The organism is Variovorax sp. P5_A3 (assembly GCF_056400665.1).
On the sequence record NZ_JBFUKW010000002.1, the window covers coordinates 111,347 to 221,525 of the forward strand.

General features: G+C 64.4%; 114 protein-coding genes, 1 tRNA gene and 1 pseudogene (2 of these 116 cut by a window edge). 57 read left to right on the plus strand and 59 right to left on the minus strand.

The features are described from left to right. The 5 genes in view from AC1D3B_RS02640 to AC1D3B_RS02660 are tightly spaced (at most 1 nt apart) and all read left to right on the plus strand, a layout consistent with a single transcriptional unit that may run on beyond the window. A protein-coding gene (locus AC1D3B_RS02640; RefSeq protein WP_478189108.1) for a CoxG family protein crosses the window boundary here: on the plus strand, nucleotides 1-520 show its 3' portion. 308 nt of this gene lie to the left of the window's left edge; the window shows 520 of its 828 coding nt (coding positions 309-828); its start codon lies off the left edge, out of view; the stop codon is at nucleotides 518-520. Further along, a complete protein-coding gene (locus AC1D3B_RS02645; RefSeq protein ID WP_478189109.1) occupies nucleotides 520-1,383 on the plus strand; it encodes an FAD binding domain-containing protein in 864 nt (287 codons plus the stop codon). The genes AC1D3B_RS02640 and AC1D3B_RS02645 overlap by 1 nt, the downstream gene beginning before the upstream one ends. Next, on the plus strand, nucleotides 1,380-1,892 hold the full coding sequence (locus AC1D3B_RS02650) for a (2Fe-2S)-binding protein (protein ID WP_478189110.1): 513 nt from the start codon (nucleotides 1,380-1,382) through the stop codon (nucleotides 1,890-1,892). Before AC1D3B_RS02645 ends, AC1D3B_RS02650 begins: the two co-directional genes overlap by 4 nt. Next, nucleotides 1,889-3,109, plus strand: coding sequence for an FAD-dependent oxidoreductase (locus AC1D3B_RS02655; protein ID WP_478189111.1), 1,221 nt, complete (start codon nucleotides 1,889-1,891; stop codon nucleotides 3,107-3,109). Before AC1D3B_RS02650 ends, AC1D3B_RS02655 begins: the two co-directional genes overlap by 4 nt. Before the next feature lies 1 nt (nucleotide 3,110). Next, nucleotides 3,111-3,821: an isochorismatase family protein gene (locus tag AC1D3B_RS02660; RefSeq protein WP_478189112.1), complete on the plus strand. Its 711-nt coding sequence runs from the start codon at nucleotides 3,111-3,113 to the stop codon at nucleotides 3,819-3,821. 27 nt (nucleotides 3,822-3,848) lie between these two features. Here the strand turns inward: AC1D3B_RS02660 and AC1D3B_RS02665 are convergent, their stop codons facing one another. From AC1D3B_RS02665 to AC1D3B_RS02695, 7 genes are all read right to left on the minus strand, one after another. After that, on the minus strand, nucleotides 3,849-4,754 hold the full coding sequence (locus tag AC1D3B_RS02665; RefSeq protein ID WP_478189113.1) for a LysR family transcriptional regulator: 906 nt from the start codon (nucleotides 4,752-4,754) through the stop codon (nucleotides 3,849-3,851). Between the two features lie 81 nt (nucleotides 4,755-4,835). Next, entirely contained in the window at nucleotides 4,836-6,287 is a 1,452-nt protein-coding gene (locus AC1D3B_RS02670; RefSeq protein WP_478189114.1) for an efflux transporter outer membrane subunit, read from the minus strand. 4 nt (nucleotides 6,288-6,291) lie between these two features. Next, the gene (locus AC1D3B_RS02675) at nucleotides 6,292-7,275 is read right to left on the minus strand and encodes an HlyD family secretion protein (RefSeq protein WP_478189115.1); all 984 of its coding nucleotides are present in this window, start codon (nucleotides 7,273-7,275) and stop codon (nucleotides 6,292-6,294) included. Between the two features lie 20 nt (nucleotides 7,276-7,295). Beyond that, a complete protein-coding gene (locus AC1D3B_RS02680; protein ID WP_478189116.1) occupies nucleotides 7,296-7,508 on the minus strand; it encodes a DUF1656 domain-containing protein in 213 nt (70 codons plus the stop codon). Next, complete coding sequence (locus AC1D3B_RS02685) at nucleotides 7,505-9,523, minus strand: FUSC family protein (RefSeq protein WP_478189117.1); 2,019 nt, start codon at nucleotides 9,521-9,523, stop codon at nucleotides 7,505-7,507. The genes AC1D3B_RS02680 and AC1D3B_RS02685 overlap by 4 nt, the downstream gene beginning before the upstream one ends. Continuing rightward, nucleotides 9,520-9,822 (minus strand): hypothetical protein, encoded by a 303-nt coding sequence (locus AC1D3B_RS02690; protein WP_478189118.1) that lies wholly within the window; start codon nucleotides 9,820-9,822, stop codon nucleotides 9,520-9,522. Before AC1D3B_RS02690 ends, AC1D3B_RS02685 begins: the two co-directional genes overlap by 4 nt. A gap of 9 nt (nucleotides 9,823-9,831) precedes the next feature. Continuing rightward, complete coding sequence (locus AC1D3B_RS02695; RefSeq protein WP_478189119.1) at nucleotides 9,832-10,089, minus strand: hypothetical protein; 258 nt, start codon at nucleotides 10,087-10,089, stop codon at nucleotides 9,832-9,834. 107 nt (nucleotides 10,090-10,196) lie between these two features. On the opposite strand from AC1D3B_RS02695, the gene AC1D3B_RS02700 reads away from it, so the two are divergent. After that, the gene (locus AC1D3B_RS02700) at nucleotides 10,197-10,934 is read left to right on the plus strand and encodes an AraC family transcriptional regulator (protein ID WP_478189120.1); all 738 of its coding nucleotides are present in this window, start codon (nucleotides 10,197-10,199) and stop codon (nucleotides 10,932-10,934) included. 55 nt (nucleotides 10,935-10,989) lie between these two features. Here AC1D3B_RS02700 and AC1D3B_RS02705 read toward each other — a convergent pair whose 3' ends face one another. Together AC1D3B_RS02705 and AC1D3B_RS02710 are read right to left on the minus strand one after the other, a co-directional pair. After that, complete coding sequence (locus tag AC1D3B_RS02705) at nucleotides 10,990-11,769, minus strand: SDR family oxidoreductase (RefSeq protein WP_478189121.1); 780 nt, start codon at nucleotides 11,767-11,769, stop codon at nucleotides 10,990-10,992. A 221-nt stretch (nucleotides 11,770-11,990) separates the two neighbouring features. Continuing rightward, entirely contained in the window at nucleotides 11,991-13,136 is a 1,146-nt protein-coding gene (locus AC1D3B_RS02710; protein ID WP_478189122.1) for a PrpF domain-containing protein, read from the minus strand. 187 nt (nucleotides 13,137-13,323) lie between these two features. On the opposite strand from AC1D3B_RS02710, the gene AC1D3B_RS02715 reads away from it, so the two are divergent. The 6 genes from AC1D3B_RS02715 (at nucleotide 13,324) to AC1D3B_RS02740 (ending at nucleotide 18,736) form a co-directional block, all read left to right on the plus strand. After that, a complete protein-coding gene (locus AC1D3B_RS02715) occupies nucleotides 13,324-13,680 on the plus strand; it encodes a Zn-ribbon domain-containing OB-fold protein (protein WP_478189123.1) in 357 nt (118 codons plus the stop codon). A gap of 4 nt (nucleotides 13,681-13,684) precedes the next feature. Further along, nucleotides 13,685-14,821: a thiolase family protein gene (locus tag AC1D3B_RS02720; RefSeq protein WP_478189124.1), complete on the plus strand. Its 1,137-nt coding sequence runs from the start codon at nucleotides 13,685-13,687 to the stop codon at nucleotides 14,819-14,821. 11 nt (nucleotides 14,822-14,832) lie between these two features. Beyond that, on the plus strand, nucleotides 14,833-15,612 hold the full coding sequence (locus AC1D3B_RS02725) for an SDR family NAD(P)-dependent oxidoreductase (protein WP_478189125.1): 780 nt from the start codon (nucleotides 14,833-14,835) through the stop codon (nucleotides 15,610-15,612). A gap of 48 nt (nucleotides 15,613-15,660) precedes the next feature. Continuing rightward, a complete protein-coding gene (locus tag AC1D3B_RS02730) occupies nucleotides 15,661-16,851 on the plus strand; it encodes a CaiB/BaiF CoA transferase family protein (protein ID WP_478189126.1) in 1,191 nt (396 codons plus the stop codon). Nucleotides 16,852-16,860: 9 nt separating this feature from the next. Further along, nucleotides 16,861-17,637, plus strand: a complete 777-nt coding sequence (locus tag AC1D3B_RS02735; protein ID WP_478084389.1) for an enoyl-CoA hydratase/isomerase family protein — start codon at nucleotides 16,861-16,863, stop codon at nucleotides 17,635-17,637. A gap of 118 nt (nucleotides 17,638-17,755) precedes the next feature. After that, complete coding sequence (locus tag AC1D3B_RS02740) at nucleotides 17,756-18,736, plus strand: Bug family tripartite tricarboxylate transporter substrate binding protein (RefSeq protein ID WP_478189127.1); 981 nt, start codon at nucleotides 17,756-17,758, stop codon at nucleotides 18,734-18,736. A gap of 108 nt (nucleotides 18,737-18,844) precedes the next feature. Here AC1D3B_RS02740 and AC1D3B_RS02745 read toward each other — a convergent pair whose 3' ends face one another. After that, nucleotides 18,845-19,741, minus strand: a complete 897-nt coding sequence (locus AC1D3B_RS02745) for an oxidoreductase (protein ID WP_478189128.1) — start codon at nucleotides 19,739-19,741, stop codon at nucleotides 18,845-18,847. An 88-nt stretch (nucleotides 19,742-19,829) separates the two neighbouring features. Here AC1D3B_RS02745 and AC1D3B_RS02750 point away from each other — a divergent pair, with 88 nt between their 5' ends. After that, the gene (locus AC1D3B_RS02750; protein WP_478189622.1) at nucleotides 19,830-20,708 is read left to right on the plus strand and encodes a MurR/RpiR family transcriptional regulator; all 879 of its coding nucleotides are present in this window, start codon (nucleotides 19,830-19,832) and stop codon (nucleotides 20,706-20,708) included. Beyond that, nucleotides 20,708-21,568 carry an EamA family transporter gene (locus AC1D3B_RS02755; protein ID WP_478189129.1) on the plus strand — a complete coding sequence of 287 codons (861 nt, stop codon included), beginning with the start codon at nucleotides 20,708-20,710 and terminating at the stop codon, nucleotides 21,566-21,568. The genes AC1D3B_RS02750 and AC1D3B_RS02755 overlap by 1 nt, the downstream gene beginning before the upstream one ends. A gap of 64 nt (nucleotides 21,569-21,632) precedes the next feature. Here the strand turns inward: AC1D3B_RS02755 and AC1D3B_RS02760 are convergent, their stop codons facing one another. The 14 genes from AC1D3B_RS02760 to AC1D3B_RS02825 form a co-directional block, all read right to left on the minus strand. After that, nucleotides 21,633-22,469, minus strand: a complete 837-nt coding sequence (locus AC1D3B_RS02760) for a LysR substrate-binding domain-containing protein (protein WP_478189130.1) — start codon at nucleotides 22,467-22,469, stop codon at nucleotides 21,633-21,635. A 61-nt stretch (nucleotides 22,470-22,530) separates the two neighbouring features. After that, the gene (locus tag AC1D3B_RS02765) at nucleotides 22,531-23,772 is read right to left on the minus strand and encodes an MFS transporter (RefSeq protein WP_478189131.1); all 1,242 of its coding nucleotides are present in this window, start codon (nucleotides 23,770-23,772) and stop codon (nucleotides 22,531-22,533) included. Nucleotides 23,773-23,865: 93 nt separating this feature from the next. Further along, nucleotides 23,866-24,588, minus strand: a complete 723-nt coding sequence (locus AC1D3B_RS02770; protein ID WP_478189132.1) for an ABC transporter ATP-binding protein — start codon at nucleotides 24,586-24,588, stop codon at nucleotides 23,866-23,868. After that, a complete protein-coding gene (locus AC1D3B_RS02775) occupies nucleotides 24,569-25,333 on the minus strand; it encodes an ABC transporter ATP-binding protein (protein ID WP_478189133.1) in 765 nt (254 codons plus the stop codon). Before AC1D3B_RS02775 ends, AC1D3B_RS02770 begins: the two co-directional genes overlap by 20 nt. Next, nucleotides 25,330-26,343 (minus strand): branched-chain amino acid ABC transporter permease, encoded by a 1,014-nt coding sequence (locus tag AC1D3B_RS02780; RefSeq protein WP_478189134.1) that lies wholly within the window; start codon nucleotides 26,341-26,343, stop codon nucleotides 25,330-25,332. Before AC1D3B_RS02780 ends, AC1D3B_RS02775 begins: the two co-directional genes overlap by 4 nt. Continuing rightward, nucleotides 26,340-27,209 carry a branched-chain amino acid ABC transporter permease gene (locus AC1D3B_RS02785; protein ID WP_478189135.1) on the minus strand — a complete coding sequence of 290 codons (870 nt, stop codon included), beginning with the start codon at nucleotides 27,207-27,209 and terminating at the stop codon, nucleotides 26,340-26,342. The genes AC1D3B_RS02780 and AC1D3B_RS02785 overlap by 4 nt, the downstream gene beginning before the upstream one ends. A gap of 15 nt (nucleotides 27,210-27,224) precedes the next feature. Further along, entirely contained in the window at nucleotides 27,225-28,403 is a 1,179-nt protein-coding gene (locus tag AC1D3B_RS02790) for an ABC transporter substrate-binding protein (RefSeq protein WP_478189136.1), read from the minus strand. An 80-nt stretch (nucleotides 28,404-28,483) separates the two neighbouring features. Continuing rightward, entirely contained in the window at nucleotides 28,484-29,125 is a 642-nt protein-coding gene (locus AC1D3B_RS02795) for an isochorismatase family protein (protein WP_478189137.1), read from the minus strand. After that, on the minus strand, nucleotides 29,122-30,165 hold the full coding sequence (locus tag AC1D3B_RS02800) for a 2,5-dihydroxypyridine 5,6-dioxygenase NicX family protein (protein ID WP_478189138.1): 1,044 nt from the start codon (nucleotides 30,163-30,165) through the stop codon (nucleotides 29,122-29,124). The genes AC1D3B_RS02795 and AC1D3B_RS02800 overlap by 4 nt, the downstream gene beginning before the upstream one ends. A 23-nt stretch (nucleotides 30,166-30,188) precedes the next feature. Beyond that, nucleotides 30,189-31,184, minus strand: coding sequence for an amidohydrolase family protein (locus AC1D3B_RS02805; protein WP_478189139.1), 996 nt, complete (start codon nucleotides 31,182-31,184; stop codon nucleotides 30,189-30,191). A 17-nt stretch (nucleotides 31,185-31,201) separates the two neighbouring features. Next, nucleotides 31,202-31,717, minus strand: coding sequence for an aromatic-ring-hydroxylating dioxygenase subunit beta (locus tag AC1D3B_RS02810; protein WP_478189140.1), 516 nt, complete (start codon nucleotides 31,715-31,717; stop codon nucleotides 31,202-31,204). Next, entirely contained in the window at nucleotides 31,714-33,024 is a 1,311-nt protein-coding gene (locus AC1D3B_RS02815) for an aromatic ring-hydroxylating oxygenase subunit alpha (RefSeq protein WP_478189141.1), read from the minus strand. Before AC1D3B_RS02815 ends, AC1D3B_RS02810 begins: the two co-directional genes overlap by 4 nt. A 29-nt stretch (nucleotides 33,025-33,053) precedes the next feature. Next, entirely contained in the window at nucleotides 33,054-34,307 is a 1,254-nt protein-coding gene (locus AC1D3B_RS02820; RefSeq protein WP_478189142.1) for an NAD(P)/FAD-dependent oxidoreductase, read from the minus strand. Beyond that, a complete protein-coding gene (locus AC1D3B_RS02825; RefSeq protein WP_478189143.1) occupies nucleotides 34,304-34,621 on the minus strand; it encodes a non-heme iron oxygenase ferredoxin subunit in 318 nt (105 codons plus the stop codon). The genes AC1D3B_RS02820 and AC1D3B_RS02825 overlap by 4 nt, the downstream gene beginning before the upstream one ends. 670 nt (nucleotides 34,622-35,291) lie before the next feature. On the opposite strand from AC1D3B_RS02825, the gene AC1D3B_RS02830 reads away from it, so the two are divergent. The 8 genes from AC1D3B_RS02830 to AC1D3B_RS02865 all read left to right on the plus strand — a co-directional run bounded on the left by AC1D3B_RS02830 (nucleotide 35,292) and on the right by AC1D3B_RS02865 (nucleotide 43,401). After that, nucleotides 35,292-37,673: a xanthine dehydrogenase family protein molybdopterin-binding subunit gene (locus AC1D3B_RS02830; RefSeq protein ID WP_478189144.1), complete on the plus strand. Its 2,382-nt coding sequence runs from the start codon at nucleotides 35,292-35,294 to the stop codon at nucleotides 37,671-37,673. Next, a complete protein-coding gene (locus AC1D3B_RS02835) occupies nucleotides 37,670-38,521 on the plus strand; it encodes an FAD binding domain-containing protein (protein ID WP_478189145.1) in 852 nt (283 codons plus the stop codon). The genes AC1D3B_RS02830 and AC1D3B_RS02835 overlap by 4 nt, the downstream gene beginning before the upstream one ends. A gap of 6 nt (nucleotides 38,522-38,527) precedes the next feature. Beyond that, nucleotides 38,528-39,745: a xanthine dehydrogenase family Fe-S subunit gene (locus AC1D3B_RS02840; protein WP_478189146.1), complete on the plus strand. Its 1,218-nt coding sequence runs from the start codon at nucleotides 38,528-38,530 to the stop codon at nucleotides 39,743-39,745. A 120-nt stretch (nucleotides 39,746-39,865) separates the two neighbouring features. Beyond that, entirely contained in the window at nucleotides 39,866-40,672 is an 807-nt protein-coding gene (locus AC1D3B_RS02845) for an alpha/beta fold hydrolase (protein WP_478189147.1), read from the plus strand. A gap of 83 nt (nucleotides 40,673-40,755) precedes the next feature. Continuing rightward, nucleotides 40,756-41,286 carry a MarR family winged helix-turn-helix transcriptional regulator gene (locus AC1D3B_RS02850; RefSeq protein ID WP_047787453.1) on the plus strand — a complete coding sequence of 177 codons (531 nt, stop codon included), beginning with the start codon at nucleotides 40,756-40,758 and terminating at the stop codon, nucleotides 41,284-41,286. Between the two features lie 255 nt (nucleotides 41,287-41,541). After that, nucleotides 41,542-41,949 carry an FHA domain-containing protein gene (locus AC1D3B_RS02855; RefSeq protein ID WP_478189148.1) on the plus strand — a complete coding sequence of 136 codons (408 nt, stop codon included), beginning with the start codon at nucleotides 41,542-41,544 and terminating at the stop codon, nucleotides 41,947-41,949. Nucleotides 41,950-42,010: 61 nt separating this feature from the next. Then, nucleotides 42,011-42,613: a hypothetical protein gene (locus AC1D3B_RS02860; RefSeq protein ID WP_478189149.1), complete on the plus strand. Its 603-nt coding sequence runs from the start codon at nucleotides 42,011-42,013 to the stop codon at nucleotides 42,611-42,613. Nucleotides 42,614-42,831: 218 nt separating this feature from the next. After that, on the plus strand, nucleotides 42,832-43,401 hold the full coding sequence (locus AC1D3B_RS02865) for a hypothetical protein (protein WP_478189150.1): 570 nt from the start codon (nucleotides 42,832-42,834) through the stop codon (nucleotides 43,399-43,401). Here AC1D3B_RS02865 and AC1D3B_RS02870 read toward each other — a convergent pair. The 4 genes from AC1D3B_RS02870 to AC1D3B_RS02885 are packed head-to-tail and all read right to left on the minus strand — an operon-like array spanning nucleotide 43,364 to nucleotide 45,575. Further along, on the minus strand, nucleotides 43,364-44,080 hold the full coding sequence (locus AC1D3B_RS02870) for a YceI family protein (protein ID WP_478189151.1): 717 nt from the start codon (nucleotides 44,078-44,080) through the stop codon (nucleotides 43,364-43,366). The two genes, AC1D3B_RS02865 and AC1D3B_RS02870, sit on opposite strands and share 38 nt — an antisense overlap. Continuing rightward, a complete protein-coding gene (locus AC1D3B_RS02875) occupies nucleotides 44,081-44,647 on the minus strand; it encodes a YceI family protein (protein ID WP_478189152.1) in 567 nt (188 codons plus the stop codon). A gap of 1 nt (nucleotide 44,648) precedes the next feature. Continuing rightward, nucleotides 44,649-45,224, minus strand: a complete 576-nt coding sequence (locus tag AC1D3B_RS02880; protein ID WP_478189623.1) for a cytochrome b — start codon at nucleotides 45,222-45,224, stop codon at nucleotides 44,649-44,651. Between the two features lie 60 nt (nucleotides 45,225-45,284). Further along, nucleotides 45,285-45,575, minus strand: a complete 291-nt coding sequence (locus tag AC1D3B_RS02885; RefSeq protein WP_478189153.1) for a hypothetical protein — start codon at nucleotides 45,573-45,575, stop codon at nucleotides 45,285-45,287. A gap of 108 nt (nucleotides 45,576-45,683) precedes the next feature. On the opposite strand from AC1D3B_RS02885, the gene AC1D3B_RS02890 reads away from it, so the two are divergent. Further along, nucleotides 45,684-46,106, plus strand: a complete 423-nt coding sequence (locus AC1D3B_RS02890) for a DUF1810 domain-containing protein (protein ID WP_478189154.1) — start codon at nucleotides 45,684-45,686, stop codon at nucleotides 46,104-46,106. Here the strand turns inward: AC1D3B_RS02890 and AC1D3B_RS02895 are convergent. From AC1D3B_RS02895 to AC1D3B_RS02915, 5 genes are all read right to left on the minus strand, one after another. After that, nucleotides 46,103-46,645, minus strand: a complete 543-nt coding sequence (locus tag AC1D3B_RS02895; RefSeq protein WP_478189155.1) for a murein hydrolase activator EnvC family protein — start codon at nucleotides 46,643-46,645, stop codon at nucleotides 46,103-46,105. The two genes, AC1D3B_RS02890 and AC1D3B_RS02895, sit on opposite strands and share 4 nt — an antisense overlap. 65 nt (nucleotides 46,646-46,710) lie before the next feature. Continuing rightward, nucleotides 46,711-48,492, minus strand: coding sequence for an ABC transporter ATP-binding protein (locus tag AC1D3B_RS02900; protein ID WP_478189156.1), 1,782 nt, complete (start codon nucleotides 48,490-48,492; stop codon nucleotides 46,711-46,713). A 15-nt stretch (nucleotides 48,493-48,507) separates the two neighbouring features. After that, nucleotides 48,508-48,996, minus strand: a complete 489-nt coding sequence (locus AC1D3B_RS02905) for a CreA family protein (RefSeq protein WP_478189157.1) — start codon at nucleotides 48,994-48,996, stop codon at nucleotides 48,508-48,510. Beyond that, nucleotides 48,993-49,544: an NUDIX hydrolase gene (locus AC1D3B_RS02910; RefSeq protein WP_478189158.1), complete on the minus strand. Its 552-nt coding sequence runs from the start codon at nucleotides 49,542-49,544 to the stop codon at nucleotides 48,993-48,995. The genes AC1D3B_RS02905 and AC1D3B_RS02910 overlap by 4 nt, the downstream gene beginning before the upstream one ends. Before the next feature lie 35 nt (nucleotides 49,545-49,579). Then, the gene (locus AC1D3B_RS02915; protein ID WP_478189159.1) at nucleotides 49,580-50,281 is read right to left on the minus strand and encodes a fumarylacetoacetate hydrolase family protein; all 702 of its coding nucleotides are present in this window, start codon (nucleotides 50,279-50,281) and stop codon (nucleotides 49,580-49,582) included. A gap of 104 nt (nucleotides 50,282-50,385) precedes the next feature. Between AC1D3B_RS02915 and maiA the strand changes: the two genes are divergently transcribed. Then, the gene (gene maiA / locus AC1D3B_RS02920) at nucleotides 50,386-51,024 is read left to right on the plus strand and encodes a maleylacetoacetate isomerase (RefSeq protein ID WP_478189624.1); all 639 of its coding nucleotides are present in this window, start codon (nucleotides 50,386-50,388) and stop codon (nucleotides 51,022-51,024) included. Further along, on the plus strand, nucleotides 51,021-51,776 hold the full coding sequence (gene pgeF, locus AC1D3B_RS02925; protein WP_478189160.1) for a peptidoglycan editing factor PgeF: 756 nt from the start codon (nucleotides 51,021-51,023) through the stop codon (nucleotides 51,774-51,776). The genes maiA and pgeF overlap by 4 nt, the downstream gene beginning before the upstream one ends. Here pgeF and AC1D3B_RS02930 read toward each other — a convergent pair. Beyond that, nucleotides 51,708-52,004, minus strand: coding sequence for a hypothetical protein (locus tag AC1D3B_RS02930; RefSeq protein ID WP_478189161.1), 297 nt, complete (start codon nucleotides 52,002-52,004; stop codon nucleotides 51,708-51,710). The genes pgeF and AC1D3B_RS02930 overlap by 69 nt on opposite strands. Nucleotides 52,005-52,107: 103 nt before the next feature. Here AC1D3B_RS02930 and phaC point away from each other — a divergent pair, with 103 nt between their 5' ends. The 3 genes from phaC (at nucleotide 52,108) to AC1D3B_RS02945 (ending at nucleotide 55,825) form a co-directional block, all read left to right on the plus strand. Beyond that, nucleotides 52,108-53,838 (plus strand): class I poly(R)-hydroxyalkanoic acid synthase, encoded by a 1,731-nt coding sequence (gene phaC / locus AC1D3B_RS02935; protein ID WP_478189162.1) that lies wholly within the window; start codon nucleotides 52,108-52,110, stop codon nucleotides 53,836-53,838. Nucleotides 53,839-53,882: 44 nt separating this feature from the next. Beyond that, entirely contained in the window at nucleotides 53,883-55,061 is a 1,179-nt protein-coding gene (locus tag AC1D3B_RS02940; protein WP_478189163.1) for an acetyl-CoA C-acetyltransferase, read from the plus strand. 80 nt (nucleotides 55,062-55,141) lie between these two features. Next, nucleotides 55,142-55,825 carry an RraA family protein gene (locus AC1D3B_RS02945; RefSeq protein ID WP_478189164.1) on the plus strand — a complete coding sequence of 228 codons (684 nt, stop codon included), beginning with the start codon at nucleotides 55,142-55,144 and terminating at the stop codon, nucleotides 55,823-55,825. Between the two features lie 114 nt (nucleotides 55,826-55,939). Here AC1D3B_RS02945 and AC1D3B_RS02950 read toward each other — a convergent pair whose 3' ends face one another. Together AC1D3B_RS02950 and AC1D3B_RS02955 are read right to left on the minus strand one after the other, a co-directional pair. Then, nucleotides 55,940-56,815, minus strand: a complete 876-nt coding sequence (locus AC1D3B_RS02950) for an endonuclease/exonuclease/phosphatase family protein (RefSeq protein ID WP_478189165.1) — start codon at nucleotides 56,813-56,815, stop codon at nucleotides 55,940-55,942. Nucleotides 56,816-56,872: 57 nt separating this feature from the next. After that, a pseudogene (locus tag AC1D3B_RS02955) lies at nucleotides 56,873-57,040 on the minus strand (ATP-binding cassette domain-containing protein); the annotation flags it as partial. A gap of 133 nt (nucleotides 57,041-57,173) precedes the next feature. Here AC1D3B_RS02955 and phbB point away from each other — a divergent pair. The 3 genes from phbB to AC1D3B_RS02970 all read left to right on the plus strand — a co-directional run bounded on the left by phbB (nucleotide 57,174) and on the right by AC1D3B_RS02970 (nucleotide 61,077). Beyond that, a complete protein-coding gene (phbB, locus tag AC1D3B_RS02960; RefSeq protein WP_478189166.1) occupies nucleotides 57,174-57,911 on the plus strand; it encodes an acetoacetyl-CoA reductase in 738 nt (245 codons plus the stop codon). Nucleotides 57,912-57,983: 72 nt separating this feature from the next. Next, nucleotides 57,984-59,348: a dicarboxylate/amino acid:cation symporter gene (locus AC1D3B_RS02965; protein ID WP_478189167.1), complete on the plus strand. Its 1,365-nt coding sequence runs from the start codon at nucleotides 57,984-57,986 to the stop codon at nucleotides 59,346-59,348. A 37-nt stretch (nucleotides 59,349-59,385) separates the two neighbouring features. After that, the gene (locus AC1D3B_RS02970; RefSeq protein ID WP_478189168.1) at nucleotides 59,386-61,077 is read left to right on the plus strand and encodes a cation:proton antiporter domain-containing protein; all 1,692 of its coding nucleotides are present in this window, start codon (nucleotides 59,386-59,388) and stop codon (nucleotides 61,075-61,077) included. 2 nt (nucleotides 61,078-61,079) lie between these two features. Here AC1D3B_RS02970 and AC1D3B_RS02975 read toward each other — a convergent pair whose 3' ends face one another. Continuing rightward, a complete protein-coding gene (locus AC1D3B_RS02975; protein ID WP_478189169.1) occupies nucleotides 61,080-61,484 on the minus strand; it encodes a hypothetical protein in 405 nt (134 codons plus the stop codon). A 244-nt stretch (nucleotides 61,485-61,728) separates the two neighbouring features. Between AC1D3B_RS02975 and AC1D3B_RS02980 the strand changes: the two genes are divergently transcribed. Both AC1D3B_RS02980 and AC1D3B_RS02985 read left to right on the plus strand, forming a co-directional pair. Continuing rightward, nucleotides 61,729-61,947, plus strand: a complete 219-nt coding sequence (locus AC1D3B_RS02980; RefSeq protein WP_478189170.1) for a hypothetical protein — start codon at nucleotides 61,729-61,731, stop codon at nucleotides 61,945-61,947. Between the two features lie 28 nt (nucleotides 61,948-61,975). After that, a complete protein-coding gene (locus tag AC1D3B_RS02985; protein WP_478189171.1) occupies nucleotides 61,976-62,542 on the plus strand; it encodes a hypothetical protein in 567 nt (188 codons plus the stop codon). Here the strand turns inward: AC1D3B_RS02985 and xylB are convergent. From xylB to AC1D3B_RS03035, 10 genes are all read right to left on the minus strand, one after another. Continuing rightward, nucleotides 62,539-64,005, minus strand: a complete 1,467-nt coding sequence (xylB, locus tag AC1D3B_RS02990; protein WP_478189172.1) for a xylulokinase — start codon at nucleotides 64,003-64,005, stop codon at nucleotides 62,539-62,541. The genes AC1D3B_RS02985 and xylB overlap by 4 nt on opposite strands. Before the next feature lie 9 nt (nucleotides 64,006-64,014). After that, nucleotides 64,015-64,953, minus strand: coding sequence for an AraC family transcriptional regulator (locus AC1D3B_RS02995; protein WP_478189173.1), 939 nt, complete (start codon nucleotides 64,951-64,953; stop codon nucleotides 64,015-64,017). 31 nt (nucleotides 64,954-64,984) lie between these two features. After that, complete coding sequence (locus AC1D3B_RS03000; RefSeq protein ID WP_478189174.1) at nucleotides 64,985-65,773, minus strand: L-iditol 2-dehydrogenase; 789 nt, start codon at nucleotides 65,771-65,773, stop codon at nucleotides 64,985-64,987. Then, nucleotides 65,770-67,188 (minus strand): D-arabinitol 4-dehydrogenase, encoded by a 1,419-nt coding sequence (gene dalD, locus AC1D3B_RS03005; protein WP_478189175.1) that lies wholly within the window; start codon nucleotides 67,186-67,188, stop codon nucleotides 65,770-65,772. The genes AC1D3B_RS03000 and dalD overlap by 4 nt, the downstream gene beginning before the upstream one ends. A gap of 118 nt (nucleotides 67,189-67,306) precedes the next feature. Then, complete coding sequence (locus AC1D3B_RS03010; protein ID WP_478189176.1) at nucleotides 67,307-68,338, minus strand: ABC transporter ATP-binding protein; 1,032 nt, start codon at nucleotides 68,336-68,338, stop codon at nucleotides 67,307-67,309. Between the two features lie 34 nt (nucleotides 68,339-68,372). Continuing rightward, the gene (locus AC1D3B_RS03015) at nucleotides 68,373-69,197 is read right to left on the minus strand and encodes a carbohydrate ABC transporter permease (protein WP_478189177.1); all 825 of its coding nucleotides are present in this window, start codon (nucleotides 69,195-69,197) and stop codon (nucleotides 68,373-68,375) included. A 10-nt stretch (nucleotides 69,198-69,207) separates the two neighbouring features. Continuing rightward, nucleotides 69,208-70,065, minus strand: coding sequence for a carbohydrate ABC transporter permease (locus tag AC1D3B_RS03020; protein WP_478189178.1), 858 nt, complete (start codon nucleotides 70,063-70,065; stop codon nucleotides 69,208-69,210). A gap of 121 nt (nucleotides 70,066-70,186) precedes the next feature. Then, a complete protein-coding gene (locus AC1D3B_RS03025) occupies nucleotides 70,187-71,494 on the minus strand; it encodes an ABC transporter substrate-binding protein (RefSeq protein ID WP_478189179.1) in 1,308 nt (435 codons plus the stop codon). 183 nt (nucleotides 71,495-71,677) lie between these two features. Further along, entirely contained in the window at nucleotides 71,678-72,841 is a 1,164-nt protein-coding gene (locus AC1D3B_RS03030; protein ID WP_478189625.1) for an MFS transporter, read from the minus strand. 87 nt (nucleotides 72,842-72,928) lie between these two features. After that, a complete protein-coding gene (locus AC1D3B_RS03035; protein WP_478189180.1) occupies nucleotides 72,929-74,134 on the minus strand; it encodes an MFS transporter in 1,206 nt (401 codons plus the stop codon). Between the two features lie 327 nt (nucleotides 74,135-74,461). Here AC1D3B_RS03035 and dusA point away from each other — a divergent pair, with 327 nt between their 5' ends. After that, entirely contained in the window at nucleotides 74,462-75,448 is a 987-nt protein-coding gene (gene dusA, locus AC1D3B_RS03040; RefSeq protein WP_478189181.1) for a tRNA dihydrouridine(20/20a) synthase DusA, read from the plus strand. Nucleotides 75,449-75,463: 15 nt separating this feature from the next. Here dusA and AC1D3B_RS03045 read toward each other — a convergent pair whose 3' ends face one another. Both AC1D3B_RS03045 and AC1D3B_RS03050 read right to left on the minus strand, forming a co-directional pair. After that, a complete protein-coding gene (locus AC1D3B_RS03045) occupies nucleotides 75,464-76,342 on the minus strand; it encodes a TauD/TfdA dioxygenase family protein (protein ID WP_478189182.1) in 879 nt (292 codons plus the stop codon). A 27-nt stretch (nucleotides 76,343-76,369) separates the two neighbouring features. Then, nucleotides 76,370-77,359: a tripartite tricarboxylate transporter substrate binding protein gene (locus tag AC1D3B_RS03050; RefSeq protein ID WP_478189183.1), complete on the minus strand. Its 990-nt coding sequence runs from the start codon at nucleotides 77,357-77,359 to the stop codon at nucleotides 76,370-76,372. 101 nt (nucleotides 77,360-77,460) lie between these two features. Between AC1D3B_RS03050 and AC1D3B_RS03055 the strand changes: the two genes are divergently transcribed. Further along, nucleotides 77,461-78,255, plus strand: a complete 795-nt coding sequence (locus tag AC1D3B_RS03055; RefSeq protein ID WP_478189184.1) for an IclR family transcriptional regulator — start codon at nucleotides 77,461-77,463, stop codon at nucleotides 78,253-78,255. Between the two features lie 9 nt (nucleotides 78,256-78,264). On the opposite strand, the gene AC1D3B_RS03060 is transcribed toward AC1D3B_RS03055, so the two are convergent. Further along, the gene (locus AC1D3B_RS03060; RefSeq protein ID WP_478189185.1) at nucleotides 78,265-78,912 is read right to left on the minus strand and encodes a GntR family transcriptional regulator; all 648 of its coding nucleotides are present in this window, start codon (nucleotides 78,910-78,912) and stop codon (nucleotides 78,265-78,267) included. 133 nt (nucleotides 78,913-79,045) lie between these two features. Here AC1D3B_RS03060 and scpA point away from each other — a divergent pair, with 133 nt between their 5' ends. From scpA to AC1D3B_RS03085, 5 genes are all read left to right on the plus strand, one after another. Further along, complete coding sequence (gene scpA, locus AC1D3B_RS03065; protein ID WP_478189186.1) at nucleotides 79,046-81,205, plus strand: methylmalonyl-CoA mutase; 2,160 nt, start codon at nucleotides 79,046-79,048, stop codon at nucleotides 81,203-81,205. A 2-nt stretch (nucleotides 81,206-81,207) separates the two neighbouring features. Further along, complete coding sequence (meaB, locus tag AC1D3B_RS03070; protein WP_478189187.1) at nucleotides 81,208-82,266, plus strand: methylmalonyl Co-A mutase-associated GTPase MeaB; 1,059 nt, start codon at nucleotides 81,208-81,210, stop codon at nucleotides 82,264-82,266. A 49-nt stretch (nucleotides 82,267-82,315) separates the two neighbouring features. Next, nucleotides 82,316-83,848, plus strand: coding sequence for an acyl-CoA carboxylase subunit beta (locus AC1D3B_RS03075; protein WP_478189188.1), 1,533 nt, complete (start codon nucleotides 82,316-82,318; stop codon nucleotides 83,846-83,848). Nucleotides 83,849-83,967: 119 nt separating this feature from the next. Beyond that, entirely contained in the window at nucleotides 83,968-86,016 is a 2,049-nt protein-coding gene (locus tag AC1D3B_RS03080) for an acetyl-CoA carboxylase biotin carboxylase subunit (RefSeq protein ID WP_478189189.1), read from the plus strand. 14 nt (nucleotides 86,017-86,030) lie between these two features. After that, nucleotides 86,031-86,507, plus strand: a complete 477-nt coding sequence (locus AC1D3B_RS03085) for a VOC family protein (protein ID WP_478189190.1) — start codon at nucleotides 86,031-86,033, stop codon at nucleotides 86,505-86,507. Between the two features lie 12 nt (nucleotides 86,508-86,519). Here AC1D3B_RS03085 and AC1D3B_RS03090 read toward each other — a convergent pair whose 3' ends face one another. The 3 genes from AC1D3B_RS03090 to AC1D3B_RS03100 form a co-directional block, all read right to left on the minus strand. After that, nucleotides 86,520-87,152, minus strand: coding sequence for an RnfABCDGE type electron transport complex subunit B (locus tag AC1D3B_RS03090; RefSeq protein WP_478189191.1), 633 nt, complete (start codon nucleotides 87,150-87,152; stop codon nucleotides 86,520-86,522). Between the two features lie 4 nt (nucleotides 87,153-87,156). After that, nucleotides 87,157-88,560 (minus strand): polyhydroxyalkanoate depolymerase, encoded by a 1,404-nt coding sequence (locus AC1D3B_RS03095; RefSeq protein ID WP_478189192.1) that lies wholly within the window; start codon nucleotides 88,558-88,560, stop codon nucleotides 87,157-87,159. Nucleotides 88,561-88,719: 159 nt separating this feature from the next. After that, nucleotides 88,720-89,916, minus strand: a complete 1,197-nt coding sequence (locus tag AC1D3B_RS03100; protein WP_478189193.1) for an amino acid aminotransferase — start codon at nucleotides 89,914-89,916, stop codon at nucleotides 88,720-88,722. Between the two features lie 107 nt (nucleotides 89,917-90,023). Here AC1D3B_RS03100 and uvrB point away from each other — a divergent pair, with 107 nt between their 5' ends. From uvrB to AC1D3B_RS03160, 12 genes are all read left to right on the plus strand, one after another. Further along, the gene (gene uvrB / locus AC1D3B_RS03105; RefSeq protein WP_478189194.1) at nucleotides 90,024-92,156 is read left to right on the plus strand and encodes an excinuclease ABC subunit UvrB; all 2,133 of its coding nucleotides are present in this window, start codon (nucleotides 90,024-90,026) and stop codon (nucleotides 92,154-92,156) included. Nucleotides 92,157-92,372: 216 nt separating this feature from the next. Next, nucleotides 92,373-92,909 (plus strand): Fe-S cluster assembly transcriptional regulator IscR, encoded by a 537-nt coding sequence (iscR, locus tag AC1D3B_RS03110; protein WP_028253560.1) that lies wholly within the window; start codon nucleotides 92,373-92,375, stop codon nucleotides 92,907-92,909. A gap of 71 nt (nucleotides 92,910-92,980) precedes the next feature. Next, nucleotides 92,981-94,201, plus strand: a complete 1,221-nt coding sequence (locus AC1D3B_RS03115) for an IscS subfamily cysteine desulfurase (RefSeq protein WP_478189195.1) — start codon at nucleotides 92,981-92,983, stop codon at nucleotides 94,199-94,201. A gap of 18 nt (nucleotides 94,202-94,219) precedes the next feature. Then, the gene (gene iscU, locus AC1D3B_RS03120; protein WP_478189196.1) at nucleotides 94,220-94,633 is read left to right on the plus strand and encodes a Fe-S cluster assembly scaffold IscU; all 414 of its coding nucleotides are present in this window, start codon (nucleotides 94,220-94,222) and stop codon (nucleotides 94,631-94,633) included. Nucleotide 94,634: 1 nt separating this feature from the next. After that, a complete protein-coding gene (gene iscA, locus AC1D3B_RS03125; protein ID WP_478189197.1) occupies nucleotides 94,635-94,958 on the plus strand; it encodes an iron-sulfur cluster assembly protein IscA in 324 nt (107 codons plus the stop codon). Nucleotides 94,959-95,018: 60 nt separating this feature from the next. After that, the gene (gene hscB / locus AC1D3B_RS03130) at nucleotides 95,019-95,537 is read left to right on the plus strand and encodes a Fe-S protein assembly co-chaperone HscB (RefSeq protein ID WP_478189198.1); all 519 of its coding nucleotides are present in this window, start codon (nucleotides 95,019-95,021) and stop codon (nucleotides 95,535-95,537) included. A gap of 4 nt (nucleotides 95,538-95,541) precedes the next feature. Next, nucleotides 95,542-97,398, plus strand: coding sequence for a Fe-S protein assembly chaperone HscA (gene hscA, locus AC1D3B_RS03135; RefSeq protein WP_478189199.1), 1,857 nt, complete (start codon nucleotides 95,542-95,544; stop codon nucleotides 97,396-97,398). A gap of 7 nt (nucleotides 97,399-97,405) precedes the next feature. Further along, complete coding sequence (fdx, locus tag AC1D3B_RS03140) at nucleotides 97,406-97,744, plus strand: ISC system 2Fe-2S type ferredoxin (protein ID WP_478189200.1); 339 nt, start codon at nucleotides 97,406-97,408, stop codon at nucleotides 97,742-97,744. Further along, nucleotides 97,744-98,463: a DNA polymerase III subunit epsilon gene (dnaQ, locus tag AC1D3B_RS03145; RefSeq protein ID WP_478189201.1), complete on the plus strand. Its 720-nt coding sequence runs from the start codon at nucleotides 97,744-97,746 to the stop codon at nucleotides 98,461-98,463. The genes fdx and dnaQ overlap by 1 nt, the downstream gene beginning before the upstream one ends. Before the next feature lie 66 nt (nucleotides 98,464-98,529). After that, nucleotides 98,530-98,604: transfer RNA gene (locus tag AC1D3B_RS03150), tRNA-Val, on the plus strand. A gap of 381 nt (nucleotides 98,605-98,985) precedes the next feature. Beyond that, nucleotides 98,986-100,149, plus strand: a complete 1,164-nt coding sequence (locus AC1D3B_RS03155; RefSeq protein WP_478189202.1) for a porin — start codon at nucleotides 98,986-98,988, stop codon at nucleotides 100,147-100,149. Between the two features lie 122 nt (nucleotides 100,150-100,271). Continuing rightward, on the plus strand, nucleotides 100,272-100,595 hold the full coding sequence (locus AC1D3B_RS03160) for a LysR family transcriptional regulator (RefSeq protein ID WP_478189203.1): 324 nt from the start codon (nucleotides 100,272-100,274) through the stop codon (nucleotides 100,593-100,595). 81 nt (nucleotides 100,596-100,676) lie between these two features. Here the strand turns inward: AC1D3B_RS03160 and AC1D3B_RS03165 are convergent, their stop codons facing one another. Further along, nucleotides 100,677-101,708, minus strand: coding sequence for an AraC family transcriptional regulator (locus AC1D3B_RS03165; protein WP_478189204.1), 1,032 nt, complete (start codon nucleotides 101,706-101,708; stop codon nucleotides 100,677-100,679). Nucleotides 101,709-102,114: 406 nt separating this feature from the next. Here AC1D3B_RS03165 and AC1D3B_RS03170 point away from each other — a divergent pair, with 406 nt between their 5' ends. The 4 genes from AC1D3B_RS03170 (at nucleotide 102,115) to AC1D3B_RS03185 (ending at nucleotide 104,519) form a co-directional block, all read left to right on the plus strand. Next, the gene (locus AC1D3B_RS03170) at nucleotides 102,115-102,261 is read left to right on the plus strand and encodes a stereocilin (protein WP_478189205.1); all 147 of its coding nucleotides are present in this window, start codon (nucleotides 102,115-102,117) and stop codon (nucleotides 102,259-102,261) included. Between the two features lie 33 nt (nucleotides 102,262-102,294). Next, nucleotides 102,295-103,392, plus strand: a complete 1,098-nt coding sequence (locus AC1D3B_RS03175) for an NAD(P)/FAD-dependent oxidoreductase (RefSeq protein ID WP_478189206.1) — start codon at nucleotides 102,295-102,297, stop codon at nucleotides 103,390-103,392. 95 nt (nucleotides 103,393-103,487) lie between these two features. Further along, nucleotides 103,488-103,796 (plus strand): glycine zipper domain-containing protein, encoded by a 309-nt coding sequence (locus AC1D3B_RS03180; RefSeq protein WP_478189207.1) that lies wholly within the window; start codon nucleotides 103,488-103,490, stop codon nucleotides 103,794-103,796. 33 nt (nucleotides 103,797-103,829) lie between these two features. Further along, nucleotides 103,830-104,519 (plus strand): phage holin family protein, encoded by a 690-nt coding sequence (locus AC1D3B_RS03185; RefSeq protein WP_478189208.1) that lies wholly within the window; start codon nucleotides 103,830-103,832, stop codon nucleotides 104,517-104,519. Nucleotides 104,520-104,533: 14 nt separating this feature from the next. Here the strand turns inward: AC1D3B_RS03185 and AC1D3B_RS03190 are convergent, their stop codons facing one another. Next, nucleotides 104,534-105,601: a quinone-dependent dihydroorotate dehydrogenase gene (locus tag AC1D3B_RS03190; RefSeq protein ID WP_478189209.1), complete on the minus strand. Its 1,068-nt coding sequence runs from the start codon at nucleotides 105,599-105,601 to the stop codon at nucleotides 104,534-104,536. A gap of 40 nt (nucleotides 105,602-105,641) precedes the next feature. Between AC1D3B_RS03190 and rpiA the strand changes: the two genes are divergently transcribed. After that, nucleotides 105,642-106,343 (plus strand): ribose-5-phosphate isomerase RpiA, encoded by a 702-nt coding sequence (rpiA, locus tag AC1D3B_RS03195; protein ID WP_478189210.1) that lies wholly within the window; start codon nucleotides 105,642-105,644, stop codon nucleotides 106,341-106,343. 18 nt (nucleotides 106,344-106,361) lie between these two features. Here rpiA and AC1D3B_RS03200 read toward each other — a convergent pair whose 3' ends face one another. The 4 genes from AC1D3B_RS03200 to AC1D3B_RS03215 form a co-directional block, all read right to left on the minus strand. Beyond that, nucleotides 106,362-106,985 (minus strand): glutaredoxin family protein, encoded by a 624-nt coding sequence (locus AC1D3B_RS03200; RefSeq protein ID WP_478189211.1) that lies wholly within the window; start codon nucleotides 106,983-106,985, stop codon nucleotides 106,362-106,364. 63 nt (nucleotides 106,986-107,048) lie between these two features. Then, the gene (locus AC1D3B_RS03205) at nucleotides 107,049-109,097 is read right to left on the minus strand and encodes a M3 family metallopeptidase (protein WP_478189212.1); all 2,049 of its coding nucleotides are present in this window, start codon (nucleotides 109,095-109,097) and stop codon (nucleotides 107,049-107,051) included. A 128-nt stretch (nucleotides 109,098-109,225) separates the two neighbouring features. Further along, nucleotides 109,226-110,077 (minus strand): bifunctional methylenetetrahydrofolate dehydrogenase/methenyltetrahydrofolate cyclohydrolase FolD, encoded by an 852-nt coding sequence (folD, locus tag AC1D3B_RS03210; RefSeq protein ID WP_478189213.1) that lies wholly within the window; start codon nucleotides 110,075-110,077, stop codon nucleotides 109,226-109,228. 77 nt (nucleotides 110,078-110,154) lie between these two features. Then, nucleotides 110,155-110,179 carry the end of a response regulator transcription factor gene (locus AC1D3B_RS03215; RefSeq protein ID WP_028253580.1) on the minus strand. 605 nt of this gene lie beyond the right edge of the window, so only the last 25 of its 630 coding nucleotides appear in the window; its start codon lies beyond the right edge, outside the window; its stop codon occupies nucleotides 110,155-110,157.

The window sequence follows — 110,179 nt, forward strand, 5'->3', positions numbered from 1 at the left end:
CGACGGCGAGGTTGAGTGCACGCTGGGGATCGATGCGCAAATGCAGGTCGCCGGCCGACTCGCGTCGCTGGGTTACCCGGTCGTCAAGAAGCGCTCGGAAGAGCTCTTCGGCGAATTCGAGAGGCGGCTGCGCAATGAACTGGCAGGCTTCTCGGAGCCCGTGTCCTCAGACGGTGCCGCGCCTGTTGCTTCGATATCAACCGCCGCCCCGGCTGCCGCCGCGCCGGCGGAACGACCCACCTCGGGTGCACCGGTTGCGGCTCCAGCTCCATCGGCTGCGGTGCAAGCGGCTTCAATGTTGCATCCGCAACACGCGTACTCCTCCCAGCAGCATGCGCCGGCGTCCCGGGCTTCTCGTGGGGTTGAGCTGGTGCTGCAGTGGCCGCGCGTTGGCGTCAGCGTGGCGGTCGCATGCGTGGTCGCGTATGCGGCGACGGCCGCATTTCACCAATCACCAGGATGGTGGATCGTGGCCCCAATGCTGGGCGTCGCAGCCGGACTTGGACGGAGAGCCGACTGATGCGTCCAGCGCGCTTTGCGCTCCATCGGCCCACGAGCCTGCGCGAAGCGCTGGCGTTGAAGGCCGAGTTCGGAGATGCCGCCACTTTTCACGCCGGAGGGACCGAACTGCTGGTTGCCTTGAAGGCTCGGGTGCTGCAGTACGACCATGTCATCGACATCAAGCAAGTCGAAGAGCTGCGCGACATCCGCCTCCTCGACGACGGGACACTCAGCATCGGGTCGCTGTCCACGCATCACGTGATTGCCAATGATCCGCTCGTGCAGCAGCTGATTCCCGGCTACGCCCATCTCAGCGAGCATGTGGCCAACATCAGGGTTCGTGTCGCCGGGACCCTTGGCGGCGTACTTTGCTTCGCGGAACCACACGCCGACGCGCCGACGATGCTGTGCGCACTGGACGCCCGTATTGTTCTGGCCAGCACAACGGGTCAACGCACCATTTCCTCGAGAGAGTTTCACGTAGGTGAATTTGCAACGGCGCGCGAAGATGACGAGCTGCTCGTATCCATCGACGTGCCTCGACAGCTGCCGGGCGACAAATCCGCATATCGACCGTTTGGCCACACCGAGCGTCCCGCCGTCGGCGTGGCCGCAGTCTGGTCGCCGCAAGGGCCGCAGCGCCTGCGCCTGTGGGTCGGCGCCATCGTCGCTGTTCCCGGGCCGCTGTCGGGAGCGCAAGAAGCGGCCGAGAGTCTCCCGCCTGACGCGCCTTTCGAGGACGTATGGCAAGCCCTCGGGCCGGTGATCGCCGCGGACGCCGAGAAGATTGACGCGCATGACGATCTGCACGGTGGTGCCGACTACAAGAGGCATCTGATCACGGTCCTTGCTCAACGCGCCCTCGAGGAGTGCTTGAAATGAACCAAACAACTGGAACCTTTCCGCTTGTCCGCGTGGATATGTCGCTGAACGACACGGAACGGTCCGTCGAGATCGAGCCACGAGAACTCCTCATTGACGTGCTGAGAGAGCGCTTCCGAATGACGGGCACGAAGCGCTCCTGTGATGTACAGGTCTGCGGCGCATGCACTGTCTTGGTCGACGGAATGCCCACCTCAAGTTGCACGACGCTGTGCGCGGATGTCCACAACCGCCACGTCACGACGATCGAAGGCTTGGCGTATGAGGGAAGGCTGGATCCTGTTCAGCGCGCGTTCATCGCCCATGGCGCACTGCAATGCGGCTTCTGCACTCCCGGAATGATCCTGGCGGTGAAGTCGATGCTCTCGCTACACGAAAACCCGTCGGAAGAAACCATTCGTCATTTCCTACGCGGCAACATCTGCCGATGTACGGGATACGTAAAGATCCTCGAGGCCATCAAAGACCTCGTGCAGAACCCACTGAGCTTTGAACCGGAGAGAAAATGACTCAAGCTAAACAAAAGGGCAACAAGCCACACGTGATTATTGCCGGCGCAGGCATGGGTGGGCTGACCCTTGCCATTGCACTTCTGAAAAAGGGATGCGACGTCGATATCTACGAACAATCTCCTGAACTTCGAGAAGTAGGTGCGGGGCTCTGGATCTCGGCGAACGGCAGTCGCGTCATGGCGGATCTGGGTCTGAAGGAAGCGCTTCAGGCGATCAATCTAGCTCCCGAGGACCGCGTCATCCGTTTCTGGAAGACTGGAGAAGAACATTCCGTCTACATCCGGGACACTAACGATTCCAAGGTCGACCACACGCTGATCCAGGTGCTACGTGGCGAACTGCAACGCGTGCTCTACGAGGCTGTGATCAAACTCAAGCCGAATGCGGTCCATTTCGGTGCTCGCTCCTTGGGCGCCGAGACGGTCGGCGACCGCGCACGACTGTTGCTCGATAACGAGGCATTCGCTGAAGGCGATATTGTGGTCGGTTGCGACGGCGCACATTCTCGTGTGCGCCAGTCCCAGTTTGGCCCCTCCCCTGCGCGCTTCACAGGTGCGGTGGCCTGGCGCGGCTTGGCGCCGATGTCCAGTCTTAAACCTCAGCACAGGCGCGCCCTGGCGTCGACGTGGGTGGGACCGACGGCGCATGTAACTTGCTATCCGGTTCAACGCAATGGCGAGCAGTTCGTTAGCTTTTCGGCTCAGGTAGACAGCGAAGTTTGGCAGACCGAATCATGGTCCGAACGCGGCGAGCTTTCCGATGCGCTCAAGGACTTTGAAGGCTGGAACCAGGACATCCTTGACCTGTTCATTCACTCCGAGAATCTATTTCGGTGGGGCCTGTTTGTCCGTGATCCGCTCGAACGATGGTCCAAGGGACGCGTGACGTTGGTGGGCGATGCATGCCACTCGATGACGCCTTATCTGGGCATGGGCGTGAATGTCACGATGGAGGATGCTTACGTCCTGGCGCGGTGCCTGGAAGATCATCCGGACGACATCGAAAAAGCGCTTGAACGGTACGACACGGCGCGCGTTGAGCGCACGAACCTGACAAAGGCTAGATCGATGGAAATGCTGAAGATCTTCCACGACCCGGCCCTGAAGCGAATCGAGACTGCCCGGCCATACATTGAAAGGAACTGGGCCCCCGACGTCGTGCGTCAGCGCTACGATTGGCTGCTTGCCTATGACGCGACGACGGTGGAGGTCTGAAATGCTTGCTGCCACTGAAACCCGGCGCCGGCCATGGGACGGCGTCATCCCCGAGGAGGAGCAGGCCATCTATCGGAAGACCGGCTGGGGGACGCCGACCGGACTTGGCAAGCGACCGGCGCTGCTGGTGATCGACGTGCAATATCGCTCAATGGGTGATGCACCCATGCCAATCGAAGAGGCGATCACGACGCTGCCAACCAGCTGCGGTGAATATGGCTGGCGCGCCGTGCCCCACATCGCGAAACTCCTGGCGACATTCAGGGACATGAGAGCCCCGGTCCTCTATCCCTATGTTGCGCCCAAGGGGCCCCAGAACCGAGGTCAATTCGAACTGAAAGTGCCTGGCGTCATGGGTATCCCGAAGCACGGCTACGACTTCGTTGCCGAGGTTGCGCCCGCTCAGGCAGACATCCTGATTCCCAAGTTTCAGGCCAGTGCTTTTCATGGCACTCCCCTGACCAGTCATCTGATCGGCTTGGGAGTGGATACCGTCATCGTCACTGGCTGCACAACGAGCGGCTGCGTGCGTGCGACGGTCATCGATGCGTGCGCCCTGAACTTCAAGGTGGTTGTGCCTGAGGATGCCGTGTATGACAGGTCACAGACGTCGCATGCCGTGAATCTGTTCGACATGGCAAGCAAGTATGCCGATGTCATGCCCACGGAGAATCTAGTTCGCGCTCTGCGCAGCGCTCTGAATAGAGCGTGAACAGGGCGGCGTTGCCTGCCATCGCCCCTAGGGCAGGTCGTTGGACGCGCCGCCGCGCATGCGAACCTCAAGCAATTCCAGTAGTGCACGCAGGGCTGCACTGTTGTGCCGGCGCTGCGTGTACGCCGCGTAGAGCCAGATGTCACGTGGCATGAATTCCCTGAGCACCGGGACCAGGCTGCCGCGTTCTATGTACGGCTGAGCCAGTTGCACCGGCACGCATACAGCGCCGATGCCGGCGAGTGCCGCAGCGACGAGTGTGCTTGAGTCGTTTGCATCCATACGTCCGTAGATCGGAAGGTTGTATGGCATGCCGTCAACTTCGAACGGAAGGTGCGGTGCGCCCGGCGCCAGCGAGTAGGTGAGCACGTCGTGCCTTCGCATGTCTTCAGGTGTTGTAGGTATGCCGCGCCTGGTCCAGTAACCGGGTGTGGCGCAAAGCGCAAGTTCCACCCGTTGAAGGCGGCGCACGATGAGGTTTTCGTCGCCGATACGGCCGAACCTCAACGCAATGTCGATGCCTTCCTCCACGAGATCGATGACACGATTGTCGATCTGTAGGTCGATGTGAACATCCGGGTAAAGAGTCAGGAACTCGCTCAGCAGGCTCGGGAAGTCAGTTTGCACGAGCCCGTGAAGCCCCGCCACGCGCAGACGGCCGCTTGGGCGTGAGCCATGCGCCTGCAATTCGCTCTGCGTCGACTCGACCATCTCCATCAGCGGTGCGCTGCGAAGCTGGAGCAGCCTTCCAGCATCGGTCAATGTTACCGACCGTGTTGAGCGGTTCATGAGCCGTACGTTGAAGCGCGCTTCAAGCGTCGCGACATGCTTGCTTGCGCTGGCCTTGGAGATTCCCAGCTTGCACGCTGCGCGCGAGAAGCTGCCGGCGTTGGCGACCTCCAAGAAGGTCTTCAGAAGATTAAACCCGTCCATCAGTCATCCCGGCCCGCTTGGATTTGCGCAGAGGATTTTCCGTCTGTCCCATATATCTCTGGAGAAATGCGCAGGCGTGCGCTAGTGCGCGGCATTCACGAGGACTTCATCGACTTCCCAGCCACCTCCCAGCGCCATGAATACGGCGACTTGATCCTCTGCCAACAGGGCAGCGGACGTTGCCAGAGCGGCTTCGCTGGCTGCCAGGGTGCGCTCTGCATCCAATGCTTCCAGCTGAGCGGTCTTACCGTTGACATAGAGGGTGCGCGCCTGCCGGGCGACGATGGCACTTTGATCTCGCGCGGCCGAGAGCGCAGCATGACGTTCCAGCTCGTGTGCGTAGACATCGAGCGCCGTTTCCACCTCGCGCAGTGCCGTCAGTACGATCCCGTCGAAGCGGGCAGCGGCAACCCGGGTGGCCGCCTCGGCCTGCGCGATGCGAGCGCGGGCAACGCCGGTATTGGGTAGCGTCCAGTTGATCAGCGGACCCAGGCTGTAGCTGAGCGTTTCCCTATTTCCAAATCTTGCCAAGAAGCCCCCCGAGCTGGCCGAGAGGCCCAGCGACACCTTGGGGTAGAGGTCGGCTGTTGCTACGCCGATACGGGCCGTGGCAGCGGCCAGGCTGCGTTCGGCCTGCCGAACGTCGGGCCGCCGGCGCAAAAGGGCTGTGCCGTCTCCGACCGGAAGCAGTCCCGCCAAGCGCGGCGGCTGCTCGCACGTGGCCACTGCTGCGGGGAAGTCGCGAGGTGCTGCGCCGGTCAGAGTTGCCAACCGGTACAACGCACCTTGGCGTTGGGCACGAAGCGGCGGCAACGCCGCGCGCAGTTGTTCCAACTGGCCTTGCGCACGTGCAACGTCGATTTTCCCCACCTTGCCCGCTTGCTGGAGCCGCTCGGAGAGCAGGATCGCCTCTTCTTGAAGACGGACCGATGCCTGCGCTGCGCGCAAGCGATAGCCGCTTGAGCATGCCTGGGCATAGGCATGCGCCACGCCGCTGGCCACGCTCACACGTACAAGGTCCAACGCCGCCTGCGCGGCGCCGGTGCCAGCCTCAGCCGCTTCGATGGCCCGCCGCAGTTGACCGAACAGGTCCAGTTGATACGACAAGGACACACCCGCGCTGTATGTACCGCGGCTGGACGGTTGGTAGTCGCTCTGCAGGAGGCTCAAGCCCGACACATGCCCGAAGCCAGGGCCACCGCTGACCGCAACCGCTGGCCTCTCATGTCCGTGCACCTCGGCCTCCATCGCCTGGTCGCGCTCCAAGTTGGCAACGGCCTGGCGCAAGTCGGTGTTGTGTTCCAGCGCCTGCGTCACCAATGCGTCCAACTGCCGGTCGTTGTAGAGCCTCCACCAGTGCGGCGGCAGAGTCGCTTCCGCCGCATAGCCGTCGGCAGATTGGAATGTGCCCGCGGAGGCAGCTTGCGTGAGAGAGAGGGGGGCGGGGGCCACATAGTCCGGCCCAACGGGTCGGTGGGCACAGCCGGCGAGCAGTGCGCTTGCGGCCGTGGCGGCGGCCAGGAGTCGGTACACGGCGTTATCCACGGCTTTGTGGAGTCCGCGCCGTGGCATCCGTGGTCCGGGCAGTCTCGAGTATTTCCACGGTGACCGTCTGGCCTGCTACCAAACGGGTGCCCGAGGACGTCTGATCGAGCTTCACGCGCACGGGTACGCGCTGCGCAAGCCGCACCCAGTTGAACGTGGGATTGACGCTGGGAAGCAGGTTGGCGCTGGTGCTGCGGTCACGGTCAGCGATCCCGGCGGCGATGCTTTCGACGGTGCCCTCGAGCGCCGCGGCTCCCATGGGCGTGACGCGCACGCGGTCGCCATGGTGAATCCGAGCCAACTTGTTTTCCTCGAAATAGCCTTCGACATAGATGGAACCCGCGTCAACCAACGCCATCACGGGGTGGCCAGCGCTCGCATAGGCGCCCTGGCGCAGGTCGAGATTGGTCACGAGCCCAGCGGTGGGTGCGCGCACCTGGGTGCGTTCCAGGTTCAACGTCGAGGTGTTCAACGCGACCTGCGCCTGTCGCAATGCTGCTTCGGCAGCTTGAAGTGCGCTTTTGGCCTGGTCAACCTTCAGGCGCGACTGCTCGCGAGCTTCCAGCGAGATCAAATCGCCCAGGTCGGAATTACGCTGGCTCTCGCGCTGCGCCTGAGCGAGTGTGATGCGCTGGTTGCTGATCGCGATGCGCTGCGTCGCGACGGCGGCCTGGGCCTGATCCACAGCCAGGTCGAAGCGGGCTTTGTCCACCGAGAACAGCAAGGCGCCAGCGGCAACGGACTGGTTGTCGTGCACCGCCACATTCGCGACCATGCCAGACACGTCAGGCGCGACTTGCACGACATTGGCCCGCACGCGTCCGTTTCGTGTCCACGGGGCGAGTTCATAGTGGTCCCATAAGCGCCAGCCCGCCCAGCCGGCTGCGGCCACCATCAGCACGGTGATCAACAGACGAATGACGGAACGGGCAAGACGGGAAGTCCAGAGGGGCAAGGGGAGGGCGTCAGATTTCATGGGTTGAAGCGGTCCGGATTTCAGGACGAGGCGGCGGTTGCGCCGGTGAGAGAAGCCAAGGCGCAGAGCACCAGAACGTACAGCGCAAGGTCAAACAGGGCGGGGTGCCAGATCCATCGGTAGGCACCGACGATGGCCAGCAGGCGGCGCGTTGCCCAGGAGCACGGCAGCGCGCCGGCTGCCAGAAGCAAAAGCCAGGGCAACTGCACGCCAAAAAAGTTGACTTCGATCATGGCTGGAGCGCGGGGGGAGCGGCTGGAAAGAGGTTGCGTCGAAGGCCCGCAAGCGCCGCGACGGCAGGCCGCTCGGCGCCCGCCGTCAGGGCGTCAAGCAACAGCCGATCGATATGCGGCAGCAGCGACGCATGACGCGGCGGCGCTCCTGCCACATGGGCGCGGAAGATGAGGGCCAATTCCCTGAAGAGGTGACTGACGGGTTCTTCCGCAAGGCGCCCGCGATGCCGCTGCAGCGCAGCGATGTCTGTCCCCAGGCGCAGTTCGCGAAGCGCGCGGTGTGCTGCGATCTGGACCTCTTCGGGACCGTCGGGCGCGACGCGCGGCGCCAACAGCGCCATCCTGTCGAGCATGCGCGAGCCAAAGGCGTCTCGGGCGGATGCGTCCTGCGGATGGGCGGCCAGAGCGGCAAGGTCGTGCCATGTCGCACGTCGTATGCGCTTGGCCGTCCAGTCACGCCCCACGCTGCGCATGAGAGCGGTGATGCGGGCCGCGATCACCGCACCCACGAACAGGGCCATGTTGGAACTGATGAAACTCACCCAATCGGCGGTGGCCGTATCTTGAAGGGCGAGCGTTCCGGCGATACCGAAGAACATGCCAAGGGCCGGCAAGGAACTGGCCGGTCGTGCCATGTAGCACCCGACCACCAAAAACACAGGCGCGATGCACACCACCAGCATGCCAAAGTCATGGGCCAGCGGCATGACCCCCAGGACATAAAAAGCCGACACGGGCAACGACCACAACAGCGCCGTGATGAACTTGTGCATGGCAGGCACGGGATCGTCCATGGTGGCGAAGAAGCTGCAAAAGACGGCAGCGCCCATGGCCATGGCGGATCCCGAGGGCCAGCCCGTCGCGATCCACAGGGCACACGATAGGCAGGTGCCTGACACCGCAGTGATCGCCGACCGCAGCGCGAGCCCTCTGTCCAGGTGAAGCACCCTGCGACCCAAAGCTGCGGTGCTCCGCAACTCCACCGGGTTCCCGGCAATGCCAGCGTCGATATCGCTGCGCAACGTGGTGCAGGCCTCCCAGTGCGCGACTATGTCCTCCAGGCGGGTTGCCAGATCAATCCGCAGTGCGCGGATCCAGGGTGAAGCGGCCGGACCGTCCGCGATGGCGCGAAAGGCGGCGCGCGCTTCTTCCACTTCCGCGTTCGTCGCGCTCGGGGCCAGCCAGCCCGAATGCTGCGCGAAGGTCGAGCCGATGTCATCCGGCACACCGCCTGTGCCGGTGCACAGCGCTTGCAGGCAATCCTCCACCGCCGAGAGCTCCGGGGTGAGGGCGGTGATACGGTCTTGCAGGGCGTCGATGGCGTTCCCGCTCCAGCGCAGATCGGTGTCAAAGGGCACGTGCGTGGACAGCAGACGCAGTTGTGTGATGTCCAGGGCCAGCCGCTGGCGGTCCGCCGCCATTCGAGCGCGCTTGGCTTCGATCGGTGTCTCGCGCAGCACATCGGTGAGCCATTGCCGCGCATCGCCAAGTGCGCGATCCATCACGCCAAGCAGGGACGGGCCCAGGCCGGCAGGAAGCACGATGCCGTGGACCAAGCTGGCGCACAGGATGCCCAGCCCGATTTCAGTGACCCGTGCGACGGCCGTGTCGAACATCGCCGCGGGCGCTTCTACCAGGGGGAAGCCGATCAAAGCGGCTGAGTAGCCAGCCAGCATGAAGACGTATGAACGCGCGCTTCGGTCCAGCAGCGAAACATAAAGGCACAGTCCCACCCACAGCGCCAAGGCCAGCGACAGGAGTTCCGGGGACCCGGACAGCGAGGGGACGAGCACCACGGTCGCTGCGCACGCCAGCAAGGTGCCCAGAAAGCGGTAGACAGCCTTGGAGCGCACATGGCTGGCCAGAGGGTGGGCCACGATGTAGGCGGTCATCATGGCCCAGAAGGGCCGGGGTAGTCCGAAGCGGCTCGACAGGTAGAGCGCAAGCATGGCGGCGACGAAGCTCTTGAGAGAAAAGAGCAACTCCTGCCGAGAGAAACGCGGCAGTGCGATCATGCTGCGCCCCGAGAAATCGCACGTGCGTGCCTGCATGCGAAACGCGCACGCAAACCGCAGGCGGTGATGCTGGCAAAATCGCGAAGCCATGGATGAGCGGGGCCGACCAGCGGTGCCAGTTCCTGTGCCGGAGTCGTTGGACACCGCAGCGCGCCGAAGCGCTGAGAGATCGATTGCGAGAGTGCTTCACGGGCGGTTTTGCATGTCCGGCGAATCGCGCCGATCAGCACGGGGCCGATGAGAAGAATGAACAGTGGCTGGGCCGAAACCGTCTCACTCTTATTGCGAATCATTTTCATGCAACGATGCTAATGATCGGCACACACGCCGAGAATTGCAAAGTTGGACGAATGACTTCTCTTTTCGGTCATCGCTGAGAAGGCGTGTCCCGGCAACGATGAGGAGCCTGCATCGACGCGGAATGACGCCTGAAGCGAGCCTTGCCCGTCATCACGGCCGAGGGACAGGCGCTGCAGCGTGGCGGCGGTGCCTTCGGATCGGCCACTGGAAGAGCGGTCCACCTGCGCCACTTGGCCGATCTCAACCGCTTTGAACAGAGCACGCATTCCAATGCAGGAACAAGCCCGATGGCGGGAGCAACACCAACTTTCTCATTATGCGAAGCGCAGAATTCGGCGAGCCAGGTCTGGACTACGAACCGTCAGTACCCGTGATGGCACTGCGCGTCGATGTGGCGGCGCGCGAGCGAGAGATCCCTGTGCACGAACACCGCTCCGGCCAGCTCGTGATCGCACTGCGCGGTGCCGTCTCCTGCGAGGTGCCCGGTGCCCTGTGGATGGTCCCGCCCCAGGCGGGCGTGTGGATTCCGGGCGGCACGCCGCACAGCAATCGAGGAACGGCGAACGCGCAGATCTTCTACCTCTTCGTCGAACCTAGCGCTGCTCCATTGCCGGATCGTTGCTGCACCTTGCGCATCAGCCCGATGCTCAGCGAGATGATTCAGTACCTCGCGGGCTTGCCGCCTTTGTACGAAGCAGGCGGACCGACCGATCGACTGGCGCAGGTACTGCTTGACCAGCTTTGCGCGATGCCCACGGAAGAAATGTTCCTGCCGATGCCTGAGGACGCAAAGCTTAGAAAGATCTCAACGGCGATGATGCGCGATCCCTCCGATCGCAGGACCCAGACGAACTGGGCAAGCGAACTGGGTATGAGCGATCGAACGTTGAATCGACTGTGCACCTCGCTGACAGGCCTGAGCTTTGGCCGCTGGCGACGCCAGTTGCAGATGATCGTGGCGCTTCGCGAGCTGTCCGGTGGCGCGACCGTCCAGCAAGTCGCCTATGACCTGGGCTATGAGTCACCCTCTGCCTTCAATACGATGTTCAAGAAGGCTTTTGGAAAGCCACCCGCCACCTATATCAATGACCGCTTTCGGGTCGGTGGATGACAGGCGATCTCAGGTCAGCGCGTCGCCGACACCGGCGGCCATCCCGTAGACACGCTCATCTGTAGGCTCGGGCGTGGGTCACACCACCGTCCACCACCAGGGTAGCGCCCATCACGTAGTCACCTGCACGCGACGCCAGGAAGATCGCCGCGCCCGCGATGTCCTCTGAAGTGCCGATGCGTCTGGCGGGTATGTATTCGGACAGTTCGTCGCCGCGGTCGCGCGCGTTGCGGTTCATCTCGGATGGAAACGCACCAGGAGCAATGGCGCTGACCGCGATATTGTCCTGCGCCAGGCGCAGCGCCATCCGCCGGGTAAGGTGGATCAAGCCCGCCTTGCTGGCGACGTAGGAGTAATTCTCCTGGGGATTGAGCGCGATGCCATCCGTGGAGGCGATGTTGATGATCTTTCCCACACGCTCCTTGGCCGCGGTGCGCAGCGGCTCGGACAGCGCCTTCGTCAAGAAGAAGGGTGTCTTCATGTTGAGATCGACCACCTTGTCCCAGCCGCTTTCGGGGAAAGCATCGAAGTCCTCTCCCCAGGCGGCGCCGGCGTTGTTGACCAGGATGTCCAGGGTCGCTTCATGCTGCGCGTAGGCAGCGGCCAGGGCCTGGCAGCCGGCGACCGTGGAGACGTCGTGGGGCAGCGAGACGCAATGGCCGTTCTTCGACAGTTCTGAAGCCGCCAGATCGCATGCCGCGGCCTTGCGCGCGCTGATGTAGACGCGTGCGCCTTGCGCCAAAAATCCCTCGGCGATCATGCGACCAATACCCCGTGAGCCGCCGGTGACGAGCGCGGTGCGGCCCTGCAAAGAAAAAAGATCTGGCGTCATCATTGCGATGCCCGGGCCGCGGTGTTTTTGCGCATGTGAAATATCTCCTGTCTGACTTCTGGGCGCCAATGGACATACTGGCCTTGCTGGAAAATGACATGGGAGCGCTGGCGCAGCGCAGGCGGCGTTTGCCCCGGGCCGGCCCATCGGCGTCGCGCCAGGCTCGTGACCACATGCCCTGTGCGCCACCGTCTTCAGAACGGCCGCGTCGGCAGTTCGGTGGATCAGCCCACCTCGAGAAGGGCCCGCCTCACGTAGGCGGTGCCATCCAGCAGCCGCCGAGCGGTGCGAGTGAAGTGCACTTCTCGGACCGTCCACTCATCGTCGGCGGTGCGAGCCACGTTCGCAAAGATTCCGATCACACCGCTCGGATGACCGATACGGATGCGCGTGGGATCGGCGTGACTGCCTCGCGCTTCAGCGGGGATCGTCCCTGCGATCTGTGCTGCCACGGAAAGGCAGACCGAGCCCCCGCCTGGAAAAGCCTTGTGCATCGCGCCGCCATTGAGAACCATGCGCGCAACAAAGTCGATCTCCGACGACTTGACGATTCGGTCGCCGCCGATGGTTCGGTAGTCCTGCGCTTCGCCGATGAGGATCTGGTAGGGCGTGAGGGTTCCTGACGCTGGCAGGTTGCAACGATCGGCGGCCCAGCGCCTGACTTCCTCGGCCATTTCGTAGATATCGGGACTGAGCTGACCGGGAAGCTCCGTGCCGGTGACGCCCAGATCCGTCGCGCGGATGAACACACACGCCGTGCCCACATCGACAATCGAGACGGGTATCTCACGGCCGAGTTTTGAGACGTAGACCGAATCACGTGCCTGCCCGGTGGGCAGCAATCTGCCGGTGGTGGCGCCGCTGGTACCGGAGTAGTCCAACGCGACTTCGGCGCCTTTGGCGGGCACCCCATCCACTTCGGTGTCGCCTTCCACGCGCGGCTCGCCGTGGGCACATTGCACCACCATGCGCAGAATCTTGCCGGTGTTGGTGTTGTGCACTCGCACCGTGGTGGCGGGCTCCTGCACGGGAATCAATCGCTCCTGCAGTGCGTAGACCCCGGTGGCCGATGAAATGTTGCCGCAGACGATCTCGAAGCTCACGTTGGGCTGATCGATTCCGATCTGCACAAAGGTGTAGTCGATGTCTGCGTCAGGTCGTGACGGCGGACCAATGATTGCGCATTTGCTCGTGAGAATGTCGGCGCCGCCGAGCCCGTCGATCTGACGCACGTCCGGGCTGCCGAACAGGGCCAGAAGGAAGCGCTGAAGTGCTTCGGGGTCTGCTGGCACGTCTCGTTGCGCGAGAAAGACGGCCTTGCTTGTGCCACCGCGCATCAAGGTGACCGGAACGCGTATTTGTTCTTTCATTCATTCAGTATGCGCGTGCGCACGGCGGTCGTCCTTGCAGTTCGGCTGCTCTCGCTTTAGCAGGACTACACGCTTGACACTCTTTAGAAAGGCTAAAGAGTGAGCAGCACAAATCCAATGACTGGACGGGCCTGGGTCACCACACTTCCTGTTGCCGTGGCAATCGCCACCCGAACAGGAGACACCTTTGAAGATCATCAAGCGAGCGGGATCCCATTTCCGTGAAACCACCGGCGGCATGGTGCTCATCGCCACCCAAGTGGCTGGGCATCCTCCGCAATTTCCCCCGATCGAGTTCACCCACAGCGAGCAGAAGCTGGAAGAAGTCGAACTCGGACCGACGGGCTCCCTCTACAGCTTCACGATTGTTCACCCCGGCAAGGACAAGCCGCCTTACGGGTTGGCGATGGTCGACTTCGAGCCCGGTGTCCGCGCATTCGGTCGGCTCGTGTTCGATGCGCAGCCGCCCGCACTCGAAACCCGCTTGCGGGTGGTGCCGTTCGCGTTGCCGGATGGCACACCCGACTACGCCTTCCAGGAGTGACGACATGAAGCAACCAATGATCACCGGCGTGGGAATCACGGACTTCGGCCGCTTTCAGGAGCTGACCGAAGAGGCCATGGCGCAGTCGGCCATTCTTGACGCTTTGCAAGATGCCGGCACGCAGCTTTCGGAGGTGCAAGCGTTCTACTGCGGCAACGCGCTCGGAGCCATGTTGCCGGGACAACGTGCACTGCGTGAACTGCACGTGAACGGCGGAGCAGTCTACAACGTGGACAACGCCTGTTCCAGCGGGGCGACTGCGTTGAATCTCGCATTGCAGGCACTCAAGGTCGGGCAGTACGACACCGTCTTGGTGTTTGGCATGGATCATCTCAGCAGCCTCGGCGGCGGTCCTTTGCAGCTGAGTCAGAAGGATTGGAACAACAGGCGCGGCATGATCATGCCCGCCTTGTACGCCATGCGCGCGAAGCGCTACATGCATGACCATGGTCTCAAGCTTGAGACATTGGCGGACATCTCCGTGAAGAACCGAAAGCACGGTGTTCTGAATCCCATTGCAAAGTTTGCGCAACTGGCGACCCGCGAGGAGATTCTTGCTTCGCGCCCGGTGGCCGATCCGCTCACGCTGCTGCAGTGCTGTCCCGCGGTGGTCGATGGTGCGGCGGCCCTCGTGCTGACGACCAAGCCCTCCAAGGGCGTTGCAAGACCGGTTCAGGTCCTGGCGTCCGTGGTCCAGTCCGGCTTGTTCGAAACCACGCCGGTCGATATGACGGAGGCCGAGATCACGGCGCGCGCCGCCAAGCTGGCTTACGAGCAGGCTGGCATCGGGCCGCAGGATCTCAGTCTGCTGGAAGTGCACGACGCGTTCACGATTTCCGAGTTGCTCTACTACGAGGCGCTGGGTCTTTGCGATCGTGGCGACGCGGCTGGATTGCTGCAAAGCGGCGCGACCGCCCTGGGCGGGCGGGTGCCTGTAAACCCGAGTGGCGGTCTCATCGCCAAGGGGCATCCCCCCGGTGCGACCGGTGTCGCGCAGATCGTGGAGGTCTGCGAGCAGCTGCAAGGCCGAGCGGGTGCTCGGCAAGTACAGGGGGCGCGAATCGGCCTCACGCAGGTGACCGGCGGCGGGATCTGGGGCGTGGATCACGCCGCCTGCGCCATCAATATCCTCTCGCTCTGATGGGGGCCGACATGAACCAGACAAATTCAACCGCGCCTGCCTCGCTGCAGGGCCTCGTCGCCGTCGTGACCGGGGGGGCGAAAGGTATCGGCCTGGGCATCGCCCGCGAGCTTGCGCAGGCCGGCTGCCGTCTCGCGCTCTGGGACTTCGACAGCGAAGCCCTGCAAGCGGCCCAGCGGTCCCTTGCGGGTGAGGGGGTCGACGTGAAGACCTTCAAGGTTGACGTGAGCTCCGTGGAGCAGGTGGAGTCGACGGTGGCCCAACTGCTGGCGTCCCATGCACGCATCGACGTCCTGGTCAACAACGCCGGCATTGGCGGAGACAAGCTTGTTTCCAAGATGGACTTGGCCTTCTGGAGTCGCGTGATCGAGGTCAACCTCCATTCGCAATTCATTTGTTCCAAGGCGGTCTTGGCCCAGATGGCGGAAAACCGGTTCGGACGCATCATCAATATCGGTTCTCGTGCCTGGCTGGGCAATCGCGGCCAGGCGGCCTATTCCGCCTCCAAAGGCGCCGTAGTGAGCCTCACCCGCTCGCTGGCGCTGGAATATGCGCGCAAGGGCATCACCGTCAATGCCATTGCGCCGGGCATCGTCGAGACGCCGCTGTTTGAAACGCTCACCGAGGAGGTCAGGCAGGGTCTTCACAAGACCGTGCCCATGGAGCGTATCGGGCAGCCAGAAGACATCGGTCGTGCCGTTCGATTCTTCGCGGAGCCAGGCTCCAGCTACGTCACGGGGCAGCTGCTGTACGTTTGCGGCGGACGCAGTCTCAGCAGTCCGTCGGTGTAGTGAGCCGATGCGAATCCATGAAGAACATCCAACGAGATCGAAGGTCGCATGCTCGCTAGTGCACTGAGCGGCTTGAAGGTGATCGACTTCACCCAGGTCATGGCGGGTCCCACGTGCACACTGTGCATGGCCGACCTCGGGGCCGATGTCGTGAAGGTGGAAGCCCCCACAGGCGACCTTTCGCGAGCGCTCTCGCCCTGGGTTCATGGCGAGGGCGTTCCCTTCCTTGCGCTCAATCGCAACAAGCGCAGCATCGTGCTCGATCTCAAACAGCCGACCCACAGGCAAGCGGCGCTGCAGCTGGTCGCGCAGGCGGACGTGCTGGTGGAAAGCTTCCGACCGGGCGTGATGGAACGCCTGGGGCTTGATTACGCCACGGCAGCTGCGGCAAATCCCCGGCTGATCTATTGCTCCGTCTCCGCGTACGGTCAGCACGGGGCCGCAAGGGAACTGCCCGGGGTGGACGGCGTGCTGCAAGCCGTGAGCGGGCTCATGAGCGTCACTGGCGCGCCGGACGGCCAGCCGTGCAAGGTGCCGGTGCCCGTGGTCGATCTTGTCACGGGGTCGTTTGCGACCATCTCGATCCTGGCTGCCCTCGCGCAGCGTCAACGCACGGGGCTGGGCCAGCACGTGGAAGCGAGCATGTTCGCCAGCGCCATCGCGCTGCAGCATGTGAGTTTCGCGTCCTATTTCGCAGACGGCCATGTGCCCGGCCCGCAGGGAAACGCCGCGCCGTATTCGACGCCGAACGAGGCCTTGCGTTGCGCCGACGGGTGGATCATGGTGGCGGCCTATCACCCCGCGCGATGGCAGGCCTTGTGTGCCGCCATCGGTGCGCCTGAGCTCGCATCGGACCCGCGCTTTGCCGAGAACAAGGATCGGTTGCAGTACCGCGAGGCGCTGTTGCGCCTGCTCGAAGCACGCATGCTTGCGCATCCCCGTGCCTTCTGGCTCGAGCAGTTCGCGGCCGTGGACATCATCTGCGGGCCGATCAACAACTATGCCGAGGTCGCGCGGTCCGCGCCCTTCGTCGACGCGGCGCTCACAGAGACCTTGCAGCACCCGGTCGCAGGTGCGTTGACGCTGCCACGCAGCGTCATCGGTGCGGTTGGCGAGCGGCCCCAGGCGCGACGAGCGGCTCCCACACTCGGACAGCACACCCGCGAGGTGTTGGTCGAACTGGGCATGCCGCCGGAAAACATCGAGGCGGTCATCGCCGCCGACTCTCCTTCGAACTGAGACACACCCATGCCCATCGTCAAGACAGTCCAGGATGGCGTCGCCATCGTCACCCTGAATCGGCCCGAAGCCATGAATTCCATCGACCCGGAATCCAACGAGCAGTTGCTCGCGATCTGGGACGAGGTCTCCAGCGACGAGGGCATCCGCGTCCTCGTGCTGACGGGCGCGGGCGAGCGTGCGTTCTGCACAGGTGCAGATCTCAAGAAAACGATGCCGCCTGCCGACAGCGCAGCCCGGCAGGTCTTTCGCGCCGGTACCCGGCATTCCAATTTCGGCACGCTGCAGACCGACAAGCCTGTCATCGCCGCGATCAATGGCTATGCCCTTGGCGGTGGACTGGAACTGGCTTTGCTTGCGGACATCCGCATTTGTTCCGACAACGCGCAGTTCGGGTTGCCGGAAGTGCGCGTCGGAAGCATCCCAGGCGCCGGGGGCACGCAACGCCTGATTCGCGCGGTGGGCCAGTCGGACGCGATGTGGATGCTGCTGACGGGCGAACGCATCGATGCCAACGAAGCGTTGCGGATCGGACTGGTCAGCAAGGTGGTTCCCCTTCCCGCGCTGCAGGAAACCGCGATCAACCTGGCACGCGCAATGGCCGCCAATGCGCCATTGGCGATGACCGCAGCCAAGCGTCTGGCGATGACCGGACGGGAGCTGCCGCTTGCGGGTGGACTGGAACTGGAGCGCCAGGCCTTTGGCGTACTCAGGGACAGCGAGGATCGACTGGAGGGGCGCCGTGCGTTCGCCGACAAGCGCGCACCGGTCTTTCGCGGTCGCTGACTTTGCCTCGCACAGAGGCGCAAGCGTCGTGGGTCGCTGCGCGCTCGAATCCCCGATTGGCCTCGTGCCGACGCCGCAGCAAGCGACGTGACCTCGCTGAATTTTCCTGGAGCAGCTCTTGAACAAACCGAGTACCGCCTGGCTCTGCAGCCTCGCCCTCATCGCTGCCGTGTCCTTCGGCACGTCGGCCATCGCGCAGCCGGCCAGCCGCTCGCCCGCAAGGATTCTGGTGGGGTTCTCGCCTGGCGGGACACTCGATGTCGTCACCCGGGCGCTTGCGGATCAGCTGCATGAGCCGCTCCATCGCACGGTCGTGGTGGAGAACAAACCCGGCGCCGGCGGAAAGATCGCGGTTGATGCGCTGCGTGCCGCCCCGGCCGACGGAAGCGTGGCCATGCTGTGCCCTGACTTCCTGCAATCGATCTATCCGTTTGTCTTCAACAAGCTCAACTACGCTGCGCAGCGGGATATCCTGCCAGCGTCGACGGTGGTCGAGTTTCCGATGGCGCTGGCTGTACCCGCGTCCTCGCCCGTCAAGACCTTTGCCGAATATGCCCAATGGGTGCGCGCCCATCCCGAGCATGCCAATTTCGGCCATGCCGCATCGGGAGGCCCGACCCATTTCTTGGGATTGCAGATCGCCAAGGTCATCGGAACACCGCTGCAGGACGTGCCGTTTCAGGGTGCAGCCCCAATGATCGTGAACCTTGTCGGTGGCAATGTCGCAGCAGGAAGTTCGACGGTCGGAGACTTCGCACAGCACCACAACGCCGGCAAGCTTCGCGTGCTGGCAGTCACCTCTGCCCAACGCTCACCGCTCCTGCCTGACGTCCCGACGTTCGGCGAGCTCGGCCGAAAGGAGCTCACCGCGGTGGGCGTATTGGCCATATGCCTGCCTCCTGGGACGCCTGCCGTCGTCGTCTCCGAATGGAGCACTTCGATCCGAAAAGCCGTTGCATCCGAGCAGTTCGCGCGCAAGATCCGCACGCTCGGCTTTGTGGAGACGGGAAGCTCGCCGGCCGAGGCTCGAGCCAGGTTCGGCGAAATGCGCGACTTCTGGGAGCCGGTGGTCAAGGCTTCGGGATTCAAAGCGGATTAGGGCCGTGGCGGCCGGTGATCGCACACCGGCTGGACAGCAACTCGACTGAGACTGCGGCGGCGGCGGCGAGGGGGAAGAGGCGCGGCAGCGCGCTCATCGGCCGCAGGATCAGCCAGGGCCGTCGCTCGCGGCCGCGAGCAGTGGCACCAGGATATCGCTGATCGGCGTGGGAATGCCCAGAGCCCGGCCGCGACGCGCGACGACACCGTTGCGGATATCCCATTCGAGCGGCCGGCCGGCTTCGCGGTCCGTGAGGATGGAAGTGCCCATGTCTGGGGGAGATGACTGGAATCTGTCGAGAATCTCCTGCGGCACCTCATCGCCGAGTTCTGCGCCCTCGGCGCGGGCCACGGCCAGGCATTCCCGCAGATAGGCAAGGGCGAGCGCAGCGATATCGGACCGGCCGAACATGCCCGAGCGGCGGTGCGTGAGCACCATGAGCCCGGCCACCGCGTTCTGCAGCAGCTTGCGCCAGGCCAGCGCGTGGAAGTTCGCGGCCAGCTCGACGCGGCAGCGTGTGCCTTGCAGCGCCTCGGCCGCCACGCGGGCGTGCGAGGTGTCTGGCAGGCTCAGGCGCATGTCTGCGCGCAGGCGCACCGAGCCGTCGGCTTGGGCTTGCACAGGGAACCACACGACCGCGGGAACGACCTGCGCGGCCCGGGCATGCAGGGCGATCCGCTCCAACTGCTCGACGCCGTTCTGCAAAACGCACACGACCGTCTTCGGGCCACTCAACGCGGTGAGCCAGTCTGCCGCCGCCTCGATCTGTGTCGCCTTCACCGCCAGAAAGACCACCTCGACCGTCCCCCCGATTTGTGCGGGATCCACCCGCACCGGACCGGGCACGGTGATGAGGCGATCGCCATCCTGAAGCGTCAGGCAATCCCGAGGTGTGCGGCCGCACAGCACCGGCGTGCGACCGGCTTCGTGCAGTGCCGCCGCGACCGCGGTGCCGATGGCACCGGGACCCACGACGGCGATGGATGCAGCCCTTGTTGTATTCATGAACACAGACTCCTTCGGGTGTCTCTTCAGCGTCCCGTACACGCCATGCTTGCGCTCGTCACGAGCGCAATGTAATCTATTACCTAGTATGATAAAAGATGGTAACGGAGTTTCTGAAAACGCGCGCTTGTTGCAATGGATCGGAAGCATCCAGGCCCGAACTGGCGATCTCGCTGCCAGCGAGGCAAAGGTCGTCGAACTGCTGCTCTCCGATCCCTTGTTCGTTGGCGCGAGCACGACCGCGCAGGTAGCTGCCCGCGCCGGCGTTTCGCCGCCCAGCGTGATTCGTGCCGCGCGTGCGATCGGGTTCAGCGGTTTCACCGAACTGAAGATCGAGATCGCGCGTGCCCGCGGTACCACCGGGTTCTTCGCGCCGCCTGGCGCGCTCACCGCGGGTGCGACGACCGCAGCGGTGCTCGAGGCCTCGATCCGAGCAGGCACTGACGCACTGACCGCCCTCGGCGGAGCCCTAGAGCTGTCCGCGCTCGAGCGGGCGGTCAGCACCATGCAGCACGCGCGCCAGGTGATCGCATTCGGAGCCGGCCCCTCCGCGACGGTCGCCGCCGATGCGGTCTTCCGTCTGCGCGCGGTCGGCGTGACGACCATCGGCATTGCGGACCATCTGTCGGCAATGATCGCAACGCGGCTCCTGGGCCCCGGTGACGTCGTCATCGCTATCAGTTCGACGGGACGCACCTCGACGACGCTCGCCATCGCCGATGCGGCAGCTTCTGCCGGCGCCTCGCTCATCGCAATCACCAACCAGTACGGCACACCGCTGGCGACCCTCGCGAACATCGCGCTTGTCGTCGGCGGTGCGCCATTGACGGCCCAGATGGCCGCGGCCGGGAGTCGGCTGGCGCAGCTCGTGGTGATCGACGCGCTGGTCGCGGCTGTCGCGCTGCGCGACCCGCAGCGCAGCCGCCGCGCGGAACGGGCGGGCATCGACCTGCCCGATATCACCTGATGCTGCCCGGCACCGTCGCGATGGTCCTCGCCGCGGCGGTCGCCCATGCGGTATGGAACCTGGCCTCGAAGTACAAGCGCGGTGATGCCTTGCTGTTCGTCTGCGCCTACACCTACGCTTCGGCGCTGCTGTGTGTCCCGATCAGCCTCGCCTTCATGGCGGATGGGCAGCAGGTGCTCGGCTGGCAGCTCGCGGCGGGCGCCGCTGTCTCGGCCGTGTTGCACACCGCTTACTCTCTGACCTTGCAGGCCGGCTACGAACGCGCCGAACTGGGGGTGGTTTATCCGGTCGCCCGCGGCACCGGGCCGGTGCTGGCGATGCTGTTCGCGATCCTGCTTCTGGACGAACAGCTCACCGTGGCCGCGATGTTCGGCGCTTCGCTTGTCGTGGCGGGCATTCTCGTCGTCACCGGCAACCCGTTCAAAAGCGCAAGCCGCCGGCCGCTTCAGGGCTTGCTCTGGGGCGCCGCGACGGGGGCGACCATCGCCGCCTACACGGTCTGGGACGGCTATTCGGTCGTCGCGCTGCACCTGGCGCCTGTGAGCTACTACGCCGCCACGCTGCAGCTGCAGAGCCTGATCCTGACCCCCAGTTTGCTGCGCCGGCGCCATCGCGTTCGAGCGGCCATCCGTGCCGACGCCGTGCCGATCCTCATCGTGGCTGTGTTCTCCCCGCTCGCCTACATCCTCGTTCTCACCGCCATGCTGAAGGCGCCGGTGGCGCTTGTCGCGCCCCTGCGCGAATCGTCCATCGTCATCGGCTCACTCGTCGCGTGCAGACTGTTTGGCGAGGGTCATCTCGCGCGCCGCATGGCCGGCGCGGTGATCGTGCTGGCGGGGATCGCGGCAATCAGTCTTTGACGCCTTCTTTGAGCCAGCTTTGCACGCGGTAGCGGGGCTCATAGGTGATGGCCGATACCCGTTGCTACCGGACAGAACGGATCCAATCTCTGAAAAGCTTCACGGGAGCCTCTGCCGCTTTCAGCGGGTCGCAGACCAAGTAGTACCCGGACTCCGTTCTGGCAACGTGATCCACTGCGATGACGAGCCGCCCGCTGCGTAGGTCATCGTCCACGTAGGCGCGCTGGGCGATGGCAATCCCCAATCCATCAGCCGCCGCCTGGTAGCACAGCGCAGCATTCGCCAAGGTGATTCCATGCAGACGCGGGGAATCTACAAGTTCGGCCGAACTGAACCAGAGCGACCAGGCTTCCGGCCGCATCATCGAGTGCAGCAGGTTGGCTTGCAGCAGGTCTTGAGGTGTCTTCAAATGCGTGGCCAGGTGGGGTGCGCAGACAGGAAGAAATTCGTCGTCGAAGAGGTGGTCCAGCTCGACATCGGCCCACTCTCCCATGCCATGCCGGATCGCGCAGTCAGCGCCCTCGAGCCGGATGTCGTCGGCCATTGCAATGGTCGAAATCTCGAGGTCAATGTCGGGATGTTGCGCGTAGAAGCCGCGCAGGCGAGGCACCAACCATCGTATGGCAAGGCTCGGCGTCACTTTCAGGCGCAGCCGCTTGTCCAGCTGGATATCGAGCACGTCATTGAGCGCATCGTTCAGGCGATCGAAAGCATCCGAAACGCGGTGGGCCAGTCGTTTGCCCACCGCGGTGAGCTCGATCTCGCGGCCGGATTTCTGAAACAGTTGCGCTCCGAGCCCGACCTCCAGCTGCTTGACTTGCTGGCTGACTGCACCGGGCGTCACATGAAGCACCTGAGCGGCGCGCGTGATCCCTTTGGCGCGGCACACTGCATCGAACACGCGCAGCGGGCCCAGGAGCGCACGGAGACTGTGCATCGCGACCAGTGAAGGCGTAGCGAACTCAGCGCTCGCTCGAACCCGCCGCTGCGACCGTGCCGCTCGCGTGCTTGGCGGCCGGACGTTCCATGAGGCAGAGCATTGCGGCCGCAAGCAGCAGTCCCGCTGCCAGACAGAGCCACGAGACATAGCTGCCGGAAATGTCAAAGAGCCGTCCCGCGAGGAATGGCCCGATGCCGGCGCCAATGGCCACCGTGGCATAGACACCCCCGAAGAGGGTGCTGTAGAGGTTCAGCGGGAATTTCCGGCTCACCAGGTAGGCTGCGAGGTCGAACTCCGCGCCGACCGCGAAGCCAGTCATGAGCAACCCGGGAAGCACCAGCGCCGGTTGGCCCGTTGCCAGAAGCAGCATGCCGGTGGCAGACAGCATGAAGAGCGTCGCCGACAAGCGCGCGGCATCGAACATGTCCAGCAGAAAGCCGGTGACGATTCGTCCGACGATGACCGCCACGCCAAGGATGCTGGCGAGACCGGCGGCGCGGTTCGTGGAAAGCCCCAGGTCAGTGAGCATCGGAACGACGTGCACGATCGTGCCGAAGATGCCGACCGAGCACAACAGGAAGACAGCGGCAATGCGGAAAAAGCGCGGATCGACCAGCGCCTTCAGGTTACTTCCGGCTGGGGCACGGCGGCCCTTCTCTGCAGGGGCCGCATCCGCGCCCCGCAGGAAGTAGGCAATCAATGGCAAAAGTGCAAGAACGACCGCCGCGAGGCCCAGGTAGGTGGCTCGCCATCCGAAATGGGCGATGGCCGGCGTGACGATCAGCGGAATCAGGATGGCCCCGACGCCCGTTCCGGTGATGGCGATGCCCAGGGCCAGTCCGCGTTGCCGAGAGAACTTCCCCACGAGGATCCTTGTGAAGGACAAGGGCGAGGCCGCGCCACCGAGCAGTGTCAGGACAGTGACCAACGCCAGAAAACTGGCCAGCCCCTGTGTCCAAACGCCCAGAAGCAGGAACGAGGTCGACAGGCCCACCAGGGAGAGCAGGGTGACGCGTCGCGCGCCGTACCGGTCGATTACCTGTCCGATGAATGGCGCCGCGCATCCTAGCAGCACGCTGCTGATCAGCGAGCCCAGGGACGCGGTGCCTCTGGTCCATCCGTACTCGGCGGCGAGTGGCTTCAGGAACAGACCTGAACTGTAGAAGTACAGGGATGAGACACCGCTTGCCAGCCCGAGGAAGCAACCCAGGACATAGCGCCAATGCTGCCGCAGTTCTGAAGGTGAATGAGGAGAGGGCGTCATGTGCGGATCCTTATGACGAAGTGAAAGTGAACAGAGGAACGACGGTCGTCACCCACGCGGCGAGGTCACGTAGCACAAACGAAGAGTTCGTCTTCAGCACTTCTGGATGCCGATGGTGCGGTTCAGCAATGCCTCTTCGCCGCTCAGCACCGCCGCAGACCCGGAGTAGGCGGCCAGGCCCCGTTCCAGCACGATCACGTTGTTGGAAAACTCGAGAACGACATCCACGTGCTGCTCCACGATGATGCAGCCCACGCCGAGCTGATCACTCATCCGGACGATGGCATCCATCAACTCCTCACGCACCATCGGCGCCAGGCCTTCCAGCGGTTCGTCGAGCAGCAGGATGCGCGGCTGACCGACGAGTGCTCGTGCCACGGACAGCATTTGCTGCTCGCCGCCCGACAGCTGTGTGCCTCCGTTGCGTCGGCGCTCCTTGAGCCGTGGAAACAGCGCATAGATCGGTGGCAGGGCGACGCTGGCCGAGCGTCCCTGCAGTCCCGACAGCAGGTTCTCCTCCACCGTCAGTGAGGGGAAGATGTCGCGGCTTTGCGGCACGTATCCGAGGCCGGCGCGCGAGCGTGCGTAGGTGCTCGCGTTGCTGACGTCGTCGCCGCCGAAGTGAATGCGCCCCTTCATCAGGTCGGTCAGGCCCATGGCTGTCGCGAGCGTCGTGGTCTTGCCGGCGCCGTTGCGTCCGATCAGACCGAGGCGCTCGCCTTCGCGTACGCTGAAGCTGAGATGCTCGAGGACTGGCAGGCCGCCATAGCCTGCGGTGACGTCGTCGAACCGGAGTTCAATGGTGGGCTTGGGCATGACCGTCTCGTCCGAAGTAGATTTGCTTGACCTGCTCGTTGGCAGCGACTTCCTGCGGCGTCCCCTCGACCATCACCGCACCGGCGACCAGGACGATGATGTGCGACGCGAACCGGAACACCAGGTCCATGTCGTGCTCGATCAACAGGACGGACAGATCCTTCGGCAAGCTTCCGATGGCTTCCATAATCCGGCCGCCCTCACCCTGTGGCACGCCTGCGCCCGGCTCATCGAGGAGCAGCACCTGGGGCCTCATCGCGAGTGCCAGGGCGATCTCCGCAAGCCGCTGCTCGCCCAGTGCCAGTTGTCCCACCACCCGGTTCGCATAGGGGTGCAGCCCCAGCATGCCGAGTGTCTCTTCGACATCTTCCTGCACGCGTGCGGAACGCGTCGGCGAGGGCCACCACTGCATGGAAGCCCGGTGCCGCTGCAACACGGCGACCTTGACGTTGTCCGCCACGGTGAGTTCCTTGAACAGGCGGCTGATCTGGAACGTGCGAACGATGCCATTGCGCACGCGTGCGTACTGCGGCAGCTGGACGATCGAGCGGCCGTCCAGCTGAATGTCACCCGACTGCGGGCGCATCGCCCCGCTCAGAAGGTTGACCAAAGTCGTCTTGCCAGCGCCGTTCGGCCCGATCAATGCCGTGCGGGCTCCCTGGGGGAGGGACAGCGTGACGTTCTGCGTAACCGCCAGGCCGCCAAAGGAGTGACACAGGTTATGGGTTTGGAGTCGGTGGTTCATCGTGCCACCCCGCTGCGGCCAGGCCGTTTGGTGTACATCACAGCGCGGTCCACAAGGCCGATCAAGCCTTCAGGCAGGACGATGAGTACGACGATCAGCATCGACCCGATGAAGAACAACCAGTGATAGGGGTTCAAGGTCGATGCGATGTGATGGATGGTCATGTACGCGACGGTGCCGAGCACGGCGCCGGACAGACGGCGTGTTCCACCCAGAACGATCATGACCACGACGCCCGCCGACGTCGCGAAATCCAGCATGAAGAGATTGGCGACTTTGCTGGTCTGTGCTGTCAATGCGCCAGCCAGCCCCGCCACGATGCCGCCGACGGTGTAGACGGCCAGCAAGTGCAAGTAGACGCGACCCCCCAGCGCCTGAACTCGTCCGGGATCCTGCCGGATCGCCCTGGCCGTCAGGCCGAACGGCGACTCCACCAGGTTCCTCAGCAGGAAGTACACGAGCACAAGTGCGCCCAAGGCATAGAAGTAGCCCGTGTGGCCCAGGAAGTTGAATTCCCAGATGCCCAGCAGGGGACCGATGTTGAAACCGGCAAGTCCATCGTCGCCTCCCGTGAGCCATCTCGCCCAATTGGCCAGTTCAAGCAGCAGCTGGGCGACCGCGATGGTCAGCATGACCAACGTCAGTTTGGTCGACCGCAGCATCACGGCGCCGCTCAGTAGCGCGATCACGCCGCCGCCCAGGCCGCCCAGCAGCAAGCCCACAATCGGATCTGCCGTCAGATACAGCGCCGTCCAGCCCGCGACGTAGGCGCCGCTGCCGTACAACGCGGCCTGGCCCAAGGTCGCAATGCCCGCCTGTCCCAGCACGAGACTCAGCGAAAGCGCGAAGATGGACATGGTCGCCATGTTGGTGAGCAAACCGAGGTCTTGCGGGAACAGCACGAAGGCCAGCAGTCCCACCAGCATCAGCACTAGCTCTCCGCGCAGCTGCATCCACGGGCGGGCGCGAGACGGTGCGGTCACCGTCATGGGCGCACTGACTGCGTTCATGCGTGTCTCCCGAACAACCCTTGCGGTCGAACCAGCAAGACGATGATCATCGTCAGGAAAAACGCAGCCGATGCGAGCTGCGGAACCATGTATTTCATCGAAGTCTCCACAATGCCGAGCAGCAACGCTGCAAAGAATGAGCCAAACAGATTTCCGTTGCCTCCCACGGCGACGACGGCCAGGAGGATCACCAAGTATTTGGAGGCGTAGGTCGGCTCCATGGGCAGCAATTCCGCGCCAGCTATGCCTCCCAGTGCTGCGAGCGCTGCACCCATCACAAAAGTGGCGGCATAGATCTTCGTTGTATCGATGCCGATGGCCCGTGCGATGGGCGCGTTGTCGACTGCAGCGCGTACCCGGATGCCGAAGGACGATTTGTCCACCGCCAGCCAAAGAACGCAGACGACAACGAGCCCACAGGCCACAACGATGAGCCGATGCCGAGGGATGGTCCGAAAGCCCAGATCGACCGTGCCGTTGGACAGCTCCGGCAGCGCCACCGATGTCACCGTCGAACCGAATAGCAGATTCACCGCGGCTGTTGCCACGAACATCAGTCCGATCGTCACCAGCATCTGATCGAGATCGTCACGTCGATAGAAGCGCCGAAGCAGGATGCGCTCGAACAACAGCGCAACCAGTCCGACCAAGACGATGGCCAGCACGAAGCCCAGCCAGATCGGCACGCCCAGGCGCTGCGGGATCGTGGCTGCGAAGAAGCCACCGAGCATCGCGAAGGCGCCATGGGCCAGATTCACCACCCGCATCAGGCCCATCGTCATCGACAGGCCCACTGTGATCATGAACAGGATCATCGCGTACGCAATCCCGTCGATCAGAATGCTGCTAAGAAGCGCGAGAGACATGCTGCAGACTCTGCGTTACTTCGATGCGCTCTGCGTGCGGCCGTAATCGGGCTGCATCTCGAACGTCCGGAATTCCCGATTGACGTAGCGTCCAGACGGGTCCTTTTCGACCACGCGCATGTAGACGTTCTGCACGAACTCGCGGGAAACCGGGTCGATCTTCACCGGGCCTCGCGGACTTTCCCAAGAGTGACCCTTGGCGCTGGCAAGCGCCTTGGCGCCGTCCCGCTTCCCCTCCGTTGCCTTGACCATGTGATAGATCACATGCAGACCGTCATACGCGTTCGCAAGCTGAACGGTCGGGATGGCCTTGGGAGCAACCTCGCCGAGGGCCTTGATGACGGCGTTGTTCAGCGCAGAGTTGTGCGTTGCCGAATAGAACATGCCCGTCTCGATGCCGAGAAGATCCGGGCCGATCGCTCGAAGCTGGTCCTCATCGGTCTCGGCAGTGCCGAGAAAGCGCACGCCGGCCGCCTTCAATCCAGCCTCGTTGTATGCCTTGACCATCGCGTAGGTCGCAGGACCGCCCGGGGCGAAGACGTAGAGGGCATCGGGCTTGAGCGCCTTCACGCGCTGCATCAGAGGACCAAAGTCGGTTGTCTTCAGCGGAGCACGGATGGCCTCGAGCAGCTTGCCTCCGCCGCCGACGAACGCCGTGGTGAAGCCCTTCTCGGCGTCCAGGCCGGGACCAAAGTCGCTGACCAGCGTGACAACATTCCTGACGTTCTTCTCGAGCGCGTACTTGGCCACAGGCACAGCCATCTGCGGCAAGGTGTACGAAGTGCGCAGCAGGAAGTCCGACTTGTCCAGAAGCGAGGACGTCGACGCGTTGAAGATCACGACCGGTACCTTGGCCTCCTGGGCGAGCGCAGCGACGGCCAAGGTGTCAGGAGTGAAATAGAGGCCGGCGATGTACTGGGCGCCTTCCTTGACGATCAGTTCCTGTGCCAGTGCCTTGGCTTGCGCGGGGTTGATCTCCGGAAGGTCGCGATAGATCACTTCGATAGTGTGTTTGCCCACGGTCGTGCCATTGAGCTTCTGGTATGCCTTGGTCGCACCCTCCCAGGTTTGCCCCACGGCTGAAAACGGCCCGGACATCGGGGCGATGACGCCAACTTTGATGACGTCGGCGCGGACCTGAAAGGCAATCGTCGCGAGTGAAACCGCCAAGGCGGCAACGAATTTGATGGTCATTCTTTTCTCCAAGTAGTGGGGCATGTCTGGCGCCGTGAGCACCAGGGGGTCGAACGAGGCGGCGGAGCTTCGAACGGGTATCAGAGCGAGGCGCCGTTTTCTGCCTTGGTGGTCGCTTCGAGAGCGACATCACGGGCCATCAAGGTCGCGTACTTCTGATTCATGTCGAACAGGTTGGCGTCGTGGGCCTGCAGCGACCGGTCGCCCACGCAGTCGGTCACGACGAGGGGGCGGAACCCGTGGCACATCGCGTCGACCACGCTGGCGCGGACGCAACCGCTGGTCGTGCACCCGGCAATCAGGAGGGTCCGTATGCCGCGCAGGGACAACCAGGCGGCCAGCGAAGTCCCAAAGAAGGCCGAGGGACTGGTCTTGCGCAACACCAACTCCCCGGCCATGGGCTGCAGTTGCGGCACGATCTGGCTTTCGGACGCATCCTCCCGCAGGGCAAGGATGGGGGGTACCTTGAGCGCGAAGATGTTGGCGTCGGCGCCATCGTCCTGGTATACGACCCGCGTGTGCACGACCGGCCATTGGCGCTGGCGCGCTTCGGCAAGCAGCCCGCGCGTGCATTCGATGGCGCTGGCGATGTTGCCGCCGCCAAACGTGAGCGGATCGGCGAAGCCATTGATGAAGTCGATGATCAACAGGCCGTAGGGCGCCATGGGCGCCACGGCGTTGCCGAATCCTTGCTTCTGGTAGATGTCTTGATCGAAGCTCATTGGAAAGCCCCGTCGATCACCTTGCCGTCGCGAACCACGACGATGTCATCCAGCGCCACCGTGCAATTGCGCAGCGGAATATCGAGGTGACAAGGCGTGGTGCGAGAGCCGCCGGCCTCGTTGTTCGGCCCCAGAGAGAACAGGAAATTGCCTTCGAACGAGCGGGCATCCTGGCCGGTCGTCGCCTCGCGGTCCATCAGCGACAGTGTGTGCCAGTAGCACCGTGGCTGCATCCCCCAGCCGATGTGCGCGATGGCGTAGGCCTCGGGGTCCTTGTAGGCTTCCATGAATTCGCGCAGCAGGGCGGCATCGACGTCACCTTCGATGCTGCGCACGAAGCCGCCGCTCAGATTCATCGTGATCTTGTCCGAGACATAGTTCTTCTGCGGCAGCAGGATGTCGCCGCGATCGATCACGATGGTGCCGTCGCTGCCGCCTTCGTTGGCGAAAGTAAAGAGGAAGCCGCTCGGCCAGTGGTCCCAGCGCCCGGGTTCCTCGCAGAATCCGTACTCGGTGATGACCGGAAATTCGCCGAGCCGGAACGTCACGTCCGTGCCGGCCGGCGACGTCACGTGCATCGTCTTGGCCTTCTTGAGCAGCTTCGACGCGTCCAGCACGCGCTTGCGATCGGCTTCGGTGGGCACTGCCCGCACCAGGACCTCCGGCGGCTCCACGGCCAGCAGGATCTTCGTTCCCGACTCCAGGATCTCCATCTGCTCGGGCGAGAACAGCAGCAGCATCAAGTCCAGGACGAAGTCACTGTTCTTCATCGCCGCCAGCGCGGCCGGGTTGTTGGTCAGGGGCGTCGCGCCCAGGTAGCTCATCAGGTCGCGGCCGGTGGCCTTTTCCGCGTTGATGGGTTGCAACTCGATCCTGGTCACGATCGCGCCTGCGGCCTGCGCTGCAATCGTCGCTGTCTGGAGCGTCTGCGGGTGCGTGTGGGGGCCGCACAGAATGGAGACCGTTTGTCCGCGCTCCACTTTGCTGAGCTTCAGGACCTCGTCCCAAGCCTTGATCATCTGAAAATCGCTGACTGCCATTTTTCGTCCTTTGGAGTGAAGTGTCAGAACTGCAGCAGCGCCAGCTCTTCCGGGCTGCCTAGCTTGAAGAGTCGGCGCGCGTTGCCATGGCACACCTGTGCCCGCGTCTTGTCGTCGAGGGGTGCGTCTTCGATGAAGGTGCAGGCCTCGGCGGTTGACTCGTAGGGGTAGTCCACCGAAAAGAGCACGGCCTGTGCCCCGAGCTCGCCAATTGCACCCAACAGTGCCGGTGCAGAGCACACGCCGGACGTGGTGATCAGGATGTTGCTGCCGATGTACTCGCTGGGTTTGCGCGCCAACTTGATGCCGGATGGATACGCGGCGAAGCGGCTGTCCATGCGCCAGCGCTGGTACGGCAGGGCCTCGCCCATGTGGCCCAGCACCAGGGTCAAGCGCGGGAATCGGTCGAACACCCCGCCGAACAGCAGGCGCAACGCATGGCCCGCCGTCTCCACGCCCCATCCCCACGCAGCGCCCTGGAGTACCGGCATGCCTTCCAACAGAGCCGGTGCCTGGCTGAACGCGTTGGGATGCAGATAGACGGGCACTCCAAGCGCCTGCGCGCGCTCCCAGAACACATCGAATGCGCTACCTTCGTAGTAGCGACCCAGGGTGTGGCCGTTGATCATCGCGCCTTTGAAGCCATGTTCGACGACGGTGCGTTCAAGCTCCTCAGCCGCGGCGCTCGGGTCCTGCATGGCTACGTGGGCAAAGGCGCCGAAGCGTTGCGGATGGCGCGCCACGCGCTCGACAAGGAACTCGTTGTTTTCGCGCGCTCGGCGGATCGCGGTGTCGCGATCCGCCTCAGCCTGTACACCAGGCATGGTTTGCGACAGCACGACGTACTCGATGTTCCCTGCGTCCATCTCCGCAAGGCGCTGATCGTCGAAATCGGTCAGCCTGGCGTCGAGCTTGGCGACGAATTCGGCGGGCAGCGCTCGCGTGTATGGGGCGGAGTACGTGTCGAAGCCGGGAGCGGAGAAGTGCTCCTCCAGCGCGATCTTCGGGGTTTGATTCATAGTCTTCCTAGGTGGCCTCAGACGGGGTACGCCAAGGCGGTGTCAAGAATTTCCGTGTCGTGGATCACTTCACGGCTGGCGAGAAGCAGCCGGTCGCCTTCGCGCACGAAGCGGTCGTGATAGACCCCGGCGAGATGCACCGTGGATGGGCCCTCCACCAGGGTCTGCATCAAGATGAAGGGCGTCTGGGAACTGATCGTGTCTCCTGTCTCTTGCAGTACGCGCGCAATCCCCAGTACATGCAGCATGTGCCGCGGCGCGAACATCTGCGAGTGCGCGACGGCAAGGGCGCGATCAATGATCATGTTCAGACCCTCGCAGTAGATGAGTCCCACGGGCATGTTCAGAAGCGCGTTCTGGCGCGAGGTCACGCGATACGAGGCTTCGTCGCTGAAGAAGTCCGGCCAGCGTTCGACGTCGTTCGCATCCAGGGCAGCGCAGTACTCGACGTGAAACGACTCGACCTCGGCGCGTAGCTCGGCTGCGCGTCGGGGCGAGATGGTGGCCTTGGCGTAGGCGAGTCGCTCCTTCATGCTGCTTTCTCCGCGACACGGATGTCCATGACGTCCCGGTAGTACTGGTAGAGGGAGCGGATACAGGACTCTGAAATGAGATTGCGTGCCGTGCCCTGATGGCCGGCATCGAGCTTGACGACGTTGTTGTCCGTGGACGAGTTGCGCAGGCCTTCCTGCACGAACTTCAATGCCTCGTTGTCCTCAAGGCCCAGGAAGCCGGCCGGGCCCATCAGGTTGCCCTGACGCAGGCGATGCCGTGTCATCTCCGGCGTGTCGTCCTCGTACCCGAACATCGTCCACTGCATCACCATGCTGTTCGGACCGTTCGGGATGATCTGGCGCACACCCATCGTGTTCATCTGGCGCTGAACGATGAGATTCGGCCACATGGTCATCATGTTGGCCGACCAGGGCGACTTGAACTCCCGTACGTAGTCCAGGAACCGTTCATCGCGCAACCGGAGGTTGTCGCTGAAGGATCGCATTTCCGCCTTGTCGTCAGCGGCGACAGTGGCATAGATCTCGTCCGGCTTGGCCGACGCCATGAAGCCATGGCGGCCATGCGCCTTGTCTGCAAACACGATCGACTTGATGCCGGGAACCAGCAGGCCAAACACCACGAGAAATGAATGCAGCAGCGTCGCGTGGTACGGATCCTTGAGGTTCTCGTGGTACATCTTCCAGTTGCAGGGAAGCTCGTTGCGGCAATAGCCCAGGATCTTGAGTTTCTTGCCCGAGAAGGGGACGTCGAACTCCTCGACGATCTCCTTGGTCATGTACTCTTCCAGCGGAGGGGTCTTGTCGGAGTAGGTGGCGAACACCACGCCGTTGCGTGTGGCCACGCGCAACTGGCGGGTGCCGTGGTCGGCGTTCTTGAAGTCCGCCGGCATGCCGCCCACCTTGTTGATGCCGCGCTTGAACGGAACGCCCTGCAGGTTTCCCTTGAGGTCGTACGACCACTGGTGGTAGGGACAGACGAACTCCTTCGTATTGCCCTGGCTGGCGCGACAGAACTCCGCGCCGCGATGGGCACAGCGGTTCTCGAAGACGGAGATCGTGTGGTCCTCCGCGCGAACGATCACGACGGCCGTGGCGCCGACATAACCGCGCTTGTAGTCGCCCGGGTTGGGGATCTCCGCTTCCAGGGCGACAAAGTTCCAGGTGTCGCCCCGAAAGATGCGCTCGATCTCCTGGTCATAGATCGCCTGGCTGGTGTAGACCCAGTCCGGAATGTTGTTCATGGCGTCCGCTGGCCAGACGCATTGTTCCAAGGGCGGGTTCTTTCGGGCATTCGTGATGCCGATGACCGCCTGCGATTGATACATGAAAGCTCCTTAGCTTTGAGAGAGGTGGTTTAAGCGGTGATCGCGACGTCGGGCTGCATCTGCTTGGCCCATGCGCGCAGATTGGTGGCGTCCAGTTGAAAGTCCTCCAACTGCACGGGCCGCCCACGTTCGAAGAGAGGGCGAACGGCTCGCAGATCGGCGCCTGCATTGATGGCGACGCCGTGCAAGGGGACAGAACCCCGATGGCCGATCCACAGCGCCTTGTCATTGGCCGGGTCGCCGCGGCGCACATATTCGAGATCGCTGGCCGGCAGGCCCAGCATCTGGATGTTGTGTTTCCCCTGGTCGGTCCAGAACCACGGCACCGCGGGTGCAGGAAGAGGCAGGCCCAGCATGGCGGCAGCGGCCGTGCGCCCCTGCTCGTTCGCGTTCTGCCAGGATTCGAGGCGCGTTGGCGCCGCTTGGCCGGGACGACGCTGGCTGGTGCAATCGCCACATGCAAACACGTGTGCGTTGCTGGTGCGGCAGGACGTGTCGACCAGAATGCCGCCGCCTGCCGCGATCTGCAGCCCCGCATCGCGCGCCAGCGCATCATTGGGAGACAGGCCGACGGCGACGACCACCTCATCCACTTCCAGGTCGCCGGTGCTGGTGCTCAGGCGCGACCGACCGGCCTGCAGTGAATGGACGCCGCTGCAGGAGGCGCCGAGCAGGAGCGTTGCGCCCGCTGCCCGCATCCGCGATTCGAGCCATGCCGACGCCTCAGGCGGCACAAAGCGATCGAGCAGGGCTGTGGCGCGTTCGAGCACCGTCACCGAAGCGCCTACGGACAGTGCCGAGTGGGCGATTTCGAGGCCGAGGAAACCCCCGCCAAGAATTGCGACTTGCGGCGTTCCTTGAAGGGCTGCTCGCAGCCTGCGCGCGTCATCCAGAGTCCGGATGTAGTGCACACCCGGGCGGCCGGCCGGAACGGACGCGAGCGGGACCGCCTCGCCGCCGGTAGCGAGCAGGCAGAACTCGTACTCGAGTACCTGCCCGTCCGCAAGGCGGACGTGCTGCTGCGCAAGATCCAGTGCAACCGCATCGCTGCCGCTGAGCAGGTCGATCTTGCTGCGCGCCCAGGATTCGTCCGCGAGGACGTCGAGCCGGGGGTCGTCGGCAGCCACCAGGACGACCTTGGACAAAGGCGGGCGCTCGTACGGTCTGTGGCGCTCCCGACCCACCATCGTGATGCGTCCGCTGTAGCCATGCTCGCGCAGGGCGTGTGCCGCGACGGCCGCCGACTGACCCGCACCGACGATGACGATGCCGCGTGAGGTCATTTGCCGGCAGGCGACAACACGTAGATGTGATCGCCCTCCCGCTTCACGGCATGGGTGCGCAAGTCCACGGTGACCGGCGCACACATCGCTTTGCCCGTCCGAATGTCGAAGCGGCCCTGATGCAGGGGGCATTCGACACAACCGTCTTCCACGTAACCCTCTGACAGCAGAGCGGTGGCATGGGTGCACATGCTGTCTGTGGCGAAAAACTCGTCCTCGATCCGGTACAGCGCAACACCGTAGCCAGCGACATCGACCGTCTTCGCTTCATCGTTGCTCAGCTCTTGCGCCGAGGCGACTTTGATCCAATCCATGGCTCCATCCTGTCGTTGAAAGACTCGAAATAAATACTCAGTGAACTGTCATATTAAGTAGATTGGATCGTCTTTTCAAGTGCGGGTTTGTACTTGTTGGCGCTGCACCAGAGTGGATGGAGATGCACCCCAAAGGCGAGAGGAAAGAGTGAAGTTAGCTGGTGGAATGCACCGAATCAGTGAGCTCGTCATGTCAGGGTTTTCATCAAGAAACACTAGCTTCACACGCGAGAACAGCACGTCTATAATTCTGTATGTGTACTGTCATAAATAGAACTGAGGCTTCGGATGGCGTGCCGATGGATGCGATGCGATGTGATGAGATTCGGCAGGTGAACTTCTTCCTGATGTGAGTCGACCGTGCGGAGAATCGCGCGCCGATGCGGGCCCGAAAGTTCCTGCTCGGGGCCACCATTCAGGCAGGTGTGATCCAGTGCTTTCGAGATCGCACGCACATCGGGGCGCGCCGTGGTCGAGACCACGGCTTCGCTCCGGGGCCTTCGATGGAGTTAGCGATGCGGCGGCCAACGCGAAGCGCTATCACGCGCCGGTTTCGGATGGCTCATCTGTGCGCATAAAGGAGCCGCGGCTGGGATTGCTGAGACAGTGCCGCCGTGCCGCACATCCTGTGCGGTACGGTCAGGAAAATTAGTCAGGCAAAAGGAAACGCATGAACCAAGCAGACATTCCGGCGAGAGTGCTCAAGCGCGAGGGCATCGGAGCCCGGGTGCCCCGCAAGGAGGATGCGCGCCATATGGTGGGCAAAGGCAACTTCGTGGGCGACTTCGTGCTGCCGGGTCTGCAGGAGGTCGCGTTCCTGCGCAGCCCTCTGGCGCACGCCACCATCACGGGTGTCGAGATTCCGGAAGAGCTTGCGGGGAAGGTGTTCTTGCGCGAGATGATGCCGGATGCGGCGGACATCGGATCGCCTTCCTCGCTACCCACATACCAGTACTCAGCCTTGCCGCCGCTGGCTTCGGGCAAGGTCCGGCACGTGGGAGAGGCGGTCGCCATGGCTGTTGCGCCAACGCGTGCAGTGGCGGAAGACCTGCTCGAGGAGGTGCAAGTTTCCTACGACGAGTTGCCCGTCTACCACGGCGCCGAGTCCTCGCTTGCGGCAACGGGGGACTTCCTTCACCCCGGGTGGAAAGACAATGTCTTTCTCACGCTGCGGGCCGATCGCGACTTCGATGAACTTGCTGCGAAGGCGGAGGTGAAGGTCAGTCGCACCGTCGAGCTGTCGCGTCAGTGCATCGTGCCGCTGGAGGGTAAGTCGGTGCTGGCCTACTGGGACTTCCAGGCCGATCAACTCGTGGTCGTCAGCGCGACGCAAGTCCCGCATCTGCTGCGCGTCGGTATCGCCCAGCACCTCTCGATGAACGAGGAAGCGGTGCGCGTGGTGTCCCCCGACGTGGGAGGCGCCTTTGGCTACAAGGGGCAGCTGTACCCCGAGGATCTGTGCATCGCCTGGCTTGCCAAGACGTACCGAACGCCGTTCCGCTATCTTGAGGATCGGCGTGAGCATCTGATCGTCGGCGCCAACACGCGGCAGCATCACTACCAGCTCACTGCCTACGCGGACCGCACGGGAAAGCTTCTCGCGTTGGACGCTGTCATCACCATCGACGGCGGCGCCTATTCCTACTATCCCTTTTTCGTCGGTCTGGAGCCTGGCCAGGCGATCGGTAACCTGCCGGGCCCCTACGCCTTCCGCGGCTATCGCTGCGAGACCCTGTGTGTTGCGACCAACAAGCCGGGCTTCATGGCCTACCGCGGCGTGGCGCGCACCGGCGTGTGTTTCGCGATCGAACTCCTCATGGATGCCGTGGCGCGTGAAGTGGGCCGAGAGCCATGGGAGGTCCGCATGGACAACCTGGTCCCGGCCGCTGCCATGCCCTATGTCAACGTGTCCAACAAGCACTTTGACAGCGGCGACTTTCCCGCGAGCCTGCGCCGCGCCGTGGAAATGATCGGACTCGCTACAGTCCGTGAGCGGCAAGCCCGAGGAGAGCCGGACGGACGCCGGATCGGGTTCGGGACGGCAACCTACACGGAGCAGTCTGCCCACGGCACGACCGTTTTCGCCAACTGGGGGTTGCCGGTGGTGCCTGGCTTCGATCAGGCGGTCGTCAGGATGACCGCGGATGGAGGACTCGAAGTGCGCGTCGGCGTGCACTCGCATGGCCAAGGCATGGAGACCAGCTTTGCGCAGATCGCCAATGATGTACTTGGCATTCCTGTTGCCCGGATCCGGGTGGTGCATGGCGACACTGCGCTTACACCCTTCTCCTCGGGGACCTACGCCTCTCGGGCCACCGTCATGTCCGGAGGCGCCATCTCGACGGCGTGCAAGGAACTGTTGCCTCGCATCCAGTCCATCGCCGGCTATCTCATGGGCGTGGACCCGCAGACCGTCGCGTTGGTCGAGGGGTTTGCCGTCGCCGGGGAAAAGTCGATTCCGCTGTCCGCAGTGGGCGGGGCGTGGTACCTCACGCCACAGGAACTGCCTGAGAACGTTCATCTCGGTGGACTGGAGGTCTCGCGTGCATACAAGCCCAGGGTCGACACGGGTACCTTTACCTATGCAACCCATGCCGTTGTTGTCGCCGTCGACACGCAGACGGGCGAGGTCGAGATCCTCGACTACGTCGTCGTCGAGGATTGCGGCACCATGGTCAATCCGATGATCGTGGAGGGCCAGACCATCGGGGGCATCGCGCAGGGCATCGGCACCGCGATGTATGAAGAAAGCCCATACGACGACCAAGGCCAGCCCCTGGCTTCCACGCTGGCCGACTACATCTTGCCTGGCGCCACGGAAGTGCCGCGCATCCGCATCGAGCACTTCGAGACACCTTCGCCTCACACCGAATTCGGCGCCAAGGGCGTGGGGGAGGGGGGCGCGATCGCGCCGCCGGCGGTGATCTTCAATGCCGTGAACGACGCGTTGCAAGGCACGGGTGCTGCCGAGGTGCTGATGACGCCCCTGACGCCGCGTCGCTTGCTCGAGGCCCTCGAAAGCGCGAAGCCGGAACAGGAGCTCCTTAAATGAAGGCGGCGAAATTTGCATACACGCGGGTCTTCGACGTGGATGAGGCGATCGATATGCTGGCCAAGGGCGGTGGCACTGCGAAGGCGATGAGCGGAAGCCAGTCCTTCGGTCCCATGCTCAACCTGAGACTGGCGCGACCGGCTCAAGTGGTCGACGTCGCCAATATCCCAACGCTGCGCGCCGTCAGTCGCAAGGCCGAGTGGGTCGAGATCGGCGCGGCCGTCACGCATGCCGAGATCGAGGATGGTGTGTACCCGCCGCTGGCGGCGCATCCCATGCGTCAGGTCGCAGGCGGGATCGCCTACCGGGCGATCCGTAGCCGCGGCACCGTCGGAGGCAGCCTGGCGCATGCAGATCCTGCTGCGGACTGGGTGGTGACGCTCGCTGCGCTCTGTGCGCGCATCGTGGTCAGGTCGCCGCGCGGCGAACGCACGATCGAGGCTGACGGCCTCATGCTCGGCGCCTATACGACGGTGCTCGAGGCTGACGAGTTGATCGTTGCCATCCATGTGCCATCCGAGACGCCGACCACGCGCTGGGGGTATCACAAGGTCTGCCGCAAGCCTGGCGAGTTTGCCGAAGCCAGTGCAGCGGTTTATTTCGATGTCTCGCGCAAGCGTGCACGCGTCGTTCTGGGGGCCACGGACGGCCCACCGATCCTGTTGAATGAATTCGCGGCGGAAGTTGCCAGCAGGGGTGCGCAGGCTGCCGGGCGTGAAAAGGTCGGCGCGGCCATCGGCGTCGCGCTTCCTGATCGCGACGCTATCGACCGGAAGCTCTTCACGGCCTGCGTCGAGCGCGCACTCGAGCAGTCCGGTGTCTTTTTCAACCTCAAGCAAGCGGAGTAAGAAGACTTGAACCCCATCTCTATTCAGGTCAACGGCCGCGGCTTCAGCCGGCTGGCGGAACCGCGGATGCATCTTGGTGACTTCCTGCGGGACGAACTGCGCCTGACAGGAACCCACCTTGGCTGCGAGCATGGCGTCTGCGGCGCATGCACGGTGCTCGTCAACGGGCAACCGACGCGCTCGTGCATCACTTTCGCCGTGGCATGTGAGGGCCAGGAGGTCACCACCATCGAGGGCTACGACGATGATGCGGTAATGCAGAGGCTGCGTCCGGCGTTCACGCGTCATCACGCGCTGCAATGTGGCTTTTGCACACCCGGAATGCTCACCACGGCGCGCGACATCGTGCTGCGTCTGCCCCACGCCGACGAGGCGCGCGTGCGCCTCGAGCTGTCCGGGAACCTGTGCCGTTGCACCGGATACCAGGGCATCGTGGACGCCATCCTGGATGTGTTGCAACAGCAGCGTGACACCCCCGACGCGCAAGTCGAAAAGCTGCGGCAGACACTGAGCTTGCCGCGAACCATGGCACCGGGCCCGGTCACTACACCGAGCCAGGCGCAGCCGCCCGCGCGTTCACCCGCCAAGCCGCCCACGGCGGATCCGGTGGCTGCCGCGGAAATGGCGGAGGTCGATCCCGTCGCGATGGCCAAGGCCAAGGCCAAGGGCAACGCGATCGAAGTGCATTTCGATGTGCCCTATCCGGCGGATCAGGTGTGGGAGTTCATGGGCGACCTGCCTGCGGTTGCGTCCTGCTTGCCCGGTGCGACCATCGACTCGCACGAGGGAGAGAGGGTCAAGGGCACCATCGCGATCAAGTTCGGTCCGATGTCGGCGGCCTTCGCCGGTGCAGCGCGGCTGGAGCGTGACGATGCTGCCAGGCGCGCAGTCCTGCGCGGTGCCGGCCAGGACAGCCTGAGCAAGTCGCGCACCCAGGGAGACATCACCTATCGCCTGGAAGCACTGACGGCGGGCAACACTCGTGTCCACGTGGACATGATCTATGCCCTCCAGGGTCCACTCGCTCAATTCTCGCGCTCCGGACTCGTGAAGGATTTCGTGCGCCGCATGGTCGCGGACTTCGGAAAACAGATCACGCGAAGGCTGGGCGGTCATACGGTTGCGTCCAATGAACCACAACCCACGGTTTCCGTCGCCGGGATGATGTGGAGCGTGCTCTGGAATCGCATCCGTGGCTGGTTTGGAAAGCCGCCGCAGCTCTGACATGGCTCGCTCCAGGAGAGGCAAGCGGCTCATGCGAGCGTTTTGATGGTTCTTTCGACGTAAGTTTGAACGTGATGCTGGCGTCACAGAGTTGGGCGCGTGAACATTTTCGGAGTCCGAATGAGTTCCTTTCTTCTTGGCTATCACATCCGTGCGAACGGGGTGCGGCTGCACCTCTTGCGCTATGGAGGACAGGGTCCTCGACTGCTCCTGTTGCCCGGAATCACGAGTCCTGCAATTACCTGGGGCTTCGTCGCCGAGCGATTGGCTCGGCACTTCGACGTCCATGTCCTTGACTTCCGGGGGCGCGGTCTATCCTTCAGCACGCCGGGGATGGTCGCGAGCCTTGATGCCATGGCGGCCGATGTGCTGGATCTGCTGAATGTCCTGGGGTGGTCATCCGTGACGGTGCTGGGTCACTCAATGGGCGCCCGCGTGGCGATTCGCGCCGCGGCGCTCGATCCGGGACGCATGGCCAGGCTGCTGCTTGTCGATCCGCCAATGTCCGGCCCGGGCCGCCGACCCTATCCAGTCCCTCTGGCTTGGTATGTCGAGTCGATCCAAATGGCTGTCAAGGGCATCACGGCCGAAGAGCTTCGCCCCTATGCGCCCACGTGGACAGACGAACAATTGCGGCTGAGGGCCGAATGGCTCCATACGTGCGACCAGGATGCTGTTGTCCAGGCGCATGCTGGCTTCCATGAGGACGACATCCACGCCGATCTACCCAAACTGCGGACGCCTGGACTTCTGATGGCGGCGGGCCGAGGAGGGGTGATGCTGCCGGAAGACCTTGCTGAGATCGAGCCTCTCTCGCCTGGATTGTCGCAATGCACGGCCTTGAACGCCGGGCACATGATCCCGTGGGATGACGAGGAAGATTTTTATCGCTTGCTTGGTGATTACCTGAAGGTCGACCTGCGCTAGCGCAACCTGAAGCGCAGTTTGGTTTCCATTCACACTCAAGGGAGTCGATAAACTCGTCGGCTGACACTTTCAGCGATCTCGAGATGATGACAAAGCGTTCTCCTGCTCAGAAAAAGACGGTCGGCTCAGCCGATGTGGCAAAGCACCCGGTCCCAGAGCCTTTCAATCCATTGCGCCAGGTCATGTGGCGTCGCCCGGGTTTCCTCATCCGCAGGCTGACCCAGATCGGACAGGCGATCTTTTTCGATCTATGCAAGTCCGAAAGCATCACTCCGCTTCAGGTCGGCATGCTGACAGCGCTTTCGATGAACCCTTGGCTGGATCAGAAAGCGATCGGTCGAGAGCTTTCGCTGGACCGGACAACGACGGCGGAAGTGCTCAAACGTCTCGGTGACAAGGGGTTGGTCGAAACCCGCGTCAACCCGGACGATCGTCGATCAAGGCTTTCGGTGATCACCACGGATGGGCTCAACCTGATCAACGACTTGCAAGAAAGCATTCACCGCTCTCAAGAACTGCTGATCGAACCGCTGTCGCCAGAAGATCGCGTTGTCTTCATGAGATTGCTTGCGCAGCTCGTCGATGCGCATGAAAAGAAGGAAAAGGGAGTTTGAGTCGTGTGATGGAGTTTTCGTCTTTCACAGACTGATGAATATCGGCGCAATTGCGCCGCCGCAGGCCGATAACAGAAGGGCATGCCCGATCTCCAGCGATTCAGTAGCGCGTAAGTATTCGCAAGCCCTTCAAGGCTGCTCAACTCATGGCGATATCTATGATTGGCATGAAACACCCATGAAGCGCACTTCCAACCCCCGCCGGCAGCGAAGGCTGCATTGGACAAGGAGTAGTCCCCGATGCCGATGCTTCTCATGATGACCGCCGCCGGCGAGACGCGACAGGTCCTCCTTCAGCCCCATGACAACAAGGTGGGCCGCGGCGCAACCAACGATGTCGTCGTCGACTCCGGTCAAGCCAGCCGGGATCACGCGGTCATCGATGTCGAGCAAGCCTTCGTCACCATCACCGATCTCGGCAGTCGCAACGGAACCTTCGTCAATGACGTGCGCATCGAGAGCCAAGTCCTCGTGCACGGAGACGTTGTCCGACTCGGATCCTACGAGATGCGATTCGTCGCGGCCGATCAGGAGTTCACGCAAGTGGAAGCGTTGCGCATGCTGACCATGCACGGACTGTTGGTGAATATCGATCGGGAGAGGGCGCAAGCGGACGCGCCCACGGCGCCTGGCGTGCCGCGGAGCCAGCGCGGGCCGCTGTAAGTTCATTGACACGCCCGGGGGCGCGGGGCGAAACTGGGCTGTCACACATTGGAGCTCGGCGATGACCATTGGCAAGTACTTCCTGGCAACCACATGCACAGCCCTCCTGCTTGGAGCGACTGCCGGGATGGCCGGCGCGCAAACGCCAGCCAGAAAGACGGTGGAACTCGAAGACGCGCGAGGCGGCTCGACGGTCGTATCCGTCGTCGGTGAGGTCACGGCGATCGATCTCGGCAACCGCATCGTTTCGATCAAGGGCCCCAAGGGGAACATCGGCGAGATGAGGGTCGATCCGGCGGTCAAGAATCTCGACCAGGTCAAGGTCGGCGATCGCGTTCGCCTGAGCTATCGAATCGGCATTGCGCTCGCCCTCGTCAAGGGCGGCGACGGCATCCGCGAAAAGGTCGAGACCGACTCGGCTGCCGTTGCTGCACGAGGCGCGAAGCCGGGCGGTGTCGCCACGAAGCGGACGACCATCGTCGCGAACGTCGAAAGCGTCGACGCCAAGCGAGGCGTTGCCACCCTTCAGGGTCCCAGCGGCATGCTGTACGACGTGAAGGTGCGGGACCCGAAGGTCCTGCACGAGGTCAAGACCGGTGACCAGGTCGTGGCCAGCATCACTGAAAGTGTCGCGCTCCGCGTCCAGGCTGCACCGACGAAGTGACGCCGGCAGCGCCTGGCGTGCGCAGGTGCTCGATGAGGGCATCGGCGGCTCGGCCAGGGCCATCCACGTTGACGTAGTGCTCCCGCGCCCGGGCGGCGCCTGCGGCGTAGGCTGGTTGCGTGACGAGCCTTGATGGCATCGCGCGGCGAGCCATAGCCACGATCGGCCGCTACCATGGCGCGGACGATTCCGACCTGTCCAAACCAAGGATGCTCATCATGGCCGACCAGAAGATTGATTCCGAGTCGCTGCCGGCCGTCGTTTCGACGGCCGCTTCAGATCTGTCCAGCCTCAGGCCCAGCATGGTCGAAAACGCGCTGACCCAGGCCTTGCCCTTGCCCGACATCATGTTCGGCGGCGCGGTGCTCGTCACGGTGATCATGTTCCACGCCTTCTGGATTCGCGTCATCACCAGTTCCTATCTCAAGAGGAGCAACGCGCTCAGGTCACGCGCCGCGCTATGGCAGGCGGACCTGCTGTTCACCGTGATGGTGATGATGCTGCTTGCGCTGCACCTCGCGGAAGTGGTGCTCTGGTCGGCTGCGCTGATCTTTGGCGATATCGTCGCGCGCTGGTCGACGGCCGCCTACTTCGCGGCCAACTGCTACACCGCGCTCGGCGAACCGTTTTCTCTGCCCGGCGCCTGGCGGATGGTGCCGCCGATCATCGCCATGTCGGGCATCTTCACTTTTGCATGGACGGCCAGCGTGCTGGTCAACTTCGTCGCGCGTTACAACGATCTTCGGGATTTCATGATCGGGCAGCAACGGGTCGCGCAAGAATCCTGAAGCGCAGGCTCAGCCGGTCCTGCACCTGTATCGCGCCGCCGAGGATCGAGAAGGGCACCATGCCGAAATCGGACTGGTTGAACTCCAGAGATCCGGCAACCTTCATCTCGCCCGGCTGCGTCTCCATCTGCGCCGGCACATCGAACGATCGGGTGACCCCGTGCAGCGTGAGGGCGATGTCGAGCCGCATACCGCCCGGCGTCGTCCCCCGGCTGTTGATGTGAATGAGCGCGTAGGGAAAGCGCTGCGTCTCGAGCACCTTGTCCAGCATGTTCGAACGCGTGCCGGCGATGTCCGGCTCGCTGGGTTGCGTGTCCAGCCCGGCCTCCTTGCGGAGCGCCGGCTCGTCGACCGACAGGTCGGCCAGCGGAACATAGAGGTCGGCACTGCCTTCGTCGGGTGCAACGTAGCCTTGCACACCGCGGCTCGCGACGACGTGATCGTGGCCCAGATGCGCGAGCGACCCGCCACGGCGCACAAGGATTGCAACGAGCGAACCCTCGGGTGCCACGCTGTAGACGTGTCTGCCTTGCGCCGCCGCTTGCTCGTAGCGCTTGCTGTCGAAGCCCTCCGGCGCGGTTCGAGCCGCAATCGTCGGTTCCGGCGCGGTTGCTCGCATCGGCGAAGCGCACCCGGCGACCAGCGTGACGAATGCAATGGCGCACCCGAGGCGGCGCATTCACGAGGCCTTGCGCAGCTTCACGCTGAACTTCACCGTGACCTCGGGTCCGATCACGTCCGTCGCGGTCCACTCGCCGGTGCCGATGCCGAACGGCGTTCGCTTCACCACGAACTCGCCTTGCATGGTTGCGCCATCGGGCGCTTCGGCCCATTTGAACGGGACTTCCACCGGTTGCTGCACGCCTTTCAGCGTGAGCGTGCCGCGCGCGACGTAGCTGGCGCCCTGCGCATTGGCCTTGCGGATGTCGGTCGAATGGAATTCCGCCTGTTGGTGACGGGCAAAGTCGAACCATTCGGCTCCCGCAATGGCCTTGTTGATGTCCGCGCTCGCCATGTCCGCGCTCGCGACGCGGATGTTGACGTCCAGACGACCACCAGCCGGCTGGTCCGGGTCGAAGCTCAGCCGCGTGTCGAATTCCTTGAAGACGCCCGGTGCCAACGCTTTCTCGAAAGTCGCGGCGAACTCGAGGCGGCTCGCCGCCGGATCCATCTTCCAATCGGCCGCGTGCGCGAATTGCAGCGCGGTGCAGGCAAGCAGGGCGAAAGCGCAGACGAGTCGTTTCATTTCAATGAGGCCGCGCATGCATCATGCGGGTCAGCACGTCGTTGCGTTTGACGAAGTGATGTCGCAGCGCCGCGCCGATGTGCAGGATCAGCAGCGTAACGAAAGCGATCCCGAGACAGAAGTGCGCAAGCGCGGCGAGATCCGCCGTGCCCTTGTCAGGAGCGAGCAATGCCGGCAGCGGCACCTGCCAGAAGATCCGGAACGGAACACCCGCCGCAGAGTTGATGATCCAGCCGGTCAGCGGCATCGCGACCATCAGGACATAGAGCAGGGCGTGGCTCGCCCGCGCCGCCGTGCGTTCCCAGGCGGGCATGCCTGCGGGAAGCGCTGGCGTGGGCTTCGCCAGGCGATTCAGCAGGCGCAGGACGACCAGCGCAAGGATCAGCATTCCGATCGACTTGTGCCAGACGAACAGGTTGATCTTTGTCGGTGAAAGCCGCCAACTGGCCGCCAGCCAGCCCAGGATGAATTGCATGAAGATGAGTGCCGCGACGATCCAATGAAAAAGGCGGATCGACGCGCTCCAGTGCGCGGCCCTTGCTTCCCCGGAAAGAACGGATGGAGGATCTGAGCGCATCACGCCCAGTGTCGCAGCTTGATGCTGCCTTGGGCAACATCTTCCTGCGTCGGTCTGCCTTCAGATACAGGACATTTCGTCCACGTAGATGATGGGCTCGAAGTCCGCGGCTGCCAGCGTCACAGGTATCGAAGGCGAAGCGCGGTGGCGCTCCAGCGCTTTCGCCTCGATCGCGCTGAAATGCGCTTCGCACGCATCGAGCAGGCCCGAATCATCGTTGCCCGCTCCGAAGATTTCATGCAACGCATCGTCGGCGATGCGGGCCATGATGCGAGGTCCGTCGAAGCCGTCGGGATAGATCGCGAACCTGACCGTCTTCGTGTCGGCACAGTGGATCGCTTCGCAGAGCATGGTGATCTCCTTTTTTTTGGGCTCATGGATTTCACGCTATCGCGACCGGATCGGTGAGCGGCATACTCGCAATGCGGCGACGGAAGCCGCCTACAGGAAGTCCATCGGATGAGCGATCCCTTCGATCTCCAGCGTTTCGTCGACGCCCAGGATGGCGTGATCGACAGCGTCGCCGCCGAGTTGCGCGCGGGCAGAAAGCGCAGCCACTGGATGTGGTTCGTCTTTCCGCAATTGCGTGGCCTTGGCCGAAGCGAGATGGCCCGGCGCTATGGCATTGCATCCCTCGACGAAGCACAGGCCTACCTCGCACATCCGCCGCTCGGGGCGCGGTTGCGCGAGTGCAGCGAACTGGTCCTGAAGACAGAAGGCCGCTCGGTGCACGAGATCTTCGGCGCGCCGGACGATCAGAAATTCTGGTCGTCCATGACGCTGTTCGCCAAGGCGGATCCCTCCGTGGCGGTCTTCGACGCGTGCCTGCAGAAGCACTTCGCAGGCCGGTCCGATCCAGGGACCCTGGCGCTGCTCGGCTAGTTCAGTTGCCCGTTGAGATAGGGCTCCGGATCCACCGGCACGCCCTGCTTGCGGATCTCGAAATGCAGCTTCACGCGATCGGCGTCGCTGTTGCCCATTTCCGCGATCTTCTGGCCTTGTCGCACGACGTCCTTTTCCTTCACGAGGATGGTCTGCGCGTGCGCATAGGCGGTCAGGTAGGTGTCGTTGTGCTTGACGATGACCATGTTGCCGTAGCCGCGCAACTCGCCGCCGACGTAGACCACGCGGCCGTCGGCCGAGGCGATGATCGGATCACCCATGTTGCCGGCGATGTCCAGGCCCTTGTTGCGACTGCCGTCGAAGGTCGAGAGAGTGCGACCGTTCGCCGGACGAATGAACGTGGCCTGCGGCTTCGGCGCGGGAGGCGTGACGGCCGGCGGAGCGGACGGGGTCGCGGGCGGCAAGGGGTAGAAGGGCTGCGTCGTTGTCGCGCGTTGTGGAGGCGTGGTGCATGCCGTCAGGACGGCTGCCGCCAGCATGGTGAAACCGGCGCGAAGAAGGTGTTTCTGGTCTTGCATGGCGCTTTTTGAAACGGTTTTGGCAAAAAGGGTTCCCGCGGTCTCGCGACCGGGACTCCCCTTTTTTAGCACGGAGTGGGAGCCGCTGGCGTCAGCATCTTTCGCAGCATTGGCTGCCGTGCGAGCACTGCGTCGCGCGCGCCAGCATCCACGACTCTGCCGGCTTCCATCAGCACCACGGTGTCGAAGCGGTCGAGCAGGCTCAGGCGATGGATCGACGCAATCACGCAGGCATCGGGAAACGCGGCACCGATGCGTTCGAGCACGCGACCTTCGGTGACCGCATCCAGCGCGCTGGTGGGCTCGTCGAGCAGCAGCAGCGAACTGCCCCTCGCGGCGAGGACACCGCGCGCCAGGCACAGGCGCTGCCGCTGGCCGCCCGACAGGTTGAAGCCGCGCTCCGAAAGCGGCGTGTCGAGTTCGCCATGGGTGGCCTTCAGTACTTCGTCGAACGTGCTCACGTGCATGGCCGCGAGGAGTTCCTCGTCATCGAAAGGCTGGCCGAAACCCAGGTTCTCGCGCACGCTTGCTTCGAAGACTTCGGTCTCTTGCGGAATCAAGGTGGCCATGGTGCGAAGACGCGACCACGCCTGCGCCTGGCCATCGATCGCCAGCGTGCCGCCGTGTGGCGCATACAGGCCGGCCAGCACTCGCAACAAGGTGCTCTTGCCGCCGCCGCTCGGGCCGACCAATGCGATCCGCTCGCCGCGGCGCAGCGTGAGGGACACTTCGTGCAACCCGCTGCGGGCGGTCTCGCCGGGCGCCTGCGTGCCGCGCGGGTTGTAGTTCCACACCAGTCCGTCGACCTGCGCGGTGCTCCAGAGGGCATCGGGATCGATCCGCTCCAGCGCAAGGTCATCCAGGCGCGCCGGCGCCTCCCAGATCGGTGCTGCGCTGCTGTAGTCGGTGTGCATCCGCGCGAAGAACTGGAAGTTGGCTGCCATCGACGAGACCACGCTCGCGGCCTGCTGCGCGTACTGGTAGATCATGAAGACCGAGCCCAGCATCACCGCCTGCCCGGGTGCACGCGACTGCCAGACGTACACCACGACCAGTCCCCACGTCAGGGCCAGCCCCATCAGGTCGACCGCGAACCACTTGCCTTCGTTCAGCACGACGGTGCGCTTGAGCGGCGCCGAGATCGCCTCCATGCGCCGCCCCAACAGCCCTCGCGATGCAGCCGACAGTCGCAGGCCGATGACCGTCGATGCGTTGCCGAGAAAGTCGAGCAGCGCCGCGACGTAGCGTCGGTCGGCATCGTTCTCGGTGCGCGCGAGTCGCATCAGCGCACGGTCGAAGCGCACGATGATGATCGCGATCACCACGTAGCCGATGATGGCCATCGCACCGCTCACGCGTGACAGCAGCGTCAGCGCGATCAGCGGCCCGATGAAGTTCACGATGTTCGTCAGATAGATGAACTGGTTCTGCGCGAAGTCGGACAGCGCGCGACTCGCCTGGTGCACGCGGTGCTGCAGTTCTCCCGAATGGTGTCCGTCATGCCAGACCAGCGGCGCGGCCGCGATGCGGGCGTAGAGCGTGTCCGCGAGCCTCTCGCGTACGCGCAGGCCGACGTTGCGCTCGAGGATGCGTCCGGGGCCGTGAATCACCCACGAGAAGAGGTAGATGCCCGCCAGCGCAGCGATCCATTTCCCGGACGCCTCGATGTCTCCGGTCTGCAGTGCGTTGATGGCCTGCGCAGCAAGCCATGGCATGGTGAGTCGCAGCAGTTGCGAGCCGGTGAGCAGCGCGGTCGCGGTAAGCATCTGCGGCCGCGCGCCCTCGGCGTAGTGCCAGAGCGCCACATAGAGCTCGCGGACGGCGTTGCCGGGGGCGCTGCTGCTCATGCCGGGGCGCCTGCCTTATTGCTTCTGCGGGATCGGCGTGGCGCGATCGATCGGAACCGCGGTCACGCTGTTCTTCGGGGACCCATCGATCAGCAGGTCGGAGTAGGTCAGGTAGACCAGCGTGTTGCGCTTCGCGTCGACCATGCGCACGACGCGCAGCCGCTTGAAGAGGATGGACAGGCGTTCGCTGTAGACCTCCTCGCGCTTCGGCAAGGGCTGCGTGACGCTGACCGGCCCGACCTGCCGGCAGGCGATGGATGCCTCGGCCTTGTCCTCCGCCAGCCCGAGCGCGCCGGAAACGCCGCCTGTCTTGGCGCGGGAGACGTAGCACGTCACGCCGTTCACCTTGGGATCGTCATAGGCCTCGACCACTATCTTGTGGTCCGGACCTATCAATTTGAAGGCCGTATCGACTTCGCCGACCGGCTCGGCCCGCGCGAGCGCCGCCGTTGCTGCGAAACCGAGGAGCAGCGCAAGGGCTGTCAATGGTCGGATGCGCTTCATGCGATGTCCACCGTGTGCACCCGATCGAAGCTGCCGCGGCGTCGGTCCTCGAAATAGCGCTGGAGCGCCTCCTTGACGGTCCGGAACGCAATCTCTTCCCAGGGAACTTCGTCCTCGGTGAAGAGCCGCGCCTCGATGGTTTCATGGCCCGGATCGAACTTGTCGCTCAGCAGCCTGGCGCGGTAGAACAGATGGACCTGGCCCACGCGCACGACGCTCATGACCGCAAAGAGCCCTTCGATCTCGAACTCGGCGCCGGCTTCCTCGTCGGTCTCGCGCGCCGCGCCCTGTTCGGTCGTCTCGTTGAGCTCCATGAAGCCCGCGGGCAAGGTCCACTTGCCCCAGCGGGGCTCGATGTTGCGCTTGCACAGCAACACGCGATCGCCCAGCACGGGGATGGTGCCGACCACATTCAGCGGGTTCTCGTAGTGGATCGTGTTGCAGGCCGGGCAGACCGCGCGTTCCTTGGTGTCGCCGTCGTCCGGAAGGCGATAGACGACCGCGGTGCCGCAGTTCTTGCAGTGCTTGATGGGGACGCGCAGGAACATTCAGTCCGCCCGCCGACGACCGTTGGAGCGCATGCTCAGACGACCTTGACGGTCAGCGCCGGCAGGCCGGTGATCTCGCCCACCAGCGTGTCGCCGGCCACGACGGCGGCCACGCCCTCGGGGGTGCCCGTGAAGATCAGGTCGCCGGGCTGCAATTCCCAGGCGGCCGACAGGTGCTCGATGGTCTCGGCGATGTTCCAGATCAGCTTGCTCACATTGCTGCGTTGGCGGTCGGTGCCGCCCACCTGCACGGAGATTTCCGCCTTCTCGACATCGCCGGCCTGTGCAACCGGGACGATGGGGCCGATCGGCGCGCTCTGCTCGAAGCTCTTGCCGATGTCCCAGGGGCGGCCCTGCTTCTTCATGTCGTTCTGCAGGTCGCGCCGCGTCATGTCCAGCCCGACGGCGTAGCCGAAGATGTGCTTGTGCGCATCAGCCGCCAGGATGTTCTTCCCGCCCGTACCGATGGCCGCCACGAGTTCGATCTCGTGATGCAGGTTCTTGGTGAGGGTCGGGTAGGCCATGGTGCCGGTGGTTCCGGCATCGACGACCACGACGGCATCGGCCGGCTTCATGAAGAAGAAGGGCGGCTCGCGGCCGGTGAAGCCCATTTCCTTGGCGTGCTCCTCGTAGTTCCGGCCCACGCAGTAGATGCGGTGCACCGGAAAGCGCGCAGGCTGGCCGACCACGGGAATCGACACGACAGGGTGGGGGGTGAAAACGTACTCGGAAGCCATGGGAAAAACGTCCTTTTCTGCGAAAACGGCAGTGTGCCAGAGGGCCGGGCGCGTCGCCCGGCGGAATGGCCCCGGCGGCGTCGCGAGGCTATGCTTGCCGGATGATGAAGCTGCACAACTATTTCCGATCCTCCGCCTCCTTCCGCGTGCGCATCGCGCTGAATCTCAAGGGGCTCGACTACGACTACATCCCGGTGCACATCGCGCGCGGGGAGCACAGGACGGGGCCCTTCGCCGCCATTTCGCCCGACATGCTGGTGCCCCTGCTCGAAGACGACGGCGAGCGCTTCACGCAGTCGATGGCCATCATCGAGTACCTCGACGAGACAAACCCCGAGCCGGCATTGCTGCCGCACGACCCGGTAGGTCGCGCGCGCGTGCGGGCGCTTTCGGAGACCATCGCCTGCGAGATCCATCCGCTGAACAATCTGCGCGTTCTCAAGTATCTCGTCCACGAACTCAAGGTCGACGACGAGGCCAAGAACGCGTGGTATCGCCACTGGGTGCGCGTGGGCATGGAAGCCTTCGAGCGCCACCTCGCGCTGCTCCCCGCCGGCACCTATTGCTACGGCAACACCCCGACCATGGCCGATTGCTGCCTGGTGCCACAGGTCTTCAACGGCCAGCGCTTCGACTGCGATTTCAGCGGCTTGCCGCGCACCATGGCGGCCTTCGAGGCCTGCATGCAGCTCGATGCCTTCCAGCGCGCACAACCATCGCGTTGCCCTGACGCCGAAGCGTGAACAACGCCGACTGGATCGTCCCCGACTGGCCGGCGCCGTCCGGCGTGCATGCGATCTGTTCGACGCGGGCCGGGGGCGTCTCCGTCGGCAACTACCAGGGCCTGAACCTGGGCGACCACGTTGGCGACGATCCCCAACGCGTGCGCGCCAACCGGGCCCTCCTGCGCGATGCCATCGGGGCGAGGCCAGTGTTCCTTCAGCAAGTGCACGGCACGCAGGTGGCGGCGCTGGGCGCGCCGAGCGTCGACGGCATCATGGCGGACGGGTGCACGACCATTGAGAGTGCCATTGCCTGCACGATCATGGTGGCCGATTGCCTCCCCGTGCTGTTCACCGATGAAACGGGGCACCGCATTGCGGCTGCACACGCCGGATGGCGCGGACTCGTGGGGGGCGTCCTGGAGCGGACGATCGAGGCTTTCGGGTCCGAGGGCGGCAGGCAGGAAGTCATGGCCTGGCTCGGCCCTTGCATCGGCCCGGATGCCTTCGAAGTGGGCGATGAGGTTCGGATCGCATTCGAAGCCTCTGCGCCTGGAGCGGTCACGTGCTTCAGGCCCGCTGGCTCACCGGACAAGTGGTTTGCTGACCTGCCGGGCCTCGCCCGTCAGCGGCTGCGCGCCGCCGGTGTGGTGCGGCTCCACGGCAACGACAGCAGCGAAGCCTGGTGCACGGTGCACAACCCGTTACGCTTTTTCTCGCACCGGCGCGACCGGATCAGCGGCCGCTTCGCCGCCTGCATCTGGCGCGACTGATTTCGCTCTGGCGGCCTGAATGGCAGCGTCACGCTCGGCGGCCTCCCGTTCCTTGAGTGCGCGACGCCGGGCCGGCGTAGCCATCAGGTAAACCACCAGTGCCACCGGCAGCAAGCCGTACAGTAGAAAGGTGAAGACCGCGCCGAGCACGGTGCCGTTGGTGTTGGTGGCCTCTGCGACCGCCATCATCAGGGCAACATACAGCCAGGCAATGACGACGAGGTGCATAGACGATGTTTTCAGGAAGGTATCGGGTACCGCGCTGGTCGGGCCCCCATGAATGCAGCATACTCAAAACCCGTGTCAAAGAGGTGAGGGAGCCGGAGACATCATGAAGCAAGAACACGCCACTGCGGCGGAGACATTCGCGCCATTCCAGCAGGCGCTGACCCAGGGGTGGAGCAAGGCGCTCGAATCGTTCCAGTCGCTGGGCGTGGGTGGAAATGGCAACGGCCAGGGCTCGTCCTGGGAAATGCCGCGCTTCGCTCTGTCCACCGAGAAGCTGCAGCAACTGCAGCAGGAGTACATCGACGCTGCCACCGAACTCTGGCGTCAGGATGTGGCCAACCGGTCGATCGGCGACAAGCGTTTCGCCGGTGAAGCATGGAGCAGCAATCCCGTGTCGTCCTTTGCGGCAGCGGTCTATCTGCTCAACGCACGCACGCTGCTGGGCATGGCGGAAGCCGTCGAAGCCGACGAGAAGACGCGGTCCCGCCTACGTTTCGCGGTCGAGCAATGGATGGCCGCCTCGTCGCCCAGCAACTACCTGGCCTTCAACGCCGAAGCGCAGAAGAAGGCGCTCGAGACGCAAGGCGAGAGCATCGCCAAGGGCATCCGGAACCTGCTGCACGACGTGCAACAGGGCCACCTGAGCATGACGGACGAAAGCGCCTTCGAGGTGGGCCGCAATGTCGGGAACACCGAGGGCGCCGTGGTCTTCGAGAACGACCTCTTCCAACTGCTCGAATACAAGCCGCTCACCGCCAAGGTCTACGAGCGGCCGCTGCTGCTGGTGCCGCCGTGCATCAACAAGTTCTACATCCTCGACCTGCAACCCGAGAACTCGCTCATCCGCTACGCGGTGGAGCAGGGGCACCGCGTTTTCGTGGTGAGCTGGCGCAACCCCGATGCGTCGATGGAAAGCTACACGTGGGACCAGTACATCGAGGACGCCGCGATCAAGGCGATCCACGTCACGCAGGAGATCACCGGCCAGGACAAGAAGGGCGGCAAGATCGACACGCTCGGCTTCTGCGTGGGAGGCACCATCCTGAGCACTGCGCTGGCCGTGCTCGCGGCGCGCGGCGAGCAGCCGGCCTCTTCCGTGACCTTGCTGACCACCTTGCTCAACTTCACCGACACGGGCGTGCTCGACATCTTCATCGACGAATCCTTCGTGCAGTTCCGGGAGATGCAGATGGCCAAGGGAGGCCTGCTGAAGGGCGGCGAACTCGCGTCGACCTTCAGCTTCCTGCGCCCCAACGACCTCGTGTGGAACTACGTGGTCGGCAACTACCTCAAGGGCGAGACGCCGCCGCCCTTCGACCTGCTCTACTGGAACAGCGACGCGACGAACCTGCCGGGACCGATGTACTGCTGGTACCTGCGGAACACGTACCACGAGAACAAGCTGGCCCAGCCCGGCGCACTCACGGTTGCCGGCGAGCAGGTGGACCTCGGCAGCATCGAGGCGCCGGTCTACATCTACGGTTCACGCGAAGACCACATCGTGCCGATCGGCGGTGCGTACGCGTCGACACAGGTGCTGAGCGGCAAGAAACGCTTCGTCATGGGCGCCTCCGGCCATATCGCCGGGGTGATCAATCCGCCGGCCAAGAAGAAGCGCAGCCACTGGATTCGCGCGGACGGCAAGCTGCCGGCAGCGCAGGAAGAGTGGCTCGAAGGCGCGACCGAGCACCCTGGAAGCTGGTGGACCGACTGGTCGAACTGGCTCAAGACCCACGCGGGCAAGCAGATCCCTGCCCCCAAGACCTACGGCAAGGGCAGCGCCTACAAGGCGATGGAGCCTGCGCCGGGACGCTACGTCAAAGCGAAAGCCTGAATCCTTTTCCCTGTCATTTCAATCCACGCATCGGAGAGCACACCATGGAAGACATCGTCATCGTTTCGGCCGCACGCACCGCCGTGGGCAAGTTCGGCGGATCACTGGCCGGCATTCCCGCCACCGAGTTGGGTGCCATCGTAATCAAGGAAGTGCTCGAGCGCGCCAAGATCGGCAACGACCAGATCGGCGAAGTCATCATGGGCCAGGTGCTCGCCGCGGGCAGCGGACAGAACCCGGCGCGGCAGGCATTGCTGAAGAGCGGCATCGTCAATTCGACCCCGGCGCTCACCATCAATGCGGTCTGCGGCTCGGGCCTGAAGGCCGTGATGCTCGCGGCACAAGCCGTGGCGACGGGCGACAGCGAGATCGTCGTGGCCGGCGGACAGGAAAGCATGAGCCTGGCGCCGCACGTGCTGCCGAACTCGCGCAACGGCCAGCGCATGGGTGACTGGAAACTGGTCGACTCGATGATCATCGACGGCCTGTGGGACGTCTACAACCAGTACCACATGGGCATCACCGCCGAGAACGTCGCGAAGAAGTACGACATCAGCCGTGCCGCGCAGGACGAACTGGCGCTGGGCAGCCAGACCAAGGCCGCCGCAGCGCAGGACGCCGGCAAGTTCAAGGACGAGATCGTCGCGGTCAACATCCCGCAGAAGAAGGGCGACCCGATCGTCTTCGACAAGGACGAATTCATCAACCGCAAGACCAACGCCGAAGGCCTGGCCGGCCTGCGCCCCGCTTTCGACAAGGCGGGCGGCGTGACGGCCGGCAACGCCTCGGGCCTGAACGACGGCGCCGCCGCCGTGATGGTGATGACCGCCAAGAAGGCGGCTGCGCTGGGCCTCAAGCCGCTGGGCCGCATTGCCAGCTATGCCAGCACCGGGCTCGATCCGGCATTCATGGGCATGGGTCCCGTGCCTGCTTCGCAGAAGGCACTGCAGCGCGCAGGCTGGAAGCCGCAGGATCTGGACGTGCTCGAAATCAACGAAGCCTTCGCCGCACAGGCCTGCGCCGTGAACCGCGAGATGGGCTGGGACGTGAACAAGGTCAACGTCAACGGCGGCGCGATCGCCATTGGCCACCCGATCGGCGCGTCCGGCTGCCGCATCCTGGTGACGCTGCTGCACGAGATGCAGCGCCAGAATGCCAAGAAAGGCATTGCCTCGCTGTGCATCGGCGGCGGCATGGGCGTGGCCTTGACGATCGAGCGTTGAGCGCAAGTGCCCCTGACTGAAAGCCGCGTCTTCGGGCGCGGCTTTTTTCATTCCGGCCTTGAGCCACAGAAGGAGACAAGATGGACGACAGCGACCGCGCCCTGTTCAAGCAAATCCGCGACGAACTCTTTGTCGCCGCAGTGGGCGACGTGCTCGACACGATGGGTTACCAGCACCAGTTCCTCCCGGCGGGCATCGCACCGCTGGAGAAGTCGATGCGTATCGTCGGGCGGGCGATGCCCGTGCTCGAGGCCGACGTGATCAACGACGGCAACCGGTCGGCCGGCCCACTGTCGGGCAAGCCTTTCGGCCTGATGCTGGAGGCACTGGACGACCTGAAGGAGGGCGAGATCTACATCGCCACCGGGGCATCGCTGCGCTATGCCCTCTGGGGCGGGCTGATGTCGACGCGAGCACGCCATCTCAAGGCGGCCGGCGCCATCCTGGACGGCTACGTGCGCGACGCCGACGAGATCGAGCGGCTCCAGTTCAATGTCTTCTGTCGCGGCACCTACGCGCAGGACCAGGGCGTGCGCGGCCAGGTCATCGACTACCGTTGCACCATCGAGATCGAGGGTGTTCGCATCGTGCCCGGCGACTTGCTGTTCGGCGATCGCGAGGGCGTGCTGGTCATCCCGCGTGCCGTCGAGGCCGAAGCGGTGGCGAAGGCGCTGGACAAGGTGCGCACGGAGAACAAGGTGGCCGACGCGATCCGCGGCGGCATGAGCGCCTGCGAGGCGCTGGCGACCTTCGGGGTCATGTAGTTGCTCGCCCCCAGGCTTACTCACTTCGTGTAGACGCCCACCCCCTGCCGGGGGCAACACCCTGCGGCCCGGCGGAGCCGGTTCCGCGGTGTTTCTGGCATTTCGCTGCGCTTCTTAGTCGCTGAGTTCGATGAGGACGGGCTGGTGATCTGACGCGCGGGTTTGCAGATCGACTTCGACTTTTCGGACTCTCGGAGCCAGCGCGTTGCTGACGAAGACGAAGTCGCAGGCGATGGGGTCGGGGCCGTATTTGCGGTCGAAGAGGCGGAAGGTGGGGTCGTGGGGGCGGTCCGGGTGGGCGAGGGGCCAGGCGTCCTGCAGGCGCTTGTCGGGGGTGCCGCCGACGGGGAGGGCGGGGTCGGTGAAGGACGCCTGGATCTCGTCGTAGGCGGGATCGGAGGTCGCCATGTTGAAGTCGCCGCAGAGGATGGCCTGGGGCGTGTGCAGCTTGGGCTGGAAGGGCGATCCGCGGAGTTCGACGACGGGGGGCGTGGCGGCCTGCTCGCATGCCTCGACGTGCAGGGCGCGCACGGCACGGGCCTGCGCCAGCCGCTGGGTCGACGAGTAGTACTCCAGGTGCGTGGTCATCACGCGCATCGAGCCCAGTTCGGGGCTGGTCAATGTGACGACGGTGCACATTCGCGGCATGCTGCTCACGCTGGCGTCGGCGGGCCAGGGCAGGAGGTGATGCTGCACGCGGGAGACGGGGAGCCGCGTGGCGATCACGTTGCCGAAGCGCTGGCGGCGGCCGTCGGCGTCGAACTCGTCCACGGCTGCTCCGAAGAAGAGCTGGAATCCCGGCAGCAGTGCCTGCAACTCGGCGGGCTGGTCGCCCGGACGCCCGGGCATGCCGTCGAAGCCGGAAGCGATCTCTTGCAGGCACAACACGTCGAAATCGCCCATGGCGCGAGCGCCGTCGACGATGCGTTCGGCGCTCACGACCCCGTCGAGGCCGCAGCACCACTGGGTGTTCCAGGTCACGAGTTTCATTTGATGCCGGCCCTCATGAAGCTCTGCACGAACTGACGCTGTTGGTGATGATCAGCGGCCAGAGGTCTCCAAACCTGCAACGATGCGCAACGTCGTCGACTTGCCGCAACCCGAAGGCCCGAGCACGACGCAGAATGTGCCGGGCCGGATCTGCAGGTCGACCGCGCGCAAGGGGGTGCTGTCGCCCCGGGATTTGGCGATATCGATCAGCACAATGGAGGACATCGAATCAGTATATGGAGCGGTTGTGACACCCGGTTGCAAAGAAGGCTCAGTGTTTTCCTGATCGGGTGTTGGTGAGAAACTTCGCTACAGTGAACTTCGGCCGTCAGGGCTTTGCACACACCAAGGAACACTCATGAGCAAGAAAGTCGCATACGTCACCGGGGGCATGGGGGGCATCGGAACAGCCATTTGCCAGCGCCTTCACAAGGATGGGTTCACCGTCATCGCCGGCTGCGGCCCCACGCGGGACCACGCCAAATGGCTGGCGGAACAGAAAGCGGAAGGCTTCGATTTCCATGCCTCGGTCGGCAATGTGGGCGACTGGCAATCCACCGTGGAAGCGTTCACCAAGGCCAAGGCCGAGCACGGCAGCATCGACGTGCTGGTGAACAACGCGGGCATCACGCGGGACCGCATGTTCCTCAAGATGACGCCCGAAGACTGGAGCTCGGTGATCGAGACCAACCTCAACAGCATGTTCAACGTCACCAAGCAGGTGGTCGGCGACATGGTCGAAAAGGGCTGGGGCCGCATCATCAACATCAGTTCGGTCAATGGCGCCAAGGGCCAGGCCGGGCAGACCAACTACTCGGCGGCCAAGGCGGGCATGCACGGCTTCACAATGGCGCTGGCGCAGGAGCTTGCCGCCAAGGGCGTGACCGTGAACACTGTCAGCCCGGGCTACATCGGCACCGACATGGTCAAGGCGATCCGGCAGGAAGTGCTCGACAAGATCGTCGCCACCATTCCCGTCAAGCGCTTGGGCGAACCGAGCGAGATCGCATCGATCATCGCGTGGCTCGCGACCGACGAGGGCGGCTACTCCACGGGGGCCGACTTCTCGGTCAACGGCGGGTTGCACATGCACTGAGGCACCCGCAGCCGAGCACTCCCGAAAAGACCCGCTGCTGCGGGTCTTTTTTTGCTTACAAGGAGACATTCAATGACCCCAGCCGCAGTAGCCACAACAGCCGCTCCCGCCGCGCCGGCACCGAAGCCGCCGCTCTACAAGTCACTCTATGCGCAGGTCATCACCGCGGTGATCATCGGCGTGTTGCTCGGCCATTTCTATCCGTCGGTCGGCGAAACGATGAAGCCGCTGGGTGACGCCTTCATCAAGCTGATCAAGATGATGATCGCGCCGATCATCTTCTGCACGGTCGTCGTCGGCATCGCCGGCATGGAAGACATGAAGAAGGTCGGCAAGACCGGCGGCCTCGCGCTGCTGTATTTTGAGATCGTCAGCAGCATCGCGCTCGTGGTGGGGCTGGTGCTGGTCAACGTGTTCAAGCCCGGGGCGGGCATGAACGTCGACCCGGCGTCGCTCGACACGCGAGCGCTCGCGGCCTACACCGGCCCGGGCAAGATGGAAGGCACGGTCGACTTCCTGATGCACATCATTCCCAACACCGTGGTCGATGCGTTCGCCAAGGGCGAGATCCTGCAGGTGCTGCTGATTGCCGTGCTCTTCGGCTTCGCGCTGCATCGCTTCGGCGGCCGCGGCACGCTGGTGTTCGACGTGATCGAGAGGGGCTCGCACGTGCTCTTCGTGATCATCGGCTACATCATGAAGCTGGCGCCCATCGGTGCCTTCGGCGCGATGGCCTTCACGATCGGCAAGTACGGCATCGGTTCGCTGTTCCAGCTCGGCAAGCTGATGGGCACCTTCTACCTGACCTGCCTGCTCTTCATCTTCGTGGTGCTGGGAGGCATCGCGCGCTTTCATGGCTTCAGCATCTGGAAGTTCATCAAGTACATCAAGGAAGAACTGCTGATCGTGCTCGGCACGTCCTCCTCCGAGTCTGTGCTGCCGCGCATGATGGAGAAGATGGAAAACCTGGGCGCGAACAAGACGACGGTCGGCCTGGTGATCCCGACAGGCTATTCGTTCAACCTCGACGGCACCTCGATCTACCTCACGATGGCGGCGGTCTTCATCGCGCAGGCCACCAACACGCCCATGACCCTCATGCAGGAGATCACGCTGCTCGCGGTGCTGCTGCTGACATCGAAGGGGGCGGCCGGCGTCACCGGCAGCGGCTTCATCGTGCTGGCGGCGACGCTGTCGGCGGTCGGCCATGTGCCGGTGGCGGGGCTGGCGCTGATCCTCGGCATCGACCGCTTCATGTCCGAAGCGCGGGCATTGACCAACCTGATCGGCAACGGCGTCGCGACCATCGTCGTTGCCAAATGGACCGACGAGCTTGACATGGAGAGGTTGCAGGCCGGGTTGAACAACGAGACCTGGGTGGAGGCGCAGGCACCCGAGGCGCTGGTCAACGCCCGTACGGAAAAAATGGCTTCCTGATCCGGCGCCGGGCGTCGTTCTTGCAGAATGCAAGTCGATGCCCCACAGCGTTTCACTGATCAACACCATCGCGGCCGGACTCGGGCTCGCGCTGGTGCTCGGTTTTCTCGCGGCGCGGCTGCGCTTGCCGGCGCTGGTCGGCTACCTGCTGGCGGGCGTCATCATCGGCCCCTTTACGCCCGGCTTCGTCGCCGATGCGGGCATCGCCGCCCAGCTCGCCGAGATCGGCGTCATGTTGCTCATGTTCGGTGTCGGACTGCACTTCTCGCTCGACGACCTGCTCGCGGTGCGAAAGATCGCGCTGCCCGGCGCGCTGGTGCAGATCGTGGTGGCGACGCTGCTTGGCGGTGCGCTCGCGACGTGGTGGGGCTGGGGCCCGGGCGGCGCACTGGTCTTCGGCCTGGCGCTGTCGGTGGCGAGCACGGTGGTGCTGCTGCGCGCGCTCGAGAGCCTGGGCATCCTGGAATCGTTCACTGGCCGTATTGCCGTCGGCTGGCTGGTGGTGGAAGACCTCGCGATGGTCCTGGTGCTGGTGCTCCTGCCGCCATTGGGGGCCGCATTGGGCGGGACTGACAGCGTGGTCGACAGCGCGCCTCTCTGGCAGACGCTGGGGCTCACGCTGTTGCAGGTCGGGGGCTTCGTCGCGCTGATGCTGGTGGTGGGGCGGCGGGTCTTCCCGTGGATCCTCTGGCAGGTCACGCGGACCGGCTCGCGCGAGCTGTTCACCCTGTGCGTGGTCGCTGCCGCGGTGAGCATCGCGTTCGCTTCGGCGGCGCTGTTCGGGGTGTCGTTCGCTCTCGGGGCCTTCTTCGCCGGCATGGTGATGCGCGAGTCGGAGTTCAGCCACCGGGCGGCGCAGGAATCTCTGCCGCTGCGCGACGCCTTCGCGGTGTTGTTCTTCGTCTCGGTCGGCATGCTGTTCGATCCGGCGGTGCTGATCGAGCGCCCGCTGCAGGTGCTGGCCGTGGTGCTCGTGATCGTCGTCGGCAAGTCCGTGGCGGCTTGCGCGTTGGTGCTGCTGTTTCGCTATCCGCTCGGCACCGCCCTCACGGTCAGCGCGAGCCTGGCGCAGATCGGCGAGTTCTCGTTCATCCTGGCTGCGCTGGGCGCGGGACTCGGCTTGCTGCCACCCGAGGGCCAGAGCCTGCTGCTCGCCGGCGCGCTGATCTCCATTGCCAGCAATCCGCTGTGGTTCAGCCTGATCGCGCCGTTGCAGAAATGGCTGCACGCCCACTCGTCGTTCGCGCGCGGGCTGGAGGCGCGGGACGATCCGCTGGCCGAACTGCCGATGAGCACGGAGGCCAGGTATCTTTCAAGGCAGGTGGTGCTGGTCGGCTATGGGCGCGTCGGGCGACGCATCGCGTCGGCGCTCACCGCGCATGACATCCCGTTCGTGGTGGCGGAGCAGAACCGCGAACTCGTCGAGAAGCTTCGCGCCGAAGGCATGGCCGCGGTCTGGGGCGATGCGGCGGATCCGGCCGTGCTGATCCAGGCCCACATCGCCCGCGCGCGCGTGCTCGTGGTCGCCACGGCCGACGCCATGAATGTGCGGCAGATGATCGAGGCGGCGCGCACGCTCAACCCTGCGATCGAGACCGTGATCCGCAGCCACAACGAGGACGAGGCCCGTCTGCTGACGCAGGAAGCCGCTGCCACGGTCTTCCTCGGCGAGCATGAACTGGCTCAGGCGATGGCCCGCGCCGTGTTGTTGCGGGCGGCCGGCGCCTGATCTCAGAGGTCCTCGATCACGAGCGTGCGGTATCGCTGCGCGATCGAATAGCTCACCTTGCGGACGTGCTCCATCAGCCGTTTGGCCATGGCCTCGTCCCTGGTCCGGACCAACAGTGCGGTATGTCCCTCCCGGGCAAGCTGCGTGTAGGCGCGGACGGTGGCGGCATCGGTGCCCGCCGAGGGCAGGGGGCTGTCCGATTCGTGGATCGTGGGCGTGATCTGTTCGAGGACGATGTGCGGCGGGATCAGGTAGACCTCGTCGCCGCTGAAGCCGTGGTCGATCAACAGATGTCCGATACGGCTGGCATCCTGCGCGTCCGGAAACATCACGACGGAATGGCCCGTGGGGTAGAACGCCCCGCCGACCGCGGCAGTCATGCGCTTGTCCAGGGTGAAGTGCTTCATGTCTCCTCCTGATGGTGGTGGATTGGGCACTAGCTTAGGCCTGGCATCTGATCCGCGCTGTAGGGAAACCTAGACGCATTGCGCCAATTGCCCAAAAGTGCAGCTTGCGGGTTTGTAGGACTTGCGTATTTAATTACGACTGGTCACATTTGTGACGATTCGTGAAATTGTGGCTAGGTGTTATCGATGGGGGTGAATAGGATCGTTTGGTCCTATCACTATTCATGGCCTTCTTGCCAACTTCATGTCGCAATTGCGAAATATCGCGCTCACCGTCCAGGAACTCGAAGAGGGCGAGTTCTATTGGGTCTTGATGGAGGCCACCGATTACGAGCTGGAGGACGTGCTCCCCTATTTGCCGATCGAAGCGGCAAGCGACCCCCACAGCACCTACGCCAATGCCTTGGTCGCAGGCGTTGCGGCGATCCGGAAAATGTTTGGCAAGGACGGTCCGCGCGAGTGAACGACGCGGACCCCGATTTGGGGAAACCATGCGGAAACTTGGAGCGGCCATTGCCGCGGGCACCGTTGCGTTGGTTGTCGCCGGCTGGTTCTTTCGGCCCGCCACGTCGGCGGAGTGGGCCGCATGGGTCCAGACGCTGGGCGTGCTGGCCGCCATTCTGTGGGCGGTCCGGCTTCAGGTCGTCGCGTCGAAGCAGAGCCTGCGGCAGGCCGGGCAGGTCGCCGCGATGTTCGCGAACAACATGCACTGGGTCTTCCGCGAACTGAACGACGCTTGCGGCAAGCGCAGCTGGGACGACTACACGGTGCACCGCCGCATCCTGCAGGAAGTCCTGGCGCAAGGCCGCGAGGTGACGCTGCAACTGCTCGACGGGCGCTCGCTGGCGATGGTGAGCAGCCTTCGCACCATCGCTGTCGAAGCGCTCGAAATGTCCGAAGGGCACGGCGAGGACGGGGACTGGCCGCGCTTGCACCTCTACTTCGATCGCCGGCTGCCCAGTATTTCCGCCTGGCTTTCGGCCACCGGCAACCCGCCGGAGAGCAGCGGCCCGACGGACTACGCGGGGCTGCGCACCTCGTTCGGGCAGATCAGCTAGGCGCCGGACTCGGCGAAGGTCGGGCGCAAGGCGGCATAGACCTTCTTGAAGCGCGCATGCCGCGCCGTGTACGCGGCCGACTGCGCCCGGTTCGGCTCGAAGCGCTGCCGAACATCCGGGCGCCGGCATACCCATGCTTCCGTGCCCCCGTCCGCCAGCCACGCAAGCCGCGCCGCGCCGAGGGCGCCGCCTGCTTCGCCACCTTCGCACACCGCGAGCGGTGTATCGAGGATGTCGGCCAGCAGTTGCGCCCACCACGAACTGCGCGCGCCCCCGCCGACAAGCACGAGATCGCCGCTGGGCCTGTTGAGCGTATCGAGCCCGTCGCGGAGCCCGAAGCTCACGCCTTCCACGACGGCATAGGCAACCTCCGCAGGTCCGTGCGCATGCGTGAGGCCGAACAGCACGCCTTGCGCGTTCGCGTCATTGTGTGGCGAGCGCTCACCTGAAAGATAGGGAAGGAACAATGGGGCCTGACTGCGTGCATCGGCACTCAACGTGGCTGCCGCAGCCAGCAGCGCGGCCTCGTTGCCGAGGCCGAAACTGCGCGCGGCCCAACTCACCGTGCTCGATGCCGACAGCATCACCGACATCTGGTGCCAACGGCCCGGCAAGGCATGGCAGAAGGCGTGCACCGCACGATCGGGGTTGGGCTCGAAGTGGTCGCCGGACACGAAGATGACGCCCGAGGTCCCCAGCGAGACAAAGCCCTGGCCCGCGCTCACAAGCCCCATGCCGACCGCGCTGGCCGCGTTGTCTCCGCCGCCGCCCGCGATGGGTATATCCGCCGGAAGTCCCCAGCGGGCCGCGAGGTCGGGCTTCAGCCTTCCGGCGACGGCACTGCCTTCGACCAGGCCGGGCATGTGCTTGCGAGCGAGACCGCAGGCGGCGAGCAACTCGTCCGACCAGTCCCGGGCGCCGACGTCGAGCCACAGGGTGCCCGAGGCATCCGACATGTCGCTCGCCAGCATGCCGCTCAACATGTAGCGCAGCCAATCCTTCGGGAGCAGCACGCAGACCGTGCGGGCGAAAAGCCCCGGCTCGTGCTCCTTCATCCACAGCAGCTTCGGTGCAGTGAATCCCGGCATCGCAAGGTTGCCGGCAATGGCGGTGAGGTGAGGAACCTTTGCCATGAGCGTCTCGCATTGCGCGGCGCTGCGGCCGTCGTTCCAGAGAATGGCGGGACGCAGCACCTCGCCGGCCGCATCGATCGCGACCGCCCCATGCATCTGCCCCGAAAGGCCGATGGCGCGCACCGAGGCCATCGCTGGCGCATTGCTTCGATGCAGCGCCGCCATCACGCTTTCGAGCGCCTCCCACCATTGGGCGGGCGCCTGCTCCGACCGGAGCGGCGCAGGTCGGCTCACGCTCAGCGCTGCCCGGGCCAGCGCGACGATGCGGTGGTCCTTGTCCAGCAGCAGCGCCTTCAGCTCCGAGGTGCCCAGATCGAGACCGAGGTACATGGCGGTCCTTCAGACGAGGCTGCCGAAGCGGCTGTCGCTCTGGCGCCGGAACTCGGTGGGAGTCATGCCCTTGATCTCGAGAAAGCGCCGGTTGAAATTGGCGACGTTGTTGAAGCCGACCTGATAGCAGATGTCGGTCACGTAGTGGTCGGTCTGCATCAGCAGGTGGCAGGCGCTGTTGATCCGCACCCGGTTCACGAAGTCGGTAAAGCTGTTGCCGGTCGAGCGCTTGAAGAAGCGACTGAAGCGGCTTTCGCTCATGCCCAGTTCGGTGGCGATGTCGGCCATGACGATGGGCTCGGCGAGGTTGGCGGTGATGCGGTTGACGATGACGTTGATCTGGTCCACCTCCGCGTCGCCTTCCACGCCCTGCATCTGCACGTTGGAGAGCAGCCGGTAGTCCGTGCACTGGGCGAGGTCGGCGAGGTATTCGAGGAAGCGGGCGAGGCGCTGCAGGCCATGCGCCGCCTTCACCGCGTCCCAATGCGCCATTGCGCGCTCCGCAAGGCCGAAGAACTCGATGCCGTGGCGCGAGCGTTCGAGCAACTGCAGCGCCTCGCGCAGTTCGGGAATCCCGGCGGCGGCGCTCTCGATGGGCTCGTGCCGGAATTGGATCACCCGGTCGCGGCCGGCCGCGCCGCCTTCAGGCGCATCGAGCGAGATCCAGTTGTGGGGCAGGCGAGGCCCGCACAGCACGAGATGGCCGGGCTGGAAGGGGCCGATCCAGTCGCCGACGAATGCCTTGCCGGAGGTCTCTGTGATGAGGTGGAGTTCGTATTCCTCGTGGAAGTGCCAGCGCACCAGGGGGCTCGGAAAGCCATGCGCAAGGCAGCGGACGAGGCCGGTTTCTTCGGGCGCCTCGTAGCCCAGCGACGGCGAGCGCGTGATGTCGCGCTCGAGCTCGGGCTCGCGGTGGCGGGGCAGGTGTCGTTGCCGTACCGATGTCATGAAGTCGTCCTTCCGTCCTTCTCATGCACCTTCAGCTCATCACGTTACCACCGTCGACGTTGAGCGTTTGCGCCGTGATGTATCGGGCATCGTCGCTGGCCAGGAAGACGACAGCACTGGCGATGTCGGCTGGCTTGCCCATGCGGCCGAGGGGGACTTCGAGGCCGACCTGGCGCTTCTTCTCGCCCGGCGCCAGGTGCTCGTACCTGGCGAAGAGCGAATCGACCTGATCCCACATCGGCGTGTCGACCACGCCTGGCGAAATGGCGTTCACGCGGATGCCGCGCGGTGCCATGGCGAGCGCGGCGCTCTGCGTGTAGCTGATGACCGCCGCCTTGGTCGCGCAGTAGTGCGACACCAGCGCCTCGCCGCGCCGCCCGGCCTGCGACGCCATGTTGATGACGGAGCCGCCATCCACGCCCGCATCCACCATGTGCTGCAGCACGCGCTGCATGACGAAGAACATGCCCTTCACGTTCACGGCGAAGAGACGGTCGAAGGAAGCCTCGCTGCTTTCCAGCAGCGGCGCCATGTCGAAGAGGGCCGCATTGTTGACCAGTGTGTGAACGGGTCCGTGTGATGCCTGCGCTTCGTAGAGCATGCCGCCGACGGATGGCATGTCGGTCACGTCCGTAGCCACGTAGGCGAGCGCTTGCGGATATTTGCGCCGCAGCAGTTGCACGCCGTCGGAAGGATCAGGCGCCAGGTCGGCCAGCGTGCAGCAGGCGCCCTCGGCGAGGCAGGCTTCGGCGATGGCGAGACCGATGCCGCCCCCAGCCCCGGTGACCAGGACGTGGCGCTCCGAGAGACGGCCGATCATTGGCCACCTCGCTCGATGAACGTCCGGACGCGCTCGCTGGCCTTGCGCATCGCTTCCACAAGGCGGGCATCGCCCGCTACATCACCCCACAGCGTGCGGTCCGCGCACATTGCTGCGACGGGGTCTGCGGCGTCGCAGATGGCATGTGCAGCGTATTCGTCCATGCCTTGATCCTGATATGCGTAGGGGAGCGTCTTCGCGTGCCAGCGCTGGAGGAAGGCGAGGAACAAGGCCGGCAACATCGCTACGCTGTCGATGCTTTCGCCGCGCGACAACCGCTCGTGAATGGTCGGCGCGATGAACCCGGGGATCTTCGAGAACCCATCCATCGCCACGCGCTGGTTGGTGTCGCGGATCGCAGGATTGCCGAAGCGTTCGAGCACGACATCGCGGTAGGCCGGCAGGTCGACCGGGCTTGGCCGTTCGGGCGGGTTCAGGCACGGAATGACGTCATCCGTCACGTAGTCGAAGGCCATGCGCCGGATCGACGGTAGATGCGTGCCTTCGTGGATGTACTGCAGGCCGAGCAGGGTTCCGGCCCAGGCGATGCAACTGTGGCTGGCGTTGAGGATGCGGATCTTCGCTTCCTCGTAGGGCGACACCGAGTCGACCAGTTGCACGCCGACGCGTCCCCAGTCGGGTCGGCCGTTCACGAAGTCGTCCTCGATCACCCACTGGATGAAACTCTCGCCCGTCACGGGCGCCGCATCGTCCCAGCCCGTCGCCTGAAGCACGCGTTGCCGCAGTTCGGGCGGCGGCCTCGGCGTGATGCGGTCGACCATCGCGTTGGGGCTGCAGGTCTGCGTTCGCACCCAGTCGAGCAGATCGGTGTTGCCGGTGCGCTCGATGAATTCCAGCAACCCCTTGCGGGAGCGGTCGCCGTTGTGGCGCAGGTTGTCGCAGTTCAGCAATGTCACGGGACCGGCATTTGCCGCGCGGCGCGCACGCAGGATCGCGCAGATCGCGCCGTAGATCGTCGTGCCGGCCTGACCCTTGCGGGCTCGCTCGAGGTCTTTCGCGAGATCGCCAACACTGAAGTCGAGCCGGTCCTTCGAATCCAGGTAGTAGCCGGCCTCCGTGACGGTGAACGAGATCACCCGGGTGCGTGGATCCGCGCCACGCGCGATGACCTCGACCAGGCTTGCGTCGAAAGCCAGCACCTCGCGGATCGATTCGATGCGCTGGTAGCGATAGTCACCGGCAGGCGATACGGTCTCCAGCGTGTAGCGTCCGCCCTGCGCACGTAAGGCCCTTTCGACGTCGGCCATGTCGGGCCGCAGGTTCGCGCCGACGAGAGACCAGCGCGTGTCGCCAGTGTCGATCAGCGCCTGCAAGTACACCGCTTGGTGCGCGCGATGGAAGGATCCGAGTCCAAGGTGCAGCACCAGGAATTCGGAAGAGTTGGACTGCGTCATGGCGTTGCTCCATGAGACGGGGTGGGGAAGCCCGCGGAACCGGCTCCGCCGGGCCGCAGGGCTTGCCCCCGGTGGGGGGTGGAGAGCGACACGAAGTGCGCGAGCCTGGGGGCGAGCTTCATGATTCGACGGTGCGGCCTTCAGAATTGAAGAAGTGCAGGACTGACGGGTCGAGCTCCACGCTCACCGCATCGCCGGCCTGGAGGTCGGTGCGGTCGTTCTGGCGCGCGATGAGCGGGACGCCGCCGACGTCGATGTGGATCAGCGTGTCCGCGCCCAGTGCCTCGATCAGTTCGACGCGTGCCGGCGCACCCGCAGCCTGTCCGTGGTGCACACGCAGCCCTTCGGGCCGCACGCCGAGGAACCCATCGCTCGGCAGCCGGCCGCCCGTGAGCGCAGAGAAACTCGGTATCGCCTTCGCCTCCACCATGTTCATCGACGGCATGCCGATGAACTGCGCGACGAACTGGTTGGCCGGGCGGTCATACAGGTCCATCGGCGTGCCGACCTGCTCGATCAGGCCGTCGCGCAGCACGACGACACGATCGGCCAGCGTCATGGCCTCCACCTGGTCGTGCGTCACGTAGATGCTGGTCGCGCCGAGCGCGCGATGCAGCTTGTGGATCTCCACCCGCGTGTTCCCGCGCAGCGCGGCATCGAGGTTGGACAGCGGCTCGTCGAAGAGGAACACCTTGGGCGCCCGTACGATCGCGCGCCCGATCGCCACGCGCTGCCGCTGCCCGCCTGACAGTTCCTTCGGCGTGCGGTTCAGGTACTGCGTGAGGTTGAGCGTCTTGGCGGCATGGTCGACCTTGGTCTTGATCACGTCCTTCGACACCTTCGCCAGCTTGAGCGCGAAGGACATGTTGTCGTACACGCTCATGTGCGGGTAGAGCGCATAGCTCTGGAACACCATCGCGAGGTCGCGCTTGCCCGAAGGCGTGTGCGTGATGTCCTTGCCGTCGAGCGAGAGCTTGCCGCTGGTGATGGGCTCGAGCCCGGCGATCAGGCGCAGCAGCGTCGACTTGCCGCAGCCCGACGGGCCGACGAACACGATGAATTCGCCCTTGTCGATCTCCAGGTTCACGCCCTTGATCACATGCGTTTCGCCGAAGCTCTTCTTGATGTTGTCGAGTTGGAGGTAGGCCATCAGAAAACTCCTTGAAGATTTGTCGCGCCCGAGCTCATTTGACGGCGCCGAAGGTGAGGCCTTGGACCAATTGCTTCTGGCTGAACCATCCGAACACCACGATCGGCGCGATGGCCATCAGCGAGGCGGCGGAGAGCTTGGCCCAGAAGAGGCCTTCGGGGCTGGAGTACGAGGCGATCAGCGTCGCGAGGGTGCCGGCCTTGGCGGAACTGAGGTTGAGTGCCCAGAAGGCTTCGTTCCAGCTCAGCACCAGGCACAGCAGGCCGGTCGACGCGAGTCCACCGATGGACAGCGGCAGCACCACGTGGCGAAACTCGGTCCAGAGACTCGCGCCGTCCATGCGCGCGGCTTCGAGGATCTCGGGCGGGATGTCCTTGTAGCTCGTGTACAGCATCCACACCATGATCGGCAGGTTCGACAGCGTGAAGACGACGGTCAGCGCCGTGCGCGTGTCGAGCAGGCCCGCGGTCTGCGCGATGACGTAGATCGGCACCAGCGCGCCGACGGCAGGCATCATCTTCGTGGAGAGCATCCACATCAGGATGTCGCGCGTGCGCTTCGTGCGGAAGAAGGCCATCGAGTACGCGGCCGGTGCGGCGATCAGCAGGCCGATGATGGTCGAGCCCACGCTCGTGATCAGCGAGTTCTGCGCGTAGAGCAGGTAGTCGCTGCGTCGCTGGACTTCGGTGAAGTTTTCCAGTGTCGGCTCGAAGATGAAGAGCGGCGGCACGTGGATCGCCTGCAGCTCGGTCTTGAACGAGGTCAGCACCAGCCAGCCCAGCGGAAAGAAGAGCAACAGCGACGCGACCCACGCACCGGCGGTGCGCAGCGCGAGGGAGAGAAAGTTTTCGGTTTGCATGCCGATGCCCTCAGTCGAGGTTCTTGCCGATGATCCGGATCAGGAAGGCCGCCACGATGTTGGCCAGCACGACCGCGAAGAGCGCACCCGCGGAAGCCACGCCGACGTCAAAGTTCATCAGCGACTGCTTGAAGATCAGGTAGGTGAGGTTGGTGCTCTCGTTGCCCGGTCCGCCGTTGGTGGTGACGGCGATCTCCGCGAAGACAGAGAGCAGGAAGATCATCTCGATCATGATCACGACCGCCATCGGCCGGCCCAGGTGGGGCAGGGTGAGGTAGCCGAAGCGCTGGAACGCGGTGGCGCCGTCCATGCGCGCGGCTTCCATCTGCTCGCGGTCGAGCGACTGCAGCGAGGTGATGAAGATCAGGCAGGCGAACGGCAGCCACTGCCAGGCGACCATGATGATCACGGAGAACAGCGGTACATCGGTCAGCCAGTCGACCGGCTCCGCGCCGAAGCTCCGCCAGAGGTCCGCGAGGATGCCGTAGATCGGGTTCATCATCATGTGCTTCCACAGCAGCGCATTCACCGTCGGCATGACGAAGAAGGGCGAGATGAGGAGCACGCGCACGATGCCGCGCCCGGGAAAGGGCTCGTTGACCAGCAGCGCCAGCAGCACACCGAGCACCACCGTGATGATGATCACGCTGCCGATCAGCACCAGCGTGTTCCACACCGCGGGCCAGAAGTCCGGGTCGGTGACGAAGTAGTGGAAGTTCTCCAGTCCGTTGAACGTCCGTTCACCGGGCTGCATGAGGTTGTAGTTGACGAACGAGAAATAGATCGTCATCGCCAGCGGCACGATCATCCAGAGGACGAGCGTGATCACGGCCGGCGCCATCAGCGCCCGAGGCAGAAGTCGGTTCATGGCGGTGCCTTTTTTCTTCTGGCTCCTTCCCCCTCTGGGGGAAGGCTGGGATGGGGGCAGCGCGCAATGGCAGGCGCTGCGTGCCCCCACCCCGGCCCTCCCCCAGCGGGGGAGGGAGTGGCTACTTGTAGTAGCCGCCCTTCTTCATCTCGCGTTCGGCGGCCGTCTGCGAGGTCTTCAGCGCCTGGTCGACCGTGACCTTGCCCGAGAGCGCCGCGCTCATCTGCTGCCCGACCGCTACGCCGATCGCCTGGAACTCGGGAATGGCCGCGTACTGCACGCCGACGTAGGGCGACTTGGGCAGCGTGCTGTCGTTGGCGTTCGCGGTGTCGATGGCCTTCTTCTCGGATTCGGCGAAGCGCGCGGCCTTCAGGAACTCGGGCGAGGCATAGGTGGACTTGCGCGTGCCGGTCGGGACCGCGCCCCAGCCTTCTTCCTTGGCGACAAGCTTGACGTAGTCCTTGGAGGTCGCCCACTTGACGAAGGTCTGCGCCGCATCGACCTTCTGCGAACTGGCGGGAATCGCCAGTGCCCAGGCCCACAGCCAGTTCGCGCCCTTGGGCGTGACAGCCACCGGGGCCTGTGCGAAGGCCACCTTGTCGGCCACCTTCGATTGCTTCGGATCGCTGACGAAGGAGGCCGCGATCGTCGCGTCGACCCACATGCCGCACTTGCCTTCGTTGAAGAGCGCGAGGTTCTCATTGAAGCTGTTGGCCGAAGCGCCGGGCGGGCCGTAGGCCTTCATGAGGTCGACGTAGAAGTTGATCGCGTCATGCCAGGGCTTGGTGTCGATCTGCGGCTTCCAGCTCATGTCGAACCACTGGCCGCCGTTGGTGTTGACCATGGTCGTGAGCAGCGCCATGTTGTCGCCCCAGCCGGGCTTGCCGCGCAGGCACATGCCGTAGACGCCGGCCTTCGGGTCGTGGATCTTGCCGGCGAGTTCCTTCACCTGCACCCAGGTCGGCTGGTCGGGCATCTTGAAGCCCACCTTGTCGGCCAGGTCCTTGCGGTACATCAGCATCGAGCTCTCGCCGTAGAAGGGCGAGGCGTAGAGCTTGCCGTCGGCCGAGAGTCCGTTGCGCATCGCAGGCAGGAGGTCGTCGACGTCGTAGGCGGCGTCGGTCGCGATCGGCAGCAGCCAGCCCTTCTTGGCCCAGATCGGCGTCTCGTACATGCCGATGGTCATCACGTCGAACTGGCCGCCCTTGGTCGCGATGTCGGTGGTGACGCGCTGTCGCAGCGTGCCTTCCTCGAGCGTCACCCACTTGAGCTTGATGTCCGGATTCGCCTGCTCGAAGAACTTGGTGAGCTTCTGCATCTCGATCATGTGGCCGTTGTTCACGGTGGCGATCACCAGTTCGGTCGCGGCATGCGCGAGGCCCGTGCCTGCGAGCGCGAGCACCAGGCCCGCCTTCAGAAAACGCTTCATGAGTTGTCTCCTTGTTGGTCGACGACAGGCGGTCGCCGTGCCCGGATTCTGGAGACTCTGGCTTGCGGGTTTGGTACTGAGTTTGACCCGATCGATACTTGGTTGCACCAGTTGATCGGTGACTTCCCTAGTTTCGGCAAGCAGGGATGTGAGTTGGCGGCCCGACGGTGGCCGCCGGGCGCTTCAAGCGGCCTGAAGCGACGCCCTGCGTTCGCCGAGCCGGTTGCTCCACGCTGCGAGCGCCAAGGCACCGAGCGTGATGGCCGCGCCGGCCCACGGCAGGTCCGCGAGCGGTGCGCCTGCTGCGAGCATGCCGCTGCCAATCCACGCGCCGGTCGCATTGCCGAGGTTGAACGCGCCCTGGTTCAGCGTCGAGGCCAGGTTGGGCGCCGCATCCGCGTGCTGCACGATGAGCGTCTGCAGGAGCGGCACGAGCGCGAAGGAGAGGGTGGTCCACGCCAGCATCAGCACGACGGTCGCCGCCTTCACCGGCAGTACGAAATGCATGAGCGCCAGCACCAGCGCGTTGAGTCCGAGCACCAGCAGCATCGAGGGCACCAGGCGCCGGTCCCCGAGCCGTCCGCCGACGGTGCTGCCGATGGTGAGTCCCACGCCCAGCAGAAGCAGGATGGGCGCGACGGTCGCGTTCGAGAAGCCGCTCACCTCGGTCAGCAGGGGCGCGATGTAGGTAAAGACGCAGAACAGGCTCGCCGATGTCAGCGCGCTGGTCGCGAGTGCGAGCAGTACGCGGCGATCGGCCAGCACGGTGAACTCGCGCAGGATGTTGCCCTTCTGCATCTCGATGTGCCGCGGCAGCAGCAGCACCAGCGACGCGACCGCCGCCAGCGCGATCACCACGATCGATGCGAAGGTCATGCGCCAGCCGAAGTGCTCGCCGATGATGCGGCCGAGCGGCACGCCGAGCACGTTGGCCAGCGTCAGGCCGGTGAACATGAGCGCAATCGCCTGCGAGCGCTTGTTCGGCGCCACCAGTCCTGCGGCGACGACCGAGCCGATGCCGAAGAAGGTGCCGTGCGCGAGTGCGGTGATCACCCGGGCCGCCATCAGCAGGCCATAGTTGGGCGCCAATGCGCACAACAGATTGCCGAGGACGAAGAGCGAGGCCAGTGCGATCAGCGTGGCCTTGCGTGGCAGGCGTGCCGTGGCGACTGCGAACACCGGTGCGCCGACCACGACGCCCATTGCATAGCCGGTAACCAGCAGGCCCGCCTGGGAGAGCGTGACGCCGAGGTCGAGCGCCATGTCGGGCAGCAGGCCCATCACGACGAATTCGCTCGTCCCGATCGCGAAGGCGGCGGCTGCCAGGGCCAGCAGGGCGATGGGCATGCGCGACGAAGCAGCGGGCGGCGTGTTGGTCGGGGCGATCATGGACGGAATATAAGGGTTAACCCCAATTATCCCGGACGACCCGCCTCACGCTGCCGGCAAAAGGGTATTCCGCCGGAACTCTGTGGCGTAAAACAACAGCGCGACCACCGCGAAGGCCCCACCGAGCAGGCACAGGCCGCCCCAGCCGTGGAAGGCATAGATCGCGGCGGCAAGTCCCGAAGCGACCGCTGCGCACATAAAGATGAAGGTGAGGAACAGCCCGTTGAGCCGGCCGCGAAGCTCTGGCGCCAGCATGTAGAGGCTTCGCAGGCTGAGCACGTTGCACAGCTGAACAGCACCGTCGAGCAGGATGCCGGCCGCAACCAGGCCGGCAAGGGATCGGAAGTGCACCGCGACAGCTCCGAGCCCGAAGGACAGCAGCGCAACGATGATCGCCACGCCCGTCGCCGGCCGGGTGAGGCCGCGATCCGCCAGTCGCCCGGCCCACGGTGCCGCCAGCGCGCCCGCGGCGCCGGCCAGGGCAAACAACGCGATCCCGCCCTGTCCCAGGCCGAATTCATGGGCCAGCGCGAGCGGCACGGCCGTCCAGAAGGCCTGGAAGCCAGCGAACATCATCCCCTGGTAGAACGCCCGCCGGCGCAGCAACGGCGTGCGCCACACGATGCCGGGCAGCGAAGCCATGGTGCGCGCGTAGCCGGTCGAGGCGTGCGGCCGGCGCTGCGGCAATGCGCGCCACAACACGATGGCAAGGGTCGCCATCAACACTGCGGAGACGGCGAACACGGCCCGCCATCCGAAGGCCGCCGCGATCAGGCTCGAGAAAGGCCGCGCCAGCATGATCCCGGCCAGCAGCCCCGCCATGATGTTGCCCACGACCTTGCCACGCGTCGCTTCCGGAACGAGGTGCGAAGCCAGCGGCACCAGCACCTGGGCAGCCACGGCGCAGGTCCCGACGAGAAACGACGCCGCGAGAAAGGTCGTGGCCGAGTTCGACACCGTGATGCCGATCAGGCCGATGACAGCGCCCACCATCAGGCAACTGATCAGGCGCCGGTTCTCCACGACATCGGCCAGGGGCACCAGCATCAGGAGCCCTGCGCCATACCCGAGCTGGGTCAGCGTCATGATCAGCCCGGCGAGGCCGGCATGCAGTTGCAGCGTGACCGCGATCGGCCCGATCAGCGGCTGCGCAAAGTAGATGTTCGCCACGCAGAGCCCGCACGCGATGGCGAACAGGATCGTCAGTCCGGTTGAGAGCCCGGAGGGCGCGGTGTCTTGGGAAGAGGGCACGGAGGGGTCTCGCAGTGGGTTCCGGAGCTCAAGCCCGGCAGAAGCGGCGGCACCTTAGCATGTCCCTCGTAAACCTGCAGGTCGCCTGGAATGCACGTCCGTCCCCCAATGGACGCCCAAGGCGACGCGGGTCGCGCCCACGAGGAGAGCCGCAATGGCAGCGGCGGCGAGGATGTAGAGGCGTTCGGACAGGCGGACCCGCGTCGTCGCGGTGAGCACGCCCAGCGTGGCAATCTGGCACCGCGCTGGATCGCCTTGGCGCGGTGGGCTTTCGCGAGGCCCGTTGAACAGCGAGGTAGCCTTTTTGCTATCGTCCAGGGCGCATCTATGAATTCAACAACCTACGTTGGCAAACTCTCCGTCGCCCCGATGATGGACTGGACTGACCGCCATTGCCGGTTCTTCCACCGCCTTCTCACGCGCCGCGCGCTGCTCTACACCGAGATGGTGACGACCGGCGCGCTCATCCACGGCGACGTGCCACGCCACCTGCGTTTCAACACCGAAGAGCACCCCGTCGCCCTCCAGCTCGGCGGCAGCGAACCTGCCGACCTCGCGCACTGCGCAAAGCTGGGCGAGGAATGGGGCTACGACGAGATCAACATCAATTGCGGCTGCCCGAGCGAACGCGTGCAGCGCGGCGCTTTCGGTGCATGCCTCATGAACGAGCCGCAACTCGTGGCCGATTGCGTGAAAGCGATGGTTGACGTGGTGGACGTACGCGTCACCGTCAAGCATCGCATCGGCATCGACAAGATCGAGAGCTACGACTTCGTGCGCGACTTCGTCGGCAAGGTCAGCGAAGCCGGCTGCGACACCTTCATCGTGCACGCCCGCAATGCATGGCTCAAGGGCCTGTCGCCCAAGCAGAACCGCGAAGTGCCGCCGCTGCGCTACGAACTGGTCCACCGGCTCAAGCACGACTTCCCGGCGCTGCGTTTCTCGATCAACGGCGGCTTCAACGACAACACGCAGATGCACGCGCATCTGCGGTTGCTCGATGGCTTGATGATCGGTCGCGAGGCTTATCACAACCCGTGGTGGCTGGCCGAGTGGGACGCCGTCTTCTTTGGCGATGCACCTGCGGCGCTGACGAGGGAAGAGGTCGAACTGCAGATGTGCGATTACATGGCGCGCGAGGCCGCCGCGCACGGCACGCCCTGGTCGAACATCGCGCGCCACATGCTGGGCCTGCGCAATGGCCTCGCGGGCGCACGCCGCTGGCGACAGGTCTGGAGTGACCACCGGCTCAAGACACGCACGCCGCACGAGGTAATGGCCATCGCGCACGAGCCTGTGGCCCAGGCCGCCTGAGGGGCGAGGGCTGGTTCAGGCCGCCATGAGGCGTGCCTCGGGCACGTCCTCGATCGTCGTGCGGCGAAGCTCGCGGCGTTCCGCGATGTCGTAGCGGCGTCCGCGGTGCAGGGTGCTGCGGTTGTCCCACATCACGAGGTCGTTCACCTGCCAGGCATGGCTGTAGACGTTCCGGCGTTGCGTGGCGTGCTCGAGCAGGTCCGACAGGTACATGCGGCCCTCCGCCACCGGCCATCCGATGATCTCGCGCGCGTGCACGCCGACGAAGAGCAGCTTGCGGCCCGAGCCCGGATGCGTCTGGACCAGCGGCCAGACGGCCGGGGGAATGGCCTTCTTCTGGTCGTCCGTGTAGGCCTCGTCACCCAGCAGGATGCGCGTGTGCAACGCGTAGTGCTCGGCGCTCAGGCCCTCGACCTCGGTCCGGGTTCTTTCCGGCAGGCTGTCGTACGCTGCGCGCAGGTCGGCGAATTCGGTGGTGCCTCCCCAGCTCGGGAGAACCAGTGCGTGCAGCATCGAATAGGCGGCGCGCGGATTCTGGAACGAGCTGTCGCTGTGCCACAGCTGGTTGGCGAAGTTCGACAGATTCTTCGGCGACTCGCGGCGTGCGACGTTCCCCTGTGCGTCGACGTTCGAGATGTCGATGAGGCGCTCGTCCTCGAGCCGTTCCTGTCGCTTGAACACCTTCTTGAGGCCCAGGTCGAGCGGTCCGAAGGATCGGGCGAAATCGATCTGCTGTTGGCCCGTGAGCGCCTGGCCGCGCCAGACGAGGACGGCGAACTCGTTCATGGCTGCGTTGACCTGCCGAACTTCGGTGTCGGAGAGGGGGCGCGTGATGTCGATGCCGCTGGCTTCGGCAACGAAAACGTCGTGAAGGGGCTTTAGATGGAGAGGCATGGTTTGGGTCGTACGAATGAAAGACGGTTACTCGGCCTGGATGCCGGCTTCGCCGATGACGCGGGCCCAGCGATTCATCTCGGACTGCACGAAGGCGTCGAACTGCTCCGGCTTGGATGCGACGACCTCCATGCCCTGTTCCTCGATCCGCTTGCGCATCTCGGGGCTGCGAAGCACCTTCTCCGTGTCGGCCTGGATCTTCTGGATGATGGGGCGCGGCGTGCCGTGCGGCGCGACGAAGCCGAGCAGGGCGTTGACGTTGAAGCCGGGGACGGTCTCTGCCACCGTCGGATAGCTGAAGCCCTCGACGCGCTTCAAGCCCATGGTCGCGATCATCTTCATGCGCCCGGCCTTCACGTAGGGCAGCACGGAGAGGAAAGGGTCGACCACGATGTCGATGCGGCCGCCCATGAGTTCGGTATGGGCCGGGGCGCTGCCCTTGAACGGCGAATGAAGCATGTCGAAGCCGGCTTCACGCTTGAGCAGTTCCGCGCCCAGATGGGTGGTGCTGCCGGCACCGGGCGTGCCGTAGGTAAGCTTGCCCGGATTCTTCTTGGCGTAGGCGATGAGCTCCGGCACCGTGTTGAAGGGAGCGTCGGGCCGCGCGACGATCGCGAGCTGGAGGTTCGCGATCTGCGTGATCCCCTGGAGGTCCTTGAGAGTGTCGTAGGGCAGCGTCTTGCGCAACGAGGGATTGACTGCAAAAGACGAGTTCACCATGCCGAAGGTCTGGCCGTCCGGCGGCGCCTTGGCGACGAAATCGACACCGATCGCCGTGCCTGCGCCCGGCTTGTAGTCAACGATCACGGGCTGGCCCCACATCTCCTGGAGCTTCATCGCGATGAGGCGCCCCACCGTATCGGTCGGCCCGCCGGGGGCGAAGGGAATGATGATCTTGACGGCGCCCTTCGGGAATTCCTGGGCGGCGGCGTCAAGACCGGTGCCTACGCCAGCGGCCAAGAGGCTGGCCGCAAGAAGAACCTGACGGCGGGATGGGTGAAGGGCTTGTCTCGTCATGATCTATTTTGTGGAACAATGTTCCGAAATAATAATGCTCTCATCGGTCGAGTCAACCGTTTTATGAGAAATTGTGAAACGTCGTTTCAAAAAATTCAATCATGGCCGAGCACGTATCCGGAACAGGTAAAGACGAGGTGACCGCATTGGCCAGGGGTTTGGCTGTGTTGAAGGCGGTTGGCGACGCCGCCGGGCCCCTGAGCAATCGCGATCTGGCCGATGCCACGGGCATCCCGAAGGCGACCGTGTCGCGCCTCGCCGCGACACTGGTGGGAAGCGGCTACCTGCGGCAGTCCGCTGACACCGAGCGGTTCAGTCTCGGTCCGGCGTTGCTGGACATGAGCACGCGCTACCTGCGCCACTTCGACTTGCGCTCGCTGGCGCGGCCGCATCTGTCTGCATTGGCCGAGTTCGCCGGCGCCAGCGTTCACGTGGGCGTGCGAGACGAACTCGACATGCTGATCATCGATTCCATCCGGCCGCGGACTGCCCTGATCACTTCACGCATCGAAGTGGGATCCCGCATGACCATTGCGACCTCGGCTGCCGGTAGGGCCTATCTGGCGGCCTTGCCCCCGTCCGAACAGGCGGAACTGCTCGGGCAGATCAAGCTGGCGAGTGGCGAGAACTGGGATGAACTGGAGCCACGGATCATGGCCGGCATCGAAGAGCACGGCCGACTGGGCTACTGCGCGTCGTTCGGTGAATGGCATCCTCACATCCACGCCCTCGGCTTCTCATTGCGCGGACCGCGAGGTGAGCGCTATGCCGTGAGTTGCGGAGGGCCCGCCTATCTGTTGCCGAGGGAGACGATGGTGGCGCGCATCGCGCCGCTGCTGCTCGAGACGGTGCAGCAGATCAATGCTGACATGGGGACGGCCCCGCTGGGCGGCTGAAGCGCGAACTCAGTTCGCTGCCTCGAGGCCATTGCTGAAGTGCTGCTGCATGCGTGCCATCGCATCTGCAGGACTGCGTGACTTGATCGCCGCCATGACGGCCCGGTGCTCCTTGAGCGACTCGCCGATGCGGCCAGACTTCAGCAGCGAATTGTGGCGATTGAGCTTCATCACCTTGCGCAGGTCAGCGACCATCTGGTCGCGCCAACGGTTGTTGGCGATGGCGAGCAGCCGCATGTGAAAACGCTCGTTGATGGCGAAGAAGTGTTCGCGATCGACATGGCCCGGGGCGCCAGCGGCTTCGAGATCTGCATGCAAGGCATCGAGCTCGGCCAGCTCGGCGTCGGACGCATGTTCGGCGACCACGCCGGCCGCGTCGCTCTCCAGCAGGCTCAGCAGGTGGTACACGTCGGCCAGGTCCTTCTCGGACACCTCGGTCACATAGGCGCCGCGCCGCACCTTCATCGTGACCAGGCCTTCCGCCGCCAGGACCTTGAGCGCCTCTCGCAGGGGCGTACGGCTGATGCCGTACTCCTCGGCCAGCTTGAGTTCGTCGATCCAGCTGCCGGGTTCGAGTTCGCGGCTGAAGATGCGTTGGCGCAGCAGTTCCGCCACCTCTTCGTAGAGGGCACGGGGGGTGAGGGTGACAGCGGACATGCGCTCAATGTACTGCAACTTCGAATCTTTGAATTAATAATTACAGATCGGTTAGACTTGCGTCCGAAATTTGAACTGTGCCGCTTCCGCGCGGACACTCCTACCCACTCGCACGACCTGCAAAGCGGCGCTCATGAGCAAATCCGACATCAACTTCTCCACCGCCACTCTCGAAGCCTGGACCAAGGCCGCGGCCAAGTCGGCCCCGGGTGGAGACCTCAACGCGCTGAACTGGGTCACGCCGGACGGCATCACCGTCAAGCCGCTCTACACCGCTGCCGACCTGCAGGGCCTGAAATACACCGACACGCTGCCGGGCTTCGAACCCTACCTGCGCGGCCCACAGGCCACCATGTACGCCGTGCGCCCGTGGACCATCCGCCAGTACGCCGGCTTCTCGACAGCCGAGGAATCGAACGCTTTCTATCGCAAGGCGCTCGCAGCGGGCGGACAGGGCGTCAGCGTGGCCTTCGACCTCGCGACCCATCGCGGCTACGACAGCGACCATCCCCGCGTGACGGGCGATGTCGGCAAGGCCGGCGTGGCAATCGATTCGGTCGAGGACATGAAGATCCTGTTCGATCAGATCCCGCTGAACAAGGTGAGCGTCTCGATGACGATGAACGGCGCGGTGCTGCCGGTGCTTGCGGGCTACGTGGTGGCCGCAGAAGAGCAGGGCGTCGCGCAGGACCAGTTGAGCGGAACCATCCAGAACGACATCCTCAAGGAGTTCATGGTCCGCAACACCTACATCTTTCCACCCGCGCCGAGCATGCGGATCATCGGCGACATCATCGAGTACACGGCGCAGAAGATGCCGAAGTTCAACTCGATCTCGATCAGCGGCTATCACATGCAGGAGGCCGGTGCGAACCAGGCGCTCGAACTCGCCTTCACGCTGGCCGACGGCAAGGAGTACGTGAAGACGGCCCTTGCCAAGGGCCTCGATGTCGACATCTTCGCGGGCCGGCTGAGCTTCTTCTGGGCCATCGGCATGAACTTCTACCTCGAAGTCGCCAAGATGCGCGCCGCGCGCCTGCTGTGGTGCCGGATCATGAAGGAGTTCAATCCGAAGAACCCCAAGAGCCTGATGCTGCGCACCCACTGCCAGACCTCGGGCTGGTCGCTGACCGAGCAAGACCCGTACAACAACGTGGTGCGCACCACCATCGAGGCGATGGCTGCCGTGTTCGGGGGCACGCAGAGCCTGCACACCAATGCGCTGGACGAAGCCATCGCGCTGCCCACGGAGTTCAGCGCGCGCATCGCACGCAACACGCAACTGATCATCCAGGAAGAGACGCACATCACCAATGTCGTCGACCCGTGGGCGGGCAGCTACATGATGGAAAAGCTCACGCAGGACATGGCCGATGCCGCCTGGACCATCATCGAGGAAGTCGAGGCGATGGGCGGCATGACGAAGGCCGTCGACAGCGGCTGGGCCAAGCTCAAGATCGAGGCCGCCGCCGCCGACAAGCAAGCCCGCATCGACTCGGGCCGGGACGTGATCGTGGGCGTCAACAAGTACAAGCTCAAGGAAGAAGACACGCACGACATCCTGCAGATCGACAACGTCAAGGTGCGTGACGGCCAGATCGCCAAGCTCAAGGCCATCCGCGACAAGCGGGACAGCGCCGCCGTGCAGGCCGCGCTCGACGCGCTCACCGCGGCTGCGGAAAGTGGTGAGGGCAATCTGCTCGACCTGAGCATCCAGGCTGTGCGCCTGCGCGCTACGGTCGGCGAGATCAGCGATGCGCTGGAAAAGGTCTATGGCCGGCACCGCGCCGACACGCAGAAGGTGACCGGCGTCTATGCCGCTGCGTACGACTCGGCCGAAGGATGGGAAGCGCTGCAGCACGAGATCGCCGCCTTCGCGGAAGAGCAGGGCCGGCGTCCGCGCGTGATGATCTCGAAGCTCGGGCAGGACGGCCACGACCGCGGGGCCAAGGTGGTCGCCACCGCATTCGCCGACCTCGGTTTCGACGTGGACATGGGGCCGCTGTTCCAGACGCCCGAGGAGTGCGCCCGCCAGGCGATCGAGAACGACGTGCACGCCGTGGGCGTCAGCACGCTTGCCGCAGGCCACAAGACGCTGGTGCCGGCCATCATCGAGGAGCTGAAGAAGCAGGGCGCCGACGACATCATCGTGTTCGTGGGCGGCGTGATTCCACGGCAGGACTACGAGTTCCTGTACGAGGCCGGCGTCAAGGGCATCTACGGCCCGGGTACTCCGATCCCGGCCAGCGCCAAGGATGTGCTGGAACAGATTCGCGCGGCTGTTGCGGCGTGAACATGCCGGTTCGAACACCGGTCACGGCTGAAGCGCTGGCGACCTCGGAGGGGCCTGCACAGCGCCGCGCGATCGCCAAGGCGATCACGCTGCTCGAATCGACCCGCGACGACCACCGCGCGCTGGCCGACGAGATGCTGACGGCGCTCTTGCCACGCACGGGCAAGTCGTTCCGCCTGGGAATCTCTGGCGTGCCGGGCGTTGGCAAGTCGACTTTCATCGAGGCGCTGGGGCTGTTCCTGATAGAGCGTGGCCACCGGGTCGCAGTGCTGACCGTGGACCCGTCGTCCACCGTCTCCGGCGGCTCGATCCTCGGCGACAAGACGCGCATGGAAAAACTCTCGGTGCACGAGCGCGCGTACATCCGACCGAGCCCGTCCTCGGGCACCCTGGGCGGGGTCGCGGAGAAGACGCGCGAGGCGATGCTGGTCTGCGAGGCCGCGGGCTACGACATCGTCATCGTCGAGACAGTCGGCGTGGGCCAGAGCGAGACGGCGGTCTCGGGCATGACCGACATGTTCGTGCTGCTCCAGTTGCCGAATGCCGGCGACGACCTCCAGGCTATCAAGAAGGGCGTGATGGAGCTGGCCGATCTCGTCGTCATCAACAAGGCCGACATCGACAAGGATGCCGCGACCCGCGCCCAGGCGCAGATCACATCGGCGCTCCGCCTGTTCGGCCACCATGGCAATCCCGCGCATGCGCAGGTGATGCACGCCGCTCATGCCGCTCCGGGCTCGCCCGAGTCGGAAATCCGCTTCTGGCTGCCCAAGGTGATACAGCTCAGTGCGCTGGCCGGCACTGGCATCGACGTCTTCTGGGATGCGGTGCTGCAGTTCAAGGCGCTCCAGACCGCCAACGGCAAGCTGGCCACGCGCCGCGAAAAGCAGGCGCTGGCGTGGATGTGGGAGCGCATCGACGCCGGCCTCAAGCAGGCTTTCCGACATCACCCGCACGTGCGCGAGCTATTGCCCCAGGCCATCGCCCAGGTGGCAGCCGGCGCGCTGCCCGCATCGACTGCGGCGCGCAATCTGCTCGCCGCGCAGGCAGGACCGGCGTAGGCTGCCGGCTTCCACCACCCAACAAGATCAACTCCTCCGACGGAAAGTCATGAAAGAAATCCTCGAACAACTTGAACAACGCCGCGAACAGGCGCGGCTCGGCGGTGGCCAGAAGCGCATCGACGCCCAGCATGCCAAAGGCAAGCTGACCGCGCGCGAGCGCATCGAACTGCTGCTCGACGACAACACCTTCGAAGAGTGGGACATGTTCGTCGAGCACCGTTCGAGCGACTTCGGCATGGCCGACAACAAGATCCCGGGCGACGGTGTCGTCACCGGCTACGGGATGATCAATGGCCGCCTGGTCTTCATCTTCAGCCAGGACTTCACCGTCTTTGGCGGCGCACTCAGCGAGGCCCATGCCGAGAAGATCTGCAAGGTCATGGACCAGGCGATGAAGGTCGGCGCACCGGTCATCGGCCTCAACGATTCGGGCGGCGCCCGCATCCAGGAGGGCGTGGCTTCGCTCGGCGGCTATGCCGACGTGTTCCAGCGCAACGTGATGGCGTCCGGCGTCGTGCCGCAGATCAGCATGATCATGGGCCCGTGCGCCGGAGGTGCGGTGTACTCACCCGCCATGACGGATTTCATCTTCATGGTGCGGGACAGCTCGTACATGTTCGTCACCGGCCCCGAAGTGGTGAAGACGGTGACACACGAAGACGTGACCGCTGAGGAGCTGGGCGGTGCATCGACGCACACCACCAAGAGCGGCGTGGCCGACATGGCCTTCGAGAACGATGTCGAGGCGCTCATGATGCTGCGCCGGCTCTACAACTACCTGCCGCTCAACAACCGCGAGAAGCCGCCCGTGCGCCCGAGCGGCGATCCGACAGATCGCGCCGATCTCTCGCTCGACACGCTGGTGCCCGACAACCCGAACAAGCCCTACGACATGAAGGAACTGATCGTGAAGGTGGTCGACGACGGCGACTTTTTCGAACTGCAGCCCGACTACGCGAAGAACATCGTGATCGGCTTCGCGCGCATGGAAGGGCAGAGCATCGGCATCGTCGCCAACCAGCCGCTCGTGCTCGCCGGCTGCCTGGACATCAAGTCGTCGATCAAGGCGGCGCGCTTCGTACGCTTCTGCGATGCCTTCAACATCCCGGTCGTGACCTTCGTGGACGTGCCCGGTTTCATGCCCGGCACCAGCCAGGAGTACGGGGGCATCATCAAGCACGGGGCCAAGCTGCTCTACGCCTATGCCGAGTGCACGGTGCCGAAGATCACGGTCATCACGCGCAAGGCCTACGGCGGTGCGTACGACGTGATGGCCTCGAAGCATCTGCGTGGCGACGTCAACCTCGCCTGGCCGCGCGCCGAGATCGCGGTGATGGGGGCCAAGGGAGCGGTGGAGATCATCTTTCGGGAGGACAAGAACGATCCCGTGAAGCTTGCTGCACGTGAGGCCGAATACAAGGCGCGGTTCGCCAATCCGTACGTGGCAGGCACGCGCGGCTACATCGACGATGTGATCCTGCCGAGCGAGACTCGAAAGCGCATCTGCCGCAGCCTCGTGATGCTGCGCGAGAAGAAGCTTGAAAACCCGTGGCGCAAGCACGGCAACATCCCGCTATGAGCCCACCCCCAGTCTTCGCGCACTTCGTGTCGCTACGCCAACCCCCTTGCAGGGGGCAACACCAGCGGCCCGGCAAAGCCGGTTCCGCGGTGTTTCCCGAATAGTCACCGGTACACACCATGTTCAAGAAAATCCTGATCGCCAATCGCGGTGAAATCGCCTGCCGTGTCATCAAGACCGCGAAGAAGATGGGCATCCTCACGGTCGCCGTCTATTCCGATGCCGACAAGGACGCGCGCCATGTCGAACTCGCCGACGAGGCGGTGCACATCGGTGCGTCGCCGAGCCGTGAAAGCTACCTGCAGGCGGACCGCATCATCGCGGCCTGCAAGCAGACGGGCGCCGAAGCGGTGCACCCCGGTTACGGCTTCCTGTCCGAGAACGAGGCTTTCGCTCGAAAGGTCGAGGAGGAAGGCATCACCTTCATCGGCCCGAAGCACTATTCGATCGCCGCGATGGGCGACAAGATCGCCTCGAAGAAGCTCGCGAACGAGGCCAAGGTCAACACCATTCCGGGTTGGAACGACGCCATCGAGACCGCCGAGCGGGCTGTCGAGATCGCCCGCGAAGTCGGCTACCCCGTGATGATCAAGGCGTCCGCCGGCGGCGGCGGCAAGGGCCTGCGTGTGGCCTTCAACGACAAGGATGCCTTCGACGGCTTCACCTCCTGCCGCAACGAGGCGCGCAACAGCTTCGGCGACGACCGGGTGTTCATCGAGAAGTTCGTCGAGGAGCCGCGGCATATCGAGATCCAGGTGCTCGGTGACGCGCACGGCCATGTGATCTACCTGAACGAGCGCGAATGCTCGATCCAGCGCCGGCACCAGAAGGTCATCGAAGAGGCGCCGTCACCTTTCATCAGCGAGGCCACGCGCAAGGCCATGGGCGAGCAGGCCGTGGCGCTGGCCAAGGCCGTGAAGTACCAGAGCGCAGGCACGGTCGAGTTCGTGGTCGGGAAGGACCAGAGCTTCTACTTCCTCGAGATGAACACGCGACTGCAGGTGGAGCATCCGGTGACCGAGGCGATCACGGGGCTCGACCTGGTCGAACTGATGATCCGCGTCGCCGCGGGCGAGAAGCTGCCGCTGGCACAGAAGGACGTGAAGCGCGAAGGATGGGCGATCGAATGCCGCATCAACGCCGAGGACCCCTTCCGCAGCTTCCTGCCGTCGACCGGCCGGCTCGTGCGCTTCCAGCCGCCGAAGGAGACCATGTTCTCGGCGGACACGCAGCATCTGTACGGCGTGCGGGTGGACACGGGGGTGTACGACGGCGGCGAGATTCCCATGTTCTACGACTCGATGATCGCCAAGCTGATCGTCCATGGCCGTGACCGCGCGCACGCCATTGCGCTGATGCGCGAGGCGCTCAATGGTTTCGTCATCCGCGGCATCAACAGCAACATTCCTTTCCAGGCGGCGCTGCTCGCGCATCCTAAATTCGTCAGCGGCGAGTTCAACACCGGCTTCATCGCCGAGCACTACGGCAAGGGCTTCCATGCGGAAGACGTTCCGCACGACGATCCGGATTTCCTGGTGGCGCTGGCCGCCTTCATGCATCGCCGTTATCGGGCCCGCGCATCGGGCATCAGCGGCCAGCTCGAAGGCCATGGCGTCAAGGTCGGCGAGCAGTTCGTCGTGGTCGTGCTGGATGAAAAGGGCGAGCACGTATACAAGGCCGTGTCGGTCACGGACTTCCACGGGCAGAACGGCTCCAGCGCCGTCGCCGTGGGCGACCACAGCTACAAGATCGACAGCAAGGCATCGCTGGGCAGCATTCGCGTGGAAGGCAACGTCAACGGGCGTGCATTCACCGCGCAGGTTGAACGTGGCGCGGGCAAGAACCCGCTGTCGCTGCGCGTGTCGCACAACGGCACGCAGATCGAGGCGATGGTGCTGTCGCCACTCGGTGCGCGGCTGCTTAAGCTGATGCCCTTCAAGGCGCCGCCGGACTTGAGCAAGTTCCTGATGTCGCCGATGCCGGGCCTGCTGGTCGAGGTGTCGGTGCAGCCGGGCCAGAAAGTCCAGGCCGGCGAGAAGCTTGCAGTGATCGAGGCGATGAAGATGGAGAACGTGCTGTTCGCGACACAGGATGGCGTGGTCGCCAGCATTGACGCCGCGAAGGGCGAATCGCTCTCCGTCGATCAGGTGATCATGGAGTTTGCATGATGGGAACGCTCGAAATGAACCGCCCATTCAAGGTGCTCGGCATCCAGCAGATCGCGATTGGCGGTCCCGACAAGGCCCGACTGCAAAAGCTGTGGGTCGAGATGCTGGGGCTGGAGGTCTCGGGCACGTTCAAGAGCGAACGCGAGAACGTCGACGAGGACATCTGCGCGATCGGCAGTGGCCCGTTCAAGGTCGAGGTCGATCTGATGCAGCCGCTGGATCCGGACAAGAAGCCCGCGGTGCACACGACGCCGCTGAATCATGTCGGCCTTTGGATCGATGACCTGCCGAAGGCGGTCGATTGGCTCACGGCGCAGGGTGTGCGCTTTGCGCCTGGCGGTATTCGCCAGGGCGCGGCCGGCTTCGACATCTGCTTTCTGCATCCGAAGGCCAACGAACAGTTTCCGATCGCGGGCGAAGGCGTGCTGATCGAGCTGGTGCAGGCGCCGCCGGAAGTGGTCACGGCCTTCTCGGCACTGGCTGCAGGCTGAGGCCCCGGGGGGTCAGCGGTTCTTGCCGAGCTTCGACGCGCTGCCGGCACGGGCGCGGGCAAGAGCGGCCTCGACGATCGCACGCTTGCGATCGGCAGGTGCAGTCGATTCGGGCGCGCCCTGGGATGCCTTTGCGGCGACGGGCTCCGGCTTTTCGCGCCGCCGGTTGCGCGCTTCGTAGCGATTTCTCGCATGGTCGGCTTGATCTTGCGACCAGGCCTGCCATCCGCTTCGCCCCGGTGTGGCGTCTTCGAGAGAGATGCAGTCGACCGGGCAAACGGGAATGCAGAGTTCGCAGCCGGTGCAATGCACCTCGATGACGGTATGCATGCGCTTGTGGATGCCGAGAATGGCGTCGGTCGGACACACGTCAAGGCACAAGGTGCAGCCGATGCACCAGGACTCGTCGATCACCGCCATCGCCCGGGGGCCTTCGACGCCGAATCGAGGATCAATCGGCTGCACGGGCAGGCCGGTGAGGGCCGACAGGCGCGCCACCCCTTCGGCACCGCCAGGGGGACATTGGTGGATACCTGCTTCGCCTGCGGAGATGGCTTGCGCGTAGCCCGCGCAATCGGGATAGCCGCAGCGTGTGCACTGCGTTTGCGGCAGCGCCTCGAGGAGGCGTGCGGCCAGCGTCTTCACGATCTCATTCGGACTTGCGTGCGGCCGAACGCGACTTGCGCGGTGCAGTCTTGCGTGCCGCCGCCGCGGCGGGGCGCTTCTTCGCGGGAGTGGCCTTGACCGTATCTTCCGACGCCAACACGGCGGTCTGGCTCGCGCGCTTCTGTGGCCTGTCGTGCGCCGCAATGAACGCCTTGACCTCGGGGTAGACCTGCTCGCGCCAGCGGCGCCCGCTGAAGATGCCGTAGTGGCCCGCGCCCTTGACCTCGTAGTGCCGCTGTTCGTCGGCTGACACGCCGGTGCAAAGCGCGTGCGCGGCGCGGGTCTGGCCGGAGCCGGAGATGTCGTCGAGTTCGCCTTCGACCGTCAACAGGCCGATGGAGTGAATATCTTGTGGGCGCACGGGCTCGCGTACGCCTTCGGAATTCTTGACCTCCCACGTGCCGTTCACGAGGTCGAAATCCTGGAAGACGGTGCGGATGGTGTCGAGGTAGTAGTCCGCATCCATGTCGAGCACGGCGTTGTACTCGTCGTAGAAGGTGCGGTGTGCCTCGGCGCTCGCATCGTCGCCCTTGATCAGGTTCTTGAAGTAATCGTAGTGGCTGCTCGCGTGGCGGTCCGGGTTCATTGCGACGAAGCCGGTGTGCTGCAGAAAACCTGGGTAGACGCGGCGACCGGCACCCGGGAAGCCGTCCGGCACTCGGTAGATCACGTTGTTCTCGAACCACTCGAAGCTCTTGTTCATCGCGAGGTTGTTGACGGCGGTCGGCGACTTGCGGGCATCGATGGGGCCGCCCATCATGGTCATCGACAACGGCGTCTTCTCGCCGCGGCTGGCCATGAGCGAAACCGCCGCCAGCACGGGCACGGTGGGCTGGCAGACGCTGATGACATGGCAGTTGCCGTATTCGGCCTGAAGGTAACGGATGAAGTCCTCGACGTAGTTCACGTAGTCGTCGAGGCGGAATTCGCCTTCCGACAGCGGCACGAGGCGGGCATTGACCCAGTCGGTGATGTAGACCTTGTGGCCCTGCAGCATGGTGCGCACGGTGTCGCGCAGCAGCGTTGCATAGTGGCCGGAGAGCGGCGCCACGATCAGCACCACTGGCTGGCTCTTCAGCGTCTGGAGGATGTGGGGTTCGTCCGTGAAGCGCTTGAAGCGGCGCAATTGGCAGAAGGGCTTCTCGATCTCGACGCTTTCGTGGATCACGACGTCGTGACCGTCAACCTTGACCGTCTTGATGCCGAACTCGGGCTTTTCGTAGTCCTTGCCGAGACGGTAGAGGAGGTCGTAACCAGCGGCCATGCGTTGCGCGATCGGCGTTTGGCCGAAGACGGCCCCCTGGCCATAGAGTTTGGAGGCGGCCTGCGCGAAGTCCGCAAACGGCTCCATCAGGGAACGTTGCGCTTCGTAGAGTTGGTAGAGCATCGGAGGTGCCAATTAGTTATTGCAGTGCAATATATCAGCAGCTCCCGGCAGTAAATAGAGGGAGCGCCCCACTGCCTTGACACGCCCGCGACTTCCGTGCGTTCTCCTCGAAGAAGCGCAAAAGCGGCGACGCCGGTGTTCCCGCGCCGCCGCCTTGGTTCAGATCACCTTGGCAATGCTCTGGCAGACGTAGTCGATGTTCTTGCTGTTGAGCGCGGCGACGCACATGCGCCCCGTATCGGTGCCATAGACGCCGAATTCCTCGCGCAGGCGCACCATCTGGTCCTTCGTGAGGCCCGAATAGCTGAACATGCCGATCTGCGAAGTGATGAAGCTCATGTCCTGCTTCACGCCGGCCGCCTTGAGGCCATCCACGAGCTTCTGGCGCATCGCCTTGATGCGCACGCGCATTTCGGCCAGTTCCTTTTCCCAGACCGCGCGACGCGCCGGATCGGTCAGCACCGCCGCCACGACGGCGCCGCCGTGGATCGGCGGGTTGCTGTAGTTGGTGCGGATCGCGATCTTGAGCTGCGACAGCACGCGAGCGGCTTCTTCCTTGCTCTCGCAGAGCACCGACAGGGCGCCCACACGCTCGCCGTACAGGCTGAAGCTCTTGGAGAACGACGTCGACACGAAGAAGGTGAGGCCGGCTTCGACAAACTTGCCGATCACGGCGCCGTCCTCGGCGATGCCGTGGCCGAAGCCCTGGTAGGCCATGTCGAGGAAAGGGGTCAGGTTGCCGGCCTTGACGGCGGCGATGACCTGGTCCCACTGGGCGGCGGTGATGTCGTAGCCCGTCGGATTGTGGCAGCAGGCATGCAGCACGACGATGGTGCCGGTCGGTGCGGCCTTGAGGGCGCCGAGCATGCCTTCGAAATCGATGCCGCGCTTCGCCGCATCGTAGTACGGGTAGCTTTCGACATGGAATCCGGCGTTGGTGAACAGCGCGCGGTGGTTTTCCCAGCTCGGGTCGCTGATCAGCACCTTGGCGGACGGGTTGAGCTTCTTGAGGAAGTCGGCGCCGACCTTCAGGCCGCCGGTGCCGCCGATTGCCTGGATCGTGGCGACGCGGCCGGAGTTCACCGGTTCACTGTCGGCGCCGAAGACCAGGCCCTTGACCGCGTTGTCGTAGGCGGCGATGCCGTCGATGGGGAGGTAGCCGCGGGCGCTGGGCGCCTTCATCATGTCTTCTTCCGCGGCCTGCACGCACGACAGCAGCGGCAACTTGCCGTTGTCGTCGTAGTACACGCCCACGCCGAGGTTGACCTTATTCGGATTGCTGTCGGCGGCGTATTGCTCGTTGAGTCCCAGGATCGGGTCGCGTGGCGCCATCTCGACGGCGGTGAACATTGACATGGAAAAGTCCTTTGGGGTGATCGGTTCGCGTGAACGCCGGACCTGCGTTACGCTGCCCGGTTCGCTTGAATTTTACCGGCCGCGCCACCACATCCCTGACTCACGCCATGCCAGAAACCTCCGAAGTCATTCCAGAGCGGCAGCATGCCGACCCCGTGGGGCCCGCCAAGGAGGGCGAATTCATCACCTTCCCGGGCTCGCCGTTCGAGCTGTTCCAGCCTTATCCGCCTGCCGGTGACCAGCCGACTGCGATCGCCGGGCTGGTCGAAGGTGTGCAGGACGGCGAGGTGTTCCAGACGCTGCTCGGCGTGACCGGTTCCGGCAAGACCTTCACCATGGCCAACGTGATCGCGCGGCTCGGCCGTCCCGCGATCGTGTTTGCGCCCAACAAGACGCTGGCGGCGCAGCTGTACAGCGAATTCCGCGAGTTCTTTCCCAAGAACGCGGTCGAGTACTTCGTCAGCTACTACGACTACTACCAGCCGGAAGCCTACGTTCCGCAGCGCGACCTGTTCATCGAGAAGGACAGCTCGATCAACGAACACATCGAGCAGATGCGCCTCTCGGCCACCAAGAGCGTGCTGGAGCGGCGCGATACGGTGATCGTGGCGACCGTGAGTGCCATCTACGGCATCGGAACCCCCGAGGACTACACGCAGATGCGTTTCATCATGCGGGTGGGCGACAAGATTGGCCAGCGCGATGTGATCGGGCGGCTGATCCGCATGCAGTACACGCGCAACGAACAGGACTTCTCGCGCGGCACCTTCCGAGTTCGTGGCGACACGATCGACGTGTTTCCCGCCGAACACAGCGAGCTGGCAATCCGCATCGAGCTGTTCGACGACGAGATCGAGACGCTGCAACTGTTCGACCCGCTCACGGGGCGTATCCGCCAGAAGATCCCGCGCTTCACGGTGTATCCGTCGAGCCACTACGTCACGCCACGCGACAAGGTGCTGGGCGCGGTCGAGACCATCAAGCTCGAGCTCGACGAGCGGCTCAAATTCTTCGTCGCGGAAGGCAAGCTGGTCGAGGCGCAGCGTATCGAGCAGCGCACCCGCTTCGACTTGGAGATGCTGGCCGAAATCGGCCACTGCAAGGGCATCGAGAACTACACGCGGCACCTGTCGGGCGCGGCACCCGGAGAGCCGCCCGCCACGCTGACCGACTATCTACCGAAGGACGCGCTGATGTTCCTCGACGAGAGCCATCAGATGATCGGGCAGCTCGGCGGCATGTACAACGGCGACCGCGCGCGGAAGACCACGCTCGTCGAATACGGCTTCCGCCTGCCTTCCGCGCTCGACAACCGGCCGCTGAAGTTCGAGGAATTCGAAACCCGCATGCGGCAGTGCATCTTCGTCTCCGCGACGCCCGCGCAGTACGAGAAAGACAACGCCGGGAACGTGGTGGAGCAACTCGTCCGGCCCACAGGGCTGATCGACCCCGAGGTCGAAGTCCGCCCCGCGACGCATCAGGTGGACGATGTGCTGCAGGAGATCCGGCTGCGAGTGGACAAGAACGAGCGGGTGCTGATCACCACGCTCACCAAGCGCATGGCTGAGCAGCTGACCGACTACTTGGGCGACAACGGCGTCAAGGTGCGCTACCTGCACAGCGACGTCGACACGGTCGAACGCGTCGAAATCCTGCGCGATCTGCGGCTCGGCACCTTCGACGTGCTGGTCGGCATCAACCTGCTGCGAGAGGGGCTCGACATTCCCGAGGTTTCGCTGGTGGCCATCCTCGATGCCGACAAGGAGGGCTTCCTGCGCGCCGAGCGCTCGCTGATCCAGACGATCGGCCGGGCGGCGCGCAACCTGAACGGCAAGGCCATCCTTTACGCGGACCGCATGACGGACTCGATGAAGAAGGCCATCGACGAAACCGAACGGCGCCGTGCGAGGCAAATCGCTCACAACGAGGCCCATGGCATCACGCCGCGCAGCATCGTGAAGCAGGTGCGCGACCTGATCGATGGCGTCTACAGCGAGAAGACGGGCAAGGAGGCCGCCAAGCGTGACCTCGAACGTGCCAAGGTGGAGGACATGTCCGAGAAGGACATCGCCCGCGAAATCAAGCGGCTCGAGAAGACGATGCTCGAGCACGCGCGCAACCTCGAATTCGAGAAGGCGGCCCGGGTGCGTGATCAATTGGCTCTGCTGCGCGAGCAGGCTTTCGGCGGTCCGGGACACGACAACGTCGTCATCCCGCCGGCGATCGGGGGAACCGCCTGAGCGCTCCTCGGGACGCAATCGGGTTTACCCGAGCAGACTGAAGGGCCTTCTGCTATACTTGAGCGAAATACTCAAGAACAAAGAAACTTCGCGATGAAGGGCCGACTCCCAAGAACTGGTTCACCAGTGAAGGCAGGGTCGGGCAGGGCGGAGACGACGTCACCAAGGCCCCGTGCCACGGTGTCATTTCAACGGTAAGCACACAAGGAGCTTGCGATGCGTCTCACTACCAAAGGCCGCTTTGCGGTTACAGCCATGATCGATCTGGCGCTGCGCCAGAACACCGGTCCGGTCACGCTGGCCGCAATCAGCCAACGGCAGCAGATTTCGTTGTCTTACCTCGAGCAATTATTCGGCAAGCTGCGTCGTCACGAACTGGTCGAGTCGACCCGTGGCCCTGGCGGCGGATACTCGCTCGGCCGCAAGGCTGCGGATATCACCGTGGCAGACATCATTGTTTCCGTCGATGAGCCGATCGACGCCACACAATGCGGCGGCAAGGAAAACTGCCTGGGCGAAGCGGGCCGGTGCATGACCCATGAGCTCTGGGCCTCGTTGAACCAGCGCATGGTGGAGTTCCTCGATTCAGTCACCTTGCAGAAGCTGGTCGACGACCAGATCGCCAAGGGCGTGCAGATCGAGAACAAGCCCGCGGTCAAGCGCGCGATCTCCAGCCAGCCCGTGGTCAAGCCGATCCGCGTCAACGCGCCGAACTCGGTATTTGCACTGGGCAACGCCTTTGCCAAATCGTGATCCGGAGGCGCTTTCGGGCGCCCGTCGAACTACTTCCAAAAAGATAAACCCTACGCCAGCCTGAGCCAGCCATGGACGTCACTCCTCATTTCCCGATCTACCTTGACTACGGCGCGACAACGCCGGTCGATCCGCGCGTCGTCGACGCGATGATTCCCTGGTTGCGCGAGCATTTCGGCAATCCGGCGTCGCGAAGTCATGCGTGGGGTTGGGAAGCCGAGGAGGCCGTCGAAAAGGCTCGCGCCGAAGTGGCCGACCTGATCGGGGCGGATCCGCGCGAGATCGTCTGGACGTCCGGCGCCACCGAGTCGAACAACCTCGCCCTGAAGGGTGCAGCGCAGTTTTACAAGGGCAAGGGCAAGCATCTCATCACGGTGAAGACCGAGCACAAGGCCGTGCTCGACACCATGCGTGAGCTTGAGCGCCAAGGTTTTGAAGTCACTTACCTGGATGTCCAGGAAGACGGCCTGCTCGATCTCGAGGCCTTCAAGGCTGCCATTCGCCCGGATACCATCCTTGCGAGCGTCATGTTCGTGAACAACGAGATCGGCGTGATCCAGGACGTCGTTGCACTGGGCAGCATCTGCCGCGAAAAGGGCGTGATCTTCCACGTCGACGCTGCACAGGCCACCGGCAAGGTCGAAATCGACGTCAAGAACCTGCCGATCGACCTGATGAGCCTGGCTTCGCACAAAACCTATGGCCCCAAGGGCATCGGCGCGCTGTACGTGCGCCGCAAGCCGCGCGTGCGCCTCGAAGCGCAGATGCACGGTGGCGGTCACGAGCGCGGCATGCGTTCGGGCACCTTGCCCACGCACCAGATCGTGGGCATGGGTGAGGCTTTCCGTCTTGCCAAGCTCGAAATGAAGGAAGACATCGCCAAGGCGCGCGCACTGCAACAGCGCCTTCTCGATGGCTTGAAGGACGTGGAGCAGGTGTTCATCAACGGCGATCTCGAGCACCGCGTACCGCACAACCTCAACATGAGTTTCAACTACGTCGAGGGCGAATCGCTGATCATGGGGATCAAGGGCCTGGCCGTCTCCAGCGGATCTGCCTGCACCTCGGCAAGCCTCGAACCCAGTTATGTGCTGCGCGCCTTGGGCCGCAGCGACGAACTTGCGCACAGCAGCTTGCGCATGACGATCGGCCGCTTCACGACCGAAGAAGAAATCGACTACGCGATTTCGACGATCAAGCACAACGTTGCCAAGCTCCGCGAGCTGAGCCCATTGTGGGAGATGTTCCAGGACGGCATCGACATCAGCACGATCCAGTGGTCGGCTCACTAGAAATCCAAGAGGTACCCTATGGCTTACTCATCCAAGGTCATTGACCACTACGAAAATCCGCGCAACGTCGGCTCCTTCGAAAAGGGCGACGACACGGTGGGCACCGGCATGGTCGGCGCTCCTGCCTGCGGCGACGTCATGAAGCTGCAGATCAAGGTCAACCCGGAAACCGGCGTGATCGAAGATGCACGCTTCAAGACCTACGGCTGCGGCTCGGCGATCGCTTCTTCGTCGCTGGTGACCGAGTGGGTCAAGGGCAAGACGCTCGACGAGGCGGCTGCCCTCAAGAACGCACAGATCGCCGAAGAACTGGCGCTGCCGCCCGTCAAGATCCATTGCTCCATCCTCGCGGAAGACGCGATCAAGGCCGCAGTCAGCGACTACAAGGCCAAGCACGGCGTCGCTGCCGCGACGACGGAAGCTGTTCACTGACATGGCTGTGACACTGACCGAATCGGCCGCGCGCCACGTCACCCGCTACCTCGGTAAGCGAGGCAGGGGCGTGGGCGTGCGGTTGGGCGTCAAGACCACCGGCTGCTCTGGTCTGGCCTACAAGCTCGAGTACGTCGACGAGTTGACGCCCGAGGACGTGGTGTTCGAAGACCATGGCGTCAAGGTGCTGGTCGACCCCAAGAGCCTGGCCTATATCGATGGCACGCAGTTGGACTTCGTTCGCGAGGGCCTCAATGAAGGCTTCAAGTTCAACAACCCCAATGAACGCGACCGTTGCGGCTGCGGCGAAAGCTTTCGCATCTGATCCCGATCGGCTTCGCGCCCGAGCCGCCAACATGTCATGTGCTGGCGGCTTTTTAACGCCATGAACCTGAACGACACCGACTTCGACCTTTTCGCCGTCCCCGCGACCTTCGCGCAGGACCGTGCCGCGCTGGACGCCCGCTGGAAGGAATTGCAGCGCGAAGCCCATCCCGACCGGTTCGCCGCCCAAGGCGCCGCGGCGCAGCGAGTGGCCATGCAATGGTCGGTGCGGATCAACGAGGCTTATCAACGCCTTAAGAATCCGATCAAGCGCGCTACCTACCTGTGCGAACTGAACGGCTCTGCCATCAACGCCGAGCACAACACGGCGATGCCGTCTGACTTCTTGATGCAACAGATGGCGTGGCGGGAAGAGCTCGATGAGGCACAAGACGCCGCTGAGCTCGAAAAGCTGCGGCGCGAGGTCGAAACGGGCCGCGCCCGTGCGCTGTCGTCGCTGGATTGGCTCATTGATGAAAAGGGCGACTACCCTGCAGCCGCACGTCAGGTGAGAGCCCTCATGTTCATAGAGCGCTTTGCCGAGGACGTCGAAACCAAGTCCGATCAGTGGGGACAATAGAGCCATGGCGTTGCTTCAGATTTCAGAACCCGGCCAGGCGCCCGACCCGCATCAGCGCCGAATCGCTGTCGGCATCGACCTTGGCACGACCCACTCCCTGGTGGCGGCCGTGCGCAACGGCGTCGCGGACTGCCTGCCCGACGCCGAAGGGCGTGTGGTGATGCCCTCGGCGGTGCGCTATCTCGACAAGGAGCGGCGCCAGATCGGCTTTGAAGCGCTGGCAGCGCGCGCCACCGATCCGGCCAACGTCATCACCTCCGTCAAACGGCTGATGGGCCGCGGCATCCAGGATGTCGCCAACCGCGACGCCATGGCCTATCACCTGACGGGCGACGATGGCATGGTCAAGGTACAGACCGTGGCCGGCGACAAGTCGCCGATCGAAGTCAGCGCGGAAATCCTCGCGACCTTGCGCTATCGTGCAGAAGACACTTTCGACGACGAGCTCTACGGCGCCGTGATCACGGTGCCCGCCTACTTCGACGAAGGCCAGCGCCAGGCCACGAAGGATGCCGCGCAACTCGCCGGCCTCAATGTATTGCGGCTGATCAGCGAGCCCACGGCGGCCGCGATCGCCTATGGCCTGGACAACGCCAGCGAGGGCGTCTATGCCGTCTACGACCTTGGCGGCGGTACGTTCGATATTTCGATCCTCCGGTTGACCCAGGGCGTGTTCGAGGTCATTTCGACGGGAGGCGATTCGGCGTTGGGCGGGGACGACTACGACCACGCACTCGCCAACTTCGTGCTGTCGCAGACCGGTCACAAGGCACAGGACGATGCCGACAGGGCCTCGCTTCTGGTAGCAGCACGAGCCGCCAAGGAGGCACTGTCTTCCGTCGAAGCAACCACCTTTACCGCGAGACTGGCGGAGGCAGATATCAACCTCGAGGTGCGGCGCGAACAGTTCGACGGAGCCACTGCGGGCCTGACGGCACGAACGATCGCGGCTGTGCGCAAGGCCCTGCGCGATGCTCGCCTGCAGTCTGCAGATCTGCAGGGCATCGTGCTGGTCGGTGGCGCCACCCGCATGCCGCAGATTCGCCATGCGGTCGGCGATTTCTTCGGCCGCGATCCCCTGATCAATCTCAACCCCGACGAAGTTGTCGCGCTCGGCGCGGCGATCCAGGCCAACCAGTTGGCAGGCAACGGCGGAGCGGACGACTTGCTGCTGCTCGACGTGATTCCGCTCTCGCTCGGCATCGAGACAATGGGTGGCCTCGTCGAACGTATCGTTCCGCGCAACCAGACCATTCCGACGGCGATGGCCCAGGACTTCACGACGTACAAGGACGGCCAGACCGCGCTCGCCCTTCACGTGGTGCAGGGCGAGCGCGATCTTGTCGCCGACTGCCGCAGCCTTGCCCGCTTCGAGTTGCGCGGCATTCCGCCGATGGCCGCAGGTGCCGCGCGCATCCGAGTCACCTTCACGGTCGACGCCGATGGTCTGCTCAGCGTGAGTGCCAAGGAGCAGGGCAGCGGCGTGGAGGCCAGTGTCACGGTCAAGCCGTCATACGGTCTTTCCGATGACCAGATCGCCACCATGCTGCAGGAAAGCTTCTCGACGGCGCAGCAGGACATGCAGGCGCGCGCGCTGGTCGAGGCGCGGGTGGATGCCGACCGCATGCTGCTTGCGACCCAGAGTGCGCTTGAAGCGGATGGTTCGCTCCTGACCCCTGAAGAGCATGGCGCCATCGAGGCATTGATGAGCGCGCTGCGAAGCGCCAGCTCCGCCAGCGATGCCGCCGTGGTCGAAGCTGCCACCAAGGCGCTGGCCGACGGCACCGAGGCCTTCGCTGCCCAACGCATGAACGCCGGCATCGCGCGTGCGCTCGCCGGCCGCCAGATCGAATCCCTGTAGAAGCTCAATGCCCACGATCAAGATCCTTCCCCATCCAGAGTACTGTCCTCAAGGCGCGGAGATCAGCGCGCCTGCCGGCACCTCGATCTGCGAGGCCCTGCTCGAGAACCACATCAACATCGAGCATGCCTGCGAGATGAGCTGCGCGTGCACCACCTGCCACGTCATCGTGCGCCAGGGTCTCGGTTCGCTCAATGAAGCGGAAGAGGGCGAGGAAGACCTGCTCGACCGCGCATGGGGCCTCGAGCCGCAATCGCGGCTGAGCTGCCAGGCGATACTCGCGCAGACCGACCTGACGGTCGAGATCCCGAAATACTCGATCAACCACGCGAAAGAAAACCACTGATGACCCGGCAGATCGTTCTCGACACCGAAACCACGGGCCTCTCGGCCGAGAACGGCGACCGCATCATCGAACTGGGATGCGTGGAGCTGTTCAATCGCAAGCTCACCGGCAACGACCTGCACATCTACTTCAACCCCGAGCGCGAGAGCCACGAGGACGCGCTCAAGGTGCACGGCCTCACGACCGATTTCCTGCGCGACAAACCGAAGTTCGCAACGCTGGCCAATGACATCGTCGAGTACCTGCGTGACGCCGAACTGATCATTCACAACGCGGCCTTCGACGTCGGCTTCCTGAACAAGGAGCTGGAGCTTGCCGGCTTGCCGCCGCTGCGAGGTTTTGTCGGCGAAGTCACCGACACGCTCGCGATGGCGAAGATGGTCTACCCCGGCAAGCGGAATTCGCTCGATGCGCTGTGTGACCGCTTTGGCGTCGATCGTTCGAACCGCACTTTCCACGGCGCAAAGCTTGACGCGCAACTGCTTGCCGATGTCTACATCAATCTCACGCGTGGACAGGATGCGCTCCTGATCGACGTCGCGACGAACGAGCCGACGCAGAGCATCGTCATCGCCGTGGACCTGAGAACCTTCGAACTGCCGGTGCTGATGGCGACGGACCATGAACTCGCCGCCCACGAGGAAGTGCTGCTGCAGCTCGACAAGTCCAGCAACAGCCGCACGCTTTTCCGCCAGATGGCCGAAAAAGCTGTGGCATAATTGCGGGCTTCGCACCACACGGCGCGAAGAATTCCAAAGGCCGCATGTCATCCGCATGTGCGCCGCGGGCGGTTAGCTCAGGGGTAGAGCACAGCATTCACACTGCTGGGGTCGGAGGTTCGAAGCCTCCACCGCCCACCAAATTCCCCCTCTCGTTTCGTCTCTTGTATCGGCTGCCCCGATGCCATGCGCTGTCGCCTTCCTTCAACTGATTCGGCTGGAGGCGGAACCGCTGGCGCGGGCGGCCGCATTGGAGGTGATCTCCATCCAGCGCCGCGAAGTCGTCCACCTGCACGCTCTTGTCGTACTCCCACAACGCATTGCCGAATCAACAGGGTCGACTCTGCATGGTTAGTGGATGACTCGGCATGACCGTCTCTGTGTGAGACGAATCCAACTGATGCAATGGCGACAGCTTCCCCAAAAGGGAAGTCGGCCCGGGGTCCAGTGAATGCACAGAAGTGCCAATCACGGTGAGTCCTTCGAACCCGAGCCCCATGTTTAACGTTGGAGAAACTTGCAATGAAAAAATCTCTGGTTGCCTTGGCTGCACTGGCTGTCGCCGGAGTCGCTTCGGCCCAGTCGTCGGTCACCCTGTTCGGTGTGGTTGATGCCGCCATCAGTGGCTATTCGAACAAGGCGGAGAACCGCTTTACCGGCGTCGGTACGACCGTGAGCCAAACCGCGATGACCAACTCTGGCTACAACTCGAGCCGTCTGGGCTTTCGTGGCACCGAAGATCTCGGAGGTGGCCTGGCTGCCAGCTTCTGGCTCGAAGCCGGCATCAACAACAACAACGGTTCAGGCAAAGCCGAGGGCGGCGGCTTGATGTTCGACCGTCGTTCGACCGTCAGCCTGTCTGGCCCGTTCGGTGAAGTTCGCGCCGGCCGCGACTACACCCCGACCTACTGGAACGACACCGTGTTCGATCCGTTCGGCACCAACGGCGTGGGCTCCAGCCTGATCTATGCGGCCAGCAATACGGGCGAGCGCAACTACGCCCGAGCCAGCAACTCGATCGGCTACTTCCTGCCGCCGAACCTGGGTGGCTTCTACGGCCAGGTCATGTACGTGTTCAACGAACGGGTCACCTACGACCCGGCCGAGTTGACGCCGGATGTGCCTAATTCCCAGCGCGCCGGTCGCTATGTCGGCGGCCGCGTGGGCTATGCCAACGGTCCGCTCGACGTGGCGCTGTCCTATGGTCAGGACACCGTCGGGGACGACTTCTTCGCGGGTTCGACCACCAACCTGGAAACGGTGAACCTCGGCGCTTCCTACGACTTCGGCCCCGTCAAGCTCTTCGGCGAGTACTCGGACAACAAGCTGAAGACCGACTGGAGCGTTCCGGTGTTCGACAACCAGCGGGATCCCGGTTTCAGGGGCTGGTTGCTTGGTGCATCGGTGCCTGTCGGCGCGGGACTGATCCGCGCTGCCTACTCTGCGGTGGAGTACCAGACCGTGGTCGAGCCGGGCTTCGAAAAGCCGAAGGCCGGCAAGTTCGCGATCGGCTACGTTCACAACCTGTCGAAGCGCACAGCCGTGTACACGACCATTGCGCGTGTGACCAACAAGAACGGTGCCGACCTGACCGTGGGTGGCCCGGGGTACGCCTTCATCGACGGCGCCCTGATGAGCCCGAAGAATTCCACAGGCTACGACATCGGCCTGCGCCACTCGTTCTGACGGGACAACTGGCGAAGTCCAACTTCACCAGGTAAGTCCTGAAGGCTGCCCGCGAATGTCGGGCGGCCTTTTTCGCTTTGATGCGTTCGGGCGAAACGAGAGGTTGGCCAGGGAGAGAAAAAATGTCGAACAGTGTTCTGTCAACACACTCCGCAGAGAAGATGCTGGATCTCAACGATCTTCGCGTCTTCTCGTACGTCGCTTCATTTGCCAGCTTTTCGTTGGCAGCTGATGCGTTGAAGATTCACAAATCGAGCGTGAGCCGAAGTGTCGCCCGGCTCGAGACGATGCTCGAAGCGCCATTGCTCCAGCGCACCACACGCAAGGTTCGCCTCACGCGCCGTGGCAGCGCGCTGAAAGAGCATTGCTCTGAAATCCTCTTGCGCATCAACGAGACCATCGGCTACGTGGGCGGCGTGGCCGACGAGAATTCGGTCCGCGACTAGCGTGTCGGGGGCGGTCCGCCTGGCGCGGGCGCTTCGAACGATGAGAGTTTGCCATGGCGACGCCTCATCGTTCCCTGTCGATCAACGCAAGCCGCCGCTGCGCAGATCCTGTCGCATCTTGCTCGGCGCGACGCGATACCAGCCCTTGAATTTGCGGCTGAAGCTGGTCGGGTCGGCGTAACCCAACTGCGATGCAATGGACTCCATCGACAACTCGGTGTGCTGCAGGTACCAGGCGGCGTGCGTCTTGCGCAGTTCATCCTTGAGGTCGGAGTACGTGACATCGGCCGCCGCGAGCCTTCGAACCAACGTGCGCTGGGAAATGCCCAAGTCCGAAGCAACGTCATGCGTGTCCGGGTTGCTTGTCAGGCGCTCGAAGAGCGCGCGCCGGACGCGTTGGACGAACGTGCCCTGTCCCAATTCCGACTCCATGCGTCGGCAGGACTCGAAGGCCTCCGCGAAGGCCTTGGCGTCGGCGCAGGCCGACGGTGCACGCAGCAGCTCCGCAGGCAGTTCGAAGGTCAGGCATTCCTGATCGAAGGCCACGCTGCGAACGTAGCGCAGGCACGGCACATCGTTGTCGGACGCACGGGCGTAAGGCAGTCCCACAGTCAGTTCGTCGACGGGCCGCCCGAGAATGGCCTCCAGCAGACGCACCTGTGCGCCGACGATGGACTGCATCACGAACACATGGGTCTCGCCGAGGGGCAGCAATGGCCTGACCCTGAGTGCGCTCCAGCGGGGTCCGTTTTCCACCTGGAAGTCCACGCTGCCGAAGATCAACTTCGCGTGACGGCTCATGACCTGCAGGCCCTCGCCCAAGCTGTCGCTGGTCACCGCGGCAATTCCGACGGGGCTGTGGTACGGCTGCAGCATCGACCCGGCCATCAGGCCGAGGGCCGGCTCGCCACTGCACCGGATGGCATGGGCGACAAACCGACGGAAGACGGCGAAGTCGACCATCTGCTGCCCTTCATGGAGATCCTGCCAAGCCAGGCCTGCGCTGGCGAGCACGGTTGATGGCTGTACCCCGCGGCCATTGAGGCAATCGAGGATGCTTCGGATGTAGACCGGGTGGGCGAACGGGATGGAGGTCTCGTCCTCGATGTTCATAACTGAGTGGTTGCGCGATGCCGGAGGCTCGGGCGGCTGTCTGGCGTCCAGCGATCGCGTCGCTGGACCGGGTGAAATGGCTGTCTGTTCCGAGTCGTTTTTCGACTGTCTGACTCTACAGTTCTCCCCCGAAAGGGCGGTCTTCATGTCGAGGTGAAATCTCGGAAAACCTGCCTGAAATTTAGGCGCGCGAAGCGGCTGTATTCGGTGCCTTCATCGTGGGAACAACACGCTTCCGAACCTGAGACCGAATTGCCTTTCGATGAGGTGGCAACGTCTTCTGCACAGCAAGACCCTTCTGCAATCAAGCCGTGCTTCGTGTCGGACCCGACCGACGCAAAATGACTGGATGCGCCGTACTCGCATTTCTGCAGCAGTCGTGGAATGGCGCAGGAAGGAGCACGCCATGGCCACCAATCCTGATCGCCCGACGCCCATCACAGCCGATCCCCCGGACCTGCCCGAACTGCCCGTGGAGCCCGATAAGGGCCCCGCCACGCCTCCCGGCAACCCGACCGACCCCGAGAGCCCGTTCACGGTGCAGCCGGAGTGAACGAGCCGTCCGCCGTCCCGCTAAGCTCGCGGGATGGATGAATTCGATTGCGCCGTCATCGGCGCCGGCGTCGTGGGGCTCGCTGTCGCCCGCGCGCTGGCATTCCAGGGCCGTGAGGTCATCGTGCTGGAGGCCGAAGGGGCCATCGGCACAGGCACGAGCTCTCGCAACAGCGAGGTGATCCACGCCGGCATCTACTACCCGCAGGGCTCGCTGAAGGCCCGGTTGTGCGTGGAGGGCAAGCAGATGCTCTACGACTACGCGGGACAGCGGGGCTTGCCCCATCGCCGCTGCGGAAAGCTCATCGTGGCCACTTCCCAGGCCCAGGTCGGGCAACTCGACGCGATCATGGCCAAGGCACGCGCCAATGGCGTGGACGACCTCGTGCTGCTCACGCGAGAGCAGGCTCGCGCGATGGAGCCGCAACTCGAATGCCACGCAGCCCTGCATTCGCCTAGCACCGGCATCGTCGACAGTCATGCCCTGATGCTGAGCCTGCAGGGCGATCTCGAAAACGCGGGGGGGACGGTGGCGCTCAAGTCGGGTGTCGAACGCGCAGAGTGCGTGGGCGGAGCCGTCGTCCTGAGCGCACAGGACGGAACCGAGCTGCGATGCAGGACCGTGGTCAATGCAGCGGGTCTTGCGGCCCCTGCGCTGGCGCGGCGCTTCCAGGGGCTGTCCGCGAATGCCGTGCCTTCGGCGTACTTCGCCAAGGGCAACTACTTCACCCTGGCGGGTCGCGCGCCGTTCAGTCGGCTGATCTACCCGGTGCCGGAGCCTGCAGGCCTCGGCGTGCACCTGACGCTCGACCTGGGCGGGCAGGCGAAGTTCGGCCCGGATGTCCAGTGGGTGGCGTCCCCCGACGACCTGGTCGTGGACCCGGCGCGCGGCGACGGCTTCTATGCGGAAGTGCGCAAGTACTGGCCTGCATTGCCTGATGGCGCGCTGATTCCCGGGTACGCGGGTATCCGCCCCAAGATTTCCGGGCCGGACGAGGCGGCAGCCGATTTCAGGATCGAAGGGCCGGCGAGCCATGGCGTGCCGGGGCTGGTCAACCTGTTCGGGATCGAGTCACCGGGGCTGACCAGCAGCCTGGCGATCGGCAGGCACGTGGCTGAACTGCTGTTGTAGAAGCGCGCGGGCATGTACCATCGACCGACACGCCGTTTGGCGTGGACCGCCGGCGCGGTGTCGGCGCGTTTGAGTTCTGAGGAGGACCCTATTCAATGACTGTATCCACCAATCTCGAAGCAGCGGCCAACGCCGTGGCTGAAGACATCGCGAGCGACGTCCGTGGCGTGCTTGCCAGCAAGGATCTCGATTCGGTGCCGCACATCAAGGCGCTGCGTCAGCGCATCGACAGCAAGCTCGCGATCGCACGCGAACTCGCCGCAGAAAAAAGCAGGGTCGCCGCCAAGAAGGCGCGCGAAGCAGCCAATACGGCCAACGCCTACGCTCACGACGAGCCATGGCAGATCGCCGGCGCTGCGCTGGCGGTGGGCGTGTTGGTGGGCCTCCTGCTTGGCCGCCGCTGAGCGTCGCCCGACCGGCGCTCGCGGAGGCAGCCGATGAGGCTGTCGAAGCTCTTCGGGGTCAAGCGCTACCTTCGCCGGTTGCGCATCCTGGCCGGTGAGGGTGCACTGGCAGCCGAAGACCGGGTGCAACTCCTGCGCTTCGCGTGGGAGGACGAGAAGAAGCGTCTGCAATCGATCCTGGCGTTGGTGATCGCGGTCATCGGGCTCACGACGATTGCAATCGCTTTGTTGTCGGTGGCGATCGTCGTGCATTTCTGGGATACGCCGCATCGCATCACAGCGGCTTGGCTCGTGGCCGCGGCCTGGGTCGCACTCTGGGTTGCGTCCGTGTTCGCCTTGCTGTCCACGCTGCGCAAGTCTTCCCACTCCTTCGATCCGGCGCGCGAGGCGTTCGAGCGCGACCTGGCATGGTTTCAGGAGAGTCTGGGTCGTACCCCTCGCGAAGAGGCAACACGACCCGCGCGGCCCGTCACTCGCGAGGAACTGCTCGCGCGCATCGAGCGCCAGCGCCAGCGGGTGTCGACGATGCAGGATGCGGCCGCAGGTGTGGGGGAAGCGCCAGCCCCTCCGGACGAATCCGCGAGCGCCAAGGCGATGCGCCTGGCGCGCGAGCATCCCATCGCGACCGGTGCGGCCGCCGCGGCCGTCGTGGCGGTGATAGGACCCCGTCGCCTCGTGCGCTGGGCGTCCGTCATCGTTCCGGTGATCTGGCGGATGCGCTGATCCCCGTCGCGTGCTCAGGTGCGGCGCTTGCGCAGCGCCTGGGCCGCTTCCCGCACCAGTGCGGGCCCCCGGTAGATCAGGCCGGTGTAGATTTGCACGAGGTCGGCGCCTGCCTCGATCTTGCCCTGCGCGTCGACCGCGCTCAGGACCCCGCCAACGCCGATGATCGGAAACCGCGGGCCCAACTCGGCGCGCAACTGCCCGATGACGCGATTGCTCGCCTCCCTGACGGGTGCGCCGGACAGACCACCGGCTTCGTTCGCGTGCGGCAGCCCCGCTACCGCGTCGCGCGCCAGCGTGGTGTTGGTGGCGATGACGCCGTCCATCCCGTGCCGCTGAAGCGTGGCCGCGATCACCTTGACCTGGGTTTCGTCCAAGTCCGGCGCGATCTTCACGAAGAGCGGGACCCGCTTGTCTTGCCGCGCAGCCAGCGCTTCGCGCTTGTCCGCGATCGCGCCGAGAAGGGCGTCGAGCGCCTCGTCGCTCTGGAGCGAACGCAGGTTGGCCGTGTTGGGGCTCGAGATGTTGATGGTCACGTAGTCCGCGTGGGGGTACACGCCATCGAGGGCGATCAGGTAGTCGTCCACCGCCCGTTCGATCGGCGTGGCCGCATTCTTGCCGATGTTGAGCCCGAGCAGCATCGGTGCCCTGGATGCGTTGCGTCGAAAGCGTGCGCGCTGGACGTTGGCGATGAACGCTTCGAGCCCTTCATTGTTGAAGCCGAGCCGGTTGATCAGTGCGTCGCGTTGCGGCAAGCGGAACATGCGCGGCTTCGGATTGCCCGGCTGAGGCTTGGGCGTCACGGTCCCCACCTCCACGAAGCCGAAGCCCATCGCGGCAAAGGCGTCGATGCAACGGGCATTCTTGTCGAGGCCCGCCGCGAGTCCCACGCGGTTCGGAAACTGGAGGCCGGCGATCGTCACCCGGTCGTCCACGCGCGGCGCTGCGTAGGCGCAGGCCAGCGGCGTGTTCTGCGTGCGCGCGAGGGCGTCGAGCGTGAGTTCGTGGGCGTGCTCGGGGTCGAAACCAAAGAGGAAGGGTCGGGCAAGCCCGTAAAGCGAAGAGGGCAACAGCAGGGGCATCGGATAATTCTCGACTTCAATCAGCCAAGGATTCTCCCCGATGACCTCACCTGCCCCCGCTCCCGCCTTGACCCAGGACGAACTGAAGGCGCTGGTCGGCCGTGCCGCGCTGGACTACGTGGTGAAGGGCGAGATCGTCGGGGTCGGAACCGGCTCGACGGTGAACAAGTTCATCGACGCCTTGGCGACCATCAAGGGGGACATCCGTGGGGCCGTGTCGAGTTCGATGGCATCGACCGAGCGCCTTCGCGCATTGGGCATCCCTGTGTTCGACAGCAATGAAGTCGAGGAACTGGCGGTCTACATCGACGGTGCGGACGAGATCGACGGCCGTGGCTACATGATCAAGGGCGGCGGCGCTGCACTCACGCGCGAGAAGATCGTGGCCGCGCAATCCAAGCGCTTCGTCTGCATCGCCGATGCCTCCAAGCTCGTGAACACGCTCGGCGCCTTCCCGCTGCCCGTGGAGGTGATTCCGATGGCGGCGCGGCGCGTGATCCGGCAGTTCACGCGGCTGGGTGGGCTGGCACAGGTCCGCGAGAAGGACGGCATGCCGCTCGTGACCGACAACGGCCAGCACATCGTCGACGTGACCGGGCTGCGGATCCCCGATCCGCTAGGCTTCGAGAGCGAGGTGAACCAGTGGCCGGGCGTCGTCACGGTGGGCGTCTTTGCCCATCAGCGGGCCGGCGTGTGCCTCCTGGGCACATCGACGGGCGTGCGGACCATGCGCTTCAATTGAGCGCAGGCGCAACCGGCGTCAGAACTTGATGCCGGCAGGGTTGCTCGGCGTAGGGCCGCTGGCTGCGGCAGGCGGCGGAGGGGGCTGTACTGCGGGTGCGGGCGCAGCAGGCTGCTGCGGAGCCGACTGCAAGGCGACCAATGGCTGCGCTGGCGGATTGCGATAGCCACTGGGCAACTGCGCGCTCTTCGGATAGCCCGCCGCATCCAGGTACTGCGACCATTCGGCATCCGAAAAACCCTTGAGCTGCTGCGAGCCGATCGCAAGCAGGGGCAGGTTGTTCTGCCCGCTCAGCCGCTGCAGCGCGCCGATGTCCTCGTTGGTCTTGACGGTGCGTTCCTCGAACGGAACGCCCCGCGTGATGAGCAGGGAGCGGCCCGCGCCGCACGGTCCGCATTCGTCGCCGGTGTAGAGCGTGACCGGGTAGCGCTGCGTCACTTGCCGCAGTTCGTAGGGCAGGCCTGAATTCGCGGCGATCGAACTGCCGGTGGACGGCGCGGCAGGCTGGGCGTTGGCCGTCGGCGGCTGATCGGAAAAGGTGACCTTGCCGTTCTTGTCCACGTTGCGGTAGACGGGCTGCGCGAGCGTGGCGCAGGCGACCATCAGCAGGGCGAGGCCCGAGAGGGCGGCGTTGAGCTTCATCGATGACTCCCGTTTTCGGATGTAACCGAGTATCTCAGGCTCCGCGGCCAACGCCGCCGATTCTCAAGCCGCCTGCGTCGCCGCCATGCCCTGGTGTCGCAGCAGCGCATCGAGTTGGGGTTCGCGGCCACGGAAGGCCTTGAAGGATTCCATCGCAGTGCGGCTGCCGCCGGCTTCGAGGATGGCCTGGCGGTACTTGCGGCCGGTCTCGATGCTCGGCTCGCCATTGGCGCCCGCCGTTTCCTCGAAGGCCGCATAGGCGTCGGCGCTCAGCACCTCGGCCCACTTGTAGCTGTAGTAGCCCGCCGCATAGCCGCCCGAGAAGATGTGGCTGAAGGTGTTGGGCGTGCGGCTGAAGGCCGGCGAGGGCATCACCGCGACTTCGTCGCGCACCTTGCCGAGCAGTGCCATGACATCGCCCGGCTTGGCGGTCGTGGCGTCGTACTCGGTGTGCAACAGCATGTCGAACAGCGAGAACTCGATCTGGCGCAGCGTCTGCAGCCCGCTCTGGAAATTCTTGGCCGCCGTCATCTTGTCGAAGAGCTCGCGGGGCAGGGGCTCGCCCGTGTCGACATGCGAGGTCATGTGGGCAAGAACATCCCACTCCCAGCAGAAGTTCTCCATGAACTGGCTCGGCAGCTCCACAGCATCCCATTCGACACCGCTGATGCCCGACACGTCGCGCTCGTTGATCTGCGTGAGCATGTGGTGCAGGCCGTGGCCAAACTCATGGAAAAGCGTGGTCACGTCGTCGTGCGTGAGCAGCGGCGGCTTGCCGTCGACACCCTCGGCGAAGTTGCACACCAACTGCGCGACGGGCGTCTGCAGCGTGCCGTTGTCGGGGCGCAGCCAGCGGGCGCGCACGTCGTCCATCCAGGCGCCGCCGCGCTTCGCGGCGCGGGCCGACGGGTCGAGGTAGAACTGGCCGACTTTTTGCCCGCCGCGCTCGATGCGATAGAACTCGACGCTCGGATGCCACACCGACGCCGTGTCTCGGCGGATCGAGACCTCGAACAAGGTCTCCACGATCTTGAACAGGCCGGCCATCACCTTCGGCGCGGTGAAGTACTGCTTCACCTCCTGCTCGCTGAAGGCGTAGCGCGCTTCCTTGAGCTTCTCGCCGATGTAGCTCCAGTCCCAGGGCTGCGGATCGAGGAGGCCGAGTTGCGCTTGCGCAAACGCGCGCAGGTCGGCCAGGTCGCGTTCGCCGTAGGGCTTGGCCTTGGTGGCCAGGTCGCGCAGGAACTTCACGACCTGCCCGGCCGATTCGGCCATCTTGGGCACGATGGAAAGTTCGCCGAAGTTGGGATAGCCAAGCAGCTTGGCCTCTTCCTGTCGCAATGCGAGGATTTCGCGGATCAGATCGGTGTTGTCGAAGGCCGGATCGCCGAATTCGCTGGCACGCGTGACATACGCGCGGTACAGCCTCTCGCGCAGTGCGCTGCTCTTGGCGAACTGCATGACCGGCAGGTAGGAGGGCATCTTCAGCGTGAGCTTGTAGCCGTCCTTGCCTTCCGCTTCGGCCGCGGCACGGGCTGCGCTGATGACATCGTCCGGCAGTCCGTCGAGTTCACCGAGCTGTGCGTACCAGGCGAAGGCATCCGTCGCGTCCAATGCGTTCTCACTGAATTTCTGGCTCAACTCGGCCTGGCGTTCCTGGATTTCCGCAAAACGCGTCTTCGCCGCGCCCTGCAGTTCGGCGCCGCCAAGCACGAAGTTGCGAATCGCGTTGCGATGGGCCTGCCGCTGCTCGACATTGAGCGAGGCCGGATCGATGGCCTTGTACTTGGCGTAGAGCCGCTCGTCCGACCCGAGCCGTGTCCAGAAGGCCGTAACGCGTGGCATCGCCTCGTTGTAGGCCGCACGCAGTTCGGGCGTGTCCGCCACAGCATTGAGATGGCCAACGGCTCCCCAAGCGCGGCTGAACCGCTCGGAAGCCACGTCCAGCACCTTGGAAATCGCGATCCAGTCAGCCGGAAACTCCGGCGCCGTCACCGTTTGCAGCGCCGTCTCGGCATCGGCCAGCAAAGCGTCGACTGCAGGCGCGACCTGCTCTGGCGTGATGCGATCGAACAGCGGGAGATCAGTAAAGTCGAGAAGCGGATTGGTCATACATAACTTTCCAGGCGAGCGAAGCGAGGCCCCTTCGGGAACCACCGCGGACCGGCTCTGCCGGGCCGCCGGTGGTGCCCCTTGAGGGGGAGGCAGCTACACGAAGTGAGCAAGCAACGGGGTGAATCCTAGTTTGCGCCGTGTTCGGCCGCTTCAAGAGTGTTGACGAGCAGCATCGCGCGGGTCATCGGGCCGACGCCACCGGGAACAGGCGTGATCCAGCCGGCGACTTCCTTCACCCCGTCGAAATCCACGTCGCCGGCCAACTTGCCATCGTCCTTGCGGTTCATGCCCACATCGATGACCACGGCACCGGGTTTCACCATGTCGGCCGTCAGGATGTTGCGCTTGCCCACCGCCGCGACGACCACGTCGGCCTGCCGGGTGAGGGCGCCCAGATCCTTCGTCGCGCTATGGCAGATAGTCACGGTCGCGCTCTTGGCCAGCAGCATCATCGCCATCGGCTTGCCGACGATGTTGCTTCGCCCGATCACCACCGCATGCTTTCCGCGCAGGTCGTAGCCGATAGATTCGAGCATCTTCATGCAGCCGTGCGGCGTGCAGGGCCAGAAGCCTGGCTGGCCCACCATCAGCGCGCCGGCGCTGGCGACGTGGAAGCCGTCGACGTCCTTGGCGGGCGAGATCGCCTCGATGACCCGGTGGCTGTCCATGTGCGGCGGCAGCGGAAGCTGCACCAAGATACCGTGCACCTTGGGGTCTTCGTTCAGGGCACGGATGCGCGCCAGCAGGTCGGCCTCGGTCATGGATGCGGGATAGCGCTCCAGGTTGGCGGTCAGCCCGGTCTCGCTGCTGTCGTTGACCTTGTGCTTGACGTAGACCTTGCTCGCCGGATCGTCGCCAACCAGCACGATCGCGAGCGTGGGCTCGATACCGCGGGCCTTGAGCGCCTCGATGCGGCCCGACACTTCGGCGCGGATTTTTCGGGACAGCGCGTTGCCGTCGATCAGTTGGGCGGTCATCGTTTTCGGAATTCCAAGTAAAAACGCCCGCTTGCGCAGGCGTGGAAGGCTGAAGGTGTCTCTCGCTCCGGCGACCGCTAGGCCTTGGCAGGGGCGGCCTGG

Coding starts and splice junctions, on each gene's coding strand:
- AC1D3B_RS02645 (WP_478189109.1), top strand. CDS start 520: ATGCGTCCAGCGCGCTTTGCGCTCCATCGGCCCACGAGCCTGCGCGAA.
- AC1D3B_RS02650 (WP_478189110.1), top strand. CDS start 1,380: ATGAACCAAACAACTGGAACCTTTCCGCTTGTCCGCGTGGATATGTCG.
- AC1D3B_RS02655 (WP_478189111.1), top strand. CDS start 1,889: ATGACTCAAGCTAAACAAAAGGGCAACAAGCCACACGTGATTATTGCC.
- AC1D3B_RS02660 (WP_478189112.1), top strand. CDS start 3,111: ATGCTTGCTGCCACTGAAACCCGGCGCCGGCCATGGGACGGCGTCATC.
- AC1D3B_RS02665 (WP_478189113.1), bottom strand. CDS start 4,754: ATGGACGGGTTTAATCTTCTGAAGACCTTCTTGGAGGTCGCCAACGCC.
- AC1D3B_RS02675 (WP_478189115.1), bottom strand. CDS start 7,275: ATGAAATCTGACGCCCTCCCCTTGCCCCTCTGGACTTCCCGTCTTGCC.
- AC1D3B_RS02680 (WP_478189116.1), bottom strand. CDS start 7,508: ATGATCGAAGTCAACTTTTTTGGCGTGCAGTTGCCCTGGCTTTTGCTT.
- AC1D3B_RS02685 (WP_478189117.1), bottom strand. CDS start 9,523: ATGATCGCACTGCCGCGTTTCTCTCGGCAGGAGTTGCTCTTTTCTCTC.
- AC1D3B_RS02690 (WP_478189118.1), bottom strand. CDS start 9,822: ATGAAAATGATTCGCAATAAGAGTGAGACGGTTTCGGCCCAGCCACTG.
- AC1D3B_RS02695 (WP_478189119.1), bottom strand. CDS start 10,089: ATGCGTGCTCTGTTCAAAGCGGTTGAGATCGGCCAAGTGGCGCAGGTG.
- AC1D3B_RS02700 (WP_478189120.1), top strand. CDS start 10,197: ATGGCACTGCGCGTCGATGTGGCGGCGCGCGAGCGAGAGATCCCTGTG.
- AC1D3B_RS02705 (WP_478189121.1), bottom strand. CDS start 11,769: ATGATGACGCCAGATCTTTTTTCTTTGCAGGGCCGCACCGCGCTCGTC.
- AC1D3B_RS02710 (WP_478189122.1), bottom strand. CDS start 13,136: ATGAAAGAACAAATACGCGTTCCGGTCACCTTGATGCGCGGTGGCACA.
- AC1D3B_RS02720 (WP_478189124.1), top strand. CDS start 13,685: ATGAAGCAACCAATGATCACCGGCGTGGGAATCACGGACTTCGGCCGC.
- AC1D3B_RS02725 (WP_478189125.1), top strand. CDS start 14,833: ATGAACCAGACAAATTCAACCGCGCCTGCCTCGCTGCAGGGCCTCGTC.
- AC1D3B_RS02730 (WP_478189126.1), top strand. CDS start 15,661: ATGCTCGCTAGTGCACTGAGCGGCTTGAAGGTGATCGACTTCACCCAG.
- AC1D3B_RS02735 (WP_478084389.1), top strand. CDS start 16,861: ATGCCCATCGTCAAGACAGTCCAGGATGGCGTCGCCATCGTCACCCTG.
- AC1D3B_RS02745 (WP_478189128.1), bottom strand. CDS start 19,741: ATGAATACAACAAGGGCTGCATCCATCGCCGTCGTGGGTCCCGGTGCC.
- AC1D3B_RS02750 (WP_478189622.1), top strand. CDS start 19,830: ATGATAAAAGATGGTAACGGAGTTTCTGAAAACGCGCGCTTGTTGCAA.
- AC1D3B_RS02755 (WP_478189129.1), top strand. CDS start 20,708: ATGCTGCCCGGCACCGTCGCGATGGTCCTCGCCGCGGCGGTCGCCCAT.
- AC1D3B_RS02765 (WP_478189131.1), bottom strand. CDS start 23,772: ATGACGCCCTCTCCTCATTCACCTTCAGAACTGCGGCAGCATTGGCGC.
- AC1D3B_RS02770 (WP_478189132.1), bottom strand. CDS start 24,588: ATGCCCAAGCCCACCATTGAACTCCGGTTCGACGACGTCACCGCAGGC.
- AC1D3B_RS02775 (WP_478189133.1), bottom strand. CDS start 25,333: ATGAACCACCGACTCCAAACCCATAACCTGTGTCACTCCTTTGGCGGC.
- AC1D3B_RS02780 (WP_478189134.1), bottom strand. CDS start 26,343: ATGAACGCAGTCAGTGCGCCCATGACGGTGACCGCACCGTCTCGCGCC.
- AC1D3B_RS02785 (WP_478189135.1), bottom strand. CDS start 27,209: ATGTCTCTCGCGCTTCTTAGCAGCATTCTGATCGACGGGATTGCGTAC.
- AC1D3B_RS02790 (WP_478189136.1), bottom strand. CDS start 28,403: ATGACCATCAAATTCGTTGCCGCCTTGGCGGTTTCACTCGCGACGATT.
- AC1D3B_RS02795 (WP_478189137.1), bottom strand. CDS start 29,125: ATGAGCTTCGATCAAGACATCTACCAGAAGCAAGGATTCGGCAACGCC.
- AC1D3B_RS02800 (WP_478189138.1), bottom strand. CDS start 30,165: ATGGCAGTCAGCGATTTTCAGATGATCAAGGCTTGGGACGAGGTCCTG.
- AC1D3B_RS02805 (WP_478189139.1), bottom strand. CDS start 31,184: ATGAATCAAACCCCGAAGATCGCGCTGGAGGAGCACTTCTCCGCTCCC.
- AC1D3B_RS02810 (WP_478189140.1), bottom strand. CDS start 31,717: ATGAAGGAGCGACTCGCCTACGCCAAGGCCACCATCTCGCCCCGACGC.
- AC1D3B_RS02815 (WP_478189141.1), bottom strand. CDS start 33,024: ATGTATCAATCGCAGGCGGTCATCGGCATCACGAATGCCCGAAAGAAC.
- AC1D3B_RS02820 (WP_478189142.1), bottom strand. CDS start 34,307: ATGACCTCACGCGGCATCGTCATCGTCGGTGCGGGTCAGTCGGCGGCC.
- AC1D3B_RS02825 (WP_478189143.1), bottom strand. CDS start 34,621: ATGGATTGGATCAAAGTCGCCTCGGCGCAAGAGCTGAGCAACGATGAA.
- AC1D3B_RS02830 (WP_478189144.1), top strand. CDS start 35,292: ATGAACCAAGCAGACATTCCGGCGAGAGTGCTCAAGCGCGAGGGCATC.
- AC1D3B_RS02835 (WP_478189145.1), top strand. CDS start 37,670: ATGAAGGCGGCGAAATTTGCATACACGCGGGTCTTCGACGTGGATGAG.
- AC1D3B_RS02845 (WP_478189147.1), top strand. CDS start 39,866: ATGAGTTCCTTTCTTCTTGGCTATCACATCCGTGCGAACGGGGTGCGG.
- AC1D3B_RS02850 (WP_047787453.1), top strand. CDS start 40,756: ATGATGACAAAGCGTTCTCCTGCTCAGAAAAAGACGGTCGGCTCAGCC.
- AC1D3B_RS02855 (WP_478189148.1), top strand. CDS start 41,542: ATGATGACCGCCGCCGGCGAGACGCGACAGGTCCTCCTTCAGCCCCAT.
- AC1D3B_RS02860 (WP_478189149.1), top strand. CDS start 42,011: ATGACCATTGGCAAGTACTTCCTGGCAACCACATGCACAGCCCTCCTG.
- AC1D3B_RS02865 (WP_478189150.1), top strand. CDS start 42,832: ATGGCCGACCAGAAGATTGATTCCGAGTCGCTGCCGGCCGTCGTTTCG.
- AC1D3B_RS02870 (WP_478189151.1), bottom strand. CDS start 44,080: ATGCGCCGCCTCGGGTGCGCCATTGCATTCGTCACGCTGGTCGCCGGG.
- AC1D3B_RS02875 (WP_478189152.1), bottom strand. CDS start 44,647: ATGAAACGACTCGTCTGCGCTTTCGCCCTGCTTGCCTGCACCGCGCTG.
- AC1D3B_RS02880 (WP_478189623.1), bottom strand. CDS start 45,224: ATGCGCTCAGATCCTCCATCCGTTCTTTCCGGGGAAGCAAGGGCCGCG.
- AC1D3B_RS02885 (WP_478189153.1), bottom strand. CDS start 45,575: ATGCTCTGCGAAGCGATCCACTGTGCCGACACGAAGACGGTCAGGTTC.
- AC1D3B_RS02890 (WP_478189154.1), top strand. CDS start 45,684: ATGAGCGATCCCTTCGATCTCCAGCGTTTCGTCGACGCCCAGGATGGC.
- AC1D3B_RS02895 (WP_478189155.1), bottom strand. CDS start 46,645: ATGCAAGACCAGAAACACCTTCTTCGCGCCGGTTTCACCATGCTGGCG.
- AC1D3B_RS02900 (WP_478189156.1), bottom strand. CDS start 48,492: ATGAGCAGCAGCGCCCCCGGCAACGCCGTCCGCGAGCTCTATGTGGCG.
- AC1D3B_RS02905 (WP_478189157.1), bottom strand. CDS start 48,996: ATGAAGCGCATCCGACCATTGACAGCCCTTGCGCTGCTCCTCGGTTTC.
- AC1D3B_RS02910 (WP_478189158.1), bottom strand. CDS start 49,544: ATGTTCCTGCGCGTCCCCATCAAGCACTGCAAGAACTGCGGCACCGCG.
- AC1D3B_RS02915 (WP_478189159.1), bottom strand. CDS start 50,281: ATGGCTTCCGAGTACGTTTTCACCCCCCACCCTGTCGTGTCGATTCCC.
- maiA (WP_478189624.1), top strand. CDS start 50,386: ATGAAGCTGCACAACTATTTCCGATCCTCCGCCTCCTTCCGCGTGCGC.
- AC1D3B_RS02930 (WP_478189161.1), bottom strand. CDS start 52,004: ATGCACCTCGTCGTCATTGCCTGGCTGTATGTTGCCCTGATGATGGCG.
- phaC (WP_478189162.1), top strand. CDS start 52,108: ATGAAGCAAGAACACGCCACTGCGGCGGAGACATTCGCGCCATTCCAG.
- AC1D3B_RS02940 (WP_478189163.1), top strand. CDS start 53,883: ATGGAAGACATCGTCATCGTTTCGGCCGCACGCACCGCCGTGGGCAAG.
- AC1D3B_RS02945 (WP_478189164.1), top strand. CDS start 55,142: ATGGACGACAGCGACCGCGCCCTGTTCAAGCAAATCCGCGACGAACTC.
- AC1D3B_RS02950 (WP_478189165.1), bottom strand. CDS start 56,815: ATGAAACTCGTGACCTGGAACACCCAGTGGTGCTGCGGCCTCGACGGG.
- phbB (WP_478189166.1), top strand. CDS start 57,174: ATGAGCAAGAAAGTCGCATACGTCACCGGGGGCATGGGGGGCATCGGA.
- AC1D3B_RS02965 (WP_478189167.1), top strand. CDS start 57,984: ATGACCCCAGCCGCAGTAGCCACAACAGCCGCTCCCGCCGCGCCGGCA.
- AC1D3B_RS02970 (WP_478189168.1), top strand. CDS start 59,386: ATGCCCCACAGCGTTTCACTGATCAACACCATCGCGGCCGGACTCGGG.
- AC1D3B_RS02975 (WP_478189169.1), bottom strand. CDS start 61,484: ATGAAGCACTTCACCCTGGACAAGCGCATGACTGCCGCGGTCGGCGGG.
- AC1D3B_RS02980 (WP_478189170.1), top strand. CDS start 61,729: ATGTCGCAATTGCGAAATATCGCGCTCACCGTCCAGGAACTCGAAGAG.
- AC1D3B_RS02985 (WP_478189171.1), top strand. CDS start 61,976: ATGCGGAAACTTGGAGCGGCCATTGCCGCGGGCACCGTTGCGTTGGTT.
- xylB (WP_478189172.1), bottom strand. CDS start 64,005: ATGTACCTCGGTCTCGATCTGGGCACCTCGGAGCTGAAGGCGCTGCTG.
- AC1D3B_RS02995 (WP_478189173.1), bottom strand. CDS start 64,953: ATGACATCGGTACGGCAACGACACCTGCCCCGCCACCGCGAGCCCGAG.
- AC1D3B_RS03000 (WP_478189174.1), bottom strand. CDS start 65,773: ATGATCGGCCGTCTCTCGGAGCGCCACGTCCTGGTCACCGGGGCTGGG.
- dalD (WP_478189175.1), bottom strand. CDS start 67,188: ATGACGCAGTCCAACTCTTCCGAATTCCTGGTGCTGCACCTTGGACTC.
- AC1D3B_RS03010 (WP_478189176.1), bottom strand. CDS start 68,338: ATGGCCTACCTCCAACTCGACAACATCAAGAAGAGCTTCGGCGAAACG.
- AC1D3B_RS03015 (WP_478189177.1), bottom strand. CDS start 69,197: ATGCAAACCGAAAACTTTCTCTCCCTCGCGCTGCGCACCGCCGGTGCG.
- AC1D3B_RS03020 (WP_478189178.1), bottom strand. CDS start 70,065: ATGAACCGACTTCTGCCTCGGGCGCTGATGGCGCCGGCCGTGATCACG.
- AC1D3B_RS03025 (WP_478189179.1), bottom strand. CDS start 71,494: ATGAAGCGTTTTCTGAAGGCGGGCCTGGTGCTCGCGCTCGCAGGCACG.
- AC1D3B_RS03030 (WP_478189625.1), bottom strand. CDS start 72,841: ATGCCCATCGCCCTGCTGGCCCTGGCAGCCGCCGCCTTCGCGATCGGG.
- dusA (WP_478189181.1), top strand. CDS start 74,462: ATGAATTCAACAACCTACGTTGGCAAACTCTCCGTCGCCCCGATGATG.
- AC1D3B_RS03045 (WP_478189182.1), bottom strand. CDS start 76,342: ATGCCTCTCCATCTAAAGCCCCTTCACGACGTTTTCGTTGCCGAAGCC.
- AC1D3B_RS03050 (WP_478189183.1), bottom strand. CDS start 77,359: ATGACGAGACAAGCCCTTCACCCATCCCGCCGTCAGGTTCTTCTTGCG.
- AC1D3B_RS03055 (WP_478189184.1), top strand. CDS start 77,461: ATGGCCGAGCACGTATCCGGAACAGGTAAAGACGAGGTGACCGCATTG.
- AC1D3B_RS03060 (WP_478189185.1), bottom strand. CDS start 78,912: ATGTCCGCTGTCACCCTCACCCCCCGTGCCCTCTACGAAGAGGTGGCG.
- scpA (WP_478189186.1), top strand. CDS start 79,046: ATGAGCAAATCCGACATCAACTTCTCCACCGCCACTCTCGAAGCCTGG.
- meaB (WP_478189187.1), top strand. CDS start 81,208: ATGCCGGTTCGAACACCGGTCACGGCTGAAGCGCTGGCGACCTCGGAG.
- AC1D3B_RS03075 (WP_478189188.1), top strand. CDS start 82,316: ATGAAAGAAATCCTCGAACAACTTGAACAACGCCGCGAACAGGCGCGG.
- AC1D3B_RS03080 (WP_478189189.1), top strand. CDS start 83,968: ATGTTCAAGAAAATCCTGATCGCCAATCGCGGTGAAATCGCCTGCCGT.
- AC1D3B_RS03085 (WP_478189190.1), top strand. CDS start 86,031: ATGAACCGCCCATTCAAGGTGCTCGGCATCCAGCAGATCGCGATTGGC.
- AC1D3B_RS03095 (WP_478189192.1), bottom strand. CDS start 88,560: ATGCTCTACCAACTCTACGAAGCGCAACGTTCCCTGATGGAGCCGTTT.
- AC1D3B_RS03100 (WP_478189193.1), bottom strand. CDS start 89,916: ATGTCAATGTTCACCGCCGTCGAGATGGCGCCACGCGACCCGATCCTG.
- uvrB (WP_478189194.1), top strand. CDS start 90,024: ATGCCAGAAACCTCCGAAGTCATTCCAGAGCGGCAGCATGCCGACCCC.
- iscR (WP_028253560.1), top strand. CDS start 92,373: ATGCGTCTCACTACCAAAGGCCGCTTTGCGGTTACAGCCATGATCGAT.
- AC1D3B_RS03115 (WP_478189195.1), top strand. CDS start 92,981: ATGGACGTCACTCCTCATTTCCCGATCTACCTTGACTACGGCGCGACA.
- iscU (WP_478189196.1), top strand. CDS start 94,220: ATGGCTTACTCATCCAAGGTCATTGACCACTACGAAAATCCGCGCAAC.
- iscA (WP_478189197.1), top strand. CDS start 94,635: ATGGCTGTGACACTGACCGAATCGGCCGCGCGCCACGTCACCCGCTAC.
- hscB (WP_478189198.1), top strand. CDS start 95,019: ATGAACCTGAACGACACCGACTTCGACCTTTTCGCCGTCCCCGCGACC.
- hscA (WP_478189199.1), top strand. CDS start 95,542: ATGGCGTTGCTTCAGATTTCAGAACCCGGCCAGGCGCCCGACCCGCAT.
- fdx (WP_478189200.1), top strand. CDS start 97,406: ATGCCCACGATCAAGATCCTTCCCCATCCAGAGTACTGTCCTCAAGGC.
- dnaQ (WP_478189201.1), top strand. CDS start 97,744: ATGACCCGGCAGATCGTTCTCGACACCGAAACCACGGGCCTCTCGGCC.
- AC1D3B_RS03155 (WP_478189202.1), top strand. CDS start 98,986: ATGAAAAAATCTCTGGTTGCCTTGGCTGCACTGGCTGTCGCCGGAGTC.
- AC1D3B_RS03160 (WP_478189203.1), top strand. CDS start 100,272: ATGTCGAACAGTGTTCTGTCAACACACTCCGCAGAGAAGATGCTGGAT.
- AC1D3B_RS03165 (WP_478189204.1), bottom strand. CDS start 101,708: ATGAACATCGAGGACGAGACCTCCATCCCGTTCGCCCACCCGGTCTAC.
- AC1D3B_RS03170 (WP_478189205.1), top strand. CDS start 102,115: ATGGCCACCAATCCTGATCGCCCGACGCCCATCACAGCCGATCCCCCG.
- AC1D3B_RS03175 (WP_478189206.1), top strand. CDS start 102,295: ATGGATGAATTCGATTGCGCCGTCATCGGCGCCGGCGTCGTGGGGCTC.
- AC1D3B_RS03180 (WP_478189207.1), top strand. CDS start 103,488: ATGACTGTATCCACCAATCTCGAAGCAGCGGCCAACGCCGTGGCTGAA.
- AC1D3B_RS03185 (WP_478189208.1), top strand. CDS start 103,830: ATGAGGCTGTCGAAGCTCTTCGGGGTCAAGCGCTACCTTCGCCGGTTG.
- AC1D3B_RS03190 (WP_478189209.1), bottom strand. CDS start 105,601: ATGCCCCTGCTGTTGCCCTCTTCGCTTTACGGGCTTGCCCGACCCTTC.
- rpiA (WP_478189210.1), top strand. CDS start 105,642: ATGACCTCACCTGCCCCCGCTCCCGCCTTGACCCAGGACGAACTGAAG.
- AC1D3B_RS03200 (WP_478189211.1), bottom strand. CDS start 106,985: ATGAAGCTCAACGCCGCCCTCTCGGGCCTCGCCCTGCTGATGGTCGCC.
- AC1D3B_RS03205 (WP_478189212.1), bottom strand. CDS start 109,097: ATGACCAATCCGCTTCTCGACTTTACTGATCTCCCGCTGTTCGATCGC.
- folD (WP_478189213.1), bottom strand. CDS start 110,077: ATGACCGCCCAACTGATCGACGGCAACGCGCTGTCCCGAAAAATCCGC.